The organism is Paraburkholderia hiiakae (genome assembly GCF_904848665.1).
Lineage (GTDB): Bacteria > Pseudomonadota > Gammaproteobacteria > Burkholderiales > Burkholderiaceae > Paraburkholderia > Paraburkholderia hiiakae.
In genome coordinates, this window is the sequence record NZ_CAJHCQ010000018.1 from 1 (window position 1) to 114582 (window position 114582).

At 63.7% G+C, this 114582-nt stretch carries 103 protein-coding genes, 1 rRNA gene and 2 pseudogenes (1 of these 106 only partly in view); 44 read left to right on the forward strand and 62 right to left on the reverse strand.

The features are described from left to right. From JMY28_RS28095 to JMY28_RS28105, 3 genes are all read right to left on the reverse strand, one after another. Nucleotides 1–89, reverse strand: a 16S ribosomal RNA gene (locus JMY28_RS28095); the annotation flags it as partial. Nucleotides 90–1004: 915 nt separating this feature from the next. Then, nucleotides 1005–1412 carry a c-type cytochrome gene (locus tag JMY28_RS28100; RefSeq protein ID WP_236597080.1) on the reverse strand — a complete coding sequence of 136 codons (408 nt, stop codon included), beginning with the start codon at nt 1410–1412 and terminating at the stop codon, nt 1005–1007. A 4-nt stretch (nt 1413–1416) separates the two neighbouring features. Next, nucleotides 1417–3009, reverse strand: a complete 1593-nt coding sequence (locus JMY28_RS28105; protein ID WP_201699176.1) for an NAD(P)/FAD-dependent oxidoreductase — start codon at nt 3007–3009, stop codon at nt 1417–1419. A gap of 68 nt (nt 3010–3077) precedes the next feature. On the opposite strand from JMY28_RS28105, the gene JMY28_RS28110 reads away from it, so the two are divergent. Continuing rightward, entirely contained in the window at nt 3078–3275 is a 198-nt protein-coding gene (locus JMY28_RS28110; RefSeq protein ID WP_201699177.1) for a hypothetical protein, read from the forward strand. A gap of 421 nt (nt 3276–3696) precedes the next feature. Here the strand turns inward: JMY28_RS28110 and JMY28_RS28115 are convergent, their stop codons facing one another. Further along, complete coding sequence (locus JMY28_RS28115) at nt 3697–4044, reverse strand: helix-turn-helix domain-containing protein (protein WP_201699178.1); 348 nt, start codon at nt 4042–4044, stop codon at nt 3697–3699. 93 nt (nt 4045–4137) lie between these two features. On the opposite strand from JMY28_RS28115, the gene JMY28_RS28120 reads away from it, so the two are divergent. Beyond that, nucleotides 4138–4755, forward strand: coding sequence for a hypothetical protein (locus JMY28_RS28120; protein WP_201699179.1), 618 nt, complete (start codon nt 4138–4140; stop codon nt 4753–4755). Between the two features lie 52 nt (nt 4756–4807). On the opposite strand, the gene JMY28_RS28125 is transcribed toward JMY28_RS28120, so the two are convergent. The 3 genes from JMY28_RS28125 to JMY28_RS28135 all read right to left on the reverse strand — a co-directional run bounded on the left by JMY28_RS28125 (nt 4808) and on the right by JMY28_RS28135 (nt 7884). Next, the gene (locus JMY28_RS28125) at nt 4808–5356 is read right to left on the reverse strand and encodes a hypothetical protein (RefSeq protein WP_201699180.1); all 549 of its coding nucleotides are present in this window, start codon (nt 5354–5356) and stop codon (nt 4808–4810) included. 242 nt (nt 5357–5598) lie between these two features. Further along, complete coding sequence (locus JMY28_RS28130; RefSeq protein WP_201699181.1) at nt 5599–7161, reverse strand: hybrid sensor histidine kinase/response regulator; 1563 nt, start codon at nt 7159–7161, stop codon at nt 5599–5601. A 93-nt stretch (nt 7162–7254) separates the two neighbouring features. Beyond that, the gene (locus JMY28_RS28135) at nt 7255–7884 is read right to left on the reverse strand and encodes an MEDS domain-containing protein (protein WP_201699182.1); all 630 of its coding nucleotides are present in this window, start codon (nt 7882–7884) and stop codon (nt 7255–7257) included. Between the two features lie 442 nt (nt 7885–8326). On the opposite strand from JMY28_RS28135, the gene JMY28_RS28140 reads away from it, so the two are divergent. Next, nucleotides 8327–9634 (forward strand): NAD(P)-binding domain-containing protein, encoded by a 1308-nt coding sequence (locus tag JMY28_RS28140; RefSeq protein WP_201699183.1) that lies wholly within the window; start codon nt 8327–8329, stop codon nt 9632–9634. A 215-nt stretch (nt 9635–9849) separates the two neighbouring features. On the opposite strand, the gene JMY28_RS28145 is transcribed toward JMY28_RS28140, so the two are convergent. After that, nucleotides 9850–10734, reverse strand: a complete 885-nt coding sequence (locus JMY28_RS28145; protein ID WP_201699184.1) for a bifunctional helix-turn-helix transcriptional regulator/GNAT family N-acetyltransferase — start codon at nt 10732–10734, stop codon at nt 9850–9852. 617 nt (nt 10735–11351) lie between these two features. Between JMY28_RS28145 and JMY28_RS28150 the strand changes: the two genes are divergently transcribed. Genes JMY28_RS28150 through JMY28_RS28165 form a run of 4 tightly spaced genes read left to right on the forward strand, consistent with a single transcriptional unit; the run spans nt 11352 to nt 16114 of the window. Next, nucleotides 11352–13343: an FUSC family protein gene (locus tag JMY28_RS28150; protein ID WP_201699185.1), complete on the forward strand. Its 1992-nt coding sequence runs from the start codon at nt 11352–11354 to the stop codon at nt 13341–13343. Next, a complete protein-coding gene (locus JMY28_RS28155; RefSeq protein WP_201699186.1) occupies nt 13340–13612 on the forward strand; it encodes a DUF1656 domain-containing protein in 273 nt (90 codons plus the stop codon). The genes JMY28_RS28150 and JMY28_RS28155 overlap by 4 nt, the downstream gene beginning before the upstream one ends. A 7-nt stretch (nt 13613–13619) precedes the next feature. After that, a complete protein-coding gene (locus JMY28_RS28160; RefSeq protein ID WP_201699187.1) occupies nt 13620–14588 on the forward strand; it encodes an efflux RND transporter periplasmic adaptor subunit in 969 nt (322 codons plus the stop codon). Continuing rightward, on the forward strand, nt 14585–16114 hold the full coding sequence (locus JMY28_RS28165) for an efflux transporter outer membrane subunit (protein WP_201699188.1): 1530 nt from the start codon (nt 14585–14587) through the stop codon (nt 16112–16114). The genes JMY28_RS28160 and JMY28_RS28165 overlap by 4 nt, the downstream gene beginning before the upstream one ends. Nucleotides 16115–16242: 128 nt before the next feature. Here the strand turns inward: JMY28_RS28165 and JMY28_RS28170 are convergent, their stop codons facing one another. From JMY28_RS28170 to JMY28_RS28210, 9 genes and pseudogenes are all read right to left on the reverse strand, one after another. After that, nucleotides 16243–17769, reverse strand: coding sequence for a CoA transferase (locus tag JMY28_RS28170; protein ID WP_201699189.1), 1527 nt, complete (start codon nt 17767–17769; stop codon nt 16243–16245). Nucleotides 17770–17809: 40 nt separating this feature from the next. Next, a complete protein-coding gene (locus JMY28_RS28175; protein WP_236597081.1) occupies nt 17810–18601 on the reverse strand; it encodes a hypothetical protein in 792 nt (263 codons plus the stop codon). Between the two features lie 162 nt (nt 18602–18763). Continuing rightward, the gene (locus JMY28_RS28180; RefSeq protein ID WP_201699191.1) at nt 18764–19732 is read right to left on the reverse strand and encodes a 3-hydroxyacyl-CoA dehydrogenase NAD-binding domain-containing protein; all 969 of its coding nucleotides are present in this window, start codon (nt 19730–19732) and stop codon (nt 18764–18766) included. Nucleotides 19733–19975: 243 nt separating this feature from the next. Next, nucleotides 19976–22105, reverse strand: coding sequence for a recombinase (locus JMY28_RS28185; protein ID WP_201699192.1), 2130 nt, complete (start codon nt 22103–22105; stop codon nt 19976–19978). A gap of 324 nt (nt 22106–22429) precedes the next feature. Next, a pseudogene (locus JMY28_RS39070) lies at nt 22430–22779 on the reverse strand (IS3 family transposase); the annotation flags it as partial. Between the two features lie 217 nt (nt 22780–22996). Then, nucleotides 22997–23848, reverse strand: a complete 852-nt coding sequence (locus tag JMY28_RS28195) for a 3-hydroxybutyryl-CoA dehydrogenase (protein ID WP_201699193.1) — start codon at nt 23846–23848, stop codon at nt 22997–22999. A gap of 34 nt (nt 23849–23882) precedes the next feature. Continuing rightward, nucleotides 23883–25073, reverse strand: coding sequence for a beta-ketothiolase BktB (bktB, locus tag JMY28_RS28200; protein WP_201699194.1), 1191 nt, complete (start codon nt 25071–25073; stop codon nt 23883–23885). 630 nt (nt 25074–25703) lie between these two features. Continuing rightward, on the reverse strand, nt 25704–26450 hold the full coding sequence (locus JMY28_RS28205; RefSeq protein WP_201699195.1) for a carbonic anhydrase family protein: 747 nt from the start codon (nt 26448–26450) through the stop codon (nt 25704–25706). Nucleotides 26451–26523: 73 nt separating this feature from the next. Continuing rightward, the gene (locus JMY28_RS28210) at nt 26524–26664 is read right to left on the reverse strand and encodes a hypothetical protein (RefSeq protein WP_201699196.1); all 141 of its coding nucleotides are present in this window, start codon (nt 26662–26664) and stop codon (nt 26524–26526) included. A 114-nt stretch (nt 26665–26778) separates the two neighbouring features. Between JMY28_RS28210 and JMY28_RS28215 the strand changes: the two genes are divergently transcribed. After that, nucleotides 26779–28470 (forward strand): phage integrase family protein, encoded by a 1692-nt coding sequence (locus JMY28_RS28215; protein WP_407945551.1) that lies wholly within the window; start codon nt 26779–26781, stop codon nt 28468–28470. A 24-nt stretch (nt 28471–28494) separates the two neighbouring features. Here the strand turns inward: JMY28_RS28215 and bfr are convergent, their stop codons facing one another. Further along, nucleotides 28495–28971 (reverse strand): bacterioferritin, encoded by a 477-nt coding sequence (gene bfr, locus JMY28_RS28220; RefSeq protein ID WP_201699198.1) that lies wholly within the window; start codon nt 28969–28971, stop codon nt 28495–28497. 147 nt (nt 28972–29118) lie between these two features. Next, complete coding sequence (locus JMY28_RS28225) at nt 29119–30351, reverse strand: MFS transporter (protein ID WP_201699199.1); 1233 nt, start codon at nt 30349–30351, stop codon at nt 29119–29121. Nucleotides 30352–30441: 90 nt separating this feature from the next. Between JMY28_RS28225 and JMY28_RS28230 the strand changes: the two genes are divergently transcribed. Continuing rightward, on the forward strand, nt 30442–31107 hold the full coding sequence (locus tag JMY28_RS28230) for a TetR/AcrR family transcriptional regulator (RefSeq protein WP_201699200.1): 666 nt from the start codon (nt 30442–30444) through the stop codon (nt 31105–31107). A gap of 194 nt (nt 31108–31301) precedes the next feature. On the opposite strand, the gene JMY28_RS28235 is transcribed toward JMY28_RS28230, so the two are convergent. The 10 genes from JMY28_RS28235 to JMY28_RS28280 all read right to left on the reverse strand — a co-directional run bounded on the left by JMY28_RS28235 (nt 31302) and on the right by JMY28_RS28280 (nt 41533). Then, nucleotides 31302–31925 carry a DAK2 domain-containing protein gene (locus JMY28_RS28235; RefSeq protein WP_201699201.1) on the reverse strand — a complete coding sequence of 208 codons (624 nt, stop codon included), beginning with the start codon at nt 31923–31925 and terminating at the stop codon, nt 31302–31304. Continuing rightward, the gene (locus JMY28_RS28240) at nt 31922–32950 is read right to left on the reverse strand and encodes a dihydroxyacetone kinase subunit DhaK (protein WP_201699202.1); all 1029 of its coding nucleotides are present in this window, start codon (nt 32948–32950) and stop codon (nt 31922–31924) included. Before JMY28_RS28240 ends, JMY28_RS28235 begins: the two co-directional genes overlap by 4 nt. 57 nt (nt 32951–33007) lie before the next feature. After that, a complete protein-coding gene (locus JMY28_RS28245; protein ID WP_201699203.1) occupies nt 33008–34012 on the reverse strand; it encodes an ABC transporter permease in 1005 nt (334 codons plus the stop codon). Next, nucleotides 34009–35544 (reverse strand): sugar ABC transporter ATP-binding protein, encoded by a 1536-nt coding sequence (locus tag JMY28_RS28250; RefSeq protein ID WP_201699324.1) that lies wholly within the window; start codon nt 35542–35544, stop codon nt 34009–34011. Before JMY28_RS28250 ends, JMY28_RS28245 begins: the two co-directional genes overlap by 4 nt. A gap of 82 nt (nt 35545–35626) precedes the next feature. Further along, complete coding sequence (locus JMY28_RS28255; RefSeq protein ID WP_201699204.1) at nt 35627–36736, reverse strand: sugar ABC transporter substrate-binding protein; 1110 nt, start codon at nt 36734–36736, stop codon at nt 35627–35629. A gap of 137 nt (nt 36737–36873) precedes the next feature. After that, a complete protein-coding gene (locus tag JMY28_RS28260) occupies nt 36874–37509 on the reverse strand; it encodes a class II aldolase/adducin family protein (RefSeq protein WP_201699325.1) in 636 nt (211 codons plus the stop codon). A 71-nt stretch (nt 37510–37580) separates the two neighbouring features. Then, nucleotides 37581–38657 carry an S-methyl-5-thioribose-1-phosphate isomerase gene (gene mtnA, locus JMY28_RS28265; protein ID WP_201699205.1) on the reverse strand — a complete coding sequence of 359 codons (1077 nt, stop codon included), beginning with the start codon at nt 38655–38657 and terminating at the stop codon, nt 37581–37583. Nucleotides 38658–38719: 62 nt separating this feature from the next. After that, nucleotides 38720–39979 (reverse strand): S-methyl-5-thioribose kinase, encoded by a 1260-nt coding sequence (mtnK, locus tag JMY28_RS28270; RefSeq protein WP_201699206.1) that lies wholly within the window; start codon nt 39977–39979, stop codon nt 38720–38722. Between the two features lie 35 nt (nt 39980–40014). Further along, nucleotides 40015–40728, reverse strand: coding sequence for a GntR family transcriptional regulator (locus tag JMY28_RS28275; RefSeq protein WP_158761001.1), 714 nt, complete (start codon nt 40726–40728; stop codon nt 40015–40017). Between the two features lie 124 nt (nt 40729–40852). Next, complete coding sequence (locus JMY28_RS28280) at nt 40853–41533, reverse strand: MarC family protein (RefSeq protein WP_201699207.1); 681 nt, start codon at nt 41531–41533, stop codon at nt 40853–40855. Nucleotides 41534–41716: 183 nt separating this feature from the next. Between JMY28_RS28280 and JMY28_RS28285 the strand changes: the two genes are divergently transcribed. After that, nucleotides 41717–42820, forward strand: a complete 1104-nt coding sequence (locus JMY28_RS28285) for a serine hydrolase (RefSeq protein WP_201699208.1) — start codon at nt 41717–41719, stop codon at nt 42818–42820. A 20-nt stretch (nt 42821–42840) separates the two neighbouring features. Here JMY28_RS28285 and JMY28_RS28290 read toward each other — a convergent pair whose 3' ends face one another. From JMY28_RS28290 to cyoA, 6 genes are all read right to left on the reverse strand, one after another. Beyond that, nucleotides 42841–43458 (reverse strand): histidine phosphatase family protein, encoded by a 618-nt coding sequence (locus JMY28_RS28290; protein ID WP_201699209.1) that lies wholly within the window; start codon nt 43456–43458, stop codon nt 42841–42843. A gap of 311 nt (nt 43459–43769) precedes the next feature. Beyond that, entirely contained in the window at nt 43770–43967 is a 198-nt protein-coding gene (locus JMY28_RS28295) for a CsbD family protein (protein ID WP_201699210.1), read from the reverse strand. A gap of 137 nt (nt 43968–44104) precedes the next feature. Further along, nucleotides 44105–44479 (reverse strand): cytochrome o ubiquinol oxidase subunit IV, encoded by a 375-nt coding sequence (cyoD, locus tag JMY28_RS28300; protein ID WP_201699211.1) that lies wholly within the window; start codon nt 44477–44479, stop codon nt 44105–44107. Continuing rightward, on the reverse strand, nt 44476–45075 hold the full coding sequence (cyoC, locus tag JMY28_RS28305) for a cytochrome o ubiquinol oxidase subunit III (protein WP_201699212.1): 600 nt from the start codon (nt 45073–45075) through the stop codon (nt 44476–44478). Before cyoC ends, cyoD begins: the two co-directional genes overlap by 4 nt. A 3-nt stretch (nt 45076–45078) precedes the next feature. Beyond that, entirely contained in the window at nt 45079–47088 is a 2010-nt protein-coding gene (cyoB, locus tag JMY28_RS28310) for a cytochrome o ubiquinol oxidase subunit I (protein WP_201699213.1), read from the reverse strand. Nucleotides 47089–47095: 7 nt separating this feature from the next. Then, nucleotides 47096–48091 (reverse strand): ubiquinol oxidase subunit II, encoded by a 996-nt coding sequence (gene cyoA, locus JMY28_RS28315; RefSeq protein WP_201699214.1) that lies wholly within the window; start codon nt 48089–48091, stop codon nt 47096–47098. Between the two features lie 172 nt (nt 48092–48263). Between cyoA and JMY28_RS28320 the strand changes: the two genes are divergently transcribed. From JMY28_RS28320 to JMY28_RS28330, 3 genes are all read left to right on the forward strand, one after another. Next, complete coding sequence (locus tag JMY28_RS28320; RefSeq protein ID WP_201699215.1) at nt 48264–49658, forward strand: aminotransferase-like domain-containing protein; 1395 nt, start codon at nt 48264–48266, stop codon at nt 49656–49658. A gap of 198 nt (nt 49659–49856) precedes the next feature. Next, on the forward strand, nt 49857–50753 hold the full coding sequence (locus tag JMY28_RS28325; protein ID WP_201699216.1) for a fructose bisphosphate aldolase: 897 nt from the start codon (nt 49857–49859) through the stop codon (nt 50751–50753). Between the two features lie 149 nt (nt 50754–50902). Then, nucleotides 50903–51619 carry a transglycosylase SLT domain-containing protein gene (locus JMY28_RS28330; RefSeq protein WP_201699217.1) on the forward strand — a complete coding sequence of 239 codons (717 nt, stop codon included), beginning with the start codon at nt 50903–50905 and terminating at the stop codon, nt 51617–51619. A gap of 213 nt (nt 51620–51832) precedes the next feature. Here JMY28_RS28330 and JMY28_RS28335 read toward each other — a convergent pair whose 3' ends face one another. Then, the gene (locus JMY28_RS28335; protein WP_201699218.1) at nt 51833–52777 is read right to left on the reverse strand and encodes a ProQ/FINO family protein; all 945 of its coding nucleotides are present in this window, start codon (nt 52775–52777) and stop codon (nt 51833–51835) included. A 212-nt stretch (nt 52778–52989) separates the two neighbouring features. Here JMY28_RS28335 and JMY28_RS28340 point away from each other — a divergent pair, with 212 nt between their 5' ends. Further along, a complete protein-coding gene (locus tag JMY28_RS28340; protein WP_201699219.1) occupies nt 52990–53766 on the forward strand; it encodes an SDR family oxidoreductase in 777 nt (258 codons plus the stop codon). A gap of 69 nt (nt 53767–53835) precedes the next feature. Here the strand turns inward: JMY28_RS28340 and JMY28_RS28345 are convergent, their stop codons facing one another. Further along, nucleotides 53836–54924 carry an OpgC domain-containing protein gene (locus JMY28_RS28345; RefSeq protein ID WP_201699220.1) on the reverse strand — a complete coding sequence of 363 codons (1089 nt, stop codon included), beginning with the start codon at nt 54922–54924 and terminating at the stop codon, nt 53836–53838. A 569-nt stretch (nt 54925–55493) separates the two neighbouring features. Here JMY28_RS28345 and JMY28_RS28350 point away from each other — a divergent pair. The 9 genes from JMY28_RS28350 to JMY28_RS28390 all read left to right on the forward strand — a co-directional run bounded on the left by JMY28_RS28350 (nt 55494) and on the right by JMY28_RS28390 (nt 65150). After that, nucleotides 55494–57854: a bifunctional salicylyl-CoA 5-hydroxylase/oxidoreductase gene (locus tag JMY28_RS28350; RefSeq protein WP_201699221.1), complete on the forward strand. Its 2361-nt coding sequence runs from the start codon at nt 55494–55496 to the stop codon at nt 57852–57854. A 2-nt stretch (nt 57855–57856) separates the two neighbouring features. Continuing rightward, complete coding sequence (locus JMY28_RS28355) at nt 57857–58636, forward strand: SDR family NAD(P)-dependent oxidoreductase (RefSeq protein ID WP_201699222.1); 780 nt, start codon at nt 57857–57859, stop codon at nt 58634–58636. Beyond that, on the forward strand, nt 58633–59208 hold the full coding sequence (locus tag JMY28_RS28360; protein WP_201699223.1) for a MarR family winged helix-turn-helix transcriptional regulator: 576 nt from the start codon (nt 58633–58635) through the stop codon (nt 59206–59208). The genes JMY28_RS28355 and JMY28_RS28360 overlap by 4 nt, the downstream gene beginning before the upstream one ends. A gap of 35 nt (nt 59209–59243) precedes the next feature. Beyond that, the gene (locus JMY28_RS28365; RefSeq protein WP_201699224.1) at nt 59244–60098 is read left to right on the forward strand and encodes an enoyl-CoA hydratase family protein; all 855 of its coding nucleotides are present in this window, start codon (nt 59244–59246) and stop codon (nt 60096–60098) included. 1 nt (nt 60099) lies between these two features. Then, nucleotides 60100–61287, forward strand: a complete 1188-nt coding sequence (locus tag JMY28_RS28370; protein ID WP_201699225.1) for an acyl-CoA dehydrogenase family protein — start codon at nt 60100–60102, stop codon at nt 61285–61287. A gap of 40 nt (nt 61288–61327) precedes the next feature. After that, nucleotides 61328–61744 (forward strand): RidA family protein, encoded by a 417-nt coding sequence (locus tag JMY28_RS28375; protein WP_201699226.1) that lies wholly within the window; start codon nt 61328–61330, stop codon nt 61742–61744. Nucleotides 61745–61796: 52 nt separating this feature from the next. Next, a complete protein-coding gene (locus JMY28_RS28380) occupies nt 61797–63434 on the forward strand; it encodes an AMP-binding protein (protein ID WP_201699227.1) in 1638 nt (545 codons plus the stop codon). 205 nt (nt 63435–63639) lie between these two features. Beyond that, nucleotides 63640–63918 carry a helix-turn-helix domain-containing protein gene (locus JMY28_RS28385; protein ID WP_201699228.1) on the forward strand — a complete coding sequence of 93 codons (279 nt, stop codon included), beginning with the start codon at nt 63640–63642 and terminating at the stop codon, nt 63916–63918. Continuing rightward, the gene (locus JMY28_RS28390) at nt 63915–65150 is read left to right on the forward strand and encodes a type II toxin-antitoxin system HipA family toxin (RefSeq protein ID WP_201699229.1); all 1236 of its coding nucleotides are present in this window, start codon (nt 63915–63917) and stop codon (nt 65148–65150) included. The genes JMY28_RS28385 and JMY28_RS28390 overlap by 4 nt, the downstream gene beginning before the upstream one ends. A gap of 38 nt (nt 65151–65188) precedes the next feature. Here JMY28_RS28390 and JMY28_RS28395 read toward each other — a convergent pair whose 3' ends face one another. Together JMY28_RS28395 and ydiK are read right to left on the reverse strand one after the other, a co-directional pair. Next, entirely contained in the window at nt 65189–67879 is a 2691-nt protein-coding gene (locus JMY28_RS28395; RefSeq protein ID WP_328809473.1) for an ATP-dependent Clp protease ATP-binding subunit, read from the reverse strand. Between the two features lie 195 nt (nt 67880–68074). Next, a complete protein-coding gene (ydiK, locus tag JMY28_RS28400) occupies nt 68075–69157 on the reverse strand; it encodes an AI-2E family transporter YdiK (RefSeq protein ID WP_201699327.1) in 1083 nt (360 codons plus the stop codon). Between the two features lie 189 nt (nt 69158–69346). Between ydiK and surE the strand changes: the two genes are divergently transcribed. Next, nucleotides 69347–70135, forward strand: coding sequence for a 5'/3'-nucleotidase SurE (gene surE, locus JMY28_RS28405; protein WP_201699230.1), 789 nt, complete (start codon nt 69347–69349; stop codon nt 70133–70135). Between the two features lie 14 nt (nt 70136–70149). Here the strand turns inward: surE and JMY28_RS28410 are convergent, their stop codons facing one another. Continuing rightward, entirely contained in the window at nt 70150–70587 is a 438-nt protein-coding gene (locus JMY28_RS28410; RefSeq protein WP_201699231.1) for an acyl-CoA thioesterase, read from the reverse strand. Nucleotides 70588–70617: 30 nt separating this feature from the next. Further along, the gene (locus JMY28_RS28415) at nt 70618–71208 is read right to left on the reverse strand and encodes a BPSL1445 family SYLF domain-containing lipoprotein (RefSeq protein ID WP_201699232.1); all 591 of its coding nucleotides are present in this window, start codon (nt 71206–71208) and stop codon (nt 70618–70620) included. A 402-nt stretch (nt 71209–71610) separates the two neighbouring features. Here JMY28_RS28415 and JMY28_RS28420 point away from each other — a divergent pair, with 402 nt between their 5' ends. Further along, complete coding sequence (locus JMY28_RS28420; RefSeq protein WP_201699233.1) at nt 71611–72054, forward strand: hypothetical protein; 444 nt, start codon at nt 71611–71613, stop codon at nt 72052–72054. Nucleotides 72055–72225: 171 nt separating this feature from the next. After that, on the forward strand, nt 72226–72888 hold the full coding sequence (locus JMY28_RS28425) for a response regulator transcription factor (RefSeq protein ID WP_201699234.1): 663 nt from the start codon (nt 72226–72228) through the stop codon (nt 72886–72888). Between the two features lie 329 nt (nt 72889–73217). Here JMY28_RS28425 and JMY28_RS28430 read toward each other — a convergent pair whose 3' ends face one another. Next, on the reverse strand, nt 73218–73541 hold the full coding sequence (locus tag JMY28_RS28430) for a hypothetical protein (protein WP_201699235.1): 324 nt from the start codon (nt 73539–73541) through the stop codon (nt 73218–73220). Between the two features lie 211 nt (nt 73542–73752). On the opposite strand from JMY28_RS28430, the gene JMY28_RS28435 reads away from it, so the two are divergent. The 4 genes from JMY28_RS28435 (at nt 73753) to JMY28_RS28450 (ending at nt 78712) form a co-directional block, all read left to right on the forward strand. After that, on the forward strand, nt 73753–74124 hold the full coding sequence (locus tag JMY28_RS28435; protein ID WP_201699236.1) for a DUF2946 domain-containing protein: 372 nt from the start codon (nt 73753–73755) through the stop codon (nt 74122–74124). Nucleotides 74125–74318: 194 nt separating this feature from the next. Further along, the gene (locus tag JMY28_RS28440) at nt 74319–76622 is read left to right on the forward strand and encodes a TonB-dependent receptor (RefSeq protein WP_201699328.1); all 2304 of its coding nucleotides are present in this window, start codon (nt 74319–74321) and stop codon (nt 76620–76622) included. 89 nt (nt 76623–76711) lie between these two features. Beyond that, nucleotides 76712–78229: a PepSY-associated TM helix domain-containing protein gene (locus JMY28_RS28445; RefSeq protein ID WP_201699237.1), complete on the forward strand. Its 1518-nt coding sequence runs from the start codon at nt 76712–76714 to the stop codon at nt 78227–78229. A 126-nt stretch (nt 78230–78355) separates the two neighbouring features. Further along, nucleotides 78356–78712, forward strand: coding sequence for a hypothetical protein (locus tag JMY28_RS28450; protein WP_201699238.1), 357 nt, complete (start codon nt 78356–78358; stop codon nt 78710–78712). Between the two features lie 61 nt (nt 78713–78773). Here the strand turns inward: JMY28_RS28450 and JMY28_RS28455 are convergent, their stop codons facing one another. Both JMY28_RS28455 and JMY28_RS28460 read right to left on the reverse strand, forming a co-directional pair. Continuing rightward, nucleotides 78774–79484, reverse strand: a complete 711-nt coding sequence (locus JMY28_RS28455; RefSeq protein ID WP_201699239.1) for an SDR family NAD(P)-dependent oxidoreductase — start codon at nt 79482–79484, stop codon at nt 78774–78776. A 116-nt stretch (nt 79485–79600) separates the two neighbouring features. After that, a complete protein-coding gene (locus tag JMY28_RS28460; protein ID WP_201699240.1) occupies nt 79601–80527 on the reverse strand; it encodes a sterol desaturase family protein in 927 nt (308 codons plus the stop codon). Nucleotides 80528–80860: 333 nt separating this feature from the next. Between JMY28_RS28460 and JMY28_RS28465 the strand changes: the two genes are divergently transcribed. The 5 genes from JMY28_RS28465 to JMY28_RS28485 all read left to right on the forward strand — a co-directional run bounded on the left by JMY28_RS28465 (nt 80861) and on the right by JMY28_RS28485 (nt 85386). Next, the gene (locus tag JMY28_RS28465; protein ID WP_201699241.1) at nt 80861–81862 is read left to right on the forward strand and encodes a hypothetical protein; all 1002 of its coding nucleotides are present in this window, start codon (nt 80861–80863) and stop codon (nt 81860–81862) included. A gap of 114 nt (nt 81863–81976) precedes the next feature. Then, nucleotides 81977–82303, forward strand: coding sequence for an EF-hand domain-containing protein (locus JMY28_RS28470; protein ID WP_201699242.1), 327 nt, complete (start codon nt 81977–81979; stop codon nt 82301–82303). Nucleotides 82304–82319: 16 nt separating this feature from the next. Further along, nucleotides 82320–83033 carry a response regulator gene (locus JMY28_RS28475; RefSeq protein ID WP_201699243.1) on the forward strand — a complete coding sequence of 238 codons (714 nt, stop codon included), beginning with the start codon at nt 82320–82322 and terminating at the stop codon, nt 83031–83033. Beyond that, nucleotides 83033–84430: an ATP-binding protein gene (locus tag JMY28_RS28480; RefSeq protein ID WP_201699244.1), complete on the forward strand. Its 1398-nt coding sequence runs from the start codon at nt 83033–83035 to the stop codon at nt 84428–84430. Before JMY28_RS28475 ends, JMY28_RS28480 begins: the two co-directional genes overlap by 1 nt. 188 nt (nt 84431–84618) lie before the next feature. Then, entirely contained in the window at nt 84619–85386 is a 768-nt protein-coding gene (locus JMY28_RS28485) for a DUF4410 domain-containing protein (protein ID WP_201699245.1), read from the forward strand. 74 nt (nt 85387–85460) lie between these two features. Here the strand turns inward: JMY28_RS28485 and dld are convergent, their stop codons facing one another. Then, a complete protein-coding gene (dld, locus tag JMY28_RS28490; RefSeq protein ID WP_201699246.1) occupies nt 85461–87185 on the reverse strand; it encodes a D-lactate dehydrogenase in 1725 nt (574 codons plus the stop codon). Nucleotides 87186–87308: 123 nt separating this feature from the next. Beyond that, nucleotides 87309–88208 carry a LysR family transcriptional regulator gene (locus JMY28_RS28495; protein ID WP_201699247.1) on the reverse strand — a complete coding sequence of 300 codons (900 nt, stop codon included), beginning with the start codon at nt 88206–88208 and terminating at the stop codon, nt 87309–87311. Between the two features lie 216 nt (nt 88209–88424). Between JMY28_RS28495 and JMY28_RS28500 the strand changes: the two genes are divergently transcribed. Both JMY28_RS28500 and JMY28_RS28505 read left to right on the forward strand, forming a co-directional pair. Beyond that, entirely contained in the window at nt 88425–90335 is a 1911-nt protein-coding gene (locus JMY28_RS28500) for a phospholipase D-like domain-containing protein (protein ID WP_201699248.1), read from the forward strand. Between the two features lie 3 nt (nt 90336–90338). Continuing rightward, on the forward strand, nt 90339–91619 hold the full coding sequence (locus JMY28_RS28505; protein ID WP_456238749.1) for an SEL1-like repeat protein: 1281 nt from the start codon (nt 90339–90341) through the stop codon (nt 91617–91619). A gap of 21 nt (nt 91620–91640) precedes the next feature. On the opposite strand, the gene hpnR is transcribed toward JMY28_RS28505, so the two are convergent. The 3 genes from hpnR to JMY28_RS28520 all read right to left on the reverse strand — a co-directional run bounded on the left by hpnR (nt 91641) and on the right by JMY28_RS28520 (nt 95822). Beyond that, nucleotides 91641–93185, reverse strand: coding sequence for a hopanoid C-3 methylase HpnR (gene hpnR / locus JMY28_RS28510; protein WP_201699250.1), 1545 nt, complete (start codon nt 93183–93185; stop codon nt 91641–91643). Between the two features lie 91 nt (nt 93186–93276). Beyond that, a complete protein-coding gene (locus JMY28_RS28515) occupies nt 93277–94767 on the reverse strand; it encodes a GntP family permease (RefSeq protein ID WP_201699251.1) in 1491 nt (496 codons plus the stop codon). Next, on the reverse strand, nt 94764–95822 hold the full coding sequence (locus tag JMY28_RS28520; RefSeq protein ID WP_201699252.1) for a patatin-like phospholipase family protein: 1059 nt from the start codon (nt 95820–95822) through the stop codon (nt 94764–94766). Before JMY28_RS28520 ends, JMY28_RS28515 begins: the two co-directional genes overlap by 4 nt. A 195-nt stretch (nt 95823–96017) precedes the next feature. Between JMY28_RS28520 and JMY28_RS39080 the strand changes: the two are divergent. Together JMY28_RS39080 and JMY28_RS39085 are read left to right on the forward strand one after the other, a co-directional pair. Then, a pseudogene (locus JMY28_RS39080) lies at nt 96018–96635 on the forward strand (uracil-DNA glycosylase family protein); the annotation flags it as partial. Between the two features lie 42 nt (nt 96636–96677). Next, nucleotides 96678–97046, forward strand: a complete 369-nt coding sequence (locus JMY28_RS39085) for a DUF488 domain-containing protein (protein ID WP_236597089.1) — start codon at nt 96678–96680, stop codon at nt 97044–97046. Nucleotides 97047–97079: 33 nt separating this feature from the next. Here JMY28_RS39085 and JMY28_RS28530 read toward each other — a convergent pair whose 3' ends face one another. Further along, complete coding sequence (locus JMY28_RS28530) at nt 97080–98402, reverse strand: TIGR00366 family protein (RefSeq protein ID WP_201699254.1); 1323 nt, start codon at nt 98400–98402, stop codon at nt 97080–97082. A gap of 294 nt (nt 98403–98696) precedes the next feature. On the opposite strand from JMY28_RS28530, the gene JMY28_RS28535 reads away from it, so the two are divergent. Then, nucleotides 98697–99467 carry an SH3 domain-containing protein gene (locus JMY28_RS28535; protein WP_201699255.1) on the forward strand — a complete coding sequence of 257 codons (771 nt, stop codon included), beginning with the start codon at nt 98697–98699 and terminating at the stop codon, nt 99465–99467. A gap of 70 nt (nt 99468–99537) precedes the next feature. On the opposite strand, the gene JMY28_RS28540 is transcribed toward JMY28_RS28535, so the two are convergent. From JMY28_RS28540 to JMY28_RS28575, 8 genes are all read right to left on the reverse strand, one after another. Continuing rightward, on the reverse strand, nt 99538–100584 hold the full coding sequence (locus tag JMY28_RS28540; protein WP_407945552.1) for a hypothetical protein: 1047 nt from the start codon (nt 100582–100584) through the stop codon (nt 99538–99540). 188 nt (nt 100585–100772) lie between these two features. Further along, complete coding sequence (locus JMY28_RS28545) at nt 100773–100934, reverse strand: hypothetical protein (RefSeq protein ID WP_201699257.1); 162 nt, start codon at nt 100932–100934, stop codon at nt 100773–100775. Between the two features lie 160 nt (nt 100935–101094). Next, nucleotides 101095–101307 carry a hypothetical protein gene (locus tag JMY28_RS28550; RefSeq protein WP_201699258.1) on the reverse strand — a complete coding sequence of 71 codons (213 nt, stop codon included), beginning with the start codon at nt 101305–101307 and terminating at the stop codon, nt 101095–101097. A gap of 249 nt (nt 101308–101556) precedes the next feature. Next, nucleotides 101557–101988: an Hsp20/alpha crystallin family protein gene (locus tag JMY28_RS28555; RefSeq protein ID WP_201699259.1), complete on the reverse strand. Its 432-nt coding sequence runs from the start codon at nt 101986–101988 to the stop codon at nt 101557–101559. A 251-nt stretch (nt 101989–102239) separates the two neighbouring features. Then, nucleotides 102240–102986, reverse strand: a complete 747-nt coding sequence (gene phbB / locus JMY28_RS28560) for an acetoacetyl-CoA reductase (RefSeq protein ID WP_201699260.1) — start codon at nt 102984–102986, stop codon at nt 102240–102242. Continuing rightward, nucleotides 102976–103524, reverse strand: a complete 549-nt coding sequence (locus JMY28_RS28565) for a hypothetical protein (RefSeq protein ID WP_201699261.1) — start codon at nt 103522–103524, stop codon at nt 102976–102978. The genes phbB and JMY28_RS28565 overlap by 11 nt, the downstream gene beginning before the upstream one ends. A 400-nt stretch (nt 103525–103924) precedes the next feature. Continuing rightward, nucleotides 103925–104386, reverse strand: coding sequence for a universal stress protein (locus JMY28_RS28570; protein ID WP_201699262.1), 462 nt, complete (start codon nt 104384–104386; stop codon nt 103925–103927). A 158-nt stretch (nt 104387–104544) separates the two neighbouring features. Next, nucleotides 104545–105531 carry a zinc-dependent alcohol dehydrogenase family protein gene (locus JMY28_RS28575; RefSeq protein ID WP_201699263.1) on the reverse strand — a complete coding sequence of 329 codons (987 nt, stop codon included), beginning with the start codon at nt 105529–105531 and terminating at the stop codon, nt 104545–104547. 342 nt (nt 105532–105873) lie between these two features. On the opposite strand from JMY28_RS28575, the gene JMY28_RS28580 reads away from it, so the two are divergent. Continuing rightward, a complete protein-coding gene (locus JMY28_RS28580) occupies nt 105874–108309 on the forward strand; it encodes a phosphoketolase family protein (RefSeq protein ID WP_201699264.1) in 2436 nt (811 codons plus the stop codon). A gap of 27 nt (nt 108310–108336) precedes the next feature. Here JMY28_RS28580 and JMY28_RS28585 read toward each other — a convergent pair whose 3' ends face one another. Further along, nucleotides 108337–109314, reverse strand: coding sequence for an acetyltransferase (locus tag JMY28_RS28585; protein WP_201699265.1), 978 nt, complete (start codon nt 109312–109314; stop codon nt 108337–108339). Nucleotides 109315–109778: 464 nt separating this feature from the next. Between JMY28_RS28585 and JMY28_RS28590 the strand changes: the two genes are divergently transcribed. Further along, the gene (locus tag JMY28_RS28590) at nt 109779–110363 is read left to right on the forward strand and encodes a hypothetical protein (RefSeq protein ID WP_201699266.1); all 585 of its coding nucleotides are present in this window, start codon (nt 109779–109781) and stop codon (nt 110361–110363) included. Between the two features lie 30 nt (nt 110364–110393). On the opposite strand, the gene JMY28_RS28595 is transcribed toward JMY28_RS28590, so the two are convergent. After that, nucleotides 110394–110798, reverse strand: coding sequence for a transposase (locus JMY28_RS28595; protein WP_201699267.1), 405 nt, complete (start codon nt 110796–110798; stop codon nt 110394–110396). Nucleotides 110799–110982: 184 nt separating this feature from the next. Between JMY28_RS28595 and JMY28_RS28600 the strand changes: the two genes are divergently transcribed. Beyond that, the gene (locus tag JMY28_RS28600) at nt 110983–111810 is read left to right on the forward strand and encodes a DUF72 domain-containing protein (RefSeq protein WP_201699268.1); all 828 of its coding nucleotides are present in this window, start codon (nt 110983–110985) and stop codon (nt 111808–111810) included. A gap of 247 nt (nt 111811–112057) precedes the next feature. Continuing rightward, complete coding sequence (locus JMY28_RS28605) at nt 112058–113422, forward strand: cation:proton antiporter (protein ID WP_201699269.1); 1365 nt, start codon at nt 112058–112060, stop codon at nt 113420–113422. Here JMY28_RS28605 and JMY28_RS28610 read toward each other — a convergent pair. Both JMY28_RS28610 and JMY28_RS28615 read right to left on the reverse strand, forming a co-directional pair. Next, nucleotides 113392–114027, reverse strand: coding sequence for a TetR/AcrR family transcriptional regulator (locus JMY28_RS28610; protein ID WP_201699270.1), 636 nt, complete (start codon nt 114025–114027; stop codon nt 113392–113394). The genes JMY28_RS28605 and JMY28_RS28610 overlap by 31 nt on opposite strands. A gap of 195 nt (nt 114028–114222) precedes the next feature. Next, nucleotides 114223–114582: the 3' portion of an RNA polymerase factor sigma-54 gene (locus tag JMY28_RS28615; RefSeq protein WP_201699271.1), read on the reverse strand. It continues 1182 nt past the right edge of the window; only the last 360 of its 1542 coding nucleotides appear in the window; its start codon lies off the right edge, out of view; it ends in the stop codon at nt 114223–114225.

Genomic DNA, 114582 nt, shown 5'->3' on the forward strand with positions numbered 1-114582 from the left:
AGGTGCAAGCACCCGTGCTGCCGTTCGACTTGCATGTGTAAGGCATGCCGCCAGCGTTCAATCTGAGCCAGGATCAAACTCTTCAGTTTAAACCTGTTACTGTTTTCGGTTTCTCTCGAAACCGGTCGCTCACTCAAAGCTGACAGGTCATTGAATAAATTCAAAAACCTGACTTACTTTAGTGTGAGACTCTTGATACTTTTGCTGCTCCCGACTCTGCTCCGGAGAACAAGGTCAGGCCGCCACCGCATCAAGCGCCCACACTTATCGGCTGTAAATTTTTAAAGATCGCGTCACTCAAAACAGCGTTTCGCGTCGCTGTTTTTGCGCCCGTTCATCAGAAGGGAGGCGAATTATGCAGGCCCAAGGACCACTCGTCAAGAAAATCTGGAATATTTATTTCTGGGGCCGCTACACCGATTATGTGAGGAGAAATTTTCTGCGTCCCGAGGCGCGGGTGAACGCACTGAACACATAGCTTCATCGCGTCCGTACACTGGTGTTGCGCCATGAGCGGGAAGAATGTGAATCTCCCGAGGCATTCGGAATAGGTAGTGCTACATGAATAGGCGCAATCCGGATCGACCTTACTGGTATCGATGTCAGCGGTGCTGGCGCACCCGGCCAGAAGCACAGTCAGCAGTAACAGCGTTTTTTCATCGTGGCCACTCGCTTTTTTGTGACGCTGATGACATCAGGCGCTTCGGAGGCACGGCGCGATCTAACACCTGCTGCACGTCGTCCCGTGGCCTGCTCCGCCACTGACCGTCCAGGTCCGATGTAATCGGTGCCGAATTGACCGCATTTTCGCTTGCGCCTTGACGGCCCCGAACTCTTACGAACGCGGTCAGCACGCCGTCGAACTGGTCGGTGCGGGCGTTTGACGAACGACCGCTGTTCGATGCCGCCACCGCCAGCAACCCGCTGCCTGGTTGACGTCGGACCGTGCCCGGTCCAATGCCAGTTACGGCCAAGTATTCGCCAACGACTTCATATTGCTAAAGTCAGCGCAGGTTTTTAACCTGACTTGGCGTGACGCTCCCGGCAAATCGATTGCCGAAATGGGTTCTCGTGTAGTCAACGACAGCAGCGACCTGATCGTCATTCATCATGTCCCCAAACGATGGCATCCCCTTCCGGCCGTGCAGCACGTTGACGATGACATAGGGCGCTGCTTCGACTGCCGGATTGCCGGCCAGCGCCGGGTAGTGACCCGCGCCCTGTGCGCCTTTTCCATCGGGCATATGGCATCCCGCGCAGGTAGCGTTGTAAAGCGCTTCGCCGCTTTCCTCGGTGAAACGGTAGCCCGGCGAAATCGTGAAGGTGCGTGATGCGTCCTGCGCCACGGCCTGAGGCGAAACCATCGCCCCTCCCATCAGCAAGGCCGTCAGCATCACGGCGGGAATCAACATCGGCCTACCCATTGACGATTCTCCGATGCAACCGAGTGATCGCGTCCAGTGACGACAGCACGGCGCCTTCCTGCCATGCCGGGATATGGGAAGCGTGCTCTCCGGCAAGGACGATGCGTCCGTCGATCTGGCAGAGATTCGAGTAATGCGATTTCCTCAACGCATCCGTCCATGCGGCGAAGCAGCCGTTCGTGAACGGTGATCGGCTCCAGCTCATTGCGAAGCCGCTCTGGTACTCGCGCGCGTACTGCGGATGAATCTGGCTGCCCTGGCTCAACGCCACCGCGATCCGTTCCGCAGGGGGCAGCGCACCCATCTCGTAGCTGGCGGGCCCCCACATGTAGGCGCCGAGCAGCACCACGGGACCCGTTGATCCGTAACCCGTCGCCGGATAGCCAATCGTCGAGATTGGCAGGTCGGTATATGTGATGCCGCCGTAGATCTGCTCGTCTTCTTCCCAGAATCGACGTCCGAATTGCAAACCGATTTTCACCGATGTCTCGTACGGCACCGCATCGATCGCGGCGCGCATGGCCGGCCCAACCGCAATGTCGATCTGACTCAGGATCGAAAGCGGGATGGTGCACACCAGCCAATCCGCGTGTGCGTTCCGTTCGGTCCGGGCGGACGTATCGGTATAGCGCACTGTGACGCCTCGCTCGTCCTGCGAGATGGCCGTGACTCTGGCGTTGAACACTACGGCGCTCGCGACCTCCGAATAAAGCGCATGGGCAATCCTGTCCATGCCGCCCACGGGCTGGAACATGGTGCTCTGGAAGTCCAGCTCGTTACCCGACGACAGCCATTGCCACAAACGCGACGCAAGCAAGGCGTCCCGCTGGAGCAGATTCGATGGCACGGCCTCTGGCATCAGCCCACCGCCAGGCGCGGTCGCGAATCCGCGACGTCCACTGCTTCGCTGGGCCGCCTGATAGCGACCATTCCGATCGAGCGCGCCCCACCGTCGCAGGGATTCGAGTAGCAGATCCGCATCTTCGACTGACAACGCATCATCGAGTGCGTCCTTGTGGATCGCTTTGGATAGCAGCTCGGCGATATAGCCTTGATAGTCGGTCTGCACCGCACGAAATCGTTGCGGCTTGCCACCGAAGGCCTCCGTCGAATGCAGGTATGCGTTGTAATTGACCTGAATGAACGGCTCCAACGGCACCCTAAGGCGTCTTGCGTAGTCGAGTACGCCCTCGTGGTGATACGGAATGCGCCACGGCCCCGGGTTCAGATAAAGCCCGTCAGCGAAATCGCAGTACTGTGTGGCACCGCCAAGCTCTGTATAGCGATCACCGCCCCTGACGGTCCATGCGCGGCCGCCCACGCGGTCGTTGTACTCGAGCACCTGCACCTGGTAGCCCGCGTTCCTCAACTCAAAGGCAGCGACGAGGCCAGCCATGCCCGCTCCGAGCACGAGAATTCGCGTTCCTTTGGGCGCGCCATCAAGTTTGACCGGTCCGGCATAGGTCGAGGGAGCGGCGAACCCAAGTGTGCCCATGCCTTGCATCATGGCGGCCACGCCGAGGTTCCTGCCGATCAGCGTCAGCAGGTGCCGGCGGCTCATCGCTTTTGCGGTCATTCTCGACATAAGGACGTGGTGCCCCGACTGGAGAGATACGATGGCGAACGGAAATCAGATGGCCGGCATTTTCCTTCATGGTCGGCGTGCTGAAAGACACGCAGCTGGCAGGCGAAAGCTCCTCGCTGGTTTCCGGCGTGGCCGAGAATCCGAAGCTGTTCCCGCGCCACTCGTCGCTCAAGGACGTGGTTTCGTCTGTCTCGTCTCAGGCGAGCAATAAAAAGCATGATTCAAGGTTCTGCACTAACTATTGCCGGCTTGCGCAGAACCTCTGAGCACATCATGCCAATAAATCACATCTCTGTTCTACAGCGCTTTTCCAGGCACAAACCGATTGCGCCGGCGGTACGCTCTTCGCTGAATCCGTGCTGCAACGTCTGATGCATCGGTGCTTCTAATTCCGGCCGATTCAAACGGGGGTGGCACCTTGCGTACATCGGAACATCCCGGCGACGTAGATACATCGAGGTAGCCGACGAGATGCAACGAGCCGCTGTCGAACTGGTGTAACGGCCGGTTAGCCAGCCTGCAAACAAGTTGTCGCTAAAGATACCCCAATGCGTGCGGCGGAGGTGGTGGGCAATCCAACTGGATGTGGACGGGGGGGGGCCTCGCTCGGCGGCTGCCCAAGCCATACGGTCGGCAGAGAGATCCGACTATCGGATCTTGTCGGTTACGCCGACAGTTCCGGAAATCCTAAGGCCCCTTTGCAGCCTTCGCGAAGGCCTCGGCAAGTCTGTCGAAATGCTTGAGCGCGGCAGGCGTGAGTTCGATCTGCTTGCGCCGGGCATCTTCGGTATCGGAGAGCGTCAGCCAGCCCTTTTCCCGCATCGACGTGATGCGGGCGTGAAGCGTGGCGGGCGAGCCAATCTCGCTTTGTGCCATCATGTCGCGAACCGAAAGGCGATTGCTTTTTTGCGTCGTGCGCGCAACGAATTCCAGGATCTTCTCTTCGAGCGGATCGAGCGCAGGCAGCGCAGGCAAGCCGCGCAGAGCTTCGGTGAGTTGCAGGAATCGAAGATAGATGTCAGCTGGACGTGTCATGATTTGCGCACCGTTCAGGGTGGGGTCCGCTCGGCGAATCTCCGGCTAGCTAATGCGGCGAATTAAAACGAACAGTAAGAGGATTGTACCGCCATGGGGAGCTTACGTTTACATTTCTGGTCGATAACAGGTACCGTAGCCGCGTTTCTGGCGTCGCTGTGGATCAATCAGGCGGTTTTCGCGGGGACTTCGTTTGTACAAGGTATCAACTGGATATATCTCCCGTCAGGAGTCCGGCTTCTGAGCACGTTGCTGGTTGGGTTTGACGGGTTTATCGGGCTGCTGGTTGCCGGTCTCCTGGTCGACTTTCTTTACTGGTTTCCGCACGACCCGGTTCGCGCAATAGCGGGTGCCGTTCTAGGTTCGCTCGCGCCCTATCTGGTTTACAGGCTGGCCCTGGAGCGCTACGACCTGAAGGCTTCGTTGACGAATCTCACCCCGACGCGACTTCTCCTGTTAGCGGTCGCGTATTCAATTGCGAATCCACTGTTGCATCACCTCTGGTTCGCGTTGCAAGGGAATACGCAGAACATTGTTGAAAGCTTCTTCATGATGTTCGCGGGCGATCTGGGCGGCGCGTTGATCATGTTGTATATGATCAAGGGCATCCTCGCTCTCCTGCCAACACAGCCTAACCGTTCTCGCATGACGGATGGCATGTTCCGCGTACGCGTCGCATTGGACAGCGCCTACAACAACCAGTTGCGGTAATGCGAGGACACGCCGCGCGGCGCCTTCGCTGATGGACGCATCTGACTGTGCATTAGATGGTGCGCGTTGGCGGCAGCGCGCCCAGGCGATCGTGAAAGTCCAGCCAGTCAATGGCGAGCAACGGGATCGTTAGATCGCCGCGTGTCGTGTACGAGAAAAATCGCATCCAGCCGTCAATGAAGATATGCCGACCCGGGCGAAGCAAACAGGGCGGCCGCGCCATCAACGGGGGCGCAATGTTCTGCATGTGCTCGATCAGGTTTAGACGCAATCCAGTGACGCCGTCGGGCAGCAAAATCCGCTCGCCCTTCTGTTTCCCAAGGTAATCCTCAACGGCCTCACATACGGATTGCGTGCGTAACTCAATGAAGGACACACGGACGTCATCGAGGGTCGCGCAAGCCATTGCTTGTTCCGCTGCGTCGATGCACGTGCGCCGCAGTGCCACCGACCTGGCGTAGTCAGGCAGCGCCCGGAACGTTGTCTCGCCGCTACCCAGCGCTTCTTGAAAGATTGGATAGCACGCGAGCCATGGACCCGGAGCACGATCAATCGGCTCGCGTGCAAAGGCCAACCGACAGTTGCGGAAGACGCTCTCCATGCCGTCATGTTCTCTCAGGTTAATCGTTATAAAAACTATATCGATAAGAACGCAAGCGCGCAAGAGTCGGATGGTCACACGCGTGTACATTCCCACGCTATCACTGCCTGCCAGTTGAACAACCTGCTGTGCCATCTGATCGATAGCTTGTCTGGCGCCGGGCCGAATTGCAGCCCCAAGCAGCCGTTCACACGCATCGCCGCTCGGACATTCAAACGTCGGGGTCGGCCTGTAACCCGCCACTACGTCGCTGGCTTCCGGTCGTCTCTTAGCGCATCAACCAGATCCATCAGAGCCACCGGCTTCACAAAATGCCGTTCAAAGCCCGCTGCGTGCGAGCGCTTCAGATCCTCTGCGTGGCCGTAACCGCTAAGCGCGAACAGCCGAAGTCCTGCGTGTTGTGATTGCGCCCGAAGGGCAGCCGCCAGTTCATATCCATCCATTCCCGGTAACCCGATGTCGAGAATAGCAACGTCAGGCCGAAACTGGGCGGCTAGATCCAATGCCTGCAGAGGATCGAACGCCGTCGCAACGTCGAATCCGACGTCAGTCAGAAAGGCTTCCATGGAAACCAAACCATCCAGATTGTCGTCAACCAGCAGAACACGCGCCCCCGATCGATCTGGCAGAGCTTCTGGAATCTGGAGCTTTTGAGGAAACGCACGGGCGACCTCTTCGCCGGATGCGAGCGGCAACGTCACCGTGAACGTTGCGCCTTTTCCGGCACCCTCGCTTGAGGCAGAAACGGTGCCTCCGTGCAGTTCGACCATATTCCGGACGAGCGCCAGGCCAATACCCAATCCCCCCTTCGAACGATCGATCGTAGTACGTCCCTGCTCAAAAATCCTGAACAGCCGTGGCATCAAATCGGCACTGATACCGGCACCGTTGTCGGAGATGGATACGGTGATGTGGCTATCACTGGTTCGAGCGTTCACCCGGATTTCTCCCCCTACGTCGGTATATTTAGCGGCATTGTTCAGCAGGTTACTGAAGGTCTGAGTCAGTCGTGTCAGATCGCCATAAATCCGGGCACCGTCGTCAGCTATCGCAATCGATAGCCGCTGCTGACGTTGCTCCACAAGCGGACTTGCGCTCTCCACCGCTCGCGTAATGATCGAGCCAATCCGTAGGCTTTCGCGCGTGAGCTCTATCTTGCCGCGAGTGATCCGGCTGACATCCAGCAGATCTTCGACAAGGCGTGACAGATGGGCGACCTGCCGCTCCAGAATCTCGTGGTACTTGTCGGCCACGCCGCCATTTTCACGCCGGATCAGGCCCAGCGCAGTCGAGATGGGTGCTAGTGGATTGCGCAGTTCGTGACCGAGCATCGCGAGAAACTCGTCTTTCGATCGGTTTGCCTCTTCCCGCTCGTGCGCCGCCCGTGCGGCGAGGATACCGGTGGCCGCCTGAGACGTGGCGGCCCGCAGAAAGGCAATCTGGTTGACAGTCGGGAAAGTCGGCGCCAAAGCGCCAAACCAGATGCTGCCCTGCCCTGCACTAAAACCCATACTGAGCCGGATTATTCTCGCCCGTCCAAGCGGGGTGTCACACAGATTGACCCCGGTGCCGATGGGAAGGTGATGCCATCCCGCAACGGCATCCCGCCAACTTTCCATGCCGTCCGCGCTGACTGGCGTGCCGCACACTCGCATTTGCACGAGCGCGGGGGTCCGGGGAAGCAATGGGACGTCTACATAGCAAATGTCCAGAGGAACAATGCGCTCGATTGCCTGCGTCATCAGTCCGACGATCGCAGCACCGTCTCGCCCCGGCCAAAGCGCTGGAAGCGCCAGCAGACCCATGAGGTCTCTTAGCGCGCTTTCAGGGCTCTGATCTTCGTACCTATCGCCGCTCATTTGGCCTGTTTTTTTCGCTCAGATCAGCGCGTTACCGCATTACGCGGCTGCCCGCATTTTGCGAGACTCCAACTCCTTCAGCATCTCCGAGGGTGGGATAAAGAAGGGATTTTCCTGCACGACTCCATTGATGAGTGTAAGTGGGTGCGTACGCAAGACGTCCATGAGCATGGCACCGGAGAGCTTGGCCATATCGTAGACGCACACGGCGGGTTGCCGGTTACGCTCGATGATCTCGTTCACCTGGGCTTCGTATTCGATCAGTTCGGGCGCGGTGGAAACGTCCTCGAACGCCCAGTCCATATTTCCCATGATGCGAAGCCGGGAGAAGCCCGCGTCCCGTCCGGTCCCGGTGAGACGATCCACCATATCCAGCATGCGTTGCTTGTCGAACTTGCCCTCGTCGTCGAGGTAGGCCTCCGGCCAGGTTACCACTTCCAGCTGGCCACACGCCTCGCATTCGTGGGTATCGATACCAGAGGCCTGCAGCCTTGCCCGGTGGTCATCGACGAGAGCAGGGTCGACGATATGGAAATTCTTTTCCCCGGCTTCCACTGCCTGCCGGTAGTACGGAAGCAGCGCCTCATATTCCTGTTCGCGGCTGTCGAAGAACGCACAAACGTGATAGGCGTCCATCAGGGTGCCTGCAATAGCGATGCGATTGTCCATTGAAATCCCCAAGGGGGCTACAGGTTGATAGGCACGGGCGCCAGTGAGAACTTCGCCGGAACGGGAACTGCAACAGCTTTGCATTCTATGGCATTGGTGCGAGTTCAAGATATTGCTAAACCCTGCGTGCCCGCGACGGCGCGGACCTGTTCGGACCGCGCTTTCCGACTGCAAGAATGGCAACGCAAGTCTGATCGCTTCGAAACAATGATCCACCCGGGCCTCCACGTCTAACCGCCGTAACGCTTCATACCCCTTCCTGTGAACGGAAACGTGCTGTCCCCAATTAAAACGGGAAGGATCCTCAAATTCAGCAGCGGCCGCCTATACTTTTCAGGAATATTTCGTGCAACCCTAATAGGCCCAACACTTCGTATGAGGAACACATCATGCGTGGGTCGGGATCGGTTCGCCTCACCTTACAACAGCATATGCCACGTCCATGACCACAGGTTCCGATCTCGATCTGGTTATCGTGGGCGGTGGCATCGGCGGTGTCATCTGCCTGAAGTACGCCAAAGACGCTGGGCTCAAGACCGTGCTCCTGGAGCGCCGTGAGCGTGTCGGCGGGCTGTGGCGCGATCTTCCCTCGTGGCAGGACATTCAGTTTCGCAAGGAAGACTGGACGCTCGGCAATGTTCCGCTGTCCGATGAAAGGCAGCCGGGTATTTTGCGCAACATCGAAGCCTGGGTCGAACGGTTCGATCTCGCGCCTCAAGTCGTCGTCAATGCACCGGTCACGAGCGCACAGTCCTGCGAAGGCGGCTGGCAAGTGACAACAGACGGAGCCTCGTATCAATCGAGGTGGCTCATCGCTGCCACAGGGGGACACAATCGCCCGGTCGTTCCGCAGGTCGAGCGCAATGATTCGTCCATCGACGAATATCACTCATTCGATCTGCGCAATCCGGACGAGTTGAGAGGCAAGCGCGTCACGGTTGTGGGCGGCGGCGCATCAGCATACGACCTGCTGGACTTGTGCTTCACATACGAGGCGAGCAGCATCACGTGGGTCTATCGTTCCACGAAGTGGATGCGCCCGACGCGCCAGCTCAAATATCTCGGGACTGACATACGCCTGCTGGCGAAATACCAGATGCTTGGTCTTTCCACAAACGCGATGAACCGCCGCATCAACGAGGACCTGCGGGCAAGGTACAAGAAGGCCGGAATCACGGAGATCATGCCGGAGGGCGACTTCGACATCCGTCGCGACCAGCTCATTCCGGGCCGGCCAGGCATGATCCGGAATTTCCGCAGCATCGAGCGCCACCGCGGTGAAGTGCAGTCCGTCCACGGCAAGACGATGCGCCTCTCGAACGGTGAAGAGATCGGATCGGACCTGCTGCTTTGGGGAACCGGGTACGCCATGGAGCTTGGCTATCTGGGTCTGGATTCGCTCACACAGGCAGGGAGGCTCAATGAGATCTCCGCTCGCTGCTACTCCGTTTTTCGCTCAGGCGACGCCCCCAACCTCTTTCTCCTGGCACCCGGCGTGCTTGAGACAAATACCTCGACACCTTGGGCCTACGCCCATGTGGCGAGGTCGATCATGTCCCACATCGCAGGCACCTCCGTCTTTGTGCGCCCGCCGGTCGATGCTCTCACCAATCATTACGACCTCGTCAAGATGTTGGCGCCGCACGACCGGCAGAACTACCCGTTCGGGCTGTGGTACCTCAAGTATCTTTGGCTCGCGATATTCCAACCAAAGGCGAAAGCGATGCCCATTCCTGAACTACACCGCTGATCGCCGGCCGAGACGTGCCGGCTACTCAATGGGTTCGCTTGCCGTGTATTCTCAAACCACCGCGCGGTACACAGCGTTCTGGGCAACACGCATGACGGCCGTTGTCCGGTCACTATCGGTCGCTCGGGAACGCCGCAGCGAACTCACACTCGCAACTCACAAGAGACGATCATCAGCGACAGACGAAACTCCGCGGTGCCAGGCGTTACGTCCGCTCACACCAGTCGCTTTTCAAACCAGTGATGGGCATAGGGTTCCGCGCTGAACGCGTCGACTTCGATGTATCCAGATTGCCGGTATAGCGAAATCGCTTCGCGCAGAGCGCGATTTGTTTCCAGCCGAATCACGCGCGCTTTGGCCTGCCGAGCGCGCTTCTCCGCCTCAACAATCAACCGGCGGCCTACACCCATACCCCGAGCGGTGGGACTCACCCACATTCTCTTGAGCTCAGCCGGAGACTTCTTGTGAAACTTCAGCGCGACGCAGCCTATCGGGCTTCCATGGAGCCTCGCGACGATCAACGCGCCTAGCGGCGCCGTCAGTTCGTGAGCATCTGCAGACAAGCTCATAGCCGGGTCGAATCCTGCCTCAAAGCGCTCGTTGAGCTCACCGAAGTATTGTTCAAAGCACCACTGCGCGTCATCGCTATCCGGCTTCTCAAGCGCAAATTGCACAAGCGATGCCTGGAGCAAACGCTCAACCTCAGACATGGCTGCGACCAGTCTCCGTCGCTGCTCATCGCCGAGCGGTTCGAGCGCACGTAAAGCGACTGCGTCGGAGAGCCGTTCGAGTTCGGCCCTTTCCATGAGCCCTTCCTCAGTCAGGCAAGCCCGGCGTACGCGGCGGTCGTTCGAATGAGTGAGGACGGCAACAAGGTTTTGTCGCTCAAGAGACGCCAAGGTCCGGCTGACATAACCTGAATCCAGGTTTAGCCGCGCGCGAAGCGCGCGAATATCCGCACCTTCGACACCGATCTCCCATAGCAGGCGTGATTCACCCATCGGGCGGCCTCGCCCGAGGAAATGATCGTCGATGGCGCCAATACTTTCGGCGACGATACGGTTAAAGCGACGAATCTGAAGAATGTCGGCTGCGCTCATATCTCTGACTTTAGTCAGAGATATGGCTCCCGTCAACATGGAATCGACGGTTGCTGTGCTGCCCCCAAACGACAGGCGCGGTTGCGACAACAAGTGGTCAACGCTTCACAGCACGACGTGCGCTCGCACCGGGAGGATGACAAAGCTTCACAAGATTGCCTCGGAGAGCCTGGCTGGCGATCACGGACGCCCGACAGCAATATAAAGGCGCCTCAGTTTCTTAGCTTTCCTACACAACAAACGACCTTATGACTCAACTATGACATTCGAGACGTGCTGACTGAGACACGACCGCCCCTGGGGACGTGACAGCCCCCTTCTGTCCCTTCGCAGGGTCAGCCTTGAATATCGCGACTTATTTGACAATAACCAAGATACGTATTTTTAAGATGCAATTCGATTAATTATAATTATTAATCAAAATGTTGCGCAAATAGTCCGTTCAAATATTGTTGAACATCCAGCTCCGCTTTTTATCGATGCCTGACTCTGGTTAGCGGACTGTCGAATGGAATCGATGCAATCCACGAACGGTCCTTGCATTGCAAAACGCGTGTATTCGGAATCGAGAGAACACAGCGCACCTCGTATAAATCAAATCCCGCATTCCGGTATCCATGAATAGCCACTTCACTGGTAGTTCTTTCTTCTTTTCCCTCAAGACATATCTCGCGGCCATCCTCGCGCTAGGCATCGCATTCTGGCAAAGCCTGCAATTCCCCTACTGGGCGATGATGTGCGTCTACATCCTCGCCCAGTCGCAATCGGGCCGACTGCGCCTGAAGGGCCTGCACATGGTTCTGGGCAGCCTGATCGGCGGAACACTGGGTGTCGCGGCCTCGATCATGTTCGCCACCTCGCTTGCAGCGATCATGGTTGCGCTGACACTCATGCTGATGGGGGGAATCTACCTTGCCGACCGGCATCGGCGCTCCAACTTCTATGTGTTTCTGCTGAGCGGCATTACGTGTCTGCTCGTGGCGATGCCGGGCGTCGCGACGCCCGACACCGCATTCCCGCGCGCGATCGACCGCATTGAGGATGTCGTGGTCGGCGTGTTCTCACTGATCTTCGTCGATGCCCTGCTCTTTGCGCACGACGGTTTCGCGAACGCGTCCGCAATCACCCACAAGTGGCTCGGCAGCATGCGCGAGGTCGCCGTGAGCGTCTTGCGCGGCCAGCCAGTCGATGACCGCTTGCAGACCGGAATCATCCAGGAAACCCTTCAACTGACACCGCTTGGCGACGGCATGAGCTGTGAAGGATCGAGCTACGGCTGGGAGCGTACCCGCGCGCTCATGTCCGCGCTGACAAACGGCGTCCGGCTCGTGCCGGTGCTCTCGTCGATGGTCGACTTCGACCGCGCGTTCGGCAGCGCGGCGGCACACCCGGACGACATCGGCACGCGCGAACAACTCGCACAATGGATCGAGGCGGGCTGCCCCGACGATGACCGCTCGGCCGTGCTGCGCATGCGCCTGCGTCCGGCCGTCGCCATTCTGGCAGGCGATCGCGCCGCTGCCGTCAGGCTCTGCTACCGGCGCTACCTGCGAGGCATCTACGCAGGCTGCCGTCAAATGCATCGCGCCTTCGCGCAGTTCGATCTGCCAGCGCCCGGACACATCCACGTGCCGGCCGGCGCACGCATGACACCCGCGACCTTCGCGCAGGTCAACTGGGCTTTCGCGTTGCGCGGCGCGCTGTGCGTGGGCCTGCATATGGCCCTGCTCGGCGCGCTTTGGGATGCGACGGGCTGGGACACGACGATGGCGTTCGGCATGCTGTTGAGCGCGATCTTCGTCTCTATTGCGACATTGACGAGCGCCCCGCTGGCGCTGCTGAAAGTCGTCGCAAGAATCACCGGTATCGCGATGGCGATCGTCGCGCTCTATGTGCTCGTGGTGCTGCCGGCCGTCGATTCGTTTTTCATGCTCGCGCTGGCGCTCCTGCCCGCCCTCTTTCTGCTTGGTTTCCAGATTCTCAAGCAAGGCGGCGTGCTGTTCGCGGTGCTGCCCATGGCGATGCTGCGCATCGGCGCCGACGGCGCGGGCACCACGCCCGATGCGCTGCTCGGCAGTGTGATTGCGATGTATCTCGGCATTGCGGTCGCGATGATCGTCAATATTCTGATTCCCCCGCCGTCTACCGCTGCTTCGGTGCGATGGCTCATGAAGTCGAGCGTGCGCGGCATGACGCGAATTGACGATCGCCATGGCGCCGATGCGCGCAACTACGCGTGGCACACACTCGACCGCTTCATGGTCATCCAGACGCGCAGGCCGGTGCTCGAAGGCGCATTCCAGAAAGACCCGGGGATGCAGACCTTGCGTGCGCTGCGAATCGGCATGGGAATGGGCACATTGCGCCGCTGGGCCGGCACGACGGCCGAACGGTGCACGATCGTCTCGGCACTCGCGCATACGCTGCGTGAGCGCCTGGGCGCAGGCAGTACCCCGATTGCCGCGCCGCCGCTTTCTTACACGCTCGACCCCGTGCTGAGCCACGCCGCGAGCGCACCGCGCGCAAACGCCCAGGCCTTGCGCGCGCTGCTTGAGATGCGTGTTGCGCTTGACGCTTTCAGCCGGCCAGTTGATGGGGCATTCCGATGATGAACATGACTTCGGATATCGATCTATTCGGCGTCTACATTCCGCCGCTTGTCTTTGCCGCTGTCGCTGCGCTCGCCGTGCTCTTCATCCTGCGGCGCGGGCTCGATCACGTGCGGTTCTATCAGCTGATCGCCCTGCGCGACGTCTTCGACCTCGCCCTTTATTTCGTCATTCTCGCCGCACTGCTGTATCTGTTCGGCGGCCCGACGCTCACTCCCTTGTTCGGCGCGCTGCAAGATGCACAGTGGCGCCCGGCCACAACGACCTGAGAACCTCATGAGCTGGATTCGCCGAATCACCCGTGTTGCAACGATGGCCGCCGCCATCATCGGCGCGCTCTGCGCCATCTGGTACATCTGGACTTACTACGCGCTGGACCCCCGCACCCGCAACGGCCACGTGAGGGCCGACATCATCGGCGTCACCTCGGACGTGAGCGGCATCATCACGAGCGTGAAGGTCGCGGCTGACCAGCACGTGAACAAGGGGGACCTGCTATTCCAGGTGGATACCAGGCGCTTCACGATCGCGATCGAACGCGCACGCGCGAACCTCGAAAGCGCACAGGCCGCGCTCGATTACGCGCAGCAACAGGCAAGCCGCAACCGGGGGTTGCGAGGGCTTGTCGCACAGCAGGCCATCGACCAGTCGGACAGCGAATTGCGCAACGCGCGAGCGGCGGTTGACCAGGCGCGCGCAGCGCTTGCGTCGGCCGACCTCGATCTCGAGCGCTCGAGCGTGCGCGCGCCGGCAAGCGGCATCGTCTCTTACGTGGACCTGCGGCCGGGCGCCTTCGCAACACCCGGGCAGGGCATGATGGCGCTCGTCGACCAGGATTCATTGCGCGTCGAGGGCTATTTCCAGGAGACGCGTCTCAGGCATGTGCATGTGGGCGACCGCGCGCAGGTGCAGTTGATGGGCGACGACAGGCTGCTCTATGGCCGCGTCGCGAGTATCACGGGTGCGGTGAACGATTCGGATACGAACATCGGTCGCAACCTGTTGCCGAGTATCAACCCCAACTTCGCCTGGGTACGGCTCGCACAACGTATTCCCGTGCGCGTGAAGCTCGACCCTCAATGCATGAGCGACGCACTGGTCCCTGGACGCACGGCGACGGTCGTGATCCTCGGTGCGGACCATCGGGGCAACGCGATTCCCACGTGTACGGGCGCAGCGGGTGCGCTGGGTGCGAGCGGCGCCGCCATCCCGGCCGCGTCCGTGCAGGCGGGAGTCGCATCGTGAGCACCGCCCGCCTTGCGCTGCGGCACGCCGCCCTCGCCGCAACGTGCGCGCTTGCGGGTGGCTGTTCGCTGCTGCCCCCCGTTGGTCCCGATTACCGTGCCCCCGACGCCATCTCCGCAACACTCGGCGCCGCACGCGACAAGGCGTTCTCTCCGCAATCGCCCCCTGGGCCGTGGTGGCAGCTTTACCGTGATCCCACGCTCGATAGTTACGTCACCGAGGCGCTGCGCGAGAACCGCGACCTGCGTGCGGCAGCAACGCGCATCGAGGCGATCCAGTCGATACTCGACCAGGCCAAAGCCGCGCAATCGCCCCAGACGGGCATCAACGTGAACGGCGGACGCCAGCGCAACTGGATCGACGGCTCTCCCACGCTGATGGTGTTCAACCTCATCAATGCCTCGATTGGCGCCTCTTATGAGCTTGATCTCTTCGGGCACGTGCGGCGCTCGATCGAATCCGCATCGGCGAGTGTCGAGGAGCAGCAGTTCGCGTTCGCCGCCACGCAAATCCGTGTCGCGGCCGGTACTGTTGCCGGTTACGTGGGTGCCTGCCAGGCCAATGCGGCGCTTGCCGCAGCCAGGCGCACTGTGCGGGTCGATGAAGACATGCTCGCCGCCACGCAGCGCCTCGCTGGACACGGCGCGACGAGCCAGCTCGACGTGACCCGCGCACAGGCCGAGCTCGAAAGCAGCCGCGCGCAATTGCCGGCGCTGGAGTCGCAACGCATGGCCGCACTCTATGCGCTCGCCGTCATGGTTGGCCGTCAGCCAGACAGCTATCCGATCCAGGCCGCGCAGTGCCAGGCGGCGCCGACGCTCACGCAGCCGCTGCCCGCCGGCGACGGCCTGGCGCTGCTGCGGCGGCGCCCGGACGTTGCGCAGGCAGAGCGAGCGCTGGCGTCCGCAACGGCCAATATCGGCGTGGCGACGGCCGACCTGTACCCGGAAGTCAGCCTGGGCGCATCGTTCGGCTTCAGTGGCTCGAACCTGAGCAACACGTTCAGCACGGCTGGCCGCACGTGGACGCTCGGCCCCGTCATCAATTGGACCTTCCCGAACGTCGCGGTTGCGAAGGCGAAGATCCGCGCGGCGGGCGCGAACGCCGACCAGGCGAAAGCCCTGTACGACAGCACCGTGCTCAACGCGCTCAAGGAAACGGAGACTACGCTCGACGCCTACGCGCGACAGCTCGATCAACACGCGCAGCTGCGCCAGGCCCGCAACCTCAGCCGCGCGGCGCTCGACCAGGCGACCCAGCTTCATCGGCGCGGTGCCGTACCCTATCTGGACGTGCTCATTGCACAAAAGTCGCTAGCGCAGGCCGAGCAGCAGTTCATCAGCGCGGCGGGCGCGGTGGCCGTCGATCAGGTCGCTGTGTTCTACGCGCTCGGCGGTGGCTGGGACGATGCGGCGCAACGCGCTGCGGATCACGCGAAAGCTGCCGCCGAGTCCCGATACAACGGAGCGCGTGCCGACAGCACCGACAATATCGGGGGCGCCGACGAGGCCCATGAACCGCGGTAGCGTCCCCGCCCACGCGGTGCGTTACGTGGACGCTGTCACATAACGGATACCGGATCGTGTACTGAGTCGAATTCCCGAGCCGTGCATCGCTGGGCAATAAAACCCCGGGGCTTCCGGGGTGTCTTGCGTCAATCGGCTTCCCACTCAGGCCGGCATGAATTCAGTGGCAGCAGTAAGTGCTTGTAACGCCCGGGCGAGCGGGTCATTTCCACTTGCTCCGCGATACCCTTGTAGAAACCCATCGGCGTGTTGGCCAGAATCGGATCGGGATCGACGTAAGCATGCTCGTCTTTCGAATTGGCGGTGGCCCGCGCGTATTTCTGATCGAATATGCCGAGCGACATCAGCCAGGAGACCGTGCGTGTCAGCGACACGCTGACTTTGTAGCTACCGCCCTCGACCGCACGCCGTTTGAGCGCCTGCATGATGCCGACCGTGCCGAGCCAGGCGGCCACGAAATCGCTGACAATGCCGATCTGCGGCGTCATGTGCGGAGTCTCGGAAGGACCGTCGGTTCCGCCCAGACTCTCGAGCCAATAAGGTCCGGTAAACGAACCGGTCGAGACATCGAAACCGACGCGTTTGGACCATGCTCCGCTCTCGCCATTGAAATAGACCGACGCGCAAATCAGGCCCGGGTGCTGCTTGCATAGCGTATCGGCGGTCAAGCCGTGCCGTTGCAAGAAACCGTTTCGACGATTCGAGAAGAAGATGTCCGCACCGGCCATCAACTTGTCGAACTGCTCGCGGTGCTCGGGTTTCCCGTTGAGATCGAGCATCGCCGAACGAATCCCCACGTTGGACGTGTAGTGAAAAAGCTTGTGCTCGTAGTCGTTCGGGCGCCAGATGTTGAGAACGTCCGCGCCATGCAGCGCCAGCGCGCGGCCCATACCGGCGCCCGCGATGACGTGGCCCAGCCCGAGCGCCCGAATGCCGCCGAGCGCGTCGCCATGTGACTGAAACGGCATGGGATCGCTGTCCGCCACTTTCTCGATGGAAATCAGGGGCGTTTCCTTGATGACCTGTTGAAAGAGGTCGAGTGAGAGAAATTCCTCGGGGCTGCGCAGAACATGCATAGGCACGCCGATGTCCTCGGCTGCCTGCTCCAGAGCGAATGACTCCCACCTGGCGATGGACTCGCTCACGAATGCATCGCCAGGCGGGCATTGGAGCAATTGCAGGGCCTTGTTGCGCAGCACTGGGTAGTTGCAGGTCAGGTAAATCCAGCGGCCGTCCTTGCACTTGTGAAAGCCCCCACGTACGCCGGAGCCCACTTCGGAATCCATAGCACCCGGAAACCCGTTGACCGTCTCCAGATACCCTTCGTAAAACGTCGCGAAACGTCGCAGTGCCTTGCGGACATCGACGTGAATGTTTTGCGGCTGGCCGGTTTTCATTTTCCAGATGGCCGCAACTTGCGCGGCCTTCGCGGCGAGTCCAATGGCCGAAAAAGCGCCGTACCGCAATACGCTCGGGACGATGGGGTCCTGGCCGTAAAACGATAGTTCACCGCCGAACTCAGTCAGCGAAGCCCCGACACCGTTCAGTACGGCTTCGGTCTCCGCTTTGATATCGAAGTTATTTTCCTGATCGGTGGCAATGCGGTTCTTGAGGCTGCCGCGAATTCTGTCTTCCAGATTGATTGCTTCTTTCATTGCTTAACTCTACAAACACGTAAATTGAAGCCGAAGCTGCTCAGTACAAAGCGATGCCGGTGATGTGCCCCAGCTTGAATATCAGCTCCTTGTTTCCCGTCTCCAGGTCGACGCGCCAGATCTGGCCGCCTAGATCCGCGACGAAAGCAGCGTTGGCACCGGCGTCCACCGCGAGACCGATAGCTTCCGCGAAGCCCACGCAGATGACCTGAGAGTCCAGCAACCCGTCCGGTGTCAGCCGCGCGCGGTTGAGGCTATTGCCGTACGGTGCCGCGCCGCGATCCGTCCAGTAGAGCAAGGCGTTTTCAGCGTCGATTTCCAGATCGATGGGTTCGGGAAGATCCTTGAGTAGCACCTTAATATCGGATCGGTTAGCCGCGGTTTCGCCAACGGGCATCTCCAGCCCTGCGCTAAATATCCGCCCTTGCCCTCCCTTGGCCGGCCCCTTCTGAGTCCAGAGTATTCGCTGGTTGGCGTGATCCAACGCAATTCCGACACATTGATTGAGAATCGCGCTTTTCCCGCCTTCGGCGCTGGAGCGATCGACGAGGCGCGTCAATTCGCTACCGTCTGTTTTGCTGCGCCATACCGCGCCGCCTTCACGGTCGCACCAGTACAGCAGTTCACGAGAAGCATCGAGGTAAAGCTGCTTGGGCGTGGTGAAAGCTCGTTTCCCGGCGAGAACGTGGCGGTTTTCGCCGTTCAGGTCAATCGCTTCGATGCTACCGTCGTCGGCGTTGAAATCCAGACCCATGTTGGTCCAGTAGATGGTGTTTCGCCGTTTGTCGAATTGAATACCATCCGGGGTTCCCTTCAATTCATCGACAATCAATCGAAAATCGCTGCCCGTAACGTCGATTGAGAATATCGAAGGATGATCGGTCCGGAGTGCTAGTATTCTCTTCGTAGAACAAATAGATTTATCTGACATTCTAATATTTTTTCTGTTTGAGTTTCGCCGGCAATCGCTTCGAGTAAGCTTTTCGCCAATTTTTCACGGCTTGTCGTGTATTTGAGCCAAGCCGTTTATGATCGTGACTTCCTTGACGTCCCGATCGGTATTCAGCTGTGTAATGGAGGCGGCGCCGTAAGCCTCGCCGATCTGATCGAGTAGCATCTTCTTGGTGTCTTCGTCGAAATGAACGTTCCTGGAGGCTTCATCCTCCCAGCGCGATTCCATGCCGGGTGCGAGATGTTCGACGAAATGTGCAAACCCCCCGTCGCCACCGCCAAGGTGAAACGACAGGAAGGGACCGCCCGTTGCCCAGCGAATGCCGAGTGAGCTGGTGACCACTTTGTCGAGATCCTTGATCGAGACGACGCCTCGCTTGACGAGCGACACGCACTCCCTGAAGATCGCGCTCTGCAGGCGATTGGCCACGAACCCTGGAACTTCCTGCTTGATTTCAAGCGCGACCTTGCCGATCGTGGCATAGAAGTCGATCGCCTTGGCCGTCAATTCCGACGGGGTCTTTTCACCCGGCACGACCTCGACCAGCGGCATCAGATGGGGTGGATTGAACGGGTGTCCAATGATCAGGCGCCCCGGCTGTTTGAGTTTCACAGACTGCCTGGTAGCACCGATGCCTGAACTGGACGACAGCAGCAACGCCGACGCCGGCGCTGCGCTTTCGATCTCTGACCAGAGATCGATCTTGAATTCCAGACGCTCCGGCCCATTTTCCTGGACGTAGTCTGCGCCTGCTACCGCCCTGGCCAGATCACTTTCGAAAAACAGACTCCCGGTATCGACCTCGGTGTAACCGAGTGCGAGCAACGAAGGCGTGGCTTCGTCGATATAGGCGAGAACTTTCTGCTCGATGCCGGGCATCGGATCGGTGACCGTGACCCGCATGCCATTGGCGAGAAACAGCGCTGCCCAGGATGCGCCGATCACGCCGCCACCGATAACGGTAATGTTCTGACGTGCGACCTTTAAAGACCGCTTTACTTCATTCGACATATCAAGCTCCCAATTAATTGACGCATGGGTGTAGCCCCATACGTAGTGCGACGAGTCCACGACGATACCCAGCGGCGTCCTCCCGTTGGCCGCGCGTTTTGATACGCCTAAGGGTGAAGTCGTCGATTAAACGTGAGTTGAAGACGCGTACGAAGCGCAATGCCAACGATCTGTCTCGTGGCATACGCGCCGGACAACGCGGATATCACACTTCAAGCAAACTACGAGAGCGACGACGGGGGTTTAGCTGGACTCCCCGCGCGCATCCGTGTCCGTTGATAAATGTGAACGAGGGGGGAAGAAGAATTCACTCGGGTAATGACGCAGGCGTCGCAGCACGTCGCGCAAGAGCCTGCGTGTCTCGGAAAGCGTAACGCCGCGCGCGCGCAGCGCGACCCACATCGCAAGGCTAAAGCTGACAAGCAGGTTCACCGCCCCGATTGTCCAGGTGCCCACGACGGCTGCCAACATCAGTGAGTGAGGTGCAGCGAAGTTGAGCGAGACGCTCGCGAAGCCCGAGTAGGTTGACACGAACGCGACGTGCCGGATGTCGATCGGGAGGTCGAACAGCACACCGAGCGCCCATACACCGCTCAACATGAAGCCAAAAACGAAATTTCCGATTAGCGCGCCGAGATTGTCTTTCACATAGTTGGCTAACCGCTGAAGGTGACGCTCGCCGAACACGCGGCGCGCCCAGCGGATATGCATGATGCGCTCGGGGATGCGCTCATAGGTGCACACGTTGTCGCAATAGCCGTTGATCTGACCGGCAAAAAAGAGACACACACCCGCGATCGCGGCATAGAAAAGCGTGGAGGGTCTGAACGCCACCTCCTTGAGCAGTTCAGTCGCCGCCGCGGGGCTGATGAACGAATGCCCCATGACCTGCCGGTACGCCAGACCGATCAACACCGCAACGGGCACGGCAAGCGCGATGTTGCCTAGAATCGCTGCAGTCTGGCTGCGCATGGTCCGCACGATGAGCGTCACAAGGTGTTCGAGGTCGCGGCCGCCCTTGCGGCTGTTGTCCTTGATTGCCGCGGCGAGCGCATGGGCCGTCATCGCGGGCTGCTTGGTGGCCACGGTGCCGCGCAGGACGTGAATCAGGACGAAGCCGAGTCCATAGTTGAGGCCAAACCCGATCGATTCGTTGAGCGGCGTCCAGCCGAGTCTCGCGATCATGAACTTGAGCGCGGACATGAAGCCGATCAGGAAACCACCGAGTAGCGCGGAGCGCAGCAGCGCAAAGTAGTCCTTACGGTTCGACGTAATATAGTGCTCGCCTGCACGACCGACATTCTCCGTCACACGTAGCGCGATCAGCTCGACGTTCTGCCGGAAATAGTCGTGCAGATTGTTGCGGCAACATTCAGCCTGGATCAATTCGGACGCCAGTTCGGCGATCATGGGCAGCACGATATCGGCACCGCGTTGCTCGTGCAGCGCGGCCACCACACCGATCAATCTTTCCGCCCGCGCCAGATGTTGTTTCAGACGCAACAGATGCAGCGTTAACGAAACGCTGGTGCCGGTCTGCGCGGCGCGCATGCGAATGCGGTCGCCCACCGCGCGGCATTCGTTCAGCAGCGCCGCGAGATGCTCCGCGTCCACGCCTGCAGCGCGGGCGCGGGTCGTATTTCCGTTGCAACAAAGCTGGACATCGGTCGACGGCGCCGCGTTCGGCGATGTATTGAAGCGCGCGAGATACGCGATCATTTCCTGGTTTTGCGCCATGAATGGCGAGCAATCCGAATCGAGCGTCGAATCGTGCCGAAGCATTTCACGCTCCAGACCAATGGCTGCAATACGGTAAGAGAGCACACGCAACGCTTCGAGCAACTGGCGTAGCGGCTGTACAGCGTCCGGCGCGTCGCGTGCGCAGGTCGGCTCGGGCACCTCGTCAAAGCGCAGCGCGCGCAACAGTTTGGCCCAGGCATCGATACCAGCCTCTCGAACCCACAGATGATCGCTTGCCCGTTTGAAGACCTTGGCGATCACATCGCACAACTGGGACAGGTCGAAGAGATCGGGAAGCAGCGTGCTTCGAGCGAGGCGGCGCGTGACTTCGGCGACAAAGCCGCTATTCGGAAAAATGCCGACGTCCGTGTAGAGTGCCACCTGCCTGCGCTCCGCCAGGAGGCGCAATAACGCATCACGCAGCCTCGCCCGATATTCGGCGTGCCGTTCGAGCAGTACGCAGAGTGTGTGGATGGCATGCCGTGCCGCATCGCCGTCGTTTGCGCGGTGTGGCCGCATGCAACTGACGATATCGTTCAGGAGACCGATATCGGGCTCGCGAACGTGAGCAACACGACTCAGGACAGACTCGATAGCCGATTGATGGTCTTCGGGAGCGACGGGATTCTTCATAGGCTACAGGGCGACATGTGCGATGGATCAGGTGCGACGTGTACTGAAGACGCGGTGCCAGCGGCAGGAGGCGATCCCGATTGCGGGAGTGCTGATCGGCAGGTGTTGGTGGACGCGACAGGTTAAAGGCAGCACAACGTCAGAGAAAGTCGAACGTCGCCTTGAGTTGTTGGCGGTCAAGCTCTTTCGTTGACGCGCGCGCGGCTCTGCGTGGCCGGCGGCGATTGGTCGCGGTTGGTCGCGACTGGTCGCGCACGAATGCGGATGGATGGACTGCCAGCGCTTAGGTGACCTTGCCTCGTTTCCACGTACAGCAAGGCATGTCAACCCAGCCTCGTAGTCGAGAGGGGTATGGAAGTCGATCGAGGTCTGCAAGCGTTGCCGATTGCAATAGCCTTCGATCCAGTCGACGATGTCCAGACGAGCGAGAGCACGTCTTTCGTAGTTAGCCTGATAGAGTCTTTCGACTTTCAGCGTCTTAAAGAAGCTCTCCGTCGGGGCGTGATCCGACGCATTAGCGCGCCGCCTCGTCTAGATGCTTGCCTTGAAGTCGGCGGCCAGTTTCCGGTACGCCCGGTTCACGTATTGGCTTGCGCGGTCGGAATATAACGGCAGCTCCCTACCGGTTTGCGTTGCCAGCACGCGCTGCGCAGTGTCTGGCAGACCAGACACGCTCCGAAGGAAGTCCCCTTGGGGGATTACCAGGTTTCGCCGGTCCTGACGAACGCGATGTCGCCGACCGACGCCTGATTGGGCTGCCAGTCGTCGAAAGGACGATCAAGCAGATTGCAGCCACGCGGTAATTTCCGCTTTTAGCTACATGGATATGTCAGCGTTTTAGCGTTGCGTTCTCCCGGTACAAGCACGCAACGCCGATTCCCTTGCAGATCTCTAGTCGTAACTGTAGACGCCGCGCCCAGTCTTGCGGCCCAGACGCCCGGCGGCCACCAGTTCACGAAGCAGCGGACACGCGCGGTATTTCGAATCGCCAAAGTCCTTGTAAAAGACGTCCATGACCGAAAGGACCACGTCGAGCCCAACGAGGTCGGCCAGCGCCAACGGGCCAATCGGCTGATTCGCACCGAGACGCATACCGGTGTCGATATCCTCGGCTGGCGCGACACCTTCGGCCAGCAGGAAGAAAGCCTCGTTGATCATAGGCACGAGAATGCGGTTGACCACGAAGCCCGGCGAATTACGCACACTGATTGGCGATTTGCCGAGCCGCAATGTCAGTTCGCGGACCGCCCCCGCGGCGGCGCTACCGGTTTCGAGGCCCCGGATGATTTCAACGAGCGGCATCAGCGGCACCGGATTGAAGAAGTGCATGCCGACAAGGCGCGACGGGTCGGCAAGCGCAGCACCAAGCGTGGTGATCGAGATTGATGACGTATTGGAAGCGAGAATGGCGTCGGGACGCGCGACCGCTTCAATCTGCTTCAAGATGCGCAACTTCAGATCGAGGCTTTCGGTGGCCGCCTCGATAATCAGCCCGGCAGCGCCGAGCCGCTGATAATCCGTGGATGTCTCGATGCGCGCAAGCGCGGCGTCGCACGCCGCCGCGTCCAGCTTGTCTTTCGCCATGAGCCGATCGAGGCTTCCCCTCACTGTGGCGAGGCCTCTGTCGAGCGCCGCGTCGCTGACGTCGACCACGATCACGCGCAGGCCAGCGAGCGCGGCGACCTGCGCGATGCCGGAGCCCATCGTCCCGGCGCCGACAATTCCCAATGTTTCGATTTGCATTGCTTTTTATCGCGCGACCGAAGTCGCGTTCAACTTATGACTGAATGTTTTCGAAAATGGCGGCGATACCCTGGCCGCCGCCAATGCACATCGTGACGAGCGCGTAGCGGCCGCCAATGCGCTTGAGTTCGTGCAGCGCCTTCACGGCAATCAGTGCGCCAGTCGCGCCAATGGGATGGCCGAGCGAAATACCCGAACCATTCGGGTTCACCTTTTCAGGGTCGAGGCCGAGTTCCTGCGTGACCGCACATGCCTGGGCAGCGAAGGCCTCGTTCGACTCGATCACATCGAGGTCCGCGACAGACAAGCCCGCGCGCTGCAACGCAAGACGCGTAGCCGGCACCGGGCCAATGCCCATGTAGAGCGGATCGACGCCGGCGTGTGCATATGCCACGAGTTTCGCCATCGGCGCGAGGCCGCGCGCCTCGGCCGCTTCGCGCGACATCAACAGGACGGCTGCGGCAGCGTCGTTGATGCCGGAAGCGTTGCCCGCCGTGACCGTACCGTTCTCTTTCGCAAATACGGGCTTGAGCTTCGCGAAGTCGTCGATCGTTGCATCGTGGCGCAAGTGCTCGTCGGTGTCGAAGACGCTCTCGCGCCCTTTCACCGCGCGCTTGACCGGCACGATCTGGCTGGCGAACCGGCCTTCGGCGATAGCCCTCGCCGCGCGGCGATGCGACTCGAGCGCGAGATTGTCCTGGCGCTCACGCGTAATGCCATAGCGGCCCGCGACATTCTCGGCGGTGACGCCCATCGGCACAGTGTGGAAAGGATCGTTGAGCGCGCCCAGCATCATGTCGATGAGGCGTGCGTCGCCCATACGTGCGCCGAAGCGCGCCTCGGTCGTGATGTACGGCGCGCGGCTCATGTTCTCGGCACCGGCGCCGATCGCGACCTCAGCATCGCCGAGCAGAATGGTTTGCGCGGCGGAAACGATCGCCTGCAAGCCCGAACCGCACAGCCGGTTGACGTTGAACGCAGGCGTCGAATCAGGAATGCCGGCATTGATCGCGGCGACGCGCGACAGGTAAAAGTCCCGCGGCTCCGTGGCGATCACGTTGCCGAACACCACATGCCCCACGTCCTTTGCTTCGACGTGGCTGCGCGTGAGCAGTTCGCGCACGACGATTGCACCGAGTTCGGTCGGCGGCACATCCTTCAGGCTGCCGCCGAATTTTCCGATCGCGGTCCGCACGCCGCCCACCACCACGACTTCCCTGTTCATATGGATTCCTTAGTTATCTGTTTGCTGCCTGTGATGCGGCGGCGCAGCGTGTTGCTACGCCTGGTCCCGACCTGTTTCGCAGGGACCCAAGGCACGTCATGCGAATCCTAGCGCCAACAGAAGCCGGACAGACTGATGAAATCGGCCGACATACTGACAAAACTGGCCATGTCATGCCGTCAACCGTGGCCAGACAATGGACCTCGATGGTGCCTGTCTGCTAAAGGCATCGTGCAGCGCGTGGTTTCGTCAAGGGCGATCCAGCACCCTTTAAGCGCTCGAGTCTATAAGGCTCGCCGGCCCCGGCTGGGTCGAGCGCACCCAGATCATCGGAGAAATCGTCAGGCTGTCCGGCAGCGGTTTCATGACGCGCGGAGGAGACTCGGCGACCGGCGCGGAATCTCGCCCAGATGTTCGTCGATGCGTTGCGGCAGATCGAATCGAACGTCAGAATCAGGGTGCAACGCTCCCCCGCGCGGCGCAAGCGTGCCGAGGTCCTCGGTGAAGTTTTCCAGATCGTCCGGCGCAATGCCGTACGGTGTCGCCACCTTGCGTTATTGACCTTGGCGAATCAAAAAATACTCGCGCCTCACAAGAGCTACGAATTGTTCCCGAATCGCCATCGAATTCTCATAGAAAGGTTAGCTTGCCGTTCTTGATGTCATACATCGAGCCCACCATCTTTACGTTCCCTTTGTTTTCCAGATCGGACAGGATCGGACTTCCACTGCGGATCGCAGCTATCGCGCCCTGAACATTCGACCTCGCCACAGCATCGACAAATTCATCATTTTTACTGGTTCGCTCTCCAGAGTATTGCGTTGCCGTGATGGCCGGCTGAATCTTCTGGAGCAAACCCGTCAAATTTCCCAACTGAACGTTATCGATTGCACCCTTTATCGCCCCGCATGCGGTGTGCCCCATCACCAGAATCACTTTTGCGCCGGCAACGGCACAAGCGAACTCCATACTCCCGAGTATGTCCTGATTTGCGATGTTTCCCGCGATTCTGGCATTGAACGTGTCGCCGATTCCCATATCCAGAATGATCTCTGCTGGCGCGCGAGAGTCGATACAACTGAGGACGATTGCTGCAGGGTACTGGCCGGTAGCGCTTGCTCGCTTCTGCGCGAGAAAATCCTGCTTTTTCATCTTGCCGGTGCGAAACCGCTCGTTGCCGGCTTTCATCATTTCGATGATCTGATCTGGAGTCAGTGCGTTGCGCTGCGATTCGGACAGCGCCGCCGCCTGCACATCGCTCACGGCGAGCTGCGTGCCTGCAACGATAGTAGCCACGCTGATGCCGGCCTTTATCCACCTGCGCCTTCCGCCATCCGCCGGGTCGTCGGGAACGTCAATCGCCGTGTTTGCAGACATTGGAAATCTCCTTTATTTGCGGAGGTCGAGCCTTGACTCGGGGAGAGACCTTGATCGATGTTCGCTAACAGCCTCAAATCAGCACAAAGCAAACGAGAAGATGGCTGGTCAGAGTATAGGCGGCGTGTGAAATCGTGATATTTGGCTGCGCCTGCGCCAGGAGGACTGAACTGTCTTCCGGCACCCCGAGTTCCTGAACCGCAAAGGCACCCACGGCGCCCTCTCGTTTTCCACGGAAATTCGGTCTCATCCACGTCTATAAAGATAATCCTTCTTATCACAAGGCACCAATTTTTACGCTAAACTCCGATGCATGAAAACGCGCCACATGCCCTTGCCGGCCCCCGCTCCCAGCGACCCGCCCGGATTTCCGGATGCCGACGAACTCGCCATGCTGCGCGCGTGGTATGCGGGCCTCGCCGTGCGGGCCGCCGTCGAGCGCTATCTGCCCTCGGCGCTAGGCGAAGGGAAATCGGCGCGTGGCGTGCTCGGGCGCATCCGGCGCAGGCTGATCGCCATCGCGCGCGCGGCGCATCGCGACGATCTGGTGGCGCTGTTCGAGCACCCGGTGGAAGAACGCGAGCGCCACGCCAAGGCTGTCGCCCAGGCAATCGACAGCCTGCGCACCGCCCGCCCCCCCGAACCCCAGATCGCCGACGACATCGCACAGTGGTTCGCTCCGCGCGCCGTGCGGGTGCTGTACGCGCACGGCATTACCACGCTCGCCGACCTAACCGTGCGCATTCCGCGCCGCCGCCAATGGTGGAAGGCCGTGCCAGGACTCGGCATGGCGAGCGCCCGCGCAATCGAAGCGTTCTTTGCGACGTGGCCCGCACTTACGGAAAAGGCGCGCGCGCTCATCGTGGCGAGCCAGCGCGGCGACATCGCACCGTGGGAATCCTTGAAGCTGCCGCACGAAGTCGATGGCTCCGAAGGCGCGTTCCGGGCACCTCGCGCGACCTGCACGCTGGACGCTTCGAACGACTATGAAGCCGTGCAGACCTGGCTGGCGCTCCATGAATCGCCCGCCACGCAGCGTACCTACAAGAAGGAAGCCGAACGCCTGATCCTCTGGGCGATCGTCGAGCGCGGCCGCGCGCTCTCGTCGCTCACGACCGAAGATGCCATCGCCTACCGCGCGTTCCTGCGTCATCCCTCGCCGCGCGGCCGCTGGGTCGGGCCTGTGCGGGTGCGCACCTCGCCGGACTGGCGGCCGTTCAACGGCAGCCTCTCAGCGCGCTCGGTCGCCCATGCGCTGTCGATCCTCGGTGCGCTGTTCCGCTGGCTCATCGAGCAGCGCTACGTGCTCGCCAATCCGTTTTCCGGCGTGAAAGTGCGCGGCGCGAGCGGCACACAGGTCCTCGATACCTCGCACGCATTCAGCGAAGGGGAATGGGCGCTCGCGCGCACGATTGCAGACGGCCTGGAATGGTCATACGGCTGGTCGGCGCCGGCGGCACAGCGGCTGCGCTTCCTGCTGGATTTCGGTTATGCGACCGGCCTGCGCGCGAGCGAGTTGGTTGGCGCCACGCTCGGCCACGTCGAGACGGATGCACGCGGCGATCACTGGTTGCGCGTCACGGGCAAAGGAAAGAAGCTTGCGCGCGTCGCCTTGCCGCCGCTCGCCTGGGAGGCGCTCGCGCACTATCTGGCCGAACGTGACCTGCCGGTCGTGCCCCTGCGCTGGAATCCCGCAACCCCGGTCATCGGCAGTCTCGAGGCCGACAGCGACGCCACGATCAGCAGCGCGCGTTTGTGGGGTGTGCTTCGGCGTTTCTTCCTGCTGGCCGCGAAGGCCATCGAGGCCGATCATGCGCCGCTTGCAGAAAAGCTGAGGCGCGCGAGTCCGCACTGGATGCGCCACACGCATGCTACGCACGCGCTCGGGCGCGGCGCGGAACTCACCACGGTGCGCGACAACCTGCGGCACGCTTCTGTCTCGACCACCTCAATCTATCTGCACAGCGACGAGGTCAAACGCGCACGGCAAATCGCGGATGCATTTGCCAAGCCAAAGTGAGCATGATCCACGCCGGATTGCGTATCAGCTGACCGATCCCATCGCCGACTGCTGATAGTTTTCGAGGCCGATCTTGTCGATCAACCCAAGCTGGATTTCCAGCCAGTCGATGTGATCCTCGGTGTCGTCGAGGATCTCGACGAAAATCTCCCTCGACACGAAATCCCGAACGGATTCGCAGTACACCACGGCTTCCTTGCACTGTGCCTGCGCAGTCCGTTCGAGTTTGAGGTCGCACTCGAGCACCTCGCGCACATCTTCGCCAATCAGAAGTTTGCTAAGGTCCTGCAGATTGGGCAGACCATCTAGCATGAGAATCCGCTCGATCAGTTTATCGGCATGCTTCATCTCCTCAATCGACTCGTCATATTCATGTTTGCCGAGTGCCGCGAGGCCCCAGTGTCCATACAGCCGCGCGTGCAGAAAATACTGATTAATTGCCGTCAGCTCGTTCTTTAGTTCCGCATTGAGATATTCGATAACTTTCGGATCTGCTTGCATAACTCCCTCCAGAACGCTGCGCCGTTGCTGCGTCGAGACAATTACAACGAGCATAGACATTCGGCGCGCGCACCGTGCGAACGAAAGCGTCAATGAGAAGAATTCCGCTTTTCATCTGCCCGATTTGTACAGAGGAATGACACGCGCTCAGCCCAGCTTGATGTCGATGCGATCCGCTTCCCTGATGGCGGGAAACGCGAACATCCACACCGCCGCGGCGACGATCGTTCCGATTCCGCCGAGCGCCACTGCGGGAACCGTTCCAAGCAACGCGGCGGTCACACCCGACTCGAAGGCGCCCAGTTCGCTCGACGCCCCAATGAACAGCGCATTGACCGCCGACACGCGCCCGCGCATAACGTCGGGCGTCGCAAGCTGAATCAGCGACGTGCGGATATTGACGCTGACCATGTCGCTCGCGCCCACCACGGCAAGCGCCAACCACGACACCCAGGCCGAGCGCGAAAACGCGAAAACCAATGTGGCCACGCCGAACACGATCACCGCCGCAAAGAGCTTGGGGCCGACGTTACGTTCAGGAGGGAAGCGGGTCAGCACCAGTCCGACGAGACAAGCGCCAACGGCTGGCGCGCTGCGCAGCGCGCCCAGGCCTTGCGGCCCCATCTTGAGGATGTCTTGAGCGTAGACCGGCAACAAAGCCGTCGCACCGCCTAGCAGCACTGCAAACAGATCGAGGGAAAGCGCGCCAAGCACGACCGGTTCAGAGCGCACGAACGCAAACCCCTCCTTCACACGCGCGATGCGCCCTTGAAGCGACAACCGTTCGCGCCTCGACCGCTGGCTGCACAACGTCATCGCACCCGCCGTCGCCGCAAAGAAGGCAAACGCACAGACCAGATACGCGACGCTCGAGCCCATTGCATAGCAGACGCCACCCACGACTGGCCCGAGGACGACCGCCATCTGCCAGGCTGTGGAACTGGCAGCGACCGCGCGCGGCAGCCGATCCGGTGGCACGAGCAGCGGCAACAGCGCCTGTGCGGCTGGTTCGGCGATCGCTCGCGCCGTGCCGAGCAACAAAAGCACGCCATAGAAGAGCCATAGCCCTTTCGTATGCAGCAGGGACAACGCGAGGAACGAGAGTGCGCAGCAGCATTGAAGCGCAAGGCCTGTTACGACGAGCGGGCGCGGCGACAACCGATCGCAAAGTTCCCCTGCGGGCAGCGTCATCAACACGGCAGGAATAAACTCCACGATGCCGACGATACCGAGCGTGAGCGGTGTTTGCGAGATCTTGTAGACGCTCCATCCAATCACGACGGACAACGCGAGCGTCGACGCTTCCGAAAGGAACCGCACGCCGAGGCATATTGGCAGGTCTCGTCGTCGATACGCTTCATTGTGGGCTTGCGTGTTCATCGATGTCTCCGAGCTCTACGAATCACCCGTGCCGCTGGACTCCCTACTGGAATGCGAGCATATTGCTCATGTTCGCACTGGAGAGCGCACATGGCTACTCGCATTACCCGAACCTCTGGCGCCATGCGCAAAGCGCCGAAACAGGCGCGTTCGAGGGCGACGATCGACGCCATTCTCGACGCGGCGGCTCACATTCTGGGCGAGCGCGGCTGGTCCGCATTCACGACCAACGCGGTGGCGGAGACGGCGGGCGTGAGCATCGGCTCGCTTTACCAATACTTCCCCGACAAGCTCGCGCTGATCGACGCGGTGCGCCGCCGGCATTTCGACGACGTGCTTGCGGTGCTGCAAGCCGGTGCGAATCCGGAGATTCCACGCACGCGCCGAATTGCGGCACTCGTGGACGGCATGATTGCCGTGCATAGCCGCCATCCGGCCGCACATCGGGTCTTGATGGAAGAGAGCCCGCGTGGCGACACGTCGCGCAGCGCGCACGACCGCTTCGAACTGGCATGCCGGAAAGCCTATGAGGCATTGTTCATCGCGAACGCGAGCGGCGGCTCCCACCATGTTCGCCTCGCCGCTCAGGTGCTTGCGGGCGCGCTAGCGGGCGCCGTTCACGAGGCGGCGCGGCAGGGGCAGCTTGCGTCGCCAGTACTCAGGTGGGAACTCGTCACGCTCGTGAACGCGTACCTCTCACGCGCGCGGCCGGTGAGCGTCTCCCGGTCTGAGAAGGTGCCGGCGGTTCGGGTATGATCGCGGCAGTATCGCTGACGCGTGCCGGCGACGGTGGATGGGCCGCTCATGATCCGTCCAGACGCGGTTCGACTTTGCGATCGCGGCCATTGGCTTCTTTTTGCTCACACGCTGGAAAATGCCGCCACTCGCTGTCGTAGTACTTTCAGCGGCGGCTGGCGTCGCTGAAATGCTCTTTCGGTAGATGGCAAAACTCAGCCTCGCCAGGCTTGAAGAAACCTGAGCCACGCAGTCGCGCCGGGATCGGCGTGACCGATACTGCGTTCCTGCACCCACGCCGCGCGCCCTTTCTTCGACTGCAACGCGGCAGTGGCGCGAACCTGCCGCTGCGCCGTGTCGATCATCGCGTCGAGGAGCGTGCGCTCGTCACCACTGCCTGACTCGAATGCTTCGAGGGTGTCGAGGCTCGGCACGAGCGCATCGAGCAGCGTCTTGTCGCCAAGCTGCGATTTGCCCCGCTCGGCAATGCGCGCAGCTACCGCGCGACCCATGGCGAGCGCTTCGGCCCTGCCCGCCTCCTGCCGACCCGCCACGGTCTTCGCGGCCGCGAGCAGCCCGCCCCCCACGAGCGCGCCGAACGTCGAAGGGTTCGCCGTAGAGAAAGCCTTGCCCGCGGCGATCAGCACGTCGCCCAGCGCGGCGTCGGGAGGCAGCTTCGCGATGGCATCGGCCGCCGCGAGGGAGCCCGCTTTCACGGTAACGCCCAGGTCGCCGTCACCGATTGCAGCGTCGAGTTCGCGCAGTTCCTCCGCGCTGGCAGGCATGGCGTTCAACGCGCCAATGAGCCGCGTCTTTATTTCGCTTACCGAAAGACTCATCGCGGGCCTCCTTCGTCAACGCGCCATCCTTCGCGCCAGAATGGCGAACGCACCGGCGCGTCGAGCAGCGTGTCGAGTTCTTCGTCGAGTTGCATCACGGAGATCGACGCGCCCGCCATTTCGAGGCTCGTCACGTACTCGCCCACGTAAGCGCGCGCCACGCGCAGCCCTGCTGCAGCAACGGCCTGTGCGGCGCGTCGATACAGCAGATACAGTTCTTCGAGCGGCGTCGCGCCGAGTCCGTTGACGAGTAGCGCCACGCTCGACCCCGCCTTGGCCTGCAGGTCGCCCAAGATCGCACCGGCAAGCCGTTCGGCGATTGCATCCGCGCTCTCCAGCTTACCGCGGTGCGTGCCCGGCTCACCATGAATGCCGATGCCGATCTCCATCTCGCCATCGGGCAGCGTGAAGGTGGGCTTGCCGGCTGCCGGCAGGATCGTGGGCGACAGGCCCACGCCCATGGTGCGCGTCGCGCCGTTCGCCTTCGCGGCAACGCGCGCGACTTCGGCGAGCGTGTCGCCGCGTTCGGCCGCCGCGCCCGCGCACTTGAAGCCGAACACCATACCCGCCACGCCGCGGCGATCCGAGGCCCGTTCGGGCGGCGCGGAAGCAACGTCGTCGGCCACGAGCACGGTGCGGGTCTCGATGCCGTCTGCGTCTGCAAGATCCGCGGCGAGATCGAAGTTCAAGACGTCGCCACCGTAGTTGCCGTACAGGTAGAGCACGCCCGCGCCGCCGTGAACCGCCTTGGTGGCTTCGTAGATCTGCTCCGACGATGGCGAGGAGAACACGTTGCCCACGGCCACGCCGCTTGCGAGCCCCTTCCCCACGTAGCCGAGAAAGCCCGGCAGGTGCCCGGACCCGCCGCCGGTCACAATCCCGACCTTGCCCGGGTTCGGCGCGTCGGCGCGCACGAGCGCACGGCGGTCGGCGGTGACCGGCTTGAGCCAGCCCGGATGGGCGAGCAGCAATGCGTCGATCATCTCGTCGACAAAATGATCAGGATGATTAATGATCTTTTTCACGTGTCGCGTCTCCTGTATGGGTGGCCTTCGCACCACCGCTCACGTTGACTTCTCCGCTCAAAGCTTGCGCCGTTGGCTCAGCGCGTCGAGCAAAACCGCCGCGAGAATCACGCCGCCCTGGATGAACTGCGTCCAGAACGGATTGACGCCGAGCAGCGAGAGCCCGACATTGATCACGCCGATCAGCACAACGCCTATGAACGTGCCGACGATCGAGCCACGCCCGCCCGCGAGCGAGGTGCCGCCAATCACCACGCCTGCGATCACCTGCAGTTCCAGCCCATTGGCCGCCGAAGGCAGCGCCGAATTGAGCCGCCCCGCGAGGACGATGCCCGCAATCGCGGCGGTCACGCCCGCGAACATGTAGGTGAGAAAGATCACGCGGCTCACCGGAATGCCCGCGAGCCGCGCCGCTTCCTTGTTGCCGCCCACGGCGAACACCTGGTGACCGAATTCAGTCTTGCGCAGCAATACATGGCCGACGACGAATACGGCCAGCATCACGAGCATCGGCGCAGGCAGGCCCGCAAACGTCTTCGCGCCGAACGCGGTAAACACATTGGGGAAGTCGAATTTCGTGCGGCCGTCCGAAATCGCAAGCGTGAGGCCGCGCCCCATCGCCATCATTGCGAGCGTGACGATGAACGGCACGAGCCTCAGCCATGCAATGCCGAAGCCGTTAAGTGCGCCCACGGCCGCACCCGTTACGAGCGCAATGACGAGTCCCGCCACGCCAAGGCCCACCGCGTCAGGGCTCGCACCGGCCATCACAGTCGCGGCCACCATGCCGCTCAGCGCGACGAGCGAGCCCACGGAAAGGTCGATGCCCGATGTGATGATCACGAACGTGCCGCCCACCGCCGCGATGCCGACCACGGACACCTGCACCATGATGTTGGTGAGCGTGCTCGTGGTGAGAAATTCGGGTGAGGCCAGCGAGAGCGCAACGCAGATGAGCACGAGCGCCGCAATGAGCGGCCCGAGGCCGCTGCGCATCTGACGCAGCACGCGCTGTTGCAGGGTTTGTGTTTCTTCACGCGGTCGAACCGTGGTGGACGTCATGCTGCGACTCCGGTGGTAGCCCATTGAATGATCGTCTCCGAGCTGGCGTGTTCGCGCGCGATCTCGCCGACGATGCTGCCGCGATACATCACGAGCACGCGGTCCGACATGCCGAGCAGTTCGGGCAGTTCGGAGCTCACGAGCACGACAGCCGCGCCCGCACGCGCCATCGCAACGATATGCGCATAGATCTCGGTCTTCGCGCCGACGTCGATGCCGCGCGTGGGCTCGTCGAGCAGGATGACTGCCGGAGACGTGGCGCTCGCGCGCCCGAGAATCACTTTCTGCTGATTGCCGCCCGAAAGATTGCCAGTAAGCGACGTGACCGATGGCGCGCGGACCGCGAAGCGCTCGACCGCCTCACGCGCGAGCCGGCGCTTTCTCGCGGCACTTACGAAGCCGCCGCGCACCAGCGCGCGCAAGCTCGAAAGCGCGATGTTTTCTTCGATGCTCGCTTCGAGCACGAGCCCTTCGAGCTTGCGGTCCTCGGCGGTGTAGACAATGCCTGCGCGCATGCCTTGCGCGGGCGAGCGCAGCGCGATCCTGCGCCCGCGCAGCCGCAGTTCGCCACCGGTGAGCGGCAGCGCACCGCACAGCGTCTTCAGAAGCTCGGTGCGTCCCGCGCCCGCAATGCCGCCTATGCCCACGATCTCGCCCGCGCGAATGCTGAAACTCGCGTCGCGCAGTACGGGCGCGCTCGCCACGTTGTGCGCTTCCAGCACCACATCACCATAGGGGCGCGCCTCCCATGGATAGAACGAGTCGAGATTACGCGCGACCATCGCCTGCACGAGCGCCGGTTCGTTCCACTCGGACATCGGTCGCGCGCCGACCGTTGCGCCGTCACGCATCACCACGGCCGAATCGGCAAGTTCGAACACCTCTTCGAGATGGTGCGAAATGAAGATGATGCCCATGCCCGCCGCACGCAGACGCCGCACGACGGCGTAGAGATGCGCGATATCGTGATGCTGAAGTGCGGCCGTGGGCTCGTCCATCACGAGAATGCGCGCCTCGCGCGCGAGCGCCTTCGCGACCTCGACGAGCTGGCGCTTGTTGAGTGGCAGATCGCCCAGGCGCATGGCCGGGGGCACGCCTTCCAGCCCGACCTGGGCCAGCGCCTCGCGTGCCATGGCGTTCGCGCGGCGATGATCGACGAGGCCATAGCGCCGCGGCATGCGGCCAAGAAAGAGGTTTTCGGCCACCGTCATGTCGTTGACAAGCGATAGCTCTTGGTAGATCACGGCGACACCCGCGTCGATCGCGGCCTGTGTACCGCGCGCGAGGCGCACGCCGTCGATTTCGATCGCGCCTTCGTCCGGCTCGTAAGCGCCGGAAAGCGTCTTGATGAGCGAGGACTTGCCCGCGCCATTCTCGCCGACGATCGCCATCACGTGCCCCGCGTGCAGTTCGAGGCTCACGCCTCGCAGCGCCTTCACGCCGGGAAAACTCTTTACGATGCCGGTCATGCGTAAAAGCGGCGGCGCGCCTGTCCTACCGCCCGCGCTCGTGTTCTCTTGCGACACGTGCATTGCCGAACCTGATTCGCGTTTCATCCGTTCATCCCGGGCGCCGGCGCACGCATCGCGCAGCCGGCGCGTAGACCGATGCCCGTTACTGCTTGACTTCGAGCGCCCACAGACCGTATTGCTTCACGCCATCCGAATCGATGTTCGACTTGTCGATCAGATAGGTCGGCCACGCGTAGTTCCCAGGCACGTCCTTCTTCGCCTCGTAGTCGGTGATGAACGTCATCGCTTTTGCGGACATGCCGATCGGGTTCTGCGAGATCGTCGCGTCCTGCTTGCCCGCGCGGATCGCCGAAAGCGCCTGCGCCGTGCCGTCCGCACCGATCACCATGATGTGGCCGGGGTCGCCGAGCGGCTTGTAGCGGCCCGCATTGTCGATGGCTTTTTCCGCGCCCACCGTGTTGTCGTCGTTCGCGCCGAATACCGCGTCGATCTGCGGATATTTCTGGAGGATGCTCGTCATCGCGTTGAGCGACTTTTCCTGGTCGAAGCCGCCTTCCTGGCGCGCGACGACCTTGATGTCGGGATACTTCGCGATCTCTTCCGAAAAGCCCTTCTCGCGGTCCGTGGCCGCCGTCGTGCCGATGAGGCCGATCAGGTCCACCACGTTGCCCTTGGGCGAGCCATAGCGCTTGCTCAACTGGTCGGCGATCCACTTCGCGCCGGTGGCGCCAAGCGCTACGTTATCCGAAGCGACGAACGAGGTGACCTTACCGCCGTCCGAGCCCCGGTCGAGCATGAAGACCGGCACGTTCATCGAATTGGCCTTCTCGACCGCTGGAATGATCGCCTTCGAATCGATCGGATTGAGCACGATCGCTTGCACGCCCTGGCTCAGCAGGTTGAGCGTGTCGTTGACCTGCTGCTGGGCGTCGCCGTTTGCGTTGGTCTGCACCAGATCGAAGCCCTGCTTTTCCGCACCACGCTCCACACCGTTCTTCAGTCCTACGAAGAATGCGTTGTTGAGCGTGGCGATCGAGAAGCCGACCTTGATCTTCGTGACCGGTGCCGCAGCGGCCTGCGCCGGCGCGCTCGCGGCGGCGGCGTCCGTCGCCGTCGCACTGGTTGAAGGCGACTCGCTCTTCGAACAGCCTGCCAGCATTGCCGCGGCGGCGAACATCGTCACGCCTGCCGTGGCACCCATGCGCGCGCTGCGCGCCACCCATCTGTCGACCCCTGCTGAACTCCACGCCATCACCGTCTCCTGTCTTTGATCTGCTGGTTTTTGACTGACCTGCCAACCGCCAACCGACTGCGTAATCGTTTGTACCGCGTGTGTATCGCGCATCTATCACATTGCCACGACTGCCTGGGCGCGCGAGCGCCCGCGTATTACTTGCGCGGCCCGTAGCCCTTGAACTTCTCGATGACCTCCTCCATTTGCGCATCTGAAAGCAGCGGCGGCTCGCCCAACTGGCACGCCAGCAAATACTGCTTTGCGAGCACCTCCACTTCGTTGGCGAGCCACAGCGCCCGCGCGAGATCGCGCCCGAGCGCAATGACGCCGTGATGCGCGAGCAGGCACGCGAGCCGCTCATGCAGCGCTTCGAGCGCGTGATCGGAGAGCGCCTGGCTGCCGAAGATCGCATACGGCGCGCAGCGAATCGAATTGCCGCCCGCCGCGGCCACCATGTAGTGATGCGCGGGAATGCCCCGGCTGTGGATCGCAAGCGCCGTGGCGGCTTGCGAATGCGTATGGACTACGGCGTTCACATCGCTGCGTGCGCGCAGGATGTCGCGATGAAAACGCCACTCGGAGGAAGGGCGTTGCGCTTCGAAAAGCGGATCGTCATCGCGCACGTCGAGCGGCATCCAGACGATCTGTTCGCGCGAAAGCGCCGCGCACGGCACGCCACTCGGAGTAATCAGGAGTCCGTCATGCCAGCGCGCGCTCACATTGCCCGACGTGCCCTGATTGATGCCGAGGCGCTCCATCTCGCGAGCGGTATCAACGATCTGCTGACGCATTTCGGCCTGCGCCCGCGCATCGCGCGCGCGTTGCGCAGCCTCACCGGCTCGAAAGCCCTCGCTTGCGCCGCTCACGCTGCCGCTCCGGTCGCAAAAAGCGCCGCGAGGCTCGCCTCGAATGGCGCGCGTACGATACCGCGCTCCGTCACGATGCCGGTAACGAGTGCATGCGGCGTCACATCGAACGCCGGATTGCGCACCTGAATGCCCTCGGGCGCGATGCGCTGCCCCGCGAGATGCGTCACCTCGGCAGCGCCGCGCTCCTCGATCACGATTTCCGCGCCGCTTGCAGTGCGCAGATCCAGCGTGGACGAGGGACATGCCACATAGAAGGGAATGCCGAAATGCTTCGCCGCGATCGCCACGCCGAGCGTGCCGATCTTGTTCGCTACGTCGCCGTTCGCGGCCACGCGGTCGGTGCCGACGATCACGAGGTCGATGAGCCCCTGAGCCATCAAAGTGGGCGCCATGCTGTCTGTGATTAGCGTCACGTCTAGCCCCGCCTGCTGTAGTTCGTAGGCGGTGAGCCGCGCACCTTGCAGGAGTGGCCGAGTCTCGTCCGCATAGACGCGAAACGCCACGCCGTCACGATGCGCGCAATAGAGCGGCGCAGTCGCCGTACCGATGCCCGCCGTGGCCAGCGCACCGGCATTGCAGTGCGTGAGCACGCCGCTGCCGGTCGCAATCAGCGCGCGCCCGGCTTCGCCGATTCGCGCACACAGTTCGATATCCTCATCATGAATGCGCTTTGCCTCCGCAACGAGCGCTTCGTAAAGTGCGGTTCCCGTCGCGCTCGGCTCGGCGCGCACGTGCGAAAGCATCCGTTCGAGCGCCCAGCGCAGATTCACTGCGGTGGGCCGCGCGCTGTCCAGATACGCGGCGTGCGCTGCGAGCCGCGCGAGGAACGTATCGCGTGAATCGGACGGCTCGCGCCGCATCGCCACGCACAGGCCATAGGCGGCCGCGACACCAATCGCGGGAGCGCCGCGAACACGCAGCTCGTGGATCGCTCGCCAGACCGCCTCGACCGTGTCCACGGCTTCGACCACGCACTCGCGCGGCAAACGCGTCTGGTCGAGCAGATAAAGGGTGCCGTCGCGCCACTCGATGGTGGGCGGAAGACTCGATTGTTGCGCCTGCAACGTCATACATTCTCCGTCTATGCCGGTTGTCCGGGGCTCGGCCACCCATTGTGGCAGCCTGTTTTCGCTTACGCCGATTCCGCGAGCACTTGAGCGGCCAGCGCGCTGACCGCTTCGATCGAAGCCAGCTCGCGCCGCTGCACCAGCAACGCTTCGGCAAGGTTCAGGCAACGCACTTCGATCCGCGCGCGCACCGCTTCGTCCTTGATACTGGTAATCTCCGCCACCTTCGCCATGCCGACTATGCGGCGGATCATCTTGCAGCCTGCAAAGCCGAGCGTGTCGGCGAAGAGTCGCCTGATGAAATCTTCGCGGAACGCCTCAGCCGCACGCGTGCCCGCCGGGCCGCCAATGAATGCATGGCCAGCCTCGTCCTCGTGCGCGCGCCAGATCTGCCCGAACTTCTGCGCGAAGGCGTTCCACACGGCCTCGACCTGTTCGAGCAGCCAGCCCCGGTATACGGCAGGGTCGCGTCCCGCCTCGCGGTCGTGCCAGTCGCGCGCGTAATACGCGAGCAGCAGGTTGGCAATGAACGCACCCGTGTCAAAGCCCATCGGCCCATAGAACGCGAACTCGGGGTCGATCACATATGTCTCGTGCTCGTTCGCCATGATCGAGCCCGTATGGAGGTCTCCGTGCACGAGCGTTTCGGCATGATTCATGAAGGCCCACTTCATCTCGCCCGCCGCGATCCGCAACAGCTCGTGCGTGCGCAACCGTTCGACTGCCGTCGCGGGCAGCGCGGGGCTGTAGACGTTCGAAGGATGATCTTCGAACGGGAACGTGAAGACGAGTTCTTCGGTAATCCTGCACAATTCCGTATTGATGTCGCCGCCCACCGCCGCCTTCTTTGCATCCGGCGCAAGGTAGAGGTCGGAGCCATGAAACAGCGTGCGGGCGAGATAGGTGGAAATGTGATCGGCGAGCCGCGGATAAACGATGCCGTCTATCAGTCCCCCACGCAGCACGCGATGCGAATCGAGCCGCTGCATGACCATGAGGAACTTCTCACTGTCCGCGTGAAAGACGCTCGGCACGTGCTCCGGGCAGAGCGCACCGAAGCGCCGCAACGCCGCCACTTCGCGCTGCATGCGCTCGCGCGGCAAGGGCCACGCTTCGCCTACCAGCCGCAGGTACGGCGGCGCCTGCTTCACCACGACGCTCAGGCGCGGGTCGCGCGCGCTGCTCACGAAGTAGACGTAGTTGAGGTTGCCATCGCCCACTTCGACGACTTGCAATTCGCTGTCGTCGCCAAGCCTTGCGCAAACGGCCGGAATACCCAATAGATATTCGGTCAGTTCGGAAGAGCTGAAAGCTTCGAAGTGCATACGTTTCCTGTCGGGAAAAAGGGCCACTGGGCCGCCTAACGTCGTTTGCGCACGAGATCGAACTTGAAAATGCTGGCGTTGTAATAGTCGTTGCTGTAGCAGACCGCACGGCCGGTCTCATCGAAATCCACTTCGTCGATCAGCAGAAACATGCCGATACTCTCCTGCAACTCCGGCAAATCCCGCGGGGTGAGAATGGTCGGCTGGATCGAACTATGCGTGTGGGAGAGCCGAACGCCCGCGCGCTCCAGCGTGCCGAACAGCGACTCGCCTAGTTCCTGCCCTTCGAGCAACGCTTTCGGCACGATATCGATGCAGTACGCGGCGATAGCGTCGTCGGCGCGACGCACGCGTTCGAACCGCACGCAGGGATCGCCTTCGGCGAGGCCGAGCTTTTGCGCGAGACTGCCGGAAGCCGCGATCGTCCTCACTTGCAAACGGCTCGTGGAAGGCACCGCGCCAACACTTCGTATCATGTCCGTCACAGACATCAGATCATCCAGACCGCCCTGCAGTTTGAGCGTGATTTGTCTGACGAAGGTCCCCTTGCCGTGCACGCGCGTGAGAAGACCGTGGGAAATCATCTGCGCCACCGCCTCCCGCAGGCTGGAGCGGCCCACGCCCAGCAGTTCGCAAAGTTCGGGCTCCGGGGGGATTTGATCGCCCGGTTTGAGCGAGCGCTCGCGGATCATTTCCAGCAGCGAATCCTGGATTCGCTCGCACATCGACTGATCGACGCTCAGGCGCATGTTTGCCGCATCATTGCGTGGGTTGGGTACATTGGGCTCCAATCTACATCAGACGTCTGATGTCATGGGCTCGTGGTTTTCCCTTTCATGCGGTGCAGCATGGAGATTGCACCCACACGCTGCGCTATTTGATATTCACCGAAAGCAGCACCGACTCGAACAACTCTTCGAGCCCGAGCCACAAAATCTGCAGGCCGATGCACAGCAGCACGAATGCGAGCAGCCGCATCAGCACTTCAGTACCGACCGGCCCGAGCCGCTTGCCCACGTGCCCCGCGAAACGCACGCACAGATAAATGCAGCCGCAAAGAACGATCAACGCAAGCAGCACGCCCACGACATTGACGAGTTGCACCTGACCGCGCGGCCGCCCGGTGCCCAGCGCAATCGCGACCGCAATCGACCCTGGTCCAACGGTGACCGGCAGCGTGAGCGGATAAAACGCCGCGGCGCGCAGCGTCGCTTTGCGCGCCGAATCCGGCGGCGCCTGCGCGACTGCGCTATCCCCGCCATCGGACGATTTGTGCAGCAGGTTCCAGCCCGCGAATGCAATGACCAACCCGCCCGCGACCCGCAAAACGGGTATCGATATGCCAAAGAACGAGAGCACGTAGGCGCCCATGATCAGCGAGCCGAGCAGAATGAACAGGCTGTTGATGGCGATGATGCGCGCGAGAAATGCGCGCTCGCTGGCCGTCGCACGCGGCAGCATGCTCAGCACGATAAAGCCCGCCGCGGGCGGATTGAGGACGGGAAAGAGCCCCGCGAAGACGAGCAGGAAGGTGTCGGAGAGTTGATTGAGCATCTCTGTTCTCCCGTGGCATCACGGAGTATCCGGGCCCGCTCGCCGCCCGTTCAATACGACGATGGCCCCATTGAACGACGATTATGGAGCCGGAATGGAACTTGATCGCCCTATGTGGCTCGAATAAAGCCGCCAAAGTCCCGACGCACCCCGCGCAAAACCAACGTTCAAGCTCATCTGTCGATGCCCTTTGCTTCCCGACTTCGATTGCTGCCCAATCTCCTCGTCCTGATTGTCGCGGGCCTCGCGGCTGGCGCGGCTCCCGCTTCTGCCCACGCGGCCGCTCATCACACGGCGGCAGAAAGCACTGTCCACGCAACACCCAAAAAGAAAAAGAGCGTCGCGCACAAGACGAAGCCCGTACATCGCTCGATGCATGCCGATGCGCCCTCCACCAACCTCTCAGGGCCGAAGCGCCGTACCAAACGCGCGAGGCCCAGGCACGGCCCGCTACCGGCATCGCAACACGCAGCGCAAGTGAGCGCCAAAGACGCCCACGCCCCTCGCCTGCTCGCACGCTGCGGCTTCACGCCGGCGTCGCGCAAGCAGCTCTTTTCGCATGCGATCTACGTCGTCGACGAAAACACCCACACGCCGCTCTACGCGCGCAATGCCGACGCCGTGGCGCCTGTCGCGTCGGTGTCGAAACTCATGACGGCGATCGTCTGGCTCGACAGTGCTCATGCACCCCTGCAACAGCGGCTCTCGGTCACGACCGCCGATCTCGACACGCTCAAATTCACGGATTCGCGCCTCGGCGTGGGCGCGTCGCTCACGCGCGCCAACATGCTGCACGTTGCGCTGATGTCATCGGAAAACCGTGCGGCTTCGGCACTCAGCCGCGACTATCCTGGCGGGCGGCCCGCTTTCGTCGCGGCAATGAACACGAAGGCGCTGCGTTTTGGCATGACGCACACGCATTTCGTCAACGCGACTGGGCTCTCGCCGCAGAACGTTTCAACCGCTCGCGAACTGGCGAATCTCGTGCGTGCGGCCAATGGCTACCCGCTCATTCGCCGCTATTCGATCGACCATCAGGAACGCGTGTCCACTGGCCGCGGGCAGTTGCAGTATGTGAACAGTAATCGGTTGGTGCGCTACGGGCAGGTGCGCGCGAGCGTGCAGAAAACCGGCTTCATCAACGAGTCCGGCCACAATATGGTGATGCGCGTGATGGTGCACGGGCGGCGGCCCGTGATCGTCACCCTCCTGGGGAGCGCTACGCCCGAGGGTTCGCGACTGGACGGCGTGCGTATCGCGCATTGGCTCTCGTGCTCCCTACGCTGAGCGAGCGGGTCAGGGATTCGTCACATCAGCGCTCGACGCTCACCGAGTGCATTCCAGCGGCGTATGGCGCGGCTCTCATGGTCGAAACCGAGAACGCTCACCGAAGCGGTGTCGAGATACAGATGCTCGCCTAGCGCCGCCGAACCGGAAATCCAGCAGCTCGCCAATGCGCGCAGGAAATGCGCGTGCGAAAAGAGGGCCACGCGGCCACGCAGGGCCAGCAGTCCATCGATCACGGCCGCGGCGCGCGCCTGAACGCGCGCGAGATCCTCGCCCTGCGCGATGGGCGAATGCCATACGCTCCAGTCGGGTTCGGTCTTGCGGATATCCGCTGTCTTGAGGCCTTCGTAAATCCCGTAGTCCCACTCGTGCAGGTCGGCCGAAATCGTCATCTCGTCGCCGAGGCCCGCGAGCTGGCACGTCTCGATGGCCCGCGCCATCGGGCTGCAAAGCACCGCATCGAAGCGCTGTGTGGCGAGCGACGGCGCGAGCGAGCGCGCCTGCTCGCGTCCGTGCTCAGTGAGCGCGATATCGGTGCGCCCGGTGTGCTGCCCAGAGAGGCTCCATTGCGTTTCGCCATGGCGGATCAACCAGACTTCACGCAGTCCGGAGGACACGCCGGCAGGATTGGCAGACATCGGGAACTCCACGTTCATGCCCCGCGCGGGACACACGGGATGCCTGCAGCATACCCGTTTCGAGGACATTTCGCCGCGCCGCTACCCTCTTGTTGCACATCGCAAAATGAAGGCATATCGAAAGCGGACGTCGTCTCACGCCGCCTCGCTATTGATTTGCACTCCGTAGTAATTTTTCTTTAGTAGAGATGGATGCCCAATGGGCTCGTACCACGCGATCGAGATACACGAACCGCGCTTGAGCCACATGCGCACAGCACGACGCCGCCGCCCCTTGCGAGGCGGCGGCGCTGCGGGTTAGCCATCGCTTATCAGTGATGGCGCTTCACGTCCTTCGCCATATCCTTTGCGGCCTCCTTCATGTCGCCGACGTTCTTGCGTGCCTGGCCGGCTTCCTGCTGGATGTCGCCCTTCAATTCACGCGCCGGGTTGTCGGTTGCGCGGCCCACAGCCTCGTTGACCTTGCCCTTCACCTTCTCAGCCGTGCCCTTCACCTGGTCCTTGTTCATGATCTCACTCCACAGTAGAAGCGACGGGGTGTCGCGACGCTTCGTATAGCGCATGCACTGTGCCCGAGGTGCCTGGCGATCACGCGCGGCCGTATTCCGGAGCGCCCGCATTTTGGGGACGCAACGCAACTTCGGCGTCAATCGTGCGCCATGGCGCGGTCGATCGAGATGTGCGTGGGCATCATGTTGACGTTCGCGTTGTGCATGACCCACAGCGAAAGGCCGACGATCACAGCAATCAGAAACGCCGTGCAGATAAAGATCGCCGTATTCGAACGCTGCTCGCGCGACGCGCCGATGTGCAGGAAATACACGAGTTGCACGACGAGTTGCGCAATGCAGAGCACGACGATGGCTGCCAGCCCGACGCCCGGCGAAACGACTCGAAACATCACGACGCCGAAAGACGCCAGCGTGAGCACGAGCGAAAGCACCGTGCCGATCATGTAGCCCTTGAGGCTGCCGTGCGACGCGTCATGCACGGCGTGGTGAGTGGCATGGGATTGGCTCACAGGAAACCTCGCAGATAAACGAACGTAAACACACAGATCCACACGAGATCGAGAAAGTGCCAAAAGAGGCTCAGGCAGGCGAGGCGGCGGCGGACCGTGCCGGTCAGGCCGAACTTGAAGGTCTGGTGCATCATGATCGCAATCCACAGCAAACCCGCCGTGACGTGCAGGCCGTGCGTGCCGACCAGTGTGAAGTACGCCGAAAGGTACGCGCTCGTGCCGGGCCCCGCTCCATCGGCGATGAGCTTGGCGAACTCGTTCAACTCCATCGCGACGAAGCCAGCGCCGAACAGGAACGTCACGGCGAGCCACACGATCACCCGGCCGCGCCGCTGCGCGTAGAGATTCAGCATGGCCATGCCGAACGTGACGCTGCTCGCGAGCAGCAGCAGCGTTTCGCCTAGCACGTACGGCAGTTCGAACAGATCCTTCGCGCCCGGACCGCCTGCCGTCGCATTCGCGAGCACGCCGAAGGTGGCGAAGAGCGTCGCGAAGATGAGGCAATCGCTCATCAGGTAGATCCAGAAGCCTAGCGTGGTCTTGGCGCTGTCGTCGTGACCATGACCCTGGGCGTGAGTAGTAGCAGCGTGAGCCATGGTTTAAGCCATCTCCTCGATTTGCTCGGATTGATCGAAACGCTGGATGCCGAGTTGCTTGAATCGCGCGTTCTCCATGCGCTCGACCTCGGCGGCCGGGACCCAGTAATCCACATCCTGGTTGTAGGTGCGCACGATGAACGTGACGATCATGCCGGCAATCCCCACCGCCGCGAACAGCCACATGTGCCATACGATCGCAAAGCCGAACAGCAGGCTGAATGCGGCGATGATGAAGCCCGCACCCGTGTTGCGCGGCATGTGGATGTCTTCGTACTTGCGCGGCTGAACGTAGGCGCGGCCGGCTTCCTTGTTGTCCCAGTGCTGCTCCATCGAGGTGATCTCCGGCAGCACGGCGAAGTTGTAGAACGGCGCAGGCGAAGAAGTCGACCATTCGAGGCTGCGGCCGTCCCATGGGTCGCCGGTCACGTCGCGGTTCGCTTCGCGCTCGCGCAGGCTCACCACGATCTGCACGATGAACGCGAAAATGCCGAGGCCCACGAATACCGCGCCCACGAGCGCCACCACGAGCCACGGATGCCACTCGGCCACTTCATAGTGGTTCATGCGGCGCGTCATGCCTTCGAAGCCGAGAATGTAGAGCGGTGTGAACGCGAGCCAGTAACCGATCAGCCAGCACCAGAACGACACCTTGCCCCAGAACTCATTGAGCGTGAAGCCAAACACCTTGGGGAACCAGAAGCTCACGCCCGCAAGGCAACCGAACACCACGCCGCCGATGATCACGTTGTGAAAGTGCGCGACGAGAAAGAGCGAGTTGTGCAGCACGAAGTCCGCGCCCGGCACGGCCAGCAGCACGCCGGTCATACCGCCCACCGCGAACGTCACCATGAAGCCGATGGTCCAGAGCGTGGCGCTGTGATAGCGAATGCGGCCGCGATACATCGTGAAGAGCCAGTTAAAGAGCTTCACGCCGGTCGGGATCGAAATGACGGTGGTCATGATGCCGAAGAACGCATTGACGTTCGCGCCCGAGCCCATCGTGAAGAAGTGGTGCAGCCACACGAAGAACGAGAGAATTCCGATCGACGCCGTGGCATAGACCATCGACTTGTAGCCGAATAGCGGCTTGCCCGAGAACGTCGCGATGATTTCGGAGTACGCACCGAACGCAGGCAGGATGAGGATATACACCTCCGGGTGACCCCAGACCCAGATCAGGTTGATGTACATCATCGCATTGCCGCCCAGCTCGTTCGTGAAGAAATGCATGTCGAAATAGCGGTCCATCGTGAGCAGCGCGAGCGTGCCGGTGAGCACCGGGAACACCGCGACGATCAGGATGTTGGTGATGAACGCCGTCCACACGAACACCGGCATCTTCATCATGTCCATGCCCGGCGCGCGCATGCGCAGGATCGTGACGATGAAGTTAATGCCCGAGAGCGTAGTGCCGAGACCCGATAGCTGCAGTGACCATATGTAGTAATCCATACCAACGGTCGGGCTATAACCCAGCTCCGAGAGCGGCGGATACGCCACCCAGCCCGTGGCCGCGAAATCGCCCACGAACATCGAGACCATCACGAGCACCGCGCCCACCACGGAGAGCCAGAAGCTCAGCGAGTTGACGAACGGATAGGCCACGTCGCGTGCGCCAATCTGCAGCGGCACGACCACGTTCATCAAGCCGAGAATGAGCGGCGTGGCCACGAAGAAGATCATGATGACGCCGTGCGCCGTGAAGATCTGATCGTAGTGATGCGGCGGCAGATAGCCCGCCGAGTCGCCATATGCGATGGCTTGTTGCACGCGCATCATGATCGCGTCGGCGAAACCGCGCAGCAGCATGACGACCGCGAGGATGATGTACATGACGCCAATGCGCTTGTGATCGACCGAGGTGATCCACTCGCGCCACAAATAACCCCACTTGCCCGCGATCGTAATCGCGGCGAGCAAGGCGAGGCCGCCGAGCGCGACAACGGCGCCCGTGCCCATGATGATCGGCTCGTGCCAGGGAACGGCGTCGAGCGTGAGTTTTCCGAACATGGTGTGATTACTCCGCTGCCAGGATGGCGCTACGGTTGAGCGTGAGCGCAGGGGCGCTTGGGACCGTGCCGCAAATCGGGTTGCCGTGCACGTCGCGCATGTATTTGCCGACCACGCCATCGAACAGGCCCGGTGCGACGTTCGAATAGAGCGTGACCGGCGTCTTTTCGCCGGGTAGCGCGAGTTGCTCGTAGGCCGCGCGGCTCAGCATCGTGGGCGACGCCTTCGCTTGCGCGATCCACGCGTCGAAGTCGGCGCGGCTCTTGGCGAGCGTTTCGAAATGCATGTCGGAGAAGCCCGGGCCGCTGAAGGCCGCCGAGCGGCCCGCATACACACCGGGCTCGTTCGCGATGAGGTGCAGCTTCGTCTGCATGGCCGGCATCGCGTAGACCTGACTGCCTAGTTGCGGAATGAAAAACGAATTCATCAGCGACTCGGCGGTGAGGTTGAACTCGACGGGCGTATCCACGGGAATCGCGAGCTGGTTCACGGAAGCCACGCCGTAATCCGGGTAGATGAAAAGCCACTTCCAGTTGAGCGCGACCACGTCCACACGCACCGGCTTCGTTTGCGACTCGATTGGGCGATACGGGTCGAGCGAGTGCGTGGTGCGCCAGATGAGCACGGCGAGCGTGAGCACGATCACGCAGGGAATCGTCCACACCACCACTTCGATGACGGTGGAATGTGACCAGCGCGGCGCGTAGGTCGCGTTCGCGTTGGAAGCGCGATAGCGCCAGGCGAACCACAGCGTGAGCACGATCACGGGAATCACGACGAGCAGCATTAGCCCGAGCGCGATCAGAATCAGGTTCTTCTCCTGCACGCCAATGTCGCCTTTCGGGGCGAGCAGCGCCATGTTGCAGCCGCTGAGCAGGACGAGCGGTGCCGCCGCCGCGAAGAGAGAGGCGCGCCGCAGGAAGCGCGCAATAAAAGGGGGACGTGGTGAAGAAGGCGGGCCGGCCGTAGCGGCCCGCCCCGAGCGAGGGTCTGGATTGCGCATGTCTGGTTCCAAGGTTGACGTTCGCGCAAACCCATCCATACGTGCTCACTCTGCTGCCGCACGAGCGGCCGTGGAGGGCCGCTACAGAAGCCATACATAGCCTATATGTATGGATTTACGCGCTTCATGCACGCATGCTAGAGTAAGACATCACGCATACATCCGCGACAGAATGACACACGACCACCCTGCCGAAAGCGCCGTCGAGGTCAATGCGTGGGCCACGGCGATGCAGCCCGGCAACGGCCCGCGCTACGTGCGGCTCGCCGATTTCATCGAAGCTGCGGTGGCGCAAGGCACGCTGCGCCCCGGCGAGCGCGTGCCCGCGCAACGCAGTCTCGCCACCCTGCTTTCGGTCGATCTGACCACCGTCACGCGCGGCTTCAACGAAGCCCGGCGGCGCGGGCTGATCGAGGCACGCGGGCCGCTTGGCACGTTCATCGCCGCACCGCGCGCCGAATTGCTGCAACGCGTGGACCTCAGCATGAACATCCCGCCCGCGCCCGTTGGCCTCGACATGAACGCGCTGCTGCGCGAGGGCATGGCGCGCGTGCTGGTACGCAGCGACGCCGATCTACTCATGACCTACCACATGGGCGGCGGCGGCCGCGCCGACTGGCAAGCGGGCGCGAAGTGGCTGCAGCCCATGCTCGGCCCGGTTGCACCCGAGCGCGTGGTGGTCTGTCCCGGCGCGCAGGCGGCGCTTGCCGCGCTCATCCTCGCCTTCACGCAGCCCGGCGACGTCATCGTCGCCGAGCCGCTGCTCTACCCGGGCCTGCCGCACGCGGCGGCGCAACTGGGACGCCGTATCGAGCCCATTGCCGTCGATGCCTACGGCATGCGGCCCGACGCGCTGGAAGCGGCTTGCCGCGAGCACGCGGTACGGCTCATCTACCTGAACCCCACGCTGCAGAACCCGACCACGGCGACCATGCCGGAGGGCCGCCGCCTGGAGATCGTGCGGGTGGCGCAGCGCTGCGGCGCGCGCATCATCGAAGACGATCCTTATTGGCGCTTCGCGCTCGATGCGCCCCCACCGCTTGCGCGCATCGCGCCCGCTCAGGTCTGCTATCTCGCGACGCTGTCCAAAACGCTCTCGCCCGGTTTGCGCACGGCCTATCTCGCCCTGCCCGATGAAGCAGCGCATGCGCGCCTCGTGAGCGCGCTGCGCACGTTCTCGCTCATGGCCGCGCCGCTCACCAACTCGCTCGCCACGCACTGGATCGAAGAAGGCGTAGCCGAGCAAATCTTTGCCGATGTGAAGGCCGAGGCGCGCGAGCGCCAGCGCATTGCGGCGCACGCGTTGGGATCGTCGGCGGGCGCGGGGATCCACCTCTGGTACACGCTACCGCGCTACTGGCAGGCTCGCGAACTGGCCGTCGCCGCGAGCACCGAGGGTCTCGCCGTCGCGCCCTCCACGGCATTCCAGCAAGGCCTGGAAACCGCGAACGCGATCCGCATTTCGCTGGGCGCGACGGGTGGCCGCGAGCAATTGCAGGCCGCGCTGCGCAAGCTCTCGGCGCTACTCGCGAACGACCGCAGCGCGCAGGCGCAAGTGATCGTGTGACGGCGCTTGCCGCGTTTTATCCCCTGGCATCGCAATTGCTGCCGTTCACCGTTTCCCTTCTTCAGTGCGGCTGGGCGACCGAGCCCACATAATGGCGAAGACGCCACTCTGCGGTACAAGTACACTCGTCGCAGCAGCCAGCGACCGGATTCGAGTAACCGCGCCCGCAAGGGCGCCCCAAATGCGGGAGACACGACGATGGCAAACGAGCAAATGCTTGCGCAGATGCGCGAAAAACCAGGCTTCATCGCCGCGCTGGACCAGAGTGGCGGCTCGACCCCTGGCGCGCTGCGCCAGTACGGCATCCCCGAAAGCGCGTATAGCGGCGACGCCGAAATGTTCCGTCTGATGCACGAAATGCGCGTGCGCATCATCAGCGCGCCCGCGTTCTCGGGCGACAAGGTGATTGGCGCGATCCTCTTCGAAGCGACCATGGATGGCCAGGCGCAAGGCAAGCCGGTGCCCGCCTTCCTCTGGAACGATCGCGGCGTTGTGCCCTTCCTCAAGGTCGACAAGGGGCTGGACGCCGAGGCCGACGGCGTGCGTCTCATGAAGCCGATTCCGGGCCTCGACGCCCTGCTCGAACGCGCGGCGAAAGCCGGCATTTTCGGCACCAAGATGCGCTCCGTGATCGAGCATGCCTCATCTTCGGGCATCGCTTCGATCGCTGCGCAGCAGTTCGCATTCGGTGCGCAGATATCCGCGCACGGACTTGTGCCGATTCTCGAGCCCGAAGTCTCGATCAAGGCCCCCGACAAGGCCAAGGCCGAGAAGCTATTGCGCGACGAACTGCTCAAAGGGCTAGATGCGCTGCCGGCCTCCCAGAACGTGATGATCAAGCTCACGATTCCCGATACGCCCGACTTCTATCTGCCGCTCATCGAACATCCGCGCGTGGTGCGCGTGGTGGCGCTCTCCGGCGGCTATTCGCGCACCGACGCATGTGTACGTCTCGCGAAGAACCATCGAATGATTGCAAGCTTTTCGCGCGCGCTCATCAACGACCTCACGAAGTCGATGAGCGATGCCGAGTTCGACGCCGTTCTCGCCGCGAGCATCGACGAAATCTGGAAGGCTTCGGTGCAGAAGGCCTGAACTCGGTCTGAACTGGGCCTAAAGCCGCGCCGGGCGCGACACCCGGTCGTGACGCCGGTCAGGAATGTGAAAACGAGATGACACGCAGCCGGCCTCATTAATCGGGGCCGGTTATACTTGCGCCTTCTTTTTTCCCCTATGCACCGGCCATGAGGCAGTTACTCTGCCTGCTCGCCCTGTTGCCGGGCCTCGTGCAAACCGCGGCCGCGCAGGCGCAGCAGCAGGCGCCCGCTAGCGACATTGTCAGCGCATCGGCTGCGAGCGAGGTTGCTCCCGCAAGCTCACCCGCCGTTTCCAGCGCCGTTTCGAAATACCTCACGCAAAAGTTCGGTATCGCGAAAGAAAAGGCCGCGCTAATTTCGCAAGCCGTCACGGGCGCTGCTGAGAAGTATTCACTTCCGCCTGCCGTGCTGCTCGCCATCATCTCGATCGAGTCGCGCTTTCGCGAGAAGGCGCACGGCGCGAACGGCGCGACCGGACTCATGCAGGTCGTGCCATCAGCGCATCGCAATATCCTTCACAACAAGGACCTCACCGACCCCGAGGTCAACATCGACGTCGGCTCGTCGATCCTCTATGGCTACCAGCGGTCCGCCGGCGGCGACCTCAACGCCGCGATGAAGAATTACGGCGGCTCGAAGGCCTATGCGGAAAAGATCCGCACGCGCGCCGTGGAGTTCAGCAGGGTGCTCGATACCGCTAGCGCGCCAGCCGCAAGCGATGCACCCGCAAGCGCCGGACTTGCGGCTTCGGCGGCTTCAACTGCGATCGGCGCATCCACGCCTGCCGCTGCACCCGCCGCGGCGTCGGCCGCCTCCGCACAGGCTGCCGTACAAGACGTCGCCGCTTCGGGCAGCGCGCGCTAAAACCGCTTCCTGCTTCGCTGAGTCGAACTTGCGCGGGATCGACTATACGCACCGAGATTGCGATAAAGGCCGGCGTGTGCGCCAAACGTTGCGCACACAGCGATCGGCAGCGTCCCCTTCCAGCCGCGCAGTGGCTCGCCAGATGCGCAAAAACCCTCGCGCGGCGCAGCCGCGAGAGGGTCGTTTCGGCCAGGAAGATTCCTGTGCGTGGGCTTAGGCGCCGGTTGCGGGCGTCTCGCCGTTTTCCGGTTGCTGAACCACTGCTTCCGGCACGTCCGACGCGGCTTGCGGTTCTGCGCTCGGGGCTTCGGACTGGGGCGCGGTTTCGGTCTTCGCCTCAGCCTTCACTTCGGGCTTGGCATCGGGCTGCGCCTTGCCCTCGTCGCGCGCCTTGGCTTGCGCTTCGGCCTTGGCCTTCTGACGCGCAAGCGCCGCATTCGCGCGGCCGACGTGCGACGGGTCGATGCCCGGGCCTTCCGAGGCCGTGCCGTCGAGTTCGTAGCGCGAGCCGCCCGCGGCCACACGCTCGTGATAGCGCGGGTGGTTCACGTGGCGCTTGAGCACGGCGACGATCATCGTGCGTTCGTACTCGGGGTGCCGCGCAACGAGATCCTCTGCCACGCCGATCTTGAGCGGCAAACGGTCGCGGAAAGCCGGATAGTGCTTCGCAAACACGTTCCAGACCGTGTTGAGCTGGCGGTTGCGCTCGATGCGCGCCTTTTCGGCCTCGCTCAGATTCGCCGCCGGCTGCTGCTGGGGACGCGCCGGACGGCGGCGCTGCTGCGCGGAAGCACCCGCCTCCGGCCCGCGAGCCGGCTTCGGCTGCTGCGGGCGGCGAGGCTGCTGGGCGCGCTGCCCCGGCTCTCCTTGATTCTGCTCCTGCGCTCGCGCGCCCTGAGGGCGGCCGTGGCGCGAGCGCGCGCGCTCGTCCTTGCCGCCGGCTGCGCCCGCAGCCGCAGAACCGTCTCTCGGACCACGCGGGCCCTTCGGGGCGTGCGAGCCGCCATGGCCCTTCGCGCCCTTGTGAGCGGGCTTGCCTTGCGATTTTTGCGCCTGTTCTTCGGCGGGCTGGCCTGAGCCGCCCCCCATGTTCTTCTTGATCTCAAGAAGACCTTCCTTGAAGCTCAGGGTACGGCGTTGTTGCGATGCGGCTTTCACGTCCAGATCTCTTCCATATGGAACCGGACGCTATGATACCGAAAACGCGGCCGACCCAACCTGGCAATCACTTGCCACGGCCGGTTTTGAGTCCGCCATCGTGCGCCGCGCCACGCCGCGAATCCATGCGGCGCGCGGCAAAATCCCACGAATTTCATGTGCCGACACCTTGCGCGCGCAAGGATCGCATCCTTTTTTTTCATCACGAAACCATGACGATTTCGACATCCGCCCCCCGTTCTGCCATTCGCGCCATCGTTACCGGCCATACGCGCGGGTTGGGTGCGGCGCTTGCGCAACAACTGCTGCAACGGAACATCGAAGTGCTCGGCCTTGGCCGCGGCGCGCACGAGGAACTGGCTTCGCTCCATGCCGCGCACTTCACTCAAGCTGTCGTGGATCTCGCCGACCCCGCCGCGCTCGAGCGCTGGCTGGCCGGCGACACGCTGAACACGTTTGCGCTCGGCGCGCAATGCGTGGTGCTTTTCAACAACGCGGGCACCGTCGAGCCCATCGCGCCGCTCGGCGCACAGGACGCGCTCGCCATTGCTCGTGCCGTGACGCTCAATGTGGCAGCACCGTTGATGCTCGCGAATGCGCTCGCCGCCACGCACGCCCTGAGCGCGAATGCGTCGCGCCGCATCGTGCACGTTTCGAGCGGCGCCGCGCGCAACGCGTATCCGGGCTGGAGCGTGTACTGCGCGACCAAGGCCGCGCTCGACCATCACGCGCGCGCCGTCGCGCTCGACGCGCCAGCCGGCGTGCGCATTTGCAGCATCGCGCCGGGCGTGATCGACACCGGCATGCAGGAGACGATCCGCGCGACGAGCGTCGACCAGTTCCCGATGCGCGAGCGCTTCGAACAACTCAAGCAGAACGGTTTGCTGTCCACGCCCGAAGCGGCCGCGCAGCAATTGATCGACTATGCGTTGAGCGATGCATTCGGATCGGTGCCTGCTACGGACGTGCGCGAACTCGGCAACGCGTGAGCGGGTTGCGCAACGCATGCATCAAAGGCCTCCCGCATATTCCCGCCTTTGAACGTTCGCCGTTGCGCTTCACGTAAGCGCGACGCGCGGCCGTACCGCTTTCAAGCGCCGCACGCCACCCGCGAGCACGATCAACGCGCCGACCGCAAGCACATCGCCCGCGAGCCGTGCCGGCAATGAAGCCGTGACATGCGTTGCACGCAGCAGCGTGTCGATGACGTTCGAAGCCACCGCGCCACCCACGAAACACACGAGGCCTTGCTGCCCCACGGTGACGACGGCAGGCAGCCGCTGCGCGAGCCACGCTATCCAGCCTTTACGCACCGCCTGGGCGGCGAGCCAGGCCACGGCGGCGAAGCTCACGATACGCACGCTCGCGAGGTTCTGCTTCATGTAGCCCGGCTGAGGGTCCAGATCGGCGAACAACTGAATGAACGCGAACGTGGCAACGAGCACCAGCGCGAACGCTGTCAAGGCACGGCCCGTCCACGAGACCTGAAACGCGCGCGACACGGGATAGATGCGACACAGCAGGCCCAGCATGAACATGGCCTGCCAGGCAAACGGGTTGAAGGGCCATATGGCGCCGGGCGCGGTAGGCAAATAACCGACGAGCCAGCACCCGCCGAACCACAGCGCGAAGCTACCGACGAGCACGAGATCGGGCGAGCGGCGCGCAAGTGGCATCACGAACGGCAAGAGCGTTACGAGCACGATGTACATGGGCAGCACACCGGCCAGATAGGGCTGATCGCGAAAGACGGCGATATTGGCGAGCATCGTGAACGGTTGCGCGGCGAAGCGCAGATAACCCGACTCGGCGACCAGTGGCGAATCCACGCGCAGCATGACCGCGGCGGCGCCCGAAAGCAGCATAAGCGCTGCCGTGCATAGATAGGCGGCGTAGATCTCGCGCCCGCGGCGCCAGAAGCGGCGGTTGGCCGCGCCCTCTCCCTTGCGCCCGGCAATGGCGAGCCAACTCGCTGCGCATACATACCCACTCACGAACACGAAAACTTCCGCGGAGTCGCAGAACGCAAAATTGTGCAACATCGCGTGCGAAAGCACGCTGGAAGGAATGTGATCGAGCGCGATGGAAATCAATGCGAAACCCCGGAAAAAGTCGATTTCGATCGATCGCTTCGCTGTCTGACTCATTGGTGACGACTCCCGTTCGTGTCGAAGATTACGATTGAAGGGGTGCGCGACCTCGACTCGATGAAGCTGTCAGCTTTATTGATCTTTTTGTAAGGATTCCTGATCGATTCTTGGCCGCACGCGCTACGCATGAAAGGGTTCCGTAAAAGGCTGCGACGCAGCGCCGCCTCACAATGCGAATTTAATGCCAACTCCACACGAAATGGGACTGCGTAACCCGTGGCAAGCATTCCACGCGCTTGACGCGTCCACGCAGTCGCGCGCGCACGCCCGGACGGTGCGCGCCATGCACATCGAGCCAGCGTCCGCCCTTTTCTGGTGCCACATCCTCCGGTGTCACGTCTGCGACATTGCGCACCTCGCGGAAAGGCGCGCGAAAGCCTGCTTGGTCCCTTTGCCTGCGTCATGGGGAATTGACGCCGGGGCGTGCCAAGGGTTCCGGAAAAATTCAGATGTTTCGCGCTCGCGCCCAGGGTCATCCCGCCCCCACCGGTAAAACGCGGCAAATTACTTGACACCTAAAGCAATTAGACCTACATTGTGCTTGCAGATCGAACGAAGGAGCGAGCATGCGCATTGTTTGCATTGGCGGCGGGCCGGCAGGCCTCTATTTCGGCCTCTTGATGAAGCGCCGTCACCCGAGCTACGAAATCACCGTGATCGAACGGAACCGCCCGTACGACACGTTTGGCTGGGGCGTCGTGTTCTCGGACCAGACGCTGGGCAACCTGCGCGCGGCCGACCCCGAAAGCGCGGACGAAATTCTCGACGCCTTCAACCATTGGGACGACATCGAGATTCACCTGCGCGGCAGTGCGATCCGCTCGTCGGGCCACGGCTTCTGCGGCATTGGCCGCAAGCGTCTGCTCAACATCCTGCAGGCGCGCTGCGAAGCGCTCGGCGTAAAGCTCGTGTTCGAATCGCAGATCACCGACGACGACGTGACCAACGCCGATCTCATCATCGCGAGCGACGGCCTGAACAGCGCCACGCGCCAGAAGTACGCCGCCACGTATCAGCCCGATATCGACATGCGCGACTGCCGCTTCGTGTGGCTCGGCACGTCGAAGCTCTTCGACGCCTTCACGTTCGCGTTCGAAGAAACCGAATGGGGCTGGTTCCAGGCGCACGCCTACCGCTTTGACGACAACACTTCGACGTTCATCGTCGAAACGCCCGATCACGTGTGGCGCGCAGCCGGCCTCGAGACCATGAGCAAGGAAGACAGCATCGCGTTCTGCGAAAAGCTGTTTGCGCGCTATCTCGACGGCCACGCGCTGCGCTCGAACGCGTCGCATCTGCGCGGCTCGTCGCAATGGATCCGCTTTCCGCGCGTGGTCAATCGCGAATGGGTGCACTGGAAAACCGCGGCCGACGGCAAGGAAACGCCCGTCGTGCTGATGGGCGACGCGGCGCACACCGCACACTTCTCGATCGGCTCGGGCACGAAGCTCGCGCTCGAAGACGCGATCGAACTCGCCAACAGCATGGACGAACATCCCGCCGATCTGCGCGCGGCGCTCACGCACTACACGAACGTGCGCAGCGTGGATGTCCTGCGCATTCAGAACGCCGCGCGCAATTCCACTGAGTGGTTCGAGCACGTGGACCGTTACGCGAAGTTCGATCCGGAGCAGTTCGCTTATTCGCTGCTCACGCGCTCGCAGCGCATCTCGCATGAAAATCTGCGCGAGCGCGACGCGGGTTATCTGGCCGGTTTCGAAGCATGGCTCGCGCAGCGCGCGGGTGGCGAGGCGCGTGCGGTGCCGCCTATGTTCACGCCGTATACGGTGCGTGGCGTGACGTTGAAAAATCGCGTGGTCGTCTCGCCGATGGCCCAATACTCCGCGCATGACGGCGTAGCCGGCGACTATCACCTCATGCATCTCGGCGCGCGCGCGATGGGTGGCGCCGCGCTCGTCATGACCGAGATGACCTGCGTCTCGCCCGAGGCTCGCATCACGCCCGCCTGCCCCGGCATGTATGCGCCCGAGCATTTGCAGGCGTGGAAGCGCATCGTCGATTTCGTGCATACGAACTCGGACGCGAAAATCGGCATGCAGCTCGGCCATTCCGGCGCCAAGGGCTCGACGCGCGTGGCATGGGAAGGCATCGACCAGCCGCTCGACACTGGCAACTGGCCGCTCGTCTCCGCTTCGCCGCAGCAATATTTGCGCGGCGTGAGCCAGTGGTCGCACGAAGCGAGCAAGGAGGAACTGCGCGAGATCGAGGCGCAATTCGTGCACGCCACGCAAATGGCGGACGAAGCGGGCTTCGACTGGCTCGAATTGCACTGCGCGCACGGCTATCTGCTTTCGAGCTTCCTCTCGCCGCTCACGAATCAGCGCACTGACGAATACGGCGGCTCGCTCGAAAATCGTCTGCGTTATCCGCTCGAGGTTTTCAACGCGATTCGCGCGGTGTGGCCAGAGGACAAACCGATTTCCGTGCGCGTCTCGGCACACGACTGGGTGGAAGGCGGCAACACGCCCGACGACGCCATCGAGATCGCGCGTGCGTTCAAGGCGGCAGGCGCGGACATGATCGACGTTTCGTCGGGTCAGGTGAGCAAGGAAGAAAAGCCCGTCTTCGGCCGCATGTTTCAGACGCCGTTTGCCGACCGTATCCGCAATGAAGCAGGCATCGCGACGATCGCCGTGGGCGCCATTTCCGAAGCGGATCACGTGAACGGCATCATCGCGGCCGGGCGCGCCGACCTGTGCGCGGTGGCGCGGCCGCATCTCGCCAATCCGTCGTGGACGCTCACCGAAGCCGCACGCATCGGCTACCTCGACATCAAGTGGCCGAATCAGTACACAGCGGCCAAAACGCAACTCGAACGCAATATCGAGCGCGAACGCGCGGCCGCAGCAGCGGCGGCCGGACTCTCGCCGATGGAGCGTGCGCAACGCGCCGAAGGAACCGTGTGAGCATGAACCAGGCAATCCTCAACGATCATCATGCAGTCGTGACCGGCGGCGGCAGTGGCATCGGCGCGGCGACGGCCGCCGCGCTCCTGCAGGCCGGCGCGCGCGTCACGCTAATGGGCCGCGACGCTGCGCGGCTCGACGCCCAGCGTACCGCGCTCGGTGGCGGCGAGAACGTAGCTTGCGTGAGCGTGGATATCACCGACGAAGACGTCGTGAATGCCGCGTTCGCGCGCGCGGCCGAAACGCTCGGCGCCATCGATATCCTGGTGAACAACGCGGGCCAGGCCCAGGCCGCGCCATTCGCGCAAACCGACCTCGCGCTTTGGAAACGCATGCTCGACGTGAATCTCACCGGCGCCTTCCTCTGCACGCGCGCAGTCCTGCCCGCCATGCTCGCGCGCAAGGCCGGGCGCATCGTCAACGTTGCGAGCACAGCGGGTCAGGTTGGCTACCCGTACGTAGCCGCCTACTGTGCCTCGAAACACGGCGTGATCGGCATGACGCGCGCGCTCGCGCTCGAAGTCGCCACGCAAGGCGTGACCGTGAACGCCGTGTGCCCCGGTTACACGGAAACGGAACTGTTGCAGGCATCGCTCGAGCAGATTACGCGCAAGACCTCGCGCAGCGAAGCCGAGGCACGCAGCATCCTCGTGCGCCACAACCCGCAGCAACGTTTCGTCACGCCGGAAGAAGTCGCGAACGCGGTGCTGTGGCTCTGCGCCCCCGGATCGTCGGCGATCACGGGCCAGTCCATCTCCGTTTCCGGTGGAGAAATCACATGACAGCGCCCGCATCCACGCGCAAGAACGCCACCGCGAAGGCTGCAACGAAAGTTGCAACGAAAGCGCCGCGCAAGGGCGTTGAAAAGCCGGCCGAGAATGTCGTCGACATGGAAATGAGTACGGGCGCCGACAGCCACATGGGCCTGCGCCTGTGGCTGCGCCTGCTTACCACGACGAATCTCGTGCAAGCCGAGTTGCGGCGCCGCCTGCGCGTCGAGTTCGATACGACGCTGCCGCGCTTCGACCTGATGGCGCAGCTCGAGCGCCACCCTGAAGGCCTGCGCATGACGGAACTCTCGCGACGCCTCATGGTGACGGGCGGCAACGTCACGGGCATTACCGATCAGCTCGAAAAGGAAGGCCTCGTCGTGCGCGATGTGGCGCCCGACGACCGGCGCGCCTTCGTGGTACGCCTCACGGCCGAGGGCCGCGCCCTCTTCGGCCGCATGGCGGCCGCCCACGAACAATGGGTGGTCGAATTGTTCGGCGGCCTCTCGCTCGACGAAAAGTCGAAGATGCATGAGCGGCTCGGCAAGCTCAAACAACATCTGCGCAACGGCCTGGAAGGCTGAAGCCACTGCAATTGCAAAGATCCGGGAGACATATCTTGACGACACGTTCCAGCGCCGAAGCGCTCATCGCGGGCAATCGTGTGACGCTTGCCGGTTATGAGGCGCAACACTTCGGCTGGTCGGTACAAGGCCGCGTGGCGACCATCACGCTCAACCGCCCCGAGCGCAAGAATCCGCTCACGTTCGAATCGTATGCAGAACTACGCGATCTGTTTCGTCAGCTTGCCTATGCGACCGATGTGAAGGCCATCGTGCTGCATGGCGCGGGCGAGAACTTCTGCTCGGGCGGCGACGTGCACGACATTATCGCGCCGCTCGTCGATCTGCCGATGCCCGAACTGCTGATGTTTACGCGCATGACCGGCGACCTCGTGAAAGCCATGCGCCACTGCCCGCAGCCGATCATTGCCGCCGTGGATGGCGTATGCGCCGGCGCGGGCGCCATTCTCGCCATGGCCTCCGACATGCGCTACGCCACGGCGCGTAGCAAGCTCGCGTTTCTCTTCACGCGCGTGGGGCTCGCGGGCTGCGACATGGGCGCGTGCGCGATCCTGCCGCGCATCATTGGTCAGGGTCGCGCCGCCGAACTGCTCTATACGGGCCGCTCCGCAAGCGCAGAAGAAGGCCACGCGTGGGGTTTCTACAACCGGATTTGCGAGCCCGAAGCGCTGCTCGCCGATGCGCAGAAGCTCGCCGCCGATCTCGCTTGCGGCCCGACCTTCGCGCACGGCATGACCAAGACGATGCTGCATCAGGAATGGACAATGAGCATCGACGAGGCCATCGAGTCCGAAGCACAGGCGCAGGCGATCTGCATGGCCACACGCGATTTCGGCCGCGCCTATGAGGCGTTCGCGGCGAAGACGCGTCCGGTTTTCGAAGGGGACTGAATTGAACGCAGAAGCTAACACCAATCTCCACGACGCGCTTGCGTGGCCGTTCTTCGAACATCGCCATCGTGCGCTTGCCGCGGGAATCGAAACGTGGTCGCGTGAGCATCTCGCGCACGTGCCGCACGACGATGTCGATGCAACCTGCCGCGCGCTCGTGCGCAAGCTAGGCGCTGCCGGCTGGTTGCGCTACGGCGTGGGCGGTACCGCTTACGGCGGCCACGGCGACACCATCGATACGCGAGCCGTCTGCCTGCTGCGAGAAACGCTCGCGAAGCACTCGGGCCTCGCCGATTTCGCGCTCGCCATGCAGGGCCTCGGCTCCGGCGCCATCTCGCTGGCTGGCAACGATGCGCAGAAGTCGCGCTATCTGCCGCGCGTGGCGCGCGGCGAAGCGATCGCCGCGTTCGCGCTCTCCGAGCCGGAGGCGGGCTCCGACGTCGCCGCGATGGCGCTCGCCGCACGCGCTGAAGGCGACGACTACGTGCTCGACGGCGAAAAAACGTGGATCTCGAACGGCGGCATCGCCGACTTCTACGTAGTGTTCGCCCGCACCGGCGAAGCGCCGGGCGCACGCGGCATCAGCGCGTTCGTGGTCGATGCCGACACGCCCGGGCTCGAAATCGCCGAACGTATCGACGTGATCGCGCCGCACCCGCTCGCGCGCCTGCGCTTCAGCGGCGCGCGTGTGAAGCGCAGCCAGATGCTCGGCGCACCGGGCGAAGGCTTCAAGATCGCCATGCGCACGCTCGATATTTTCCGCACGTCGGTCGCCGCGGCTTCGCTGGGCTTCGCGCGCCGCGCGATGGCCGAAGGGCTCGCACGCGCCGCTTCGCGCAAGATGTTCGGCCAGACGCTAGGCGATTTTCAGTTGACCCAGGCAAAGCTCGCGCAAATGGCGCTCACCATAGATAGCAGCGCCCTGCTCGTCTATCGCGCGGCGTGGCTGCGCGACCAGGGCGAAAGCGTGACGCGCGAAGCCGCCATGGCGAAGTGGCATGCAAGCGAAGGGGCGCAGCAGGTGATCGATGCTGCCGTGCAGCTTTGGGGCGGCATGGGCGTCCAGAGCGGCAATATCGTCGAATCGCTCTATCGCGAGATTCGCTCGCTGCGCATTTACGAAGGCGCGACGGAAGTGCAACAGCTGATCGTCGGACGCGACTTGCTCAAAGCCTACAACGCCGCGTAAGCGAACGCTTCGCGACGCTCTCTACGGAACCGGACGAAACATGAAACAAGCCCTTCTTCCCGCAGGCTGGGTCAAGCCGCGCGGTTATGCCAACGGCGTCGCCGCTTCCGGCACTCAGGTCTATATCGCCGGGCAGATCGGCTGGGACGAGAACGCGCGCTTCACGAGCCGCGAATTCGGCGCACAGGCCGTGCAGGCGCTGCGCAATATCGTCGCTGTGCTCGAAACAGCGGGCGGCAAGCCCGAGCACCTCGTGCGCATAACCTGGTACGTCACCGACAAGCAGGAGTACCTGGCATCGCTGAAGGAAATCGGTGCCGCGTTTCGCGAGCTGATCGGCGACTACGACATCGCGATGAGCGCGGTTCAGGTGGTTGCGCTCATGGAAGACGACGCGAAAGTGGAAATCGAAGCGACGGCTGTGATTCCCGACGACGCGCACCTCACGCGCCAGTAGACCGCCGCCCACGCGACGGAACGATCAGCTCAAATAGACAGCCGGAGACGCCATGCAACCCACCGCCCATGTCGATACGTTCGCACGCGATCATCTGCCGCCCGAGTCGCATTGGCCCGACATGCTGCTCGACAATCCCGACGTCGCCTACCCCGCGCGCATGAATTGCGCCGTCGAGTTGCTGGACCGTGCGATCGAGGCCGGGCACGGCGAGCGCCCGGCCATCTGGTCGGACATCGACGGCAAGCCGCAAGCGACCACGTATGCCGAGCTGCTCGCGCTCGTCAATCGCAGCGCCCGCGTGCTAGTGGAAGACATGAGGTTGCAGCCGGGAAATCGCGTGCTGTTGCGCGGGCCGAACACGCTGCAGATGGCGGTGGCGTTCCTCGCGTCGCTCAAGGCAGGTCTCGTGGTGATTCCCACCATGCCGCTGCTGCGCGCGAAGGAACTCAAGCAGATTGCAGCCAAGGCGCAGGTTTGCGCGGCGTTGTGCGACGTGCGCCTCACCGAAGAACTCGCGCGCTGCATGGACCCCGCCGACGAATTCTTTTGCGAAGGCATAAAGCAGGTTTGCTATTTCCACGACGACTCGCCTGGCACCCTGGAAGCGCTCGCAGCAGGCAAGCCAGCGGACTTCACGGCGTGCGACACAGCCAGCGACGACGTCTGCCTGATCGCCTTCACGAGCGGCACGACGGGCATGCCTAAGGGCTGCATGCACTTTCACCGCGACGTGATCGCGATGTGCGACCTGTTCCCGCGCCACATCCTGAAGCACACGGCCGAGGACGTGTTCTGTGGCACGCCGCCGCTCGCGTTCACGTTCGGGCTGGGAGGGCTGCTGTGTTTTCCGATGCGTGTCGGCGCGTCGACAGTGCTGATCGAAAAGCTCACGCCGGCGCTGCTGCTCGACACGATCCAGCGTTTTCACGCGACGATCGTCTTCACCGCGCCTACGTTCTACCGGCAGATGGCAGCACTTGTCACGCAGTACGATCTTTCCAGCCTGCGCAAGACGGTATCCGCCGGCGAGGCGCTGCCGCAGGCCACGCGCGACCTGTGGCGCGACGCGACGGGCATCGAGATGATCGACGGCATTGGCGGCACCGAGCTGATCCATATCTTCGTCTCGTCCGCGGGCGCCGATGTGCGCCCCGGCTCGATCGGTCGCGCCGTGCCCGGCTACGTCGTGCAGGCGCTGGACAATGACCTGCAGCCGGTGCCCCCCGGCGTGACGGGCAATCTCGCCGTGCGTGGCCCGACCGGCTGCCGCTACCTCGCCGACGAACGCCAGGCGGTGTTCGTACGCGGCGGCTGGAACCTGCCCGGCGACGCCGTTTCCATCGACGCTGACGGCTATGTGTACTATCAGGCCCGCTCCGACGACATGATCGTTTCGTCGGGCTACAACATCGCGGGGCCCGAAATCGAGACCGTACTCATGCAGCACCCCGCCGTGGCCGAGTGCGGCGTAACCGGCGTGCCCGACGAACTGCGTGGCCAGGTGGTGAAGGCGTTCGTCGTCTTGCGCCCTGGCTTCAGCGCTAGCGACGCCCTGGTCTCCGAGTTGCAGAACTTCGTGAAGAACGCCGTGGCGGCGTACAAGTATCCGCGCTTGATCGCGTTTATCGACGCATTGCCGCGCACCGAGACCGGTAAGCTCAAGCGCTCGGCGTTGCGGTCGATGTGAGGCGAAAGGAATACTACGTAAACCTTTGGCTTTTTAACGCTTTCGAACCACCGGCCGCCTGAAAAGATACGCACAATTTTGCGCATATTGGCGGTCTGACTGCACTTTTGAGCAATATTGTGCGCATTTCCTGGAACGAAGCCTACATCGCCTCGATGCGCATAATCATGCGCAAAATGGCTGAACTCGACCTATAATGCGCAGCATGATGCGCAAAAAAACCGCGAACCTCTCGATTTCCAATGTCGAGCGCCTGTCCGAAGACCTGCGCGCGACGCGCCGCGAGCGCAAGCTGACCCAGCTGGCACTGGCTGAGCAGGCGGGCGTCGCCCGCCGCACGGTCACGAACGCTGAACACGCAGGCAACGTCGGCATACGTGAGCTCTGCCGCCTCGCAAACGCGCTCGGCTATGAAGTCGTGCTTCGCCCCATGGACACCGTCATCCTCGAGGACCTGAACGACATATTCAGGGACGACGAATGACCGCCGACGCTTCATTCGACCTCGAGCGGCTCCTGCGCGAAATTCGCAATCTGGAAGTCCACACACCGCAGGGCCCGAGCGGTCTGCTCGCGCGCGAAAGCCGCTTCGTCTTCAATTACGGCGACGTGCCGGACACGGCCGCCATATCGCTCACCATGCCGGTGCGGCGCCAGAGTTATGCGAGCGGCGACCTGATGGGCATCTTCGCGATGAACCGGCCAGAGGGCTACCTGCGCTTCGTCATCGAAGAGCGGCTCGCGCGTTACGGCGCGCCAAGCGACATGTTTCTGCTCTTTCTCGCCGGTACCAATCAGATCGGACGGCTCACGTATTCCGTGCCGGGCGAGCGCGTGCCGCAGAGCGAAGGGGAGCGTCTGGACGAATTGCTTTCCTCGCCATCGGGCCGGCTGTTCGAGCGCCTGATCGACCGCTATGCGCTCGGTTCGGGCATCTCCGGCGTGCAGCCAAAGGCAGTGGTTCCGCTCGCCGCTGAAACCGCCTCGCGCCCCGCGGAACACACGGCGCTGCCCCTGCCCACGGTGATCGTGAAGGCGGAAGGCGATGACTTTCCCGGGCTCGCGCGCAACGAATACTTCTGCATGTCGGTGGCGAAGGAGGCGGCGCTCGAAGTTCCCGACTTCTGGCTTTCCGAAGACGGCAAGCTCTTCGTGATGTCACGCTTCGACCGCGAGCCGAACGGCACGCCACTTGGATTCGAGGACATGAGCGTGCTCACCGGCAAAGCCAAGTACGAGGGCAGCTACGAGATGATCGCGAAGGCCGTGGACATCTATACGCGTTCGGACCCGGCGCAAAAACGCCGCCTTTTCGAGCGCATCACCCTCTCGTGCCTGTTACGCGACGGCGATGCCCACATGAAGAACCTGGGAATCCTCTATATCGATCCGACCGGGCCGCGCCGTCTTGCTCCGGTGTTCGATGTGGTCTGCACGGACATCTATCCGGATCTCGACGGGCGCATGGCGCTGAGCCTCAACCGCAGCAAGACTTTCCCGCTGCCTGCGGAACTCCATGCCTTTGCCCGGCGCCTCGACCTGCGCCAGACCGAAAGCGAGGAGATCATGGCGCGCCTGCACGACGCCTATCTCACGGTCGCCGAGCGCTTCTCGGAGGACCGGCGATTCCACGAGGGCGATCTGCTCGCAAAGATCCGTCGGGCCGTCGAACGGCCGGGCGTCAAACCCGTCTCACGCCCGAAGCTCGTGCGCTAGGCGCGCGAGCACGGTCATCGACGCCCCGGCCGCCTGCATCAGCTCTTGCCCGACTCCTGCAACGCGAACGCCATGCGTTTGTCCGCCGCGTCGTAGCGGCACACGACTTTGGCGCCCTCCTTTACACCGCCTTTGAGCATTTCCTTCGCCAGTTCGTTCTCCACCGCCTGCTGCATCTTGCGCTTCAACTCGCGCGCACCGAACTCCGGCCGATACCCATCCACCGCGAGGTAATCGATCACGCTGTCGTCGAACGTCAGGTCGATGTCCTGGCTACGCGCCATGCGCCGGACCTGCTCGAGTTGCAGACGCACGATCGAGCGCAGTTCGTCGCTGCTGAGCGGCTGGAACAAGATGATCTCGTCGATACGATTCAGGAATTCCGGCCGGAAGTGCTGGCGCAACTCGCCCATCACGGCACCCTGCATCGACCCTTCGGCACTAGAGAGGAAACCCGGCCCCGAGCGCTTCTGCCCCGAGACCACGTCGGAGCCGAGATTGCTCGTCGCGATCACGACCGTATTGCTGAAGTCGACCACGCGCCCCTTGCCGTCGGTGAGCCGCCCGTCGTCGAACACCTGCAGCAGCACGTTGTAGACGTCGGAGTGAGCTTTCTCGATCTCGTCGAGCAGGATCACGCAATAGGGGCGGCGGCGGACCTTCTCGGTCAGCTGCCCGCCTTCGTCATAGCCGACATACCCCGGTGGCGAGCCGATCAGCCGCGACACCGCATGACGCTCCATGTACTCGCTCATGTCGATGCGCACGATGGCGTCCTCGTCGCCGAACACCACTTCGGCCAACGCCTTCGCAAGCTCTGTCTTGCCGACGCCAGTCGGCCCGAGGAACAGGAACACCGCCGTGGGCCGCCGCCCGCGCCGCAGCCCGGCGCGCGAGCGGCGCACCGCGTCGCTTACCGCGACGATGGCCTGCTCCTGGCCGATCACGCGCTCATGCAGCCGCTTTTCCATTTCGAGCAGTCGCGAGCGCTCTTCGGCGGTCAGCTGCGTGACCGGCACGCCCGTGAGCTTCGAGACGATCTCCGCGACATCTTCGCTCGTCACGTCCGAGGTCACGGTGCCGAGCTGACCTTTCCAGTCATTGGTGGCCTGCGCGAGCGCCTTTTCCTTGTCGGCGATCGGCTCGTCCAGCGTGTGCGCTCGCTCGAAATTCTTGCGCGTCGCCGCGTAGTCCTGCTCGCGCCGCAACTGCGCCAGTTCCGCCTCGAGTTCGAGAATCGCCGCGGGCCGCGAAGTGGCCGAAAGATGCACGCGCGCCGCCGCCTGATCGACCAGATCGATCGCCTTGTCGGGCAGGAAGCGCCCCATCACGTAACGGTCCGATAGCTCGGCCGCCGAAACGAGCGCGTCGTCGCGAATGGTGACGTGGTGATGCACCTCGAGCTTGTCGCGCAAACCGCGCAGGATATTGATCGTCTGATCGACGCTCGGCTCGGAGACGAACACAGGCTGAAAGCGCCGCTCGAGCGCCGCGTCCTTCTCGATGTACTTCTGGTACTCCGAGAGCGTCGTAGCACCGATCAGGTTCAGCTCGCCGCGCGCCATGGCCGGCTTGAAGACGTTGGCGATGTCGAGGCCGCCTTCGCCGCCGCCCTGGCCCGCGCCGACAATCATGTGCACTTCGTCGATGAAAAGCACGAGGCTCTCGCGCTGCGCCGAGATTTCCTCCATCACGCCTTTCACGCGCTCTTCGAATTCGCCGCGATACTTCGCGCCCGCAATCAGACCGTTGACGTTCAGCTCGACGAGCCGCCGCCCGCGCAGCGATTCGGGCACGTCGCCGTTGAGCATGCGTTGCGCGAGGCCTTCGGCGATCGCCGTCTTGCCCACGCCCGGTTCGCCGATCAGCACCGGGTTGTTCTTGCGCCGGCGCGCGAGCACCTCCACCACGGTCTCGATCTCGCTCGAACGTCCGATCACAGGGTCGAGCTTGCCTTCGCTCGCAAGCGCCGTGAGGTCGCGGCTGTATTGATCGAGCTGCGGCGTCGTGCTCGGGCCATTCGCGGCGGGACGCTCGCGCTTGTCGCCCTGGGCCTCCACGAGCCGCTGCAGCACCTTCTGAGGCGTGACGCCGTAGCGGCCGAGCAAATGGCCCGCAAAACTTTCCGGCACCTGCGTGAGGCCGAAGAGCAAATGCTCGGGCGCGACGTAGCTGTGACCCAGTTCGCGCGAGACGAGAAATGCGCGATCGAGCGCGCCCTTCAGGCGTGGCGAGACGCCGATGCGGGTGTCCTCGGGAACAGTCGTGCCTTCGCGCTTCTGCGCATTGGCGTCGATGAACGCGCGCACATCGTCGGGCTGAATGCCGAGACGCTTGAGGATCGCCGCGCCGGCGTCGTTGCCCGCGAGTTCGTAAAGCAGATGCTCCGTGTCGACCTCGCGCCGCCCGAACTGCACCGCCCGCTCCGCCGCGCGCTGCAGCAATTCGCGCGCCACGTCGCTGAAATAGCGCTCGACGATGGCGCCGTCGCTCGCTTCCATCGCCTGCGGCGGGGGCTCGCCCGCCGCGTCGCCGGTATCGCCTGCGCCGTCTGCCTGCTGCGAGGCGCGAAACAACGCCTCCAGCGGGCTCAACGTGCGCTGATGCCGCGTGAGCTGCGCGTAGTGATAGTCGCAGACATCGAGAAAACGCCGCCTGCCGTCCTGCAATACGGCGACCCGCACCGTCGCGGGGCGCACGCCGCAGATATCGCAGTTGAACTGAGCCATTTCGTCTCCTTGGAAGCTGTGCGCAGCGCGTGCGCCGCCCGCGACCAGGAATGGCACGAGGCATGCCCACGCGAGTGCCGCATGAATGCGCTAACGAATGCCGAAGCGAAGTTCAGACGTCATCGTAACGTCGAATCGAACTGCGCGTCGTCAAGAGGAGACGTTTGCTAATCGATGGCGTTGCCTCGCGCGGCGTCAAACGTCCTGGCGCGCTGCCGGGTTGGCTGCATCGCGGGCTTGCGCCGCCGGGTCGCGTATCCATGCAGTCAGCAAGGTGGACGAAACGGCGAGGATCACCGGCCCGATGAAGAGCCCGACGATCCCGAAGGCGAACAAGCCGCCGAGCACGCCGGAGAGAATCAGCAGCATCGACAGATTGACGCCGCGCCGGATCAGCACCGGACGCACGAGGTTGTCGAGCATGGCGACCATCACGGACCACACCGCGAGCAGGATGCCCGCGATATGCGCGTCATGCACGAACAGCCAGATGACGCCGCCGAGCAGCGGCAGCGTCGGGCCGATCTGCGCGAGACAAAGCATGAGCATCACGGCGGTGAGCACGCCCGCTCCCGGCACCCCGGCCACCCACAGGCCGATGCCGCCGAGCGCCGACTGCAGGATCGCCGTCACGACGATGCCGAGCGCCACCGCGCGAACCGAAGCGCCCGCGAGCTTGACGGCCTGCTCGCCCTGGGCGGGAGCCACGCGAATGGCGAAGCGCGTGACATAGTCGGCGGCATGCTCGCCGTTGCTGTACAGAATGCCCGTGATGATGACCGTGATGAACATGTGCATGACAAACACGCCCACCGAGGCGGCATGGCCGATCAACCAGTGCGCTGCGATCGAAACGTACGGTTCGAGTTGCGCGAGCAGGCCGCCTGGGCCGGCGTCCGAAAACTCCTGCCACTTGCCGGCAATGCGAGCGCCAACCACGGGAATGTCGCTGACCCACTGCGGCGGCGCCGTCAGCGCATAGTCGGGCAGCTTGCGGATCAGCTCCATGATCTCGCCGCCGTGCAACGCGAGCGTCGAGATGGCTTCATAGAGCGGCAGCACGATCACGAACAGAAGAATGAGCAGCATCACGAGCGTGGCGAGCCAGCGGCGGTTGCCGCAGCGCCGCTCGATGGCTTTCATGGCAGGCCAGGTCGCGACGACGATCGTCGTCGCCCAGATCAGTCCCGGGAGGAACGGGCGCATGACGTAGAGGCTGCCGATCGTCAGTGCGCAGAGTATGGCGACAACGAACAGGATGCGGGCCAGGTCCGGCATAAGTTGCGGCTTCACGTCTTGCGGCTTCACGTACTTCTCCTCACAGCAGGGCGCGCCTCATGGCGCCGACGCGCTAGTCTATATCGGATACGCTACGAATCCCTTTTAAAAGTGCCCCAGCGCAGCCGTACGGAACGCACTCTGGAATAATGGCCCTTTCCCCGACCCTGCAACGAAGAAGAGCCAGCCATGACCGCAACCGATACGAAACTGCCCTGCGTGCTCCTTACCAACGACGATGGCATCGACGCGCCCGGCCTCGCCGTGCTCGAAGCCGTGGCCGCCGAACTCGCGCACGAAGTCTGGGTCGTCGCGCCGGAACACGACCAGAGCGGCACCTCGCACTCGATCAGCCTGCATACGCCGCTGCGCGTCTCCCGGCGCGGCGAGCGACGCTTCGGCGTGCTCGGCACGCCGGGCGATTGCGTGGTGATGGCGGTGCGCCAGCTCATGGGCGATGTGCGCCCTTCGCTGGTGCTCTCGGGCATCAACCGCGGCGGCAACCTTGGTGTGGAGACGATGTTCTCCGGCACGGTAGGCGCAGCCATGACAGGCCTTTTGCTCGGCCTGCCGTCCATCGCTTTGAGCCAGACCTTCCGTGACCGCGAACGCGTGCGTTGGGACACCGCCCGCGCGCTCGCGCCGGACGTGATTCGCCGCCTCGCCGCCGTGGCGCACGACGCGCCCGTCTGCCTGAACGTGAATTTCCCCGATATCGACGCGAGTGCGGCGGGACCGCTCACGGTCACGCGACAGGGCGTGGGGCTGGTGCAAGGTATCGACGTCGTGCCGCAGATCGACCCGCGCGGCATGGATTACCACTGGCTGCGCTTCAATCGCGGCCCGCGCGAAAACGGGCCCGACAGCGAAACAACCGTGGTGAACTCCGGCCGCGTTTCGGTCACGCCGCTGCATTTCGAACGCACCGACGAAAATACCTTTGTCACGTTGCAGGCCGCGCTCGGCGCTGCGGCCTGAACATGGCCCGGTGACTATTCGCGCGCGGCGAACTCCATCGCCCGCGCGATTGCATCGCGAATGTCCTCAGGAATGCCAATCGACTTGTGAGTGTCGAGCGAAGTGGTGACGATGGTCTGGCGTGCCGCCATGCGCAGCACGCCGTCCACGCCCGTGCAGGCCCACGCGAGCGTGAGCGACGCCCCGCCGAGGCGCTCGACGTCGAGCGAAAGCCAGACCTCGTCGCCCATTTTGCTCACCGCCTTGAAATCCACTTCGAGCCGCACGGTCGGCATACCCACGCGGCGCTCGCCTATCACGCCGTGATAGCCCTCTTGCGGCAGCAACTCGTCAATCCACGACTCGACGAGATCGTTGAAGAGGACGAAATACTGCGGATAGAACACGATGCCGGCGGGATCGCATTCCGAGAAGTGAATCTTGTGTTTACGGCGATACGTGGGCGTCGCCATGTGTGCCTCCTGTCTTGCCTGCTCGCGGCGTCAAATTACGAGCCGCGACACCTTCACGCCTTCCAGCGATACCCCGGCCATGAGGCCCGCATTGGTCAGCACGAACGCCTCCACGGGGCTCGTAGCGGTCGAGGTATCGACGTTGCCGTTCGCGCCCACCGTGACGAGCGCAACCGTGGCATCCGCGCCGGCCGACCAGCCCTGGCTGCCCGTGAAATCGTTGAGCGCGACCGGGTTCATGAACGCGAAGATGATGGCCTTGGACTGCGCGCCGATCTGCAAACCGAACGAGCCCGCAATGGTGCTGTAGTAGCCCGTCGTGCGGCCATCCACGCGCAGCGCGCCGGTGCCGTACTGCCCGCCGATCCAGAAGCCCGCCGATAGAACCTGCGGAAAGACGAGCACGCCGCTCGACTTCGAGATCAGTTCCTGCGACCCGCTCACCGTGTTGTAAAGGCGTGTGAGCGTGGCGTCGACGCCCGCGTCGATCGAATTGCGCTTCGCCGTGTTCTGCGAAGCGCTGTTCTGCGAGCCAGGCGGCGTTGTCGTGCAGCCGGCAAGCGCGAGGCCGCTGGCGGCGAGAGCGGCACTGGAGCTGAGAAGAAATTGACGTCGGCGCATGAGAGGGTTCCTGTGCAAATGGGACTTCGAATGTCCGCGCCGGCCCGATCGTGGACATCCGGCCGCGCGCAAAGCGCTACAGGATAGCGCGCATGGCCGTCGCCGGGGCAAACCCGCAATCTGGCGCGTGGACACCCGGCCGCACGTGTGCCCGGCCGGCTGCGGCGGCCATGACCGCTCATCCTTGGGGGTATAGGACCATGCAGCGGGCATCGAGTTCGCACAGAGATGTAAGGAAATCCCCAGCTACAGGCGTTTCGACGCAACGCAACATCGTCGGGCCTTTCGAATTCGTTCGATATCGGCAGGCCGCCCCCGTCGCTAAATTGTGGACATGCCAAGGCGCAGGTTGGGACTCCCCCCGCAGCGGCGCCCCGCCTCAACCCCCGGAAGAAATTCGCCATGATCCACAGCACGCCAGATCGATCGTCACAACCGCGCACGCCGATGCTCACGCGCATCTGCAATCGCCTGAGCGGCGCCGGCGTCTATCTGCTGCCGCCGATCTACGTGGGCTTCGTCGCCATGCTGTTCCTGCTCTGCCTGGCGCCGGTCGGCGCCTTCTGGCTGCTGGCCGCGGCCGGCGCGCTCGCGGGGGCCATGGGCATCTGCTCGCTGGTCTTCTATGTGGCCAGCGTCCCGCAAGTCGCCCCGCTCCAGCCGGCCAATACACGCGCCACGACTTCCCACGGCACCGACCGCCCGATGCAGCAGCGTTTCGTGCAGATGACCACGCGCACGTGCAGCCAGCACTGCGCCGGGACCGATGGCGCACGCACGCGGTTCACGGTGTCGTGCTTTCACGCGCATTGCCATGCAGGCGGGGCACGCAAAGAGACCGCCTGAGCGGCCAACTGAACGACCACGCCCTACATCATGCGTAGGCAAACCCCGATAACGATAAGCAATCCCTGTCTTATAATGGCCCAAACCATGACAGAGCAACGCGCGCGCTGAATCCGGCTCTGCAGGTCTCGCCCTCCGGCTTATCCGACTTCAGGCGGCACGCTCACGACCATGACGAAAGCAACGCAAGATGTGCGGATCGTGGTGGCCGACGATCATCCGGTCGTGCTGACAGCGATCAGCGATTACCTCGACAACCTGCCGGGCTTCAGGGTAGTCGCGAAAGCCGCTACCGGCGCAGGGCTCATCGACGCCCTGCGCGACACCGAGTGCGAGTTGATCATCACCGACTTCTCGATGCAGGGCGACGTCGAAGACGAAGACGGCCTGCGGCTCGTCAGTCGTTTGCGGCGGCTCTATCCCGCGACGCCCGTGATCGTGTTCACGATGGTCACCAACGGCGGCATCCTGCACCAGCTTGCGCAACTCGGCGTGGCTGGACTCATCGGCAAAGATGAGCCAATTCCCGCGCTCGGCGAAGTCTGCCGGCGCGCGCTCGCGGAGCCGGGCACGGCGCTTTCCGCGCGGATTGCCGAACGCCTTGCCAAGGAAGGCTCGACCGTCGACGAATTTCAGCGCAACCAGCCGCTGTCGCCGCGCGAGCTCGAAGTGGTGCGACTCTTCGCGCTCGGCCTGAGCGTCACCGAAATCTCGAAGCGGTTGAACCGCTCGGTCACTACCGTCGCCACACAAAAGCGCGCGGCCATGCGCAAACTCCACCTCGAATCGAATGCCGATCTGATCCGTTACGCCGGCGAACACGGATTCGCGTGATGCCACGCGCCGCCCGTCGGGACGCTTTCACCAGGCTCGCCATATGAAGCGCTCAGGGTGGGCTTCGAGCGAAACCGCGACCGGGACCGAGCGACCCCGCAATGCAGTAGAAGAGGACACCGAAGCAACCGAAGACGAGGAGCGACCTTGCGGTACCAGGCCCCTCGATGCTCTACGAAGCCTGCCTCGAATTGCGCGGCACCCTGTGCCTGACGGGCGAATGGACCGGCGAACTGGGCGATCGAGCGGCAGCCGTCGTGGAAGAACTCGAAGCAATGCGCGCGCTGCGCACCGAGATGCCGTGTGAGCGCGAAATATTCGCGTCGCGCTCAGCGCGTGCGTTTCACGAATACCGGCGCTTCTGTGGACGCGTCCTTCGGGCAAGCCTCGTTTTGCAGGCGCACGCACCACTGACGCAACGCGGTATCCTCGAGCGGGCAGCGCACCGGGTTGCGCGGCGTGACGTGGCGGTGCGCACCAAGGCGCAGCGCGAAGCTCTCCGGAAGCGCGAGGCCGCACGACGTTTCGCTCGTGCCGCGCGCGAGCGGGGCGAACCCCACCGCCGCTTGCGGCTCGTCGCCCATGGAATGACGCTGAGGCGGGCGCGGTGTCCAGCGCATGCCGGGCGCGCGTCGGAAAGAAAATGCAGACATGGGCGTTTCCGCCCTCTGCGGGCGGCTCCTGGGTCAAATCGAACAGCCTCGATATTCGTTCGCGCCTTGCGCGCGATCCATAGAACCCCTTCTAAAAGCGCCCACGGCCGCGACATCGCGCCGCGCTTATTGCCGCCCTCAGATCCGCGGGCTAGCCTGCGCAAACGCGAAACGCCGTGTTAGACTCCGCCGCGCAATCATTCTCATTCTCATGAATTCACGCAAGCATTCACTGCTGACCGCATGGCTTGGCCTCGTCGCCATGTGGCTCATCGTGCTTGCGCCGCTCGTGAGCCAGTTGGTCGCCGCGCAACACGCGCATGAGCCAGACGCCACGCTCTGCTCGGCCATTCAGCCGGCCGGGGCCGGCAGTACACCGCATCTTTCGCACGACGATGCATTCGGCGCATGCGGCTACTGCCACCTGCTTGAGCATCATGTAGCGATGCCTTCGGTCGCCGCGCCCGAGCCTCTGGCCGTACTCGCTCTCGCGCGCGAGACGATCGCGCCGCCCGTCACGCACGACATCCCCTTAGGCGCCTTCCCTTCGGGCAGGCCGCGCGCCCCACCCGTTCTTTCCTGAGTCACGCCGTTATCGTCCTGCCAATCGCGATCTGATTGCGTGCGCAACGAGCACGCATGACGCGCGCGGCGGATCGTTGCCCGTTTTCAGGAAAACACCTCATGTCCACGCTCACCACGCGTGGCGCTGGCGTTCGCTCGCGCGAACGCGCAACGCCGCGCGCGCTTCGGCACGCCGGGCGCCTCGCGCTCGCCATGCTGCCGCGCGTCTTGCCGCTGCCTCTCATTGCGCCCATCGTCGTTCACGTAGCCCATGCCGCCGACGCGCCAGCCACCGACGCCACCTCGGCCGCCACGCTGCCCACCGTCACGGTAAGCGCCACCACTAGCACCGCCGCAACGCAAGCTGTCGACCCCAACCTGCCGGCGACGGTGGAAACCGTCACGCCCGCGCAATTCGGCAACTGGAACGTCGTCAACACCGAGGACGTGCTCAAGTACCTGCCCAATCTCGCCGTGCGCAAACGCTACGTGGGCGACTTGAATTCGATCATCGCCGTGCGCGGCACGAGCAATACGCAAAGCGCGCGCGGCCTCGTCTATGCCGACGGCCTGCTCCTCTCCAATTTGCTCGGCAACAGTTACAGTTTTCCGCCACGCTGGTCGATGGTGTTCCCCGACCAGATCCAGCAAGTGGATGTGATCTATGGGCCGTATTCCGCGCTCTATCCAGGCAACTCGCTCGGTGCCACCGTGCTCATCACCACGCGCATGCCGAAGGTGTTCGAGGCGAACGCGGACGTGAAGGCGTTCACCCAGCATTTCAGCCTCTACGGCGTGAACCAGAACTTCAACGGCAGCGAGATGAGCGCTTCGATCGGCGACCGCATCGGCAAGTTCTCGTATTTGCTTGGCGTGAACCACCTGGAGAACACGAGCCAGCCGCTGCAGTTCGCCACGCTGGCGCAGTCGACGAAACCCGCGCAGCCCGGCGACGTGCCCGTGCATGGCGCGTACTTCTACAACAACCAGACGAACATGCCCACGGTCGTGCTCGGCGTGAACGGCGAAGGCATGCAGCATACGGTGCAGGACCAGTTCAAGCTGCGTATGCAGTACGATTTCACACCCACTGTGCAAGGCGGCGTGACGCTCGGCTACTGGCACCAGACCTACAACAACGCCACGTCGACCTTCCTTTACGACGCCAACGGCAACCCCGTGTATAGCGGCAAGGTGTCGATCGGCGGCTACGAGTACACCATACCCGCCGCGGCGTTTGCACCGAGCCGAGGCTGGAGTGAAAACTGGCTGTATGGCGCGACGCTGCGCACCCACCAGGCCAGCGGCTGGAACGCAGAAGCCATTGCTTCGTACTACGACGTAAGCAACAGCGTGGCGCGCACGGCAAACGCGGGGGGACCTGACAACGGGCCCGGCGTCATGACGCTCGGCGACGGCACCGGCTGGAAAACGCTCGACCTCAAGACAACGTGGACGCCCGCCACGCCCGATGCCGGCCTCGCCGCGCACTGGCTCACGTTCGGCTATCACTACGACGACTACGCGCTCGACAACCGCACCTACAACACGCTTGCGTGGCGCGATGGCGGCGCGGGCAGCTTCGCCAATGCCTTCGCGGGCAAGACCGAGACCCAGGCGGTCTACGCACAGGACGCGTGGCGCTTCCTCTCGCGCTGGAAGTTCGTGTACGGCGTGCGCTACGAAAACTGGCGCGCCTACGACGGCTATCAGGCGCTCGGCAGCGTGAATGTGCCTTATGCAAACGTGGGCGACCATCACTTCTCGCCAAAGGCTTCGCTCTCGTTCGACGTGACCGACGACCTTACGCTGCGTGCATCGATTGCGCGTGCCTACCGCTTCCCGACCGTGAGCGAGTTGTTCCAGGGGCAGGTGAACGGTTCATCCATCGTCAACAACAATCCGAACCTGCGCCCCGAGGACGATCTCTCGAAGGAACTGAGCGCCGAATGGGCGCACTGGAATGGCCTATTTCGCTTGACGTTCTTTCAGGACGACGTAAAAAACACGATCTTCAGCCAGACCGACACGACGGTCATTCCGAACGTCACGAACTTCCAGAACATCGGCAAGGTGCGCTCGCGCGGCGTGGAAACGAGCTATCAGGGTGAAGACGTCATGCTGCGCGGGCTCGATCTCGCGGCGAGCGTGGCGTACACGCAGTCGAAGATTCTGGAGAACGCGCAGAACCCGGCGAGCGTTGGCAAGTATTTCTATCGCATTCCGCTGTGGCGCGCGAATATCGTCGCAACGTACCGCTTCGACGCGCGCTCGGCACTCACGCTCGCCACGCGCTACTCGGGGCGCCAGTACAACACGCTCACCAACACGGACACGAACCCGAACGTGTTCGGCGGCACGAGCACCTACACGGTCGCCGACGTGAAGTACACCTTCCGGCCAACGAAGAAGAGCGAGATAGGCGTGGGCGTCGACAACCTGTTCGACGCGCGCTACTTCGTCTATCACCCGTATCCCGGCCGCACGTACTACCTCGAAGCGAAGCTCGGCATTTGAGCGGCTCGCTCGCGGCCATGGTTGCCGTCCGCAATTTCGTTTGAATCATCCATGCATTCGAGCCGTGCTGGCTCGACAAGGAGTCCAAAATGTCCACGATATCCGACCCGCTGAGCGCGCCGCCCACCCGCGCGGTCCAGCCCGGCTACCGCACGCTGTGGCGCTGGCACTTTTACGCCGGCCTCTTCGTCATGCCCTTGCTGCTCGTACTCGCCATCACAGGCACGATCTACTGCTTCCAGCCGCAGATCGAACCGCTGCTTTACCCGCATCGGCTGGTGGTCGCACCGGCAGCGACACCGCGCCTGCCCGTGGATGCGCTGCTGGCCCGCGCGCGGGCCGCGGTGCCTGCGGATGCGCGTGCGCTGCGCGCACACGTCGAGTCGAACCCCGCGCGCAGCGCCGAGTTCGTTTTCGCGCTGCCTGGCGGGACCCAAGAGAGCGTCTACGTGAATCCTTACGATGGCGCGGTGCTCGGCACGCTCGACGTCGATCGCCGCTTCATGCAGGTCGACCGCATGCTGCATCGCAAGCTCCTGCTCGGCAGGCCCGGCGAGTTGCTCATGGAGTTGGCCGCCTGCTGGACGCTCGTGATGATCGCCACCGGCATTGCGCTCTGGTGGCCGCGCGCGGGCGCGTCGTGGCGCGCTGCGCTGCTGCCTCGCTTCGGCGCGAGCGGACGGCCATTCTGGAAGAGCGTTCACGCGAGCGTCGGCATCTGGCTCGCCGTGGGCGCGCTCGCGTTCGTGCTGAGCGGCTTGCCGTGGACGGGCTCGTGGGGCAAGCAGTTCAAGGCGCTCGCCACGCGCGCGAGCCTCGGCGCGCCGCGCGGCGCTTGGGGCGGCGGCCTCGCGCTGAAGTCGGCGTTGCCGGCTATGCCAACCTCCGCAGCCGCAAGCGCAGCTAGCGGCGCCGCGGCGCATCCTCGCACAAGCCACGCCGATCGCGAGGAGCACGGAGAGCACGCGGGCCACGACATGGCGTCGATGCCGGGCATGGTGATGGATGACATGCCGCTGCCGCTCGTGCCCTGGGCGGTCGGCGCGGTTCCCGTGCCGCACTCGCCCGACGCGTCCAGCGCGCCGCGACACTGGACGCTCGCTCAGGTGGTCGCCCAGATGCGCGATCTCGGCGTGCGCGACGGCTACGACATCGTGCTGCCCGCCGCGCCGGATGGCGTCTACACGGTCTCGTACTTTCCGGCCGATCCGAAAGCGGAGCGCACCGTGTATATCGACCAATACAGCGGCGCAGTCCTGAGGGATATCCGCTATGAGGATTACGGCGCAGTCTCGCAAGCCATTTCGTATGGGACGTCGCTGCACATGGGTCGCTACTTTGGCCTCGCGAACCAGCTGATCTGCGCGGCGATCTCACTGGGCCTCGGCGCGCTCGCGGTGACCGGCTTCGCGATGTGGTGGGTGCGCCGTCCCGCGCGCATGATGGGTGCATCTGGCACGCTGGGTGCGCCACAGCGCGAGCGCGCCGCGCCGCCGCTGCGCGCCTGGAAAACCGCTCTCGTGCTGCTCGGCATCGTGTTTCCGCTGATGGGCGCGACGCTCGTAGCGGTCTGGCTGCTCGACCGCGCCGCCTTCCGGCGCGCGTAAAGACCGTCGTCTTGCTGACATCGGCGATAACGGCAACGAGAGCGGCCCTGCGGTAATCTGCGGACACAATTGCGTCTGAACCTGGCTGTGCCAAATGGTTTCAAACGTAGATATGCGGAGATCATCGTGTTGCGGCTAATTTCGGCAGTTGGCGCGGCCGCGGTGCTTGCGGGCTGCGCTGTCGCGCCGTATCCGGGTTACCCCGGCTACTACGGCTATGATTACGGCTATCCCTACTATTCAGGCTATCCGTACGCCTACGGTTACGACTACTACCCCGGTTATTTCGGCGGCGGCTATGGCGGCATCGCCATTTGGGGTGGTGGCGGCGGATGCTGCTATCACCACGGCTGGCACGGCGGCCATGGGGGCGGCTGGCACGGCGGCGGTGGGCACGGCGGCGGCTGGCATGGAGGCGGTGGCGGCACGTGGCAAGGCGGCGGCGGTGGCATGGGGGCGGCGGGCGGTGGCCACGGCCACTAACCGCTCACGCCGGGGCCGGCCTGTTCAACCGGCCCGTGCGCCTTGTGCGCGGCGATAGCGCCTACACGCGCCCGTTCACGGGAATCAGCGCTCCTGTAATGGCCTGCGCGTCAGCGCCCAGCAAGAACGCAATCACCGTCGCGATCTCGCGCGGCTGCACCCAGCGCGTGAAATCGGCGTCTGGCATGTCGGCGCGGTTTTGCGGCGTGTCGATGATGCTCGGCAAAATCGCATTCACCGTCACGCCCTTGTCCTTCAGCTCTTCCGCAAGCGCTTCCGTCAAGCGCGCCACACCCGCCTTCGACGCCGAATACGCGCCCATACCCAGCCCGGCCTTGAGCCCCGCGCCCGCGCCGATGTTGACCACACGCCCCGCGCCGCTCTTCACGAGATGAGGCAGCGCGGCCTTCGAGGTATTCAGCGCCGTCTTCACGTTCAAATCGAACATCAAATCCCACGTGCGTGGGTCGCCGTCGCCGATGGTTTCCCACCTGAACGCGCCCGCCACGTTGACGAGCGCGTCGAGGCCGCCGAGCTTCTCGTGCACCGTGCCGCACGCAGCCTGTGCCGCCTGCGCGTCGGCGAGATCCACGCCGCCCACGCACAGCGCGCCCGCGAGCGCGGCGGGCAGCGCCACCGCTGCGGGGGCCGCGCCCCGACCGATCAGCGCCACGCGGGCGCCACGTTCGGCCAGCAATTGCGCCGTCGTCAGACCGAGGCTGCCAAAACCGCCCGTTACCGCGACCACCTTGCCGTTCAAACCGTTTTCCATGTGCTTGTTCCTCTCGTTGCTTCACTAACCTGCATACGATGCGGCCCGCGCGATTCGTGCGGGCGCCACTGGCGCCACGTTACGCGAGGCGCGGCCTTCGATCAACCCGCGCTCATTCATCCGTGTCGTGCGTCCGTGCGCACCGTGGCGAGCGCGCGCTGCTTGCGCAGGTTCTCCGTGGTTTCGCCGCCGCCGTCCGCGCGCCAGCCCGGCGGCAGGAACACATAGCGCACGGCGGTCCAGATGTTCTTCGCCGTCACCACGTCGCGTGCGAGCGTCGCCCAGTGTTCGAGTTCGACGACGAACGGATTGCGCGAGCGCACGGGCGTAACGAGGCCGTAGCGGCACGGCTCTTCGGCGCGCTCTTGCACATACGTGCCGAACAGGCGATCGAAAACGATCAGGACTCCGCCATAGTTCGCATCGAGGTAATCGACGTTCGAAGCATGGTGCACGCGATGGTTCGACGGCGTGTTGAACAGGTACTCGAGCCAGCCGAGCTTCGGAATCCACGTGTTGTGCAGCCAGAACTGATAGAGCAGGTTCAACGAGAGAATGGCGATCACGACTTCGGGGCGCACGCCGAGCCACACGAGCGGCGTGAAGAACATGGCCGGGCCGGTGAGCTTGCCGGTCCACCCCAGCCGGTACGCCGAAGAGAGCGTCAACTGATTCGGCGAATGGTGCACGGCGTGCGTCGCCCAGAAGAAGCGGATGCGGTGCGACGCGCGGTGATACCAGTAATAGCAGAACTCCTGACCGATGAAGACCAGCAGCACGAGCGCAACGGTGTCGATATTCAGTGTAAAGAGGCGGTGCTCCCAGGCGAAGTCGAAAATAGGCGTGGCGAGCGAGAGCGGCAGGAGCGCGAAGAGCTTGCGGCCCGCGAGGTCGGCGAGCGAGAGCCAAACTTCAGACCAATCGAAGGGGGCCTTTCCTGTTGTTTCGCAGCGCTTCCTGAAGGTGAGCACGCATGCCTCGATCAGCGAGACGGCAACGACGAACAGCGTGACATAGAACGCGAGTTTGCCTGTGGTGAGCATGATGGATCGTGTGCAATAGGCGCGTCTTGCGCGGTGAAGAAAGACGCGTGTTGCACGGAAAAAAGCACCTGCAGCGCGTCGAATGAAGGGCACTGTAATGGCGCGCAGAGGGAAAAACCACGCGCAAAGTATGTCGGGATATGTCACGCGCGCGGCACGCGAAACACGCCGACGCACCCGCCGCGCCGCGTGCGCGGGGCGACAGCAGCCAAGGTCTCGCGACGTGTAACACCGCGACATGGTTTATGACGCGACTTGAGCCGCGCACAACCCTATAGTTCGTTCCGCTGACACGCCACAGCGTGCCCCCGAAACGAACCGCAAGGACCTCTGATGAAAACGCTCCCCCTCGTCGTCGCCGCGATCATTGGCTTCGCCAGCGCCCCCGCCTTCGCCGGCTGGTCCGGCCACGGCACGGCGTACACGCCCCACGGCACGTACAACGGCGCGCACTACGGGTCCTGCGGCGGCGGCACCTGCTCGCACGCGGGCGGCGTGGCCGGTCCCTGGGGCGGCGTCGCCACCAACAGCGGCTCCGTTACCCGCACCGCGCCTGGGCAGTTCAGCAACAGCGGCACGGCCTACGGTCCGAACGGCCGCTCGGTCCAGCATTCGGGCGACACGAGCTGCGCGAACGGCACCTGCGCGCACACCGGCTCGCTCGACGGCTCGGATGGCCGCAGCGCGAGCACCTCGGGAAGCGTGACGCGCACGGCGCCGGGCCAGTACTCGTCGACGGGCACGGTCACGACGGGCAACGGCAACAGCTACGGGCACTCGGCATCCACCTCCTGCGCGGGCAGCACGTGCAATCGCTCGGGCACCGTCACCGGCACGCAGGGCGGCAGCGTCTACCACGCCGGCAGCGCCACGGGCGTCGGCACCGGCGTGGTGACGACGAGCGGCGGCACGACCGTCGTCCACGGCGGCACGGTGGCCACGGGCGGCACGACGGTGGTGCATGGCAGCACCGTCACGACGGCGGGAGCGACGGTTGCCGTCGTGGGCGCCCCGGCTCCCGCGCCCGTGCCGGTTGTCGTGACGACGCCGCCGCCCACCACTACGGTGTACGTCGCTGCGCCGCCGCCCGCGCCCAAGACGGTGGTGGTCGCGCCGGCGCCTGTACCGCAGACGGTTTATGTCGCGCCTGCCGCACCGAAGACCGTCTATGTCGCGCCGGCCGCACCGAAGGTCGTGTACGTGGCCCCGCCGGCACCCAAAGTCGTCTACGTAGGCCAGCCGGTGCCGCGCGCCGTCTACATCGCGCCGCGCCCCGCAGTGTGGATTCCCGGCCACTGGATCGGCCGCGTCTGGGTGCCCGCCCACTGGGCCTGAATCACCAAAGGCGGCTGCGCGTTCGCTTGACCGGCAGCCGCCCTTCATTTCACCCGCCTCATTCGCTTGATCAACCGGCCGGCAGGCTACGTCGGCCACCTCACGGAGAACACCATGAAGAAGATGATCGCTGCCCTCGTTTTGTGTATCGTTTCAGCAGCGGTTTGCGTGCCGGCATCTGCTCAGGCCTTGCCAGGCGGTTCAGGCGCGACGAACAGCGCCACAACCGGCGACGCGCGCGTCGAACGCATGATGGCGCAGTTGCAAGAGCGCTTCGCCGCCGCGAACACGACGCACGACGGCAAGCTCACGCGCGAGCAGGCGCAGGCGGCCATGCCGAGGGTCGCGCAGCACTTCGACGAAATCGACGCGCAAAAGGCCGGCTTCATCACCCTCGCGCAGATCGAGGACTTCATGCGAGCGCGCGCAGCAGCCCGATGAACGCCGGAGGCGTCACATGGAGCAGGCAAACAGGATCATCGTGCTCGACGACGAAGCCGAACTGCGCAACATGCTGCAGCGCTTTCTCGCGAGCCAGGGTTTCGAGGTGCGCGCCGTCGCCGACGGCAAGCGCCTCGACCGTCTGCTCCAGCGCGAGCCCTATGACCTGCTCGTGCTCGATCTCATGATGGAGCCCGAAGACGGCCTCACGGTCTGCCGCCGCCTGCGCGCCGAGGGCCAGACGCTGCCGATCCTCATGCTCACCGCGAAGGGCGACGCCGCCGACAAGGTGATCGGCCTCGAAACGGGCGCCGACGACTACCTCGCCAAGCCGTTCCTTCCCGACGAACTGGTTGCGCGCATTCGCGCACTGCTGCGCCGCCAGAAGATGGCCTCGGGCGAACCCACGGTCACCTCGCAAATGCTGCGCTTCGGCGACTTTCAGTTCGACGTTGGCAAACAAACGCTCTTCCGCGACGGCACGCCCGTCGAAGTCCACTCGGCGCAGATGCTGCTGCTCCACGCGCTCGGCTCGTCGCCGAACCGCGCAGTGAGCCGCGAGAATCTGCTCGCCCGCGCACGCGGGCGAGACCACAACGCGCTCGACCGCAGCGTGGACGTGCAGATCCTGCGCCTGCGCCAGATCGTCGAGGACGATCCCGCCAAACCGCGCTTCATCAAGACCGTCTGGGGCATCGGCTACATGCTGGTGGCCGGCGTCGAATCGTAATGCGCCTGCGGCTGCCGCGCTCGCTGCTCTCGCGCAACATCGCGCTGCTGGTGGCGCTCGTCGCGCTTTCGCAAATCTGCTCGCTCGCCGTGCTTCTGCACTTCGTGCAGCGCCCGCGCATCGAGCGCGCGTCGATCATCTTCGCCGATTACGTGAAGCTGCTCGACACCACGCTCGCGTCCATGCCGCCCGATGAAGGGCGCGCGGCGGCCGCCCGACTCGAGACGCGCAATACGGCGCCGCCGCAAGCGCCTGCCGAGACGCATCCGAGCCTCATAGACTTTTTCCGCACCTGGCAGCGCGATGTGTTCGTCGAAGCGCTGCAACGGCATCTGCCGCCCGACCTGCTGGTGCGCTGGGACGCGAGCCACGACGAGGCCGAACCCGCGGCGGATGGCGAAGCCGCGCAGGAACGTCTATGGATCCGCATTCACGCGGCGGGCGAACCGATATGGGTGGCGCTTCCCATGACGGCGGACGCGCGGGCGAGCGGGATCACCACGGCGTTGATCCTCTCCGCCGCGCTTGCGCTGCTCGCGGCGCTCACCGGCTACCTGTTGCAGCGCCACCTCAACCGGCCGCTGCGCAAACTCGCGCGCGCGGCGCGGCGCGTGAGCGCTGGCGAAACGCCACCGCCGCTGCCAACGAACGGCCCGACCGAAATCGCGCAAGTCAGCCTCGCCTTCAACCAGATGACCGATGCGCTGAAGCAGGCCGAGGCCACGCGCGCGCTGATGCTAGCCGGCGTGTCGCACGACATCCGCACGCCGCTCACGAAACTGCGCCTCGCGATTGCGATGGCATTGCCGCGCGGCAGCAACGACGCGCTGGTGGCCTCGTCCGAGAGCTATCTGGACCAGATCGACACGATCCTCCAGCAGTTCATGGACTACGCGGGCAGCGGCGAGCGAGAAACACCCCAACCGGGCGACCTCAACGCGCTCGCTGGACAGCTCGTTGCCGACTTCGCGGGGCTCGGCCATGAGTTCGACTTCGAAGAAGGGCAGCTGCCGGTGTTCGCGTTCCGGCCCATCGCCGTTATGCGTCTGCTGATGAATCTCATGCAGAACGCCGTGAACTATGGGCGCACAGGTCTGACGATTCGCACCTGGCGCGACGGCGACACCGCCTGCGTGATCGTTGCCGATCGCGGCAACGGCATCCGCGCCGAAGAGCTGGAGCGCCTCAAATCCCCCTTCAGCCGCGGCGCGAACGCCCGCACGCATTCGGGCGGCTCGGGCCTGGGCCTTGCCATCGTCGAACGGATCGCGCGGCTGCACGGCGGCTCGCTCACTTTCCGCGACCGCGAAGGCGGCGGCCTCGAAGCCGTCGTGCGCCTGCCGCTGAACCGTCCCCCAGCAGGCCAGAACGGCGCGCCGCACACCCCGCGCGCATGACATGACTCGACATAATTTGCGCGTGGATTTCGCGCGCCCTTCCCCCCATACTTGCGCCTGAGCCTGAGCAACGGAACGCAGCAAACCGGAGCCCAGACGCCGAAGCACCAAGGTCGATAGTTCGCCATCCTGAATGATTTGCGAGTATCGGCAGACACGAGACACTCTTTCAGGCAAAGGACATCGACATGCAATCGCTCATCAACTTCCTCGTCAACAAGGCCAAACGCGTCGCGGGCGCTACGTTCCTCGCGGGCGCACTCTTTGCGAGCGGCTGCGCATCGGCCGCGCCCGTCGTGCAAACGAACGGGCCGCTTCCGCAACAGCACGCCGACGTCGTCTACGTCTACACGTTCGACGCCGCCGCCGAACAGGTGCAACTGGACAGCACCGGCATGCTGCACAAGCTCAAGACGATGGCGAGCGGCGAGTCGTCGGCGCAGCAGCAACAGCAGGCCGCGCTACAAACGCGCGAACATCTCGCCGATCAACTCGTGACCGAACTTCAGAAAATGGGTCTACCCGCCGTGCGCATGGACGGCCCGGTACCGGCCGGTCGCAACGCGCTGATCGTGGAAGGCCGCATCGACACGATGGACGCGGGAAGCAGCCGCCGCCGCATGCTGATCGGTCTCGGCGCGGGCAAGAGCGAAGTGGGCGCGACGATCGCCGTGCTGTTCCAGCCGGCCAACGGCGGCGAGCCGCAGCCGCTCCTGAGCTTCCAGACGAAGGCGGATAGCGGCCATATGCCCGGCATGGCCGAAACGGCGGGCGTGGGCGCGGCGGCCGGCCACGTCGCGACGGCGGCGGTGGTGGGCGGCGGTTTGCACGGCGCATCGGAGGCGAAGCGCGACACGCTCTCGTCGGATGCCGGCAAGCTGGCTCGCTCGATCGCGAAAGAAGTCGCGCAGATCAGCACGCAGAACGGCTGGATGGCAACGACGACGAAGAGCTAATACGGGGGAAGCGCGCAGCGCGAGGGTTCACGCCCTTTCCGGCGACGGTTCGCTACCGCCGCCGCTTTTTTTGTTTACTGCGCCTGCGGCGCTCGATAATGCGCGAACTTCGACGTGTGGCCGATACCCGGATTGAAGCAGTTGCACGGATCGAGATTTTCGTAAAACGACTTCAGCGCAGGCTTCGCATCGTAAAGGTGGCCGACGTTGTGCTCAGCGGGGTATTCGGCGCCACGCGCGTCGAGCAGCTTCCACATCTCGTGTTCCAGCGCGAGGCAATCATTGCCCTTGCGAACGATGTAGTCCTGGTGAAACACGTGGCAAAGGAAGTGCCCGTAGTAGAGCTTGATCGCAATGGGCTTTTCCACCGCCTCGGGCAAACGCTCGAACCAGTCGCGATCGTTGCGCCGAAGCGCAATATCGAGCGCGACGATGTCCTCCACTTCGTCGCCATGCACCGCGCGATAGCGCACCGCCGCGCCCGCCGCCGCGAAACGATGGAGAAACGCCTTGCTGCCCTCTTCGTCGGTACATTCGAAAAAATCGCCGCTCACCATGCCGAAAAACGCGCTCAGGTAAGCGCGCGTTTCGTCCACCATATCGGCCGATACCTTGAGCATCAAATGATGCTCGTAGCGCTGCCGGTAGTCCTTGAGCCGTGCGGGCAGATGGGCCGGAAAGCAGTGGCTCGCGGCCTGCGCCACGCGGTCGGTGAAATGCGCGGGAAAGAACGGCAGCCGCTCGAAAAACGCGTCGCAGCGGCTCTTGAAGGCGAACAGCGCGGGCAAGCGCTGCGTGCCGAGATGCTGGATCAAGAGGAACATGTCCTTGCCGTAGCGCTCGGCAATATCGAAAGCGTCTCGATGCAAGTATTCGCCCGCAATAGGCAGCTTCGAGAACTTGCCGAGTATGTCGCGGCGCAGATCGGTCAATTCGCCCGTCTCGTTCGTGCCGATGTAAAACACCTTCGCGCCCCGCTCGATGGGAAACGTGTCGAGGCGCACCGCGAACACCATCACCTTGCCAGCCGACCCCGCCGCTTCGTGCAGACGCAGCGGGTCGGCGTTGTAGCGCGCGGGCGTGTGGGCTTCGATGTCGCGCACGTGATCCGCGTAATCATGGTCGGAAGCCGCGCCCGCACCGTGCAGGATATCGGCTTCGGGCAACTCGCCGCGATCGAGGCGGCCGAGCACGTCTTCCGGCGTCTCGCCAAGCCGGATGCCCAGATGATTCACGAGCGCAAGACGCCCCGCCGCATCCACCTGCGCAAACACGGCCATTTCCGTATAGGCCGGACCGCGCCGCACGAGCGAGCCGCCCGAGTTGTTGCACACGCCACCGATGACTGAAGCGCCCAGGCATGAAGAGCCGATAACCGAATGCGGCTCGCGCCCGAGTGGCTTGAGCGTCTGCTCCAGCTGATCGAGCGTCGAGCCCGGCAGGCAGACCACCTGCTTGCCGCCGTCGATCACATAGACCTTGCGCATGCGCGTCATGCTCACGATCACGACCTCGCGGTCGTAGTCGTCGCCGTCGGGCGTGGAGCCGCCCGTGAGGCCCGTGTTCGAAGCCTGCGAGATGACGATCGCATTCGCGGCAACGCAAGCCTCTAGCACCCGCCACTGCTCGACGAGCGTGCCGGGCCGCACGACCGCCGCCACGCTCCCCTCGCCGAAGCGAAAACCCTTGCGATAACGCCGCGTGGCCTCGTCGCCGGTTAGCACGTGCTGGCGGCCGACGACGGCTCGCAAGGACGCGACCAGCGGCTCGCGCCCGGCGCTCCGGTTCGTGGTGGACATGCGAACGGCTCCTGCAGAAAACGATGATCGCGGAAGCATAAAACCCGCGATCCATTGCGTCCAATATCGCAATCACGCTCGATCAAGACGAAAAACATATAGATCGCCTTCCGAGCCGGCAGATCAGCCCTGCGGGGCATGACGCGCCGCATCGCGCACGATGCGCACGAAGTTCTGCACCGTGGGTGCCTTTTCGCGCGGGCGGTGCACGAGTGCGATCGTCGTGTGCAGCGTGCCGCCCTTGAGATCGTGATACGTCACGCCCTTGGCCTGGATCTGACGCATCGAAGAAGGAATGAGCGTGACGCCGAAGCCCGCCGCCGCCATGTTGACCGTCGAGGAAATCTGCGGCGACTCCATGCTGATCACCGGATTGAAGCCCGCCGCGTGGCACGCGCTGATGATCGAGTCGTAGAGATCGGGGCCGATCGGGCGTGGAAACAGGATGAGCGGATCGCCCGCCAGATCGCCGAGATCGAGGCTGCGGCGGCGCGCAAGGCGATGGCGCGGCGGCAGCACAGCGAGCACGTCCTCTTCCACGAGCGCCTGCGTGGCGAGGCCGCGGCAATCGAGCGGCAGGCGCACGAACGCGGCATCTACCTTCGCCTCGCTCACGCGTTCCAGCAACACCGAGCTGTTGCTCTCCTCGCACCCGATCACGACGCCGGGATACGCGCTGCGAAAGCGCTGCAGCACGGTCGCGACGAGCGGATGAAACACCGTGGAACCCGCGAAACCGAGCACGAGCCTCCCGGTCTCGCCACGCCCCGCGTTTTGCGCCTCCGCGAGCGCCAGATCCGCGTCGTCGATGATGCGTTGCGCGCGCTCGCGAAAGAGCCGCCCGGCTTCCGTCAACTCCACGCGCCGCGAGTGGCGGATGAAGAGCCGCGTGCCGATTTCCTTTTCGAGCTTGAGGATCTGCTGGCTGAGCGGCGGCTGCGCAATGCCGAGAAAGGCTGCCGCCTCGCTGAAATGCAGATACTCCGCGACGGCGAGAAAGTAGCGTAGTTGCCGGAATTCCATATCTTTTTCGTCTTGATGCAACCGGTGGATTGTGAACCTGCTGCGCGTGAACGTCCAATCCCGGCCGGACGACTGCGCGGGCGCATTTGTCTCCCTGCCTCATTGCTTCCCGTCAATTAGTCGCGATTTTCGGACTGGAGACTATTGAAGCGGAGTCCCTCGAAGCGCTATGAAGACTGGACCGACCTGCTGCAAGCCGTATAGAAAGGAACATAAATGGCCACCCCGTCACCCATCGTTGTACCCATCGCGCTTAGCCAAACTCGTTCGGCAACAATCACGCTTCCCTGGTTCCTGCAGCGCACAGAATACAACCCGGCGGGTGCAACATACACGCCGTTGGTGAACGGCGAGGAAGCGTTTGGCGCGCTCTACGACGCCATCGACAACGCGACCTGTACCGTTGATTACGTCTGCTGGGGTTTTCAGCCGTCGATGTATTTCAAACGCGACGGCGGCACGTCGCTGCGCATTGGCGACCTGCTGATCAAGAAGGCCAAAGCGGGCGTCAAGGTTCGCATCCTGTGCTGGCTGGACAGGGCTTGGGCAGCACAGATCAGCGAACAGGAAATGCCCGAATACGACACGATGCGGTACATGACGCAGAACGAGGACGCGCAGCAGCGCGCCTATGACCGGAACTGGTACTACTGTGCAACACGGCCACGTGGCATGCCGCCGCCCACTGCCGCGACTGCCGGCTCGGAGATGTACCCGCAACTCAAGGCCAAACGTTGGCCTTTGCTCGGTACGCAGTCACTGAAGGATATCGGCATCGAGTTGGTTACTCGAGACTTCTCGCGGCACGACCGCGAGGAGATCATGTTTCGCGAAAAGCTTATGCGGGATGCCTGTATCGGCCCAACGCTCCCGACCATCGCGGCGTACGGAGCGGAACCTTCTCACCATCAGAAAATGGTGCTGATCGACTATGAGACTCCCGAACACGCGGTCGGCTTCGTGATGGGACATAACACGCTGGATGCCTATTGGGACACGGACGCGCATAGCTACGTGAAGAAGGCGCCGAATCTCGGACGTAATGGCGAGACGCCACGACAGGACATGTCGGCCATTGTGGCGGGGCCGATCCTCGCGAGCCTGAACGATAACTTTTGCCGTGCATGGGAGCGCGACACAAAGGAGGATTTGCGCGCGAGGCGTGATGCGCTGCGAGACAAGCTCAAACCGCGTGACAATATTGGCACGCGCGTCATGGCGCAGATCAACCCCACACAGTCGCAGGAGGGCGTGCGCGACATCAGGGCAATGTACCTCCAGGCGGTCAACAACGCGACGCAATTTATCTACATCGAGAACCAGTACTTTCGCTGGCCAGAGCTTGCGGAAAAGATTAAAAGTGCGGCGAAGACCCAGGTTGAGTGGGGGCGTGATCCCGCGAAACATGGCTCCATCCATCTTTTCGTCGTAACCAATGCAAGCAAGGACGGTATGGGTCTGGGCGCGGGCACGACCTATGACATGCTGAACAGTCTGGGACGCGCGGATACGATGCCAGCGGTCGCGCGTGCGGAACGCGCCGATACACTCAGCAGTGAGCTGTCCGACGCGCAGAAGCAGGTAACGGCAACGAATACGCAGATGCGCAACGCCAATGGAGCGCAGGAACGAGTCGTAGCGCAACAGGCTTTGGACAATGCGCGGGCCAGGGCGGCAGCGCTAGAACAGCAGATCGACGAGAACACGAAGAACGTCGTGTTACCGCAGCCTATCCCAGGCCTGAAGGTTCACGTGTGCTCGCTAGTTGCGCCTGATTCACCGCCGGGAAACTGGATGCCCGTCTATGTCCACAACAAGATCATGATTGTGGATGATGTGTTCCTCACGCACGGTTCTGCCAACGTCAACCGGCGCAGCATGGAGGTCGATAGCGAACTGAATATCTGTCATGAGCGGATGGACGTGACGCGGCCGCTGCGCAAGCGGTTGTGGAATATACATACGGGTGGCTTGCAAGATGGCGCCTCGGATGTGCCGAAAGCGGCATTCGATGCGTGGGAGGACATCATCAAGCGGAATGCACGAAAGCAGAAAATCGGAGAGACACCAATTGCCTCACTGATCGGCTTCATTTGGACCTCCGATCACCGTCTGAGGATCGATTAAACGATGTACCGAAACACTTCCATCGCGATCTGTGCTGCGTTCCTCCTCTGCGCCTGTTCGAACAAGGATAATTCAATGCCCACGCAAGCCGACCTGAGCGCAGTGCGCGCCAAACTGGCCTTTACCTGCACCCGCGAAGCGGACCATCTTCCGACGCTCGATCCACAGGCCGATACGCTGTTCAAATATGCCCTTTTCCTTGAGAAGCAGGACGGCCCCAAGGACTACAATGCCGCGGCGCGCTATTACCGGGTTGCGGCTGCCTCCGGACACTACAAGGCTAACCATAACCTGCAATTGCTTGTGTCCGAGGGATTCGCACAGTCGCCCGATGCGCCGAACGAGACGATCGATCTGGTGGAACAGTTGATCGCTGCCGGCATCCCTGGCGGCTACTACGATATGGGGCACTACCTTGAACTCGGTTATGGGGTGAAAAAGGACGAGAACAAGGCGCGGGTATATTTCCGCAAGGCTGCAGACCTTGGAAGCCCGGATGCGCAGTACTACGTCGGGGATTTGCTCTCGCCGAAAGATCGCGCCCCGGAAATTTCGCGGCAGATGATGGAGTGCGCTACCAATCAGGGATACGGCAAAGCCGCCAGTTATCTCGGCATAGATTTGATGGACGCCAAACTCTATGCTGAAGCTGTCGAAGCGTTTCAAAAGGGAGTGCGAACGGGCAATGAGCAATCGGCCAGATTTTTGGGGAACGGATTCGACACCAAACCGTCCGATGTGTTGTACTACCTGGGCCTTTCTCGCGATCCTGAGCGTTCGCGTCGTTATAAGCTAATCGCCAAATTCATCGACGACAACGACGGTCTGAATCCCAAGGTGCCGGACATCGACCAGATTGTCCCGCTGCCGCCCGCAAAGCTGCCGCCGTGGGACGGCACGTTTCAGTGGCAAAAGAAACAGGATGCGGCCACGCCGCCGCAGAAGCCATCTGAGCAACTCATCCAGCGTCTTGCCCGCGAGAAGAACCTTGAGCCAGCGAACGGCCTTCCCCTTGCGCCTGTCAAGCGTTCGAAAGATGAGCGTGCGCCGTTAGGCACTATGGCGTACACGGGAGATGTATGCCCGCAGGATGGTGTCTGGTGTGCGAAACAATGGGTATCTTTCGGTCCGCAAGCAACACGGCACATCAGCAAGGGGGAAACCATGCCGCGGCTCGCCATAAACAATCCTCGTTCAATCCCGGGACTGGACGCGTTGTTTGGCATGCGCGTACACCGTACAGATGCGACGTGGAGTCTCGTCGCCTACAGCGAGCCGGCGTAGCGCGTTGCACGAACCAGCCGCTCACCCGAGCCCCATGCGCGTCTCGTCGACGAACTTCTCCGTGGCGTCGTCGATCTTACGGCCCTTGCGGCCAGCGGGGCCATGAATGTAGACGGTCTTCATATCGACCTGCGCCGCGCCGTTCACGCCCGGCGGCGGCGTCATCTCGTAGCGGACTTCGCGCGCATGATCGGCCATCTGGAGGCGCGGATCGAACACCGAGTTGAAGCGCCACAGCATGCGCACGAAATTGGTCTGGCCGCGCAACAGCAAATGCGTGGCCTGCCCGGCGGCCCCGCGCAGCGCCGTCCAGCCCATGTGCTTGCGATTGAGCACCTGCTGCGTTTTCACGAGTTCCGCGTAGAACTCGGGCAGCGGGAGCTTCGTCGGCACGACGGCGTGCTGGATGTCGTAGAGCCGGTAGTCGAGGCTCATGAGGCGCCGCGCCTCGCGCTGCCAGTTCTCCGTGCCCGGATACGGCGTATTCACGCTGATATTGACGATCTCGGGAATCTCCAGGCACCACTTGCGGATCGTCTCGAAGCGTTCGCGGTCCCAGTCCGGATCGGCAATCAGGTTGATCGCAACGGTAATCCCCAACGAACGCGCGAACTCGAGCGCCTCGAAGTTCCGGTCGAGGCTGATCCGTTTGCGAAACGCCTTGAGTCCCTCCTCGTCGATCGCCTCCAGACCGAGGAACATGTACTTCAGCCCAATGGACTCCCACAGGCGGAAGACGTCCTTGTTGCGCAGAAGCACGTCTCCACGCGTTTCCAGGTAGTAGCGCTTGTCGATGCCGCGCCGCTTGATCGCCTCGCCGATCGCCATGCCGTGTTCAGCGTGCACGAACGCCACATCGTCGACGATGAACACGCCGGGTTCGCGCAGCGCGGCCAGTTCGTCCACGACGACTTCGGGGCTGCGCGTGCGATAGCTGCGTCCGTAGAACGTCCATGCGCTGCAGAACGTGCAGTCCCACGGGCAGCCGCGCGCGAATTCGATGGAGGCGCAAGGATCGAGCGTGCCGATGAAGTACTTGCGGCGATGGCGCAGCAGGTCGCGCGCGGGCCGCACAGGATCGAGATTCTCGACGAAACGTGGCGGCGGCCCCGACCCATGGCTCGTCAAGACGCCGGGCACGGCGAGCAGATCCGTGCCGCGCGACACCGCTTCGAGCAGTTCGTTCACCGAAGCTTCGCCCTCGCCGCGCAGCACGCAGTCGATCGCGCCTTCGGCATGGCGCAGCAGATCGGGCGCGGTGAACGACACGCTGTGGCCGCCCACGAACACGAAGCACGAAGGCAGCGCGGCCTTAACGGCCTTCGAAAGATCGATGATCTCGGGAATGTTGGCCAGATAGTTGCCCGAAAAGCAGAGCGCCTCGGGCTGCCAGTTGCGCACCATGCGCATGAGGTCACGGTGCGTCTCGACCTGCAGATCGAGAAGCCGCACGTCGTGGCCCGCGTCGCGCGCCGTGCCGGCCACGGATTCGAGACCCAGCGGCTCGAGCCGCAGGAACACGCGCGTGTACATCAGTCCGCTCGGGTGGACTGCAAGCAATTTCATGAAGCCTCCTTGCGAAAGGCCGTTGCTTCGCGAGAGTCTACGCGCGTTGGCGGATCGGTGCCCCGCGACGTGTCTCGCGCAGGAACAACGTTCAGAAACTGCCGAACAGCGACCCGAGCACGATCACCACGCCGAGCGCGATCAGCGCGCCGACGATGCTCACCACCACGAGGTCGCGATAGCTTTCGCGATGCGTCGAACCGCAGACGGCCAGCAGCGTAACCACGGCGCCGTTGTGCGGCAGGCTGTCGAGCGTGCCCGACGACATCACCGCCACGCGGTGCAGCAAATCGGGATTGATACCGTGCTGCGCGGCGAGTTGCATATAGGTGCCACCGAGCGCGTCAAGTGCGATGGTCAACCCGCCCGAGGCCGAGCCCGTGAGCCCGGCGAGCAGGTTCGTGGCCACGGCGAGCGAAACGAGCGGCCCTCCACCGATGCCGAGCACCCAGTCGCGCACGGCCTCGAACGCGGGCAACGCGGCAATCACCGCGCCGTAGCCCACGAGGCTGCCCACGCTCAGCACCGGCAGTACCGAAGCGTTGGCGCCCGCATCGACGCTTTCGCGCAGCGCGCCGAGCCGAGCGCGATTCAACGCCACCAGCACGATGATGCCGAGCGCGAGCGCAACCGAAACCCCCCATACCCCCGCCACCGCCGAAAGCGTGGTCGAACCCCAGCGCGGTTCGGCCAGGTAGGAAGCGTCGATGCGCGGGAATACCACGACATTCATCACGAAGTTCATCGCCACGACGACCACCAGCGGCGCGAGCGCGGCGAAGGGCGACGGCGGCCCGGCATGGTCCGATGCCGCTGCGCCATTGCCGATCTCGGCGGGGTCGAAGGCTTGCGCGAGGCTCGCACGCTCGCGCACGAGCGAGGACTTGCCCCGATCTTCGTCATCGGCGCCGCCGTTGTCGGGCTCGACGAAGCCCTCGCCGTTGCGCCGCGCCGCCGCCGCCGCGCGCCCGAGCCACCAGAGCCCGAAGCCCGCCATCACGAGGCTCGCGATCACGCCGAGTCCCGGCGCGGCGAACGGCGTCGTACCGAAAAACGGCATGGGAATGGCGTTTTGCAGCGCGGGCGTGCCGGGCAGCGCCGACATCGTGAAGGTCGCCGTGCCGAGCATGATCGCCGCGGGCATCAGGCGGCGCGGGATATTGGCGGAGCGAAAGAGCGACTGCGCCATGGGCGCGAGCACGAAGAACGCGACGAAGAGGCTCACGCCGCCATAGGTGACGAGCGCGCCGCCCAGCACCACGGCCACGAGCGCGTGACGCGTGCCGAGTTTGTCGATCATGAGGCGCGCCACGGCGTCCACCGAGCCGCTGTCCTCCATCAGCTTGCCGAACAGCGAGCCGAGCAGGAAGAGCGGAAAGAACTGGGCGAGAAAGCGGCCCGTGCTAGACATGAATGTTTGCGTCCAATGCGCGAGCACTGGCTCGCCGGAAATGAGCGCGGCCAGCATGGCGCACAGCGGCGCGAGCAGCAGCACGCTCCAGCCGCGATACGCGAGCCAGATCAATAGCGCGAGACTCGCGAGCATGCCCCCGAGGCCGATAACAAGCGTGCCCGCACTCATTGCAGTACCCCTTCGAGCAGCGCCTCGAAATCGAACGTCGACGCCACGCCAAGCTGCGCGCCGTGCTGCGCGAGGAATTCATCGGCGGCGCGGCGGCCTTCGTCGCGCAGCATCGTGATGAACGACCACTCGGCGTTGAGCTTCGACGACGAGCCCAGCGTGACGAGCTTCGCGCTATGCACGCGATGCAGGCGCATACCCGCCCAGCGGCGGCCCTCCTCGCTGCCCGCGTCGGCGACTTTGTGCAGCAGCGCCATCATGCGCAGCTCCTTGATTAGCGGCGAGTTGAACGCGATCTCAGTCACGCGGTTGATGATGTCGCGCGCCGAGCGCGGCGTGCCCGCGCGCTCCACGGGATTCACCTGCACGAGGATCGTGTCGATCGAATCGGTCTCGCGAATCAGCGGCGTAATGGTGGGATTGCCGGCGTAGCCGCCGTCCCAGTAAGCATCGCCGTCGATCTCGACGGCCTGGAAGAGCGTGGGCAGGCAAGCCGAGGCAAGCAGCGAGTCGGACGTGATGTCGGCATTGCGGAACACGCGTGCCTGGCCGTTGGAAACGCGCGTGGCCGTGACGAAGAGCTTGATGCGCGAGTGGCGCAATGCCTCAAAGTCGATGGTGTCAGCGAGGATCGTGCCCAAAGGGTTCACGCGCCCCGGATTCAGATCGTACGGGGAGACGACGCGCGCCATCATGTCGAGCGCGACGTACAAGGGCGAATGGTCGAGCGTCCAGCGGCCGAGCAGGATGTCGACGGGGCCGCGCCGGAACGGGCTGAAGCGCGCGGCGTCGGACACGCGGTGCCAGAAGCGCTCGAGCGCCTCGCGCGCGCCGGCAGCGCCGCCGAGCGCATGGCCGCTCGCGAGCACCGCGGCGTTCATTGCGCCCGCCGAAGTGCCCGAAATACCTTCGATCTGCAGCCACGGCTCTTCGAGCAGCCGGTCTAGCACGCCCCATGTGTAGGCGCCATGGGAACCGCCCCCTTGCAGCGCGAGATCGACGAGCAAGGGCTCGGTGCGGGTCGTGCGGGTTGACGTCTCGGCTTCGGCGGGCATTGCGGCTCCGTTCCAGATCGACCACGGTCGAGAGTACAGGAAAAGCGCAAATGGCCGCACGAGAATGACGCAGCGCGCAATGAGCATCACGCGGCACCACGCGCGCTTGCGCGGGCTCGAATCGTGCCGGGCGCAGCCGCGCGTCACGGGGGCGTTTGGTAGACTGGTTCTCCTGTCACGCTTTCCAGCCTTGCCGTGTCGAATGCCCATCCGCTTCACGGGCCGCTTTCGCTATCGGGCCCGCTACCTGCCCTACTTGCCGAAATCCGCGCCTGTCACGTCTGCGCCGACGCGTTGCCGCTCGGTCCGCGCCCTGTGCTTCAGGCGAGTGAAACGGCAAGTCTGCTGATCGTCGGCCAGGCGCCGGGCGCGAAGGTCCATGCCTCGGGGGTGCCGTGGGACGACGCGAGCGGCAAACGGCTGCGCGCGTGGCTTGGCATCGACAGCGAAACGTTTTACGACGCCGCCCAGGTCGCGCTCGTGCCGATGGGCTTTTGTTACCCCGGCCGCGGCGCCGGCGGAGATAACCCGCCGCGCCCGGAATGCGCCCCGCTATGGCACGCGCGGCTCGTCAAGCAGCTGCGCGGCGTGCGACTGACGCTGCTCGTCGGCCAGTATGCCCAGCGCTATTTTCTGGGCAGCGAGCGCCGCGGCTCGCTCACCGAAACCGTGGCGGCCTGGCGCGACTATGCACCCAATTTCGTGCCGCTCCCGCATCCGTCGCCGCGTAACCAGGTATGGTTCAAGCGCCACCCGTGGTTCGACCACGATGTCGTGCCCGCGCTGCAGGAGCGCGTGCAGGCGCTGCTGGCGCCCGGGCGGTGCCACGCACCATCCGCAACCAGGGAGCCGACGATGACAAAACCGGCAATCGATATCCAGCGAGTCTACGAACCGTTGCCCGAGGGCGGCCGCCACTGCTTTCTGGTGGACCGGCTGTGGCCGCGCGGCCTGAGCAAGGAAAAACTCGCGAACGTGGAATGGGCGAAGGAGGTGGCGCCGAGCACCGAACTGCGTCAATGGTTCCACAAGGACCCGGAGCAGTGGGACGAATTCAAGAAGCGCTATCTAGCCGAGCTGAACACCAATCCGCACGCCTGGCAGCCGCTCGCCGAAGCGGCCGCGAAGGGGCACATCACCCTGCTCTATGGCTCGCACGACACGCAGCGCAATCATGCGATCGTGCTGCGCGAGTATCTGGCGAAGCATGCGAAGCACGAATGAGCGGGCGGCGCGCAGGCGCCGCCCGCCTCACGCTCAAAAGAGATACATGCCCGCGACGAACACCACGCCCGAGAACAGCAGCGTAGTCACGCAGTAGCCCATGATGTCGCGCACGCCAAGGCCTGCGATCGCGAGCGCGGGCAGCGCCCAGAACGGCTGAGCCATGTTGGTCCACGCCTCGCCGTAGGCGATCGCCATCGCCGACTTGCCGAGGTCCGCGCCGAGTGCCTGCGCCGCCGGCATCACGAACGGCCCCTGCACGACCCAGTGGCCACCGCCCGAAGGCACCGCGAAGTTGATCACCGCCGAGCTGAGAAACACGAGCAGCGGAAACGTGTGCACGTTCGCGATATCGACGAACCACTTCGTGATGACACCCGCGAGACCCGAGTGGTCCATGAGCGCCTGAATGCCCGCGTAGAACGGAAACTGGATCATGATGCCCGAGGCCCCCTTCGCGGCGCCGGCCACGGCACGCGCGTAGGCCATCGGCGTTTTATGCAGCACGAGGCCCGCCGCGAGGAACACGAGATTCACGGTATCGATGTCGAGCGCAAAGCCCTTCGTGTGAAAGCGGATACCGATGAACACAAAACACAAAGCCGCCACCAGCAGCGAAAGCGCGCGGCTTTCCTCGATGCGCTCGGCGAAGGTCGCATCCGGGCCGAGCTTGCGCTCGACACTCGGCGGATCTTCGAGCAGCGCGGGGTCAACCGAAACGACGTCTTCGGGCTTCGGCATCATGAGGCGCACGAGAATTGGCAGCAGCACGATCAGGCCGAGCGTGATGAACGCGTTATAGCCGGTGAAGATGGTTTGCGAGACCGGGATCAGGCCGACGGCCTTTTCCATCGGGTTACCCTTCGTGGCCGCCACGAGGGGCACCGAACCGGAAAGGCCGCCGTGCCACGTGAGAAAGCCCATGTACGCGGCGGCGACGAGCAGCCGGTAGTCCGTGCCGCGCACGCGGCGCGCCACTTCGCGCGAGAACATCGCGCCGAGCACGAGGCCGAAGCCCCAGTTGATCGCGCAGGCAATTGCGCCGACGAACGCAACCAGCATCACGGCCTGCCCCGGCGTGCGCGCGCAACCCGCCAACGCGACCAGCATGCGCTTGACCGGGCCGGAGCTGGCGAGCGCGTGGCCGGTCACGAGAATCAGGACCATCTGCATCGCGAACGCGAGCAGGTTCCAGAAGCCCGAACCCCACATCAAGACGAGCGCTTCGGGCGACTGCGGCGTAAGCGAGAACGCCAGCACGAAGGTCACGACGGTGAGAAGAATGGCGAAGATGAGCGGGTCCGGCAAGATCCGATGCACTACGCCGGTAAAGAACTGGGATATACGCTGAATCACGGTGGTCTGCTCCTCGTCTGCTAATACGGAATCGGCCGCTTGTTTTCTTGAATGCGATCCGAGGCCGCGATTTTTGCACAGCGCGGCACAATGCGTGTGCCCCGCCGGCAATTCGCCAAACGCGCGCCGAGCGCACGCTGAACGCAACACTGAACGCCGTGCCTGACCCGTGATTGTGTGCCCGCACGAAATAAGCCGTAACACGCTCTAAACTGCCCGAAAAGTCTTATCTGCTACGGTAAACGTTGCTATCTCAATAAATGTCCGGGTGACGCCACCCAGCGGGAGGCAGCAATGCGCAAGCAGTTTGTCGGTGTCGTGCTCGCCGCGCTAGCCGGCATATTCGTGGCTTCGCCGCCCGCGCGCGCCCAGTCGCAGGCATTCACGAATCAGACCGTCAATATCTACGCAGGACCCGCAGCCGACTTTCCTGTCGTCGCCCAGATACCGGGGGGCGTGGCCGTGACGGTGTGGGGCTGCGTCGCTGGTTTTAGCTGGTGCGACATCGGTTTTCCTGGCCTGCGAGGCTGGGTCTACGGCACCTTTATCAGCTATCCATGGCAAGGACAGCGCGTGCCGGTGATGAGCTATGGACCGCAAATCGGTCTGCCCATCGTGCCGTTCTCGCTCGGTACCTACTGGGGCCTTCACTACCGCGACCGCCCGTGGTACTCCAATCAATCGCGGTGGGCGCACCATCCGGGGCCGCGGCCCGTGCCGCCCGTGCGGCCGCGTCCGCCCAGCGGCGCTCGGCCGCCGGGACACGGTGGCGGGAATCGGCCGCCTGGCTATGGTGGCGGCCATCGTCCGCCCACCAATAACGCTGGACACGGAAACCGGCCGCCCGGCGTCGGCCCCGGCAATAATCACGCGCGGCCGCCGGGACAAGGGAACGCCCGGCCACCTGGCCAGGGCGGCGGACGGCCCCAGGGACAAGGTGGCGGGCGACCGTCAGGTGGCGGGGATAATCGACCGCAGGGTGGTGGCGGAGGCGGTGGTGGGCCTGGCGGCGGCGGCGGCGGTGGCGGGCCTGGCGGTGGCGGACGTCCGCCTCCGGGTGGTTAGCGCCGCGACGAGCGCGCGGGCAAGTCCATGCCAAAGCATGGCATGCTCGCGCTGGCTACATCACCACTGCTCAGAACCGATAGCCGATACCACCCAGGATCACGTCCGTATCGCGGCTATAGCGCGTGACCACGCGATTCCACGTCACGCGCGCGGCCCAGTGCTGCGTCAACCGATATGAAGCCGAGACGGAAATGAGCCCGGAGAGAATACCGTCGCCGGTATCGCGCTCGTCGGGATGCTCGCCGTGGTGAATCGCAGCGTAGAGGCCTGCGCCGAACCCTAGCGTGAGACGCTCGTCGAAAAACGCGCGTGTGAGCCAGAGTTGCGCCGTCCCGCCATCACGCCGCGCCGAGATGCCATTGCCCTCGTGCAGATAACCCACCGTAGCGTCGAGAAAGGAGTTGATGCCGCGCCGGTACTCGATCGCCTCGGCCGCCGATGTCTGCGATTCGAGGCTATTGAGGATCGTCTCGCCCGCCATCAGCGTGATCTCGTTGTTCGTCACTTTCTGCATGCGCGGCAACGCGAAATCGCGCGGGCCTGGTGCGTCGGGCGCGTCGAGCTGGTAACCGACGCCCAGCATGAGCGATGTCGTCGATGGACCGCGCGACACCTGCACGCGATTGAGCTGCAGGTTCGCAGTCCAGCGATTCGCGGCGTACCACGTAGCGCGCGCGCTATAGAGCACGCCCCAACCGTGCGTGTCGGACCAGCCTTGGCCCTGGGACGCGGCTTCGGTGTCGAAATAGCGATACGGCCCGACGCCTACTGCGAACACCAGGCGACGCTGCGCGAGCGGCAGGCGCGCCCACGCCTGGATGGACTGGCCGTCGCGGTGATGATTCGGAATATGGCCTTCGTTCAACCACGCAATGCTGCCAGCAAAGTACTGGCCGAAACCCTCCGTGTAATCCATTTGCCACGAATAGGTATGATCGGCGCCGCTTTTTAGCGGTCCGCTGTAGAGTGCAAATTCCTGCGCGCAAACCGACCCAGAAGCCATAGCGAGCGCGCTGGCGGCAACACCGGATGCGGCTAGCGACGTGATGTTTTTCATTGCGTGCGTTGACGCGTTGCGGTTTGGATGGCGAGACTCGCTGCAAGCAAAATGTATGCAACGAAACGCGGAGCATACCGCGCCGTGATATTTTTTGTGTGACCCTGCTCTTTCAATTAATTACGGTATGTCGCAGCATAAATATCCGATTTTTATTTCGTTATCCTGATTACAGAATATAAAAAGAAACGCCGCACAGAAGTGCGGCGTTTTTCCCTGCAGTCAGTTTCGCAGTCGGCGCAATATCAGTGCACGTGATGGCAAACGCGCTCAGCGTGATGGTGAACGTGTTCGACGTGGCACACCTCGTGGTGATACGGTGCGGCGACAGCAGCGAGCGGCGCGAAAAGCGCGGCGCAGGAAATCAGGGCAAACAGGCGGACAGCGGGCTTGATAACGGCGTTCATGAATCGGCTCTTGCGTGTGAAAACAGCGTGGGTTGGAACCAAAAGCCAGCACTGTATCGCAGAGTGTTCCGCGGCGTATTACACGAATGTAACGGGCGTAGCGCTCAATGAAAGGCTCTTGACACGCCTATGCCGTACAACACCGGGGCGCGGCGGCTGCTCAAATACTGCGCTCGCCGCCCTCTTCATGCGTGAGACGCCGCAGCAGTTCGCGACCGCGGGTCGTAAGGCGCAGCGTGGGGTCGCCGCCCGCTTCGTCCATTTCGACGAGACGGTAGCGCTGCAGCGCCAGGAAATCGGAATCGAGCGTCTGAATCGGCGCGTCGGTATCACGGATCAGCAGCAATGTCGCTAGTTCGTGGTGGCTGAGCATCGAGTCTCTCCAGTTGTTGGCCGGAGTCAGCGTTCGAGCGCCGATTCCAGCCACATGCCCGAAAAGCATTCGACCGAAGGGCCGTGGGCTTGAGTCTCCCCAGCATAGCGAGTCAATCGTACAGTTTCGCTACAGTCGTGTTTCGCTGTGTTACTTGTCGATGATTCGACAACGTCCTGCCCCAAAAAAAGCGGCGCGCAGCTGCACGATATGCAGTCTGCGCGCCGCCCGCTCAACGCCACTTCAGCCTTAGTTGATTTCGATGCGCTTACTGGCGGACGCGGCTCGCTTCGGCAGCGCTAGCGTCAACACACCGTCCTTGTATTGCGCGCTCGCCTTTTCGTCGTCGATTTCCGCGGCGAGCGTAAACGCCCGGCTCACGCTCCCCGCATACCGCTCGCGACGCACGACGCGCTCGCCTTCCTTCAGTTCGCCGCCACGCTCGACCTTCGCCGCGATCGAAACGAGATTGCCATCGATTTTCACGTCAATGTCCTTCCGATCGACGCCGGGCATTTCGGCCTTCACCGTGAAGGCAGCCTCGTCTTCCGTCACGTCGATCCGGATGCTGGCCGCCTGCCCATTCACGCTACTCGTGGCACGCAACGGCCGGAACAGCCCGTGAAACAGATCGGGCACACTTTCCATCGAAAACGGATCGTAACGCGAGATATTGCTCATTGATGCCTCCATGGGCTGAACGTTTTTCTTGTCCATGCAACGATCAACGTTACATCGGACTCCTGAATTCACCGTCAACTAATGCAACTGCATCACGCCCCTGCGGTCAACGACGGAGAATCACCGGCAACGCATCGCGCCGTTCGCGCGGCGCGGTCGCTGCCGCTCACCGTTCCAACATGAAGGCGCCTCGCGCGTTTGCAAGACCCTTTTTTGCCGAGCGCGAAATTATTGCGTCGCCGCGCCGCACGTCATTGCATGTGCATGCCGCCGTTGATCGCGATATCGGCGCCAGTGATGAACGCCGCGTCGTCCGAACAGAGGAACGCCACCAGCGCCGCGACCTCGTTCGGCTGGCCGAGGCGGCCTACCGGAATTTGCGGCAGGATGCGCGCGTCCAGCACGTCCTTCGGCACGGCTTCGACCATTTGCGTGGCGAGGTAGCCCGGCGACACGGTGTTCACCGTGACGCCTTTTTTCGCCACTTCCAGTGCGAGCGCCTTTGTGAAGCCATGCATGCCCGCTTTCGCCGCCGAATAGTTGGTCTGGCCAAAAGCGCCGCGCGAGCCGTTGACCGAGCCGATATTGATGATGCGCCCGAAGCCGCGCTCGAGCATGCCGGGCAAGAAGGGCTTCGTCACGTTGAAGAGCGCGTCGAGATCGGTGCGCAGCACGGAGTCCCAGTCGGATTTCGACATCTTGACGAAGCTGCGGTCGCACGTGATGCCCGCATTGTTGATAAGCACGTCCACCTGGCCGAGATCGTCGAGCGCTCGCTGCGCCGCGCGCTCGCAGGCTTCGCAATCGGCGACGTCCATTTGATGACAGCCGAAATCGCGGCCCGCCGCGCGTTCAGCGGCAAGCCACGCATCGGCCCGCGTGCTCGCCGCCGAGCACGAAACTGCGACGGTCATGCCCGCGTCGTGCAAGCGCCGGCTGATCGCCTCGCCGAGTCCGCCCATGCCGCCCGTGACGAAGGCAACGCGCTTAGTGGCCATGCTGGCCTCCGCCCGCGCTCGCGCCCTGTGCGCGCCCCGCACCCGCCGCCTTGCCCGGATGCGCGGCGCCATTGGCGGCGCTGGTCATCGCGCGCTCGAAAGCGTTCATCCACTCGCGCATCGGCAGCGCGCCGGGCACCTTGGACGCGCCGGCTTGCGCGCCCGCGCAGGCCTCTTGCCACTGCTGCGTGAAGTCGCGCGCACTGTCGGACCACGTGCTCGCGCCCTGCACCGCTGCCGCGACGCCCTCTTGCCAGAGCGTGGTGCTCGCGCCGAGATAGTCGCGCCAGACCGATTGCGTGGCGACCGCAAAATCGGTCCAGTCGCGCGCGGTGCGCAGCGACTCGAGCAGGCCTTCGACCGCCTCGCGGTCGCGCTCGATGCGGCGCTGCTCCAGCTTCAATAGCTGCTCGCGCCATTGCTGCTGCCCGACGAGCAAGCGCAGCGCGGCCGATGTGTTGGCGCGATACGTGTCGAATGAGGCGCCCAAGGCGTTGCCAAGCGAGGCGTCGAATGGGGGATGGGAAGCGGTAGCCATGGTCAATCTCCTCCGTATGTAGCTTTCGCCCGGTGCCGCCGGTGCGTTTGCTGCCAAAGTGACAGGATTGATCGCGATGGGACGCGGTCTGCGGCGAGCGAAATGAAAGCGCTTCACGCGCGACGATGAGAGACGGGATGCTTCGGGGTGCCGGGTGTTCGCGACACGCGGCTCAAGCCAACATCATAGGCAGGAAGACGGGCTCCCGCGTAGCGAATGGGCGTTTTGTCGCTTGATAAACGTCACAAATCGAGATAGTTGATGCGCAGCGATTCAAAACCAGGCTTGCTATGACGGGTATTTCGCGACGGATCGTTACGACGGCCGAAGAACCCGCGGAACGGCTGCCCGGCCGATCGCGCCCTCGCGGCTAACCGGCCGGTGGAACCGGACGCCCCGCTCAGGCGACCGGCGCCTCTTCGTCGCGCACCAGCATGACCGGCCGGTCCGCCATACGCAGGAACGATTCGGCCACGCTGCCGAGCAACAGGCGCTTCACGCCCGACAAGCCACGCGTGCCCATCACCACGAGGTCGGCGTCTTCCTCGGCGGCGATACGCGAGATCACGGCGGCGATTTCCTCGCCACTCGCGTCTGCTGCGCGCGTGGTGCCCGGCACCTGGGCCTGCGCGAACACCAGTTTTGCTTCTTCGAGCGCCGCTGTTGCGGCGTCGTTCTCCGCCGAATGGCGCACCTGTTCCTCAGCGAAACCGGAACTCACGTCCACGAGCCGCGCCGGATGCCGCACGACACACAGCGCCTGAACGGCGCCTCCGGTCGCCTTTGCGATCTTCACGGCCTCGTCGAGCGCGCGCCGACCGCTGCGGCTGCCATCGACCGCTACCAGAATCTGCTTGTACATCGTTGACCTCCCGGGTCTTGCCCAAAATGCGCGCCGGCTCCCGGCGCGCGCTATCTAAAGCTCGTTGTACCGCATTTGGGTACGGATGCTCGCCGTAGCCAGTGCGACTCGTTGCCTCCATTCCGTCAGCATCGTCGTCCACCTGGCTGGAGCCACTCTCACCGCATCGTCAACACTGCCGCGCCCGTGAGCCGTCCCTCGCGCAAATCGGCCAACGCGTCGTTCGCGCGCGCGAGTGGGTACGGCGTGGTCTCGATTTCGAGCTTGTGGCGCGCGGCGATCGCCATGAAGGTCGCGCCGTCCTCGCGCGTGAGATTCGCCACCGAGACAATGCGCCGCTCCTCCCACAGCCATGCGTAAGGAAACGAGGGAATGTCGCTCATGTGGATGCCGCCGCACACGACCGTGCCACCCTTCGTCAGCGCCCGCAGCGCGGCGGGTACGAGCGCGCCGACCGGCGCGAACAGCAGCGCCGCGTCGAGTTCCTCGGGCGCGCGCTCATCGCTGCCGCCGGCCCAGGTCGCGCCAAGGCGCCGCGCGAACTGCTGCGCTGCGGTATCGCCGGGACGCGTGAATGCGTAGACCGTGCGCCCCTGGTGGCGCGCGACCTGCGCGACGATATGCGCCGCCGCGCCGAATCCGTAAATGCCGATGCGCCGCCCATCGCCCGCCATCGCGAGCGAGCGATAGCCGATGAGTCCGGCGCAGAGCAGCGGCGCGGCTTCGACGTCGCTGTACTGGCGCGGCAGATGGAAGCAGTAGCGGGCATCGGCGACGGTGCGTGTGGCGTAGCCGCCGTCGATCGTGTAGCCCGTAAAGCCGGGCGCATCGCAGAGGTTCTCGCGCCCGTCGGCGCAGAAGCGGCAATGGCCGCAGGTATGGCCGAGCCACGGCACACCCACGCGGTCGCCCAGCGCGAAACCCGTCACGCCGCCCCCCAGCGCCGCGACCGTGCCGACGATCTCATGGCCGGGAATGACAGGCTTTTTCGGGTGATCGAGATCGCCGTCCACGACATGCAGGTCGGTGCGGCACACGCCGCACGCCCGGACGTCGATCAGCAGTTCGCCGGCGCCCGGCGCCGGGTCGGGTAAATCGGCTTCACGCAGCCGCGGACTCTCGCCGTCGAACAGCATTGCCCGCATCGCCATCCTCCTCGCCAGAATGCGGCTAACGCGCCGCATCGATCACCATAAAACCATGTTATGCAATCGGGCCGCGGGCTGTCGTGCATTGCGCGATGTGTCGCACCTTCACAGCTCGATGCGACTCACAGCCGCGGGGCATCCAGGCGTGCCACGCCGCGCGATCGTGGCAACATAAGACGAATCCCACAGGACCATGAGGCCCATGAGGCCGCCGCCGGCCATGCGCCCGGCATACGCCACCGCGCACGTGCGGCTCGCGCCGGTTGCCACGCGCTCCGCCGCGCCGCGCACACAGTCCGCCTCGGTCCCTCTTCCGCCGCCGCGCAACCGGAGCCCCGCATGAACGCTACCGACACCTCTGCCCACCCGCCGCTTTCCGACGATCTGCTGCGCCGCATGGACGCCTGGTGGCGCGCCGCCAACTACCTCTCGGTCGGCCAGATCTATCTGCTCGCCAATCCGCTCTTGCGCGAGCCGCTGCAGCTCGCGCACGTGAAACCGCGCCTGCTCGGCCACTGGGGCACGACGCCGGGCCTGAATTTCCTCTACACGCACCTGAACCGCATCATCAACGCGCGCGATCTCGACGTGCTGTTTCTCGCGGGGCCGGGCCACGGCGGCCCGGCCGTGGTCGCGAACACCTGGTTGGAAGGCACCTACAGCGAGACCTGGCCGAACGTGCCGCTCGACGAAGAAGGCATGGCGGTGCTCTTCAAGCAGTTTAGTTTTCCGGGTGGCATTCCGAGCCACGTCGCGCCGCAAACGCCGGGCTCGATCCACGAAGGCGGCGAACTCGGCTATGCGCTCTCGCACGCCTACGGCGCGGCGTTCGACAACCCGGATCTGATCGTCGCCTGCGTGGTGGGCGACGGTGAAGCGGAAACGGGCCCGCTCGCCACCGCCTGGCACTCGAACAAGTTCCTCAATCCGGCCACCGACGGCGCCGTGCTGCCCATCCTCCATTTGAACGGCTACAAGATCGCGGGGCCGACGGTGCTCGCACGCATCGGCGACGACGAACTCGCTTCGCTCATGAAAGGCTACGGCCACGAGCCGATCTTCGTGGAGGCTGAAGAACCAGCCGTTGCGCATCGTCTGATGGCCACCGCGTTCGACACGGCGTTCGACGAAATCGCGCGCATTCAGAAGGCCGCGCGCGAACTCGCCGACGAACACGGCAACCTGCCGCCCGGCTACGTGCGCCCACGCTGGCCGATGATCGTGATGCGCACGCCCAAGGGCTGGACCGGTCCGAAGACAGTTGATGGCCAGAAAACCGAAGGCTCGTGGCGCTCGCATCAGGTGCCGCTCGCGAACATCTCGAAGCCGGGGCATCTCGCACTACTGGAAAGCTGGATGCGCGGCTACAAGCCCGAAGAACTCTTCGACGCGCAAGGCCGCCTCGTGCCGGAAATCGCCGCGCTCGCGCCGCAAGGCGAAAAACGCATGAGCGCGAACCCGCGTTCGAACGGCGGCGGCCGCGTGCGCGAACTGCGCGTGCCGCCATTCGAGCACCACGCCGTGGACGTGCCGGCACCCGGCCAGGTGGATGCCGAAGCCACGCGCGTGATGGGTGCGTTCCTGCGCGAAGTCATGCGCGTGAACGACCCCACGCGCAACTTCCGCATCTTCGGGCCCGATGAAACCGCGTCAAACCGCTGGGGCGACGTATTCGACGTGACGTCGCGCACCTGGCTCGCGGAAGTCACGCCGGACGACATCCAGCTCGCCACCAACGGCCGCGTGATGGAAATCCTCTCCGAGCACACCTGCCAGGGCTGGCTGGAGGGCTATCTGCTCACAGGGCGACACGGCTTCATGTCGTGTTACGAGGCGTTCATCCACATTATCGATTCGATGTTCAACCAGCACGCGAAGTGGCTGAAGGTGATCCGCGAAATTCCGTGGCGGCGGCCGCTGCCCTCGCTCAACTATCTGCTCACCTCGCACGTGTGGCGCCAGGACCATAACGGCTTTAGCCATCAGGACCCGGGCTTCATCGACTACGCGGTGAACAAGAAGTCGGACACGGTGCGCGTGTATCTGCCGCCAGACGCCAACACGTTGCTCGCCGTGACCGACCACGTGCTGCGCACCTGGAACCGTATCAACATCATCGTGGCGGGCAAGCAGCCGCAGGCGCAATGGCTCGACATGGACTCAGCCATTCGCCACTGTGCGGACGGCATCGGCATCTGGCAATGGGCGAGCAACGACGACGGCGGTGAGCCCGACGTGGTCATGGCCTGCGCCGGCGACGTGCCGACCATGGAGACGCTGGCCGCCGTGGACCTGCTGCGCAATTGCCTGCCGGACCTGAAGATCCGCGTGGTGAACGTGGTGGACCTGATGACGCTCGAACCCGCCGACCGCCATCCGCACGGCCTGCCCGACGCCGATTTCAACGCGCTCTTCACCACCGACAAGCCGGTGATCTTCGCGCACCACAGCTATCCCACGCTGATCCACAAGCTCACGTACCGGCGCGCCAATCACGCGAACATTCACGTGCACGGCTTTATCGAGGAAGGTACGACGACCACGCCGTTCGACATGACCGTGCTCAACCGGCTCGACCGCTACCACCTGTGCGAAGCGGTGATCGACCGCGTGGACGGGCTCGCGCAGCGCGCGGCGCACCTGCGCCAGACGCTGCACGACAAGCTGGCCGCGCACCGCCGCTACGTGGACGAGTATGGCGACGACATGCCTGAAATCCGCGACTGGCGTTGGCCGGCGGTGCGCAACACACAGGGCGGAGGCGAAAAGGCTTAGTGGCGGCCCATTGACGCGTCGTGTTGTTCAGGCCGAAAGTGGCTTCGCGCGCCCAAACACGCGCGCGAACGCGGTAACGAACGCGTCGAGCCGGTTCGATTCGAGGCAGTCGATGCCTGCCGCGCCCACCCGGCCGTTTCCGCCGGGGAACGCGCGGCAGAGTTCATCCGCACCGCGCGGTTCCGTGAGCGGCGCGCGCACGCTCACCGCATAGTTGCCGTCGGCGTTCACGCTCAGTACCGCGTGCGCGCGCGAGGGTTCCTCGTTCGCGAGCACGTTGGCGAACGCGCCGCGGACCCGGCGCGCCCACGGCTCGTCTGGCAACACGCAGACGCTGCCGTACTGCAACGCGATGAGCGGCGCGATCGCCTGGGCCAGTTCGAGATCGTCGTGACGGCAACGGGCGAGCTGACCGACGATGGGTTCCGAAGCGATGAAATCGAACGGGTTGCCGTAAGGTTTCATCGCCGCATACAGATCAAGCGGCGCGATCACGAGATCTTCGACGCAGTCGCCGTAAGCGTTGTAGTTGATCGACTCGCCAAGCTCGCGCAGCTGCCCGGTCTGCACGGCGTCGAGCCCGGCCTGTTGCGCAAGCGCTTGCGCCGTGTCGGGCAGGTTGTCGCCCCAGGCCGCCGCGATCGCCCAAGGCCGATAGCGGCCGGCAAGGTGCCGGTCGACGAGCACGCTCGTGCAAACCTGCGCCGTCGTGTCGATATGCGCGACGAGATTCCTGGACATAGGCAGGTCGCCCGCGTGGTGATGGTCGAAATATTCGACCGCGACGTCCTTCGCGAGCAGCGCGATAAGCGCCTTGCGGTTCACGTCGAACGAAATGTCGAGCACCGTGAGCGAGTCGCCGGGCTGAGCGGGCACTCGCTCGACGAGTGCGATGTCGCGCTTCGCGCCGGTGATGAGCGTCGCTTCGCGCGGCCTTGCGAGTCGCAGTTGATGCAGCGCGCAGATGCCGTCTGCGTCGCCGTTGAATACGTCGAAATGCGCCATGTCTCCGAAATTCCGTTAGGTTGAACTTCACAGTATCGCGCAGCCTCGCCGGATTGCACAAAAGGTGCAATATGCCGATGCCCATGCAGGCCGTTTCGATCAAGGCCAAGAGGTGCCGCGCAACGGGCTTCGCGCGCTTGCTCGCGCGTGTGCTGGTTGCGTCGATTGTCGGCCCGTCGACCTTCATTCCCACGATAGCCACGCCGGTCTCGAAACGCATACTTCCGTGGTGTATCTCGCTGGGCGGCACGCGTACAAGATCATGAAGCCGGTCCGATTTCGGCTTCGTCAATTTTGTGCGGCTCGATGCCTGATTCCGTTGCTGCGAAGCTGAGATTCGTCTGAATGCGCCGTTCGCGGGACCGAATTATCGCGACACCGGTGAGCTATTTTTTGACGGTCGGCGTTGCAAGCTCAGGCCCGGCATGCGCGGCAACGGAAGAGTTGTCGACTATGCGGTTCGTATGCGCCGCTTCGATCAGCGCCTGCTGCTTTCGAACCTGCTATCGAACGGCGAACAGAGCGCGGCCGATATCGATGCAGCCGCAACCAGGCTCGCCACGATCCATCGCCATGCACGCCGCGCGAACCGATTCGTACGCGCCTGCCACGGCGACCTGCATTTCGGCAATATCGTGCGGTACAGACGGCATGCGCTGCGTTGGATCGACTTGACCTGCGATCTCGCGTTCCTGCTGAAGAGTCTGCGCGCGCACCGTCTGTTCAATCGCTACCTTGAACCCACGGCCGATTTCGCGGGGCTCGCTGCGTTGCGACCCTATGTCGCCTTTTGCGCGCTGGTGCGGGCACCGGTGGCACTGCTCAAGGCAAGATCGCCTGCGCCGCACGACGCACTAGCGCGCGGAGGCGACGCCTCGCTCGACCTCATATTCGCGGCAAGCGAAGCGCGCGTCATGTACGAACCCGCGTCCTGGCGGCTGCTGTGCCACGGCTTTTCGGGGTCGGGTAAGTCAGTGGCGAGCCGCGTGCTCGCCGAGCACGTGTGCGTGCGGAGGATGGGGAGACTTGATTCTGCGGCGGACTCCTAAACCGCCACTGGAGCCCTGCACCCGGCTCGCTTATCGTTCCACGAAAGGCCGCACGAGCGGCCAGCGCAGCGTGGACGCCACCGGAAAGCGCGGCTTGCGGCCAACCGGCGCGCGCCACGGCTGCATGCGCGCGGCCATTGCCGTGCACAGGGCAAGGCCTTCCTGGCCGTGCAGACGCTCCATGGCGTGATGCACGAGTCCAGCGTCGAACCACAGCTTGAAGCGGCGGTGGCAGGTGCGGAAATCGGGATACTGCTCGGGCAACTTCGACCAGACCGAGCCGGTAGCCAGGACCCAAAGAATGCCGGCAAAAACGAGACGAGGATTGTGCGCTGGGCGCCCGCGACGACGACCGTCAACGCGGATTTCGTGAAACATAGGCTCGATGCTGCGCCACTGCGCATCGGTGAGTTCCGGAGATATGCGGGAATACATCTGATGGTCTCTGTGAGGTTATCTGACACAACACGACTAAAGTAGCCTCACAACCCACAAGAAAATATCGGACTATGCCTAAAAATCGAGATGAATACGCAAGTCCGGAGTCGGCGCGCTAACCGGAGGCCGCGGCCAGTGCTGCGCTACACTGCGCCATCGAGGCTTCGACGGCGGATTTCCGATGGCGTCCTCATCTAATTCAAAAGCCCGGCACGGCCGGATTCGCGTCGGTGTGGGCGGCTGGATCTATGCCCCTTGGCGTGGCGCGTTCTATCCCAGCGGCCTGGCGCAGCGCCGCGAGCTGGAATATGCGAGCCGCCATCTCTCGTCGCTGGAAATCAACAGCACCTACTACGGCGCGCAGCGCCCGGAAAGCTTCACGCGCTGGCACGACGAAACGCCGGAAGACTTCGTTTTCTCGCTGAAGGCCCCGCGCTTTGCGATGAATCGCCGCGTGCTGGCCGAAGCCGGGGCCACGATCGAGCGCTTCCTGAGCGGCGGTGTATTGAAGCTGCGCGACAAGCTCGGACCGATCAATTGGCAGCTCACACCAGGCAAGCGCTTCGATCCAGAGGACTACGCACGATTTCTCGAACTGCTGCCGGGCGAGGCCGAAGGCCGTCCGCTGCGCCACGCGCTCGAAGTGCGCGACGAGAGCTTTTGCACGCCGGAATTCGTCGCACTCGCGCGCAAGCACAAGGCGGCGATCGTCATCTCCGGCGACTCCGGCTACCCGCTGATCGGCGACACCAGTGCGCCGTTCGTCTACGCCCGCATCATGGGAACCGCGCAGGATCACCCGCAGGGCTACGCTCCCGCTAACCTCGACCTCTGGGCCAGACGCGCGCTCGCCTGGTCGCGCGGCGAATCACCGGACGATCTCGCCACCTACGCAAAGCCGCTCGCCGCGAAGGCCGGCCGGGACGTGTATCTCTACGTCATCAGCGGCTTCAAGGAACGCAACCCGGCGGCGGCCATGGCACTGATCGAGCGCCTCGGCGCGAGCTAGCCGCGCACGGCGAATCAAGGGCAGCTTCAGTCATCGCACCCCCAAAAAAAGCGCCGTCGCCGTGTGCGAGCGCCTTTTGGGGGCCGGCGTTGCATCCCATCCGACCCGTAAAAGCCCGTAATGGTGTCGTAATAACTCCGTCAGCCACAAGTTGATATGCGTCAACATGCAATGCTGCAACGCAGCGAGATACTGCATCGATGCGCTGCGGGCATTGCGCCCAGCCGCACCTCGGAGTTTCCCGCCTTTGCAAACCGCAATCGAATTCACCATCCGCACCGGCGTCCTGCTGCTCATCATTGCGCTCTGCCATGCCGCCGCACAGCGACTGCGCCTCTCCGATTCGTTCGGCCTGACCAGCGCCGGCGTGCTGCTCGGCGCCAGCTACCTGGGCTTGCTTCACTTCGCCCCCGGCTTCACCGCATCGAGCGTCATCCCATTCCTTACGCCATCGCTTCCGCCCGAGGCCTGGCTCTGGATATTCTTGCCGCCCATCCTCTTCGAGGCGGCGTTGCAGGTCGATACGCGCGGTCTTCTCGCCGATCTCGCGCCTATCCTCTTGCTCGCGATCGGGGCGGTGGTGGCCGCCGCGGCAGGCGTTGGCCTCGCCACGTGGATCAGCAGCGGTGAGAGCCTGATCGTGTGCCTGCTGCTCGGCGCAATCGTCAGCACGACGGATCCTTCCACCGTAATCGGGCTCTTTCGCAACAGCGGCGCGCCCGAACGCCTGATCCGGCTGATCGAGGGCGAAAGCCTGCTCAACGATGCCGCCGCCATCGCCATCTCCACACTCCTCACCGGCGCGCTGGCGCTCACGCCGTCCGCTGCGCACACGCCCGGGCATCCGCTCGCAGCCTTCCTCGTTTCACTCGTCGGCGGCTGCACGTTCGGGGCGCTGGCGGGAGCGCTTTTCGTCACCGCATCGAGCGCGCTGCGCAGTCTGCCGTTTTCCGAATACGCGCTCTCGCTCGCGCTGCCCACGCTGCTCTATCCCACCGCGGAAAGCTGGCTTCACGTTTCTGGCGTGGCCGCTGTCGTGTGCGCGGGTCTCGCGGCCAACCGGTTCATGCGAACCCGCCGCCCCGCCGCGAGCCAAGCCCTGTTTCGCCAGCTATGGGCGTACCAGGCTGGCATCGCCTCCTCCGCTGTCTTCCTGCTCGCGTCGGCGCGCGTGCCCGGTCTGGTGGACAAGCTGAATATGCACGACACCCTCCCGCTCGGGCTCGCGCTGGTGGCCGCCATTCTGAGCCGCTTCGGTATCCTCACGATCTTCTTGCCGCTGCTTAGTCGCCTTGGTATCTGTGAGCCGCTGCCGCGCGCCCATCAATGGCTGATCGCATGGGGCGGCGTGCGCGGCCCCGTCACACTCACGCTCGCGGTTTGCATCGCGCGCAACGACGCGCTTTCGCCCGACACCCGCGCGTTCGCTGCCGCCATGGCCGCCGCCTTCGTGCTACTGAATCTGCTCTGCAACGGCCTCACGTTAGGCCGTGTTGCGCGATGGCTCGGCATCGCGCAACCCACTTGCGGCGAACGCGCCGCGCTTCCGAGCGCTAACATGGGCAAACAACGCCGCATGCGCTATTCGCCGCGCTCGGTGCGCCACAAATAGCCGATCGCTGCACGCGTGACGCGCGCCTCCAGCGCCTGAGCGTCGGTTTCGCGTCGCTCGCCCGCCGCGTCGACCATGCCTCGCACGATGGCGATCACGTCGAGCGCGGTGGTCTGCCGGTCGGCGATTGCTGGCGCGTCGGCGAGTTCGAACGCGCCGACGAGCGCTGCGTGAATGCGCTCGCTCACGCGCGCGTCGCGCTCGCCAAGCGGCAGTCGCCGCTCCTCGAAATCGAGCAGACGCGCCAGTTCGGGGCGCCGCATCTGGTGCGCAACTGCCGCGCGAATCAGCCTGAGCAACGCCGCCTCGCAGCTTGACGCCGCAGCGGCGGCCTCGACCTCGGCAAGGAGCGGCGCGCTCTCACGGTCGATCAAGGCGGCGGTCAGCGCGTCGCGGTTCGGAAAATATTGATAGAGCGAGCCGACGCTCACGCCCGCGCGCGCCGCGATGGCGTTCGTGGTGTAGCCGGCCAGGCCGGCGCTTTCGAGAATGCGGGCGGCGGCTTCGAGTATCGCGTCGACAGTGGCGGCGGAACGTCGCTGCACCGGCCGCTTACGCGCCTCTAGCGGCGCGGCGCGGCTTTTGCGGCGTGGCGTTTGGGTCATGGCGGAATACGGGAAAGTGGCATCGAATATGAGCAATGGCTCGTATTTTATCGACTACCCAGAATACCCGCGGAAAGCCCGCCCGAAATGAATTGAAGCGGCGCGCGCAATGTAACGTATGGGCAACGTTGCATTACGCCGGTCACGCGCCGCTGACCTCCCCCGTCTTCCGGCACGCAGATGAAACCGCGCGCCTCAAATCTGCCGGCGCATTTCCGCCGCTGGCAGCTTCATCATCTGCCGATACTTCGTGACCGTGCGGCGCGCCACCTGGACACCCTGTTTTTCGAGTTCCTGCGTGAGGATGACGTCAGAAAGCGGGTCGCGCGGATCTTCGGCGTCGATCATTTCCTTGATGAGCGCGCGCACTGCAGCCGCCGAGCATGTGCCGCCCGTGCGCGTCTCGAGCTCCCGCGGGAAGAAGCGCTTGAACTCGAAGATGCCGCGCGGCGTGGCCATGTACTTGTTGCCCGTAGCACGCGAGACGGTCGACTCGTGCAGGCCCAGTTCGTCGGCAACGTCGCGCAGCAACATGGGCCGCAGCGCAATTTCGCC

What these genes read in the sequence shown, in the direction of transcription:
- JMY28_RS28100 (WP_236597080.1), bottom strand. Translation starts at nt 1,412, where the DNA reads ATGTTGATTCCCGCCGTGATGCTGACGGCCTTGCTGATGGGAGGGGCG.
- JMY28_RS28320 (WP_201699215.1), top strand. Translation starts at nt 48,264, where the DNA reads ATGACACACGACCACCCTGCCGAAAGCGCCGTCGAGGTCAATGCGTGG.
- JMY28_RS28390 (WP_201699229.1), top strand. Translation starts at nt 63,915, where the DNA reads ATGACCGCCGACGCTTCATTCGACCTCGAGCGGCTCCTGCGCGAAATT.
- bktB (WP_201699194.1), bottom strand. Translation starts at nt 25,073, where the DNA reads ATGAACAGGGAAGTCGTGGTGGTGGGCGGCGTGCGGACCGCGATCGGA.
- mtnA (WP_201699205.1), bottom strand. Translation starts at nt 38,657, where the DNA reads ATGACGTTGCAGGCGCAACAATCGAGTCTTCCGCCCACCATCGAGTGG.
- JMY28_RS28535 (WP_201699255.1), top strand. Translation starts at nt 98,697, where the DNA reads ATGCGCAAGCAGTTTGTCGGTGTCGTGCTCGCCGCGCTAGCCGGCATA.
- JMY28_RS28345 (WP_201699220.1), bottom strand. Translation starts at nt 54,924, where the DNA reads ATGAGTCAGACAGCGAAGCGATCGATCGAAATCGACTTTTTCCGGGGT.
- bfr (WP_201699198.1), bottom strand. Translation starts at nt 28,971, where the DNA reads ATGCAAGCAGATCCGAAAGTTATCGAATATCTCAATGCGGAACTAAAG.
- JMY28_RS28480 (WP_201699244.1), top strand. Translation starts at nt 83,033, where the DNA reads ATGCGCCTGCGGCTGCCGCGCTCGCTGCTCTCGCGCAACATCGCGCTG.
- cyoA (WP_201699214.1), bottom strand. Translation starts at nt 48,091, where the DNA reads ATGCGCAATCCAGACCCTCGCTCGGGGCGGGCCGCTACGGCCGGCCCG.
- JMY28_RS28380 (WP_201699227.1), top strand. Translation starts at nt 61,797, where the DNA reads ATGCAACCCACCGCCCATGTCGATACGTTCGCACGCGATCATCTGCCG.
- JMY28_RS28590 (WP_201699266.1), top strand. Translation starts at nt 109,779, where the DNA reads ATGCGCCGCTTCGATCAGCGCCTGCTGCTTTCGAACCTGCTATCGAAC.
- JMY28_RS28495 (WP_201699247.1), bottom strand. Translation starts at nt 88,208, where the DNA reads ATGGAATTCCGGCAACTACGCTACTTTCTCGCCGTCGCGGAGTATCTG.
- JMY28_RS28580 (WP_201699264.1), top strand. Translation starts at nt 105,874, where the DNA reads ATGAACGCTACCGACACCTCTGCCCACCCGCCGCTTTCCGACGATCTG.
- JMY28_RS28130 (WP_201699181.1), bottom strand. Translation starts at nt 7,161, where the DNA reads ATGGGTCTGCTGGCGCTTCCAGCGCTTTGGCCGGGGCGAGACGGTGCT.
- JMY28_RS28105 (WP_201699176.1), bottom strand. Translation starts at nt 3,009, where the DNA reads ATGTCGAGAATGACCGCAAAAGCGATGAGCCGCCGGCACCTGCTGACG.
- JMY28_RS28155 (WP_201699186.1), top strand. Translation starts at nt 13,340, where the DNA reads ATGATGAACATGACTTCGGATATCGATCTATTCGGCGTCTACATTCCG.
- JMY28_RS28145 (WP_201699184.1), bottom strand. Translation starts at nt 10,734, where the DNA reads ATGAGCGCAGCCGACATTCTTCAGATTCGTCGCTTTAACCGTATCGTC.
- JMY28_RS28570 (WP_201699262.1), bottom strand. Translation starts at nt 104,386, where the DNA reads ATGTACAAGCAGATTCTGGTAGCGGTCGATGGCAGCCGCAGCGGTCGG.
- JMY28_RS28500 (WP_201699248.1), top strand. Translation starts at nt 88,425, where the DNA reads ATGGCCACCCCGTCACCCATCGTTGTACCCATCGCGCTTAGCCAAACT.
- JMY28_RS28170 (WP_201699189.1), bottom strand. Translation starts at nt 17,769, where the DNA reads ATGAAAGAAGCAATCAATCTGGAAGACAGAATTCGCGGCAGCCTCAAG.
- JMY28_RS28420 (WP_201699233.1), top strand. Translation starts at nt 71,611, where the DNA reads ATGATCCACAGCACGCCAGATCGATCGTCACAACCGCGCACGCCGATG.
- JMY28_RS28595 (WP_201699267.1), bottom strand. Translation starts at nt 110,798, where the DNA reads ATGTATTCCCGCATATCTCCGGAACTCACCGATGCGCAGTGGCGCAGC.
- JMY28_RS28295 (WP_201699210.1), bottom strand. Translation starts at nt 43,967, where the DNA reads ATGAACAAGGACCAGGTGAAGGGCACGGCTGAGAAGGTGAAGGGCAAG.
- dld (WP_201699246.1), bottom strand. Translation starts at nt 87,185, where the DNA reads ATGTCCACCACGAACCGGAGCGCCGGGCGCGAGCCGCTGGTCGCGTCC.
- JMY28_RS28330 (WP_201699217.1), top strand. Translation starts at nt 50,903, where the DNA reads ATGAGGCAGTTACTCTGCCTGCTCGCCCTGTTGCCGGGCCTCGTGCAA.
- JMY28_RS28355 (WP_201699222.1), top strand. Translation starts at nt 57,857, where the DNA reads ATGAACCAGGCAATCCTCAACGATCATCATGCAGTCGTGACCGGCGGC.
- JMY28_RS28180 (WP_201699191.1), bottom strand. Translation starts at nt 19,732, where the DNA reads ATGTCGAATGAAGTAAAGCGGTCTTTAAAGGTCGCACGTCAGAACATT.
- JMY28_RS28515 (WP_201699251.1), bottom strand. Translation starts at nt 94,767, where the DNA reads ATGAGTGCGGGCACGCTTGTTATCGGCCTCGGGGGCATGCTCGCGAGT.
- JMY28_RS28275 (WP_158761001.1), bottom strand. Translation starts at nt 40,728, where the DNA reads ATGCGCCTGAGCGTCGATCAGTCGATGTGCGAGCGAATCCAGGATTCG.
- JMY28_RS28395 (WP_328809473.1), bottom strand. Translation starts at nt 67,879, where the DNA reads ATGGCTCAGTTCAACTGCGATATCTGCGGCGTGCGCCCCGCGACGGTG.
- JMY28_RS28445 (WP_201699237.1), top strand. Translation starts at nt 76,712, where the DNA reads ATGTCCACGATATCCGACCCGCTGAGCGCGCCGCCCACCCGCGCGGTC.
- JMY28_RS28150 (WP_201699185.1), top strand. Translation starts at nt 11,352, where the DNA reads ATGAATAGCCACTTCACTGGTAGTTCTTTCTTCTTTTCCCTCAAGACA.
- JMY28_RS39085 (WP_236597089.1), top strand. Translation starts at nt 96,678, where the DNA reads ATGACAAAACCGGCAATCGATATCCAGCGAGTCTACGAACCGTTGCCC.
- JMY28_RS28230 (WP_201699200.1), top strand. Translation starts at nt 30,442, where the DNA reads ATGGCTACTCGCATTACCCGAACCTCTGGCGCCATGCGCAAAGCGCCG.
- JMY28_RS28255 (WP_201699204.1), bottom strand. Translation starts at nt 36,736, where the DNA reads ATGGCGTGGAGTTCAGCAGGGGTCGACAGATGGGTGGCGCGCAGCGCG.
- JMY28_RS28280 (WP_201699207.1), bottom strand. Translation starts at nt 41,533, where the DNA reads ATGCTCAATCAACTCTCCGACACCTTCCTGCTCGTCTTCGCGGGGCTC.
- JMY28_RS28435 (WP_201699236.1), top strand. Translation starts at nt 73,753, where the DNA reads ATGAATTCACGCAAGCATTCACTGCTGACCGCATGGCTTGGCCTCGTC.
- JMY28_RS28470 (WP_201699242.1), top strand. Translation starts at nt 81,977, where the DNA reads ATGAAGAAGATGATCGCTGCCCTCGTTTTGTGTATCGTTTCAGCAGCG.
- JMY28_RS28440 (WP_201699328.1), top strand. Translation starts at nt 74,319, where the DNA reads ATGCTGCCGCGCGTCTTGCCGCTGCCTCTCATTGCGCCCATCGTCGTT.
- JMY28_RS28475 (WP_201699243.1), top strand. Translation starts at nt 82,320, where the DNA reads ATGGAGCAGGCAAACAGGATCATCGTGCTCGACGACGAAGCCGAACTG.
- cyoC (WP_201699212.1), bottom strand. Translation starts at nt 45,075, where the DNA reads ATGGCTCACGCTGCTACTACTCACGCCCAGGGTCATGGTCACGACGAC.
- JMY28_RS28425 (WP_201699234.1), top strand. Translation starts at nt 72,226, where the DNA reads ATGACGAAAGCAACGCAAGATGTGCGGATCGTGGTGGCCGACGATCAT.
- JMY28_RS28140 (WP_201699183.1), top strand. Translation starts at nt 8,327, where the DNA reads ATGACCACAGGTTCCGATCTCGATCTGGTTATCGTGGGCGGTGGCATC.
- JMY28_RS28205 (WP_201699195.1), bottom strand. Translation starts at nt 26,450, where the DNA reads ATGTCTGCAAACACGGCGATTGACGTTCCCGACGACCCGGCGGATGGC.
- JMY28_RS28455 (WP_201699239.1), bottom strand. Translation starts at nt 79,484, where the DNA reads ATGGAAAACGGTTTGAACGGCAAGGTGGTCGCGGTAACGGGCGGTTTT.
- JMY28_RS28555 (WP_201699259.1), bottom strand. Translation starts at nt 101,988, where the DNA reads ATGAGCAATATCTCGCGTTACGATCCGTTTTCGATGGAAAGTGTGCCC.
- phbB (WP_201699260.1), bottom strand. Translation starts at nt 102,986, where the DNA reads ATGGCCACTAAGCGCGTTGCCTTCGTCACGGGCGGCATGGGCGGACTC.
- mtnK (WP_201699206.1), bottom strand. Translation starts at nt 39,979, where the DNA reads ATGCACTTCGAAGCTTTCAGCTCTTCCGAACTGACCGAATATCTATTG.
- JMY28_RS28520 (WP_201699252.1), bottom strand. Translation starts at nt 95,822, where the DNA reads ATGCCCGCCGAAGCCGAGACGTCAACCCGCACGACCCGCACCGAGCCC.
- JMY28_RS28415 (WP_201699232.1), bottom strand. Translation starts at nt 71,208, where the DNA reads ATGCGCCGACGTCAATTTCTTCTCAGCTCCAGTGCCGCTCTCGCCGCC.
- hpnR (WP_201699250.1), bottom strand. Translation starts at nt 93,185, where the DNA reads ATGAAATTGCTTGCAGTCCACCCGAGCGGACTGATGTACACGCGCGTG.
- JMY28_RS28260 (WP_201699325.1), bottom strand. Translation starts at nt 37,509, where the DNA reads ATGCGTCAGCAGATCGTTGATACCGCTCGCGAGATGGAGCGCCTCGGC.
- ydiK (WP_201699327.1), bottom strand. Translation starts at nt 69,157, where the DNA reads ATGCCGGACCTGGCCCGCATCCTGTTCGTTGTCGCCATACTCTGCGCA.
- JMY28_RS28505 (WP_456238749.1), top strand. Translation starts at nt 90,339, where the DNA reads ATGTACCGAAACACTTCCATCGCGATCTGTGCTGCGTTCCTCCTCTGC.
- JMY28_RS28125 (WP_201699180.1), bottom strand. Translation starts at nt 5,356, where the DNA reads ATGGAGAGCGTCTTCCGCAACTGTCGGTTGGCCTTTGCACGCGAGCCG.
- JMY28_RS28325 (WP_201699216.1), top strand. Translation starts at nt 49,857, where the DNA reads ATGGCAAACGAGCAAATGCTTGCGCAGATGCGCGAAAAACCAGGCTTC.
- JMY28_RS28285 (WP_201699208.1), top strand. Translation starts at nt 41,717, where the DNA reads ATGCCCTTTGCTTCCCGACTTCGATTGCTGCCCAATCTCCTCGTCCTG.
- JMY28_RS28610 (WP_201699270.1), bottom strand. Translation starts at nt 114,027, where the DNA reads ATGACCCAAACGCCACGCCGCAAAAGCCGCGCCGCGCCGCTAGAGGCG.
- surE (WP_201699230.1), top strand. Translation starts at nt 69,347, where the DNA reads ATGACCGCAACCGATACGAAACTGCCCTGCGTGCTCCTTACCAACGAC.
- JMY28_RS28340 (WP_201699219.1), top strand. Translation starts at nt 52,990, where the DNA reads ATGACGATTTCGACATCCGCCCCCCGTTCTGCCATTCGCGCCATCGTT.
- JMY28_RS28360 (WP_201699223.1), top strand. Translation starts at nt 58,633, where the DNA reads ATGACAGCGCCCGCATCCACGCGCAAGAACGCCACCGCGAAGGCTGCA.
- JMY28_RS28235 (WP_201699201.1), bottom strand. Translation starts at nt 31,925, where the DNA reads ATGAGTCTTTCGGTAAGCGAAATAAAGACGCGGCTCATTGGCGCGTTG.
- JMY28_RS28120 (WP_201699179.1), top strand. Translation starts at nt 4,138, where the DNA reads ATGGGGAGCTTACGTTTACATTTCTGGTCGATAACAGGTACCGTAGCC.
- JMY28_RS28460 (WP_201699240.1), bottom strand. Translation starts at nt 80,527, where the DNA reads ATGCTCACCACAGGCAAACTCGCGTTCTATGTCACGCTGTTCGTCGTT.
- JMY28_RS28410 (WP_201699231.1), bottom strand. Translation starts at nt 70,587, where the DNA reads ATGGCGACGCCCACGTATCGCCGTAAACACAAGATTCACTTCTCGGAA.
- JMY28_RS28110 (WP_201699177.1), top strand. Translation starts at nt 3,078, where the DNA reads ATGGTCGGCGTGCTGAAAGACACGCAGCTGGCAGGCGAAAGCTCCTCG.
- JMY28_RS28185 (WP_201699192.1), bottom strand. Translation starts at nt 22,105, where the DNA reads ATGAAGAATCCCGTCGCTCCCGAAGACCATCAATCGGCTATCGAGTCT.
- JMY28_RS28465 (WP_201699241.1), top strand. Translation starts at nt 80,861, where the DNA reads ATGAAAACGCTCCCCCTCGTCGTCGCCGCGATCATTGGCTTCGCCAGC.
- cyoB (WP_201699213.1), bottom strand. Translation starts at nt 47,088, where the DNA reads ATGTTCGGAAAACTCACGCTCGACGCCGTTCCCTGGCACGAGCCGATC.
- JMY28_RS28350 (WP_201699221.1), top strand. Translation starts at nt 55,494, where the DNA reads ATGCGCATTGTTTGCATTGGCGGCGGGCCGGCAGGCCTCTATTTCGGC.
- JMY28_RS28585 (WP_201699265.1), bottom strand. Translation starts at nt 109,314, where the DNA reads ATGGCGCATTTCGACGTATTCAACGGCGACGCAGACGGCATCTGCGCG.
- JMY28_RS28225 (WP_201699199.1), bottom strand. Translation starts at nt 30,351, where the DNA reads ATGAACACGCAAGCCCACAATGAAGCGTATCGACGACGAGACCTGCCA.
- JMY28_RS28250 (WP_201699324.1), bottom strand. Translation starts at nt 35,544, where the DNA reads ATGCACGTGTCGCAAGAGAACACGAGCGCGGGCGGTAGGACAGGCGCG.
- JMY28_RS28245 (WP_201699203.1), bottom strand. Translation starts at nt 34,012, where the DNA reads ATGACGTCCACCACGGTTCGACCGCGTGAAGAAACACAAACCCTGCAA.
- JMY28_RS28115 (WP_201699178.1), bottom strand. Translation starts at nt 4,044, where the DNA reads ATGACACGTCCAGCTGACATCTATCTTCGATTCCTGCAACTCACCGAA.
- JMY28_RS28160 (WP_201699187.1), top strand. Translation starts at nt 13,620, where the DNA reads ATGAGCTGGATTCGCCGAATCACCCGTGTTGCAACGATGGCCGCCGCC.
- JMY28_RS28375 (WP_201699226.1), top strand. Translation starts at nt 61,328, where the DNA reads ATGAAACAAGCCCTTCTTCCCGCAGGCTGGGTCAAGCCGCGCGGTTAT.
- JMY28_RS28600 (WP_201699268.1), top strand. Translation starts at nt 110,983, where the DNA reads ATGGCGTCCTCATCTAATTCAAAAGCCCGGCACGGCCGGATTCGCGTC.
- JMY28_RS28550 (WP_201699258.1), bottom strand. Translation starts at nt 101,307, where the DNA reads ATGCTCAGCCACCACGAACTAGCGACATTGCTGCTGATCCGTGATACC.
- JMY28_RS28290 (WP_201699209.1), bottom strand. Translation starts at nt 43,458, where the DNA reads ATGTCTGCCAATCCTGCCGGCGTGTCCTCCGGACTGCGTGAAGTCTGG.
- JMY28_RS28195 (WP_201699193.1), bottom strand. Translation starts at nt 23,848, where the DNA reads ATGCAAATCGAAACATTGGGAATTGTCGGCGCCGGGACGATGGGCTCC.
- JMY28_RS28215 (WP_407945551.1), top strand. Translation starts at nt 26,779, where the DNA reads ATGCCCTTGCCGGCCCCCGCTCCCAGCGACCCGCCCGGATTTCCGGAT.
- JMY28_RS28385 (WP_201699228.1), top strand. Translation starts at nt 63,640, where the DNA reads ATGATGCGCAAAAAAACCGCGAACCTCTCGATTTCCAATGTCGAGCGC.
- JMY28_RS28485 (WP_201699245.1), top strand. Translation starts at nt 84,619, where the DNA reads ATGCAATCGCTCATCAACTTCCTCGTCAACAAGGCCAAACGCGTCGCG.
- JMY28_RS28545 (WP_201699257.1), bottom strand. Translation starts at nt 100,934, where the DNA reads ATGAACGCCGTTATCAAGCCCGCTGTCCGCCTGTTTGCCCTGATTTCC.
- JMY28_RS28135 (WP_201699182.1), bottom strand. Translation starts at nt 7,884, where the DNA reads ATGGACAATCGCATCGCTATTGCAGGCACCCTGATGGACGCCTATCAC.
- JMY28_RS28565 (WP_201699261.1), bottom strand. Translation starts at nt 103,524, where the DNA reads ATGGCTACCGCTTCCCATCCCCCATTCGACGCCTCGCTTGGCAACGCC.
- JMY28_RS28430 (WP_201699235.1), bottom strand. Translation starts at nt 73,541, where the DNA reads ATGTCTGCATTTTCTTTCCGACGCGCGCCCGGCATGCGCTGGACACCG.
- JMY28_RS28575 (WP_201699263.1), bottom strand. Translation starts at nt 105,531, where the DNA reads ATGCGGGCAATGCTGTTCGACGGCGAGAGTCCGCGGCTGCGTGAAGCC.